Source organism: Lysinibacillus sp. UBA5990 (assembly GCF_002429815.1).
Taxonomy (GTDB): Bacteria; Bacillota; Bacilli; order Bacillales_A; family Planococcaceae; genus Lysinibacillus; species Lysinibacillus fusiformis.
Genome location: NZ_DJAY01000007.1, coordinates 1 through 115,343 on the forward strand (window position 1 = coordinate 1; position 115,343 = coordinate 115,343).

A 115,343-nucleotide genomic window follows, 5' to 3' on the forward strand; every position below is an offset into this window, starting at 1 on the left:
GTGTGCTGGCTGTTTTTTTATTTGCAACTATTAGTAAGGAACCACCCAAACATGAAAACTCTTTCTATATATAGGTCCCATCATTCAGATTCTTTTTAAACTAAAGTTGCAGGATAGTCCAATAATCAATCTTTATAACGAATTTAATAGTAATTAAGATGAATTGTACATAAAGGCGGTATTGTCAGCGAAAGTAGTAAATTTAATTCTTTGCTAGATGAAAAAAATTTCAAAAGATAAATTTATTCAGGAAGTAGTCAGGTTCGCACAATTAAGGAGGCGGAGACTAGTTATATGATGACCTCAACGCTAGTTTACGACTTGTGAATAGAACTTCCACCACCTAACTGTGGAACATGTCAGATGCACAATAGAAAGTACCACAATTATAAAAATTGCGGTAATCCAAAATGTTATGCTATCTAGCAGGGTTCTTTACAAGCATGTACCGAATCAGTAAAGTTTGATTTACCTATTGAATAACTGAAAGATATTGTACAAAGAAAAATCAGGTATTTCACTAGATTTATAATGCTAGACATATAGTTTTGACAAACATGAAGTAGGAGCCATCCCAAATTCCCCATTATCTATTTTACAGAAAGTCCAATCGTTTAAGCGCTTTATCCCCATTAATAGTTCACCTTAATTAATTGTTAGCTCATGGGCTGAATAATCTTCATGCAGTATCAGGGTTATTTCGGGTAGTTAAAATTTGCTTCTGAGTCCATCCTTCTTTATTTGTAACAATGAATTTATAAAAAGTTCAATTGAGTGATTGAGTGTATTCTTTTCCTTACAATACTTCTTGTCCTTTTTTAAAACGATAGGGTTAGGGTAATTAGAAATGTGTTCGTTAATTACAGTGTATCTTTGCAAATTTAAATCTCTCCTTTTGTATAATTTAAAAATGGTTTCTTGAACAGCAGTGAAAAATGGTTTGATGGTGTAAAGAGAAAAGCAAATTTAAAAAATGTCATGAAGACGAGTGGTATAACATAAGGTATGAATGTGTTTGTGCTCTTTGAATTCTGTTTAATGTTATTTTTATGCTCGTATTAAAAGAAAAAATCTATTTGATGCTAGACACCAAATTTTGAGAATGCTATATTTATATTGTCATAGTATTTTTATAATTAGGAAAAAATAGAATACTTTCATGAAAGTTGTTGTTTTTCCTGATTATAAGGAGTGATGGAGTAAAGAGCTAGATGAAGGATGATAGGGCCTATGGTAAAGAAAACATTAAAGCAAAGAATTGTAAACGCTTCAGTTGAGCTGTTTCAGCAGGATGGTTATCACAATGTAACTGTTGATCGTATCGTTGAATATATAGGGGCATCAAAGGGTGGATTTTATCATAATTTTAAATCAAAAGATGAATTGTTGTATGAAATTCATGATGTCTTTATTTCATATGTTATTCAACAATCACAGGATGCATATGACAAATACGACACGCCTATTACACGGTTATGTGCGATGCTACAAACGCTGACACAAGTATTTGATATGTATCAAGCACATATTACCATTTTTTACGAAGAAAGTCGTTCGCTCTCAGATGAGTATAGTGAGATCATTCATAAAAAAAGAGATCATTATCGGGACATCTTGCAAAAAGTGATAGCAGAGGGCCAAGAAACGAAGGTTTTTCGTACAGAATTGCCTTGTACCATTGTTACGATGGCGATTGTGGGAATGATTAACTGGACATATAAATGGTTTAAGCAATCTGGGCCATTAACAATGGAGCAAATTACAGATGTTTTTACCGACATGGTATTGCGTGCGATTGTGACAGAACAAGCAATGGAAGAAGCAAAGCAATTTATGATAAAGGGGTAACCAGTAGAAAACACTGGTTTTATTATTTGCTTTTACAAACCGACTAGTCGGTATTTACTTGAAGTAAATTATCTTTGAGCTAAATCTACTATGGCAAATTTGACATTAGGGGGATTAGGGATGAATTTTGAATTAACAAAAGAGCAAGTGATGATTCGAGACATGGTACGTGATTTTGCTGAGAAGGAGATTAAACCGTATGCTCGTGAGGTTGATGAGACATCAACGATGAGAATAGAAAGCTTTAAAAAGATGGCAGAACTAGGCTTGTTGGGTATCCCATTTCCTGAAGAATATGGTGGCTCAGGTGGTGATACGGTGTCCTATGCTTTAGCTGTAGAGGAAATTGGTCGTGCATGTGGGGGCACAGGCTTAAGTTATGCAGCTGCTGTTAGCTTAGGAGCTTCGCCAATTTACAACTTTGGTACGGAGGAGCAAAAGCAGGAATTTCTTGTTCCATTGGCAAAGGGTGAGACATTAGGATCATTCGGTTTAACAGAGCCTAATGCAGGTTCAGATGCAGGCGGTACACGCACTACGGCGGTTATTGATGGAGATGATTATGTTATTAATGGAGAAAAATGCTGGATTACCAATGCAGGATACGCTCGACAAATCATTGTAACTGCGGTGACTGGTAAACGCGAGGATGGCAAAAAGATTATTTCTTCTATTATTGTGCCAACGAATACTCCAGGGGTAACGATTAATTGTAACTATGACAAAATGGGTGTCCGAGGTTCTAATACATGTGAGATTGTTTTACAAAATGTTCGCGTTCCTCGATCCAATCTATTAGGCGATGAAAAGCGAGGCTTTAGCCAGTTTTTAAACACTTTAGATGGTGGCCGTATTTCAATAGCAGCTCTTTCTGTTGGAATTGCACAGGCCGCTTATGAGAAGGCACTGAAGTTTGCAAAAGAACGCGAGCAATTTGGTGCACCTATTTCGAAGCTACAGGCAATTCAATTTAAATTAGCAGATATGGCGATGGAAATAGAGCTTGCTCGTACGCTTGTACATAAAGCGGCATGGCTAAAAGATCAAAAGAAACCATTTGGTAAAGAAGCAGCAATGGCTAAATTATTTGCTTCTGAAATGGGCTTCCGGACGTGTAATCAAGCTATTCAAATTCATGGCGGTTCTGGATATATGAAAGAATACGATGTAGAACGTCATTTACGTGATATTAAATTAATGGAAATCGGTGAAGGAACATCTGAAATTCAACGTCTTGTTATTTCTCGTTTAATTGGCTGTTAATTATATTCAACTCATTGTGTCCGGGATCAGTTTTGTGCTGCATAGAGCACTTCTTTCTGATACCGAGACACCTGCTGAAAAGTAGCTTAATTCCGCATTCATCTCATTGCTGAAAGAAGTTTAATAGCATAAACAAGGGGGATCTTCATGGCAGAACTTGTGTATCAAACAATTGGTCAATTGCTAGATGAACAATCTAAAAAGTACCCGCAGAACGAGGCTTTGGTCTATGCTGATAGGAATTTACGAATGACTTATGAGCAGCTAAATCGACAAGCGCGATTGGTAGCAAGGGGTTTAATGGCTTTAGGAATTGAAAAAGGAGACCATATTGCTGTATGGACGACCAATGTTCCTGAGTGGGTACAGCTTCAATTTGGTACAGGAAAGATGGGAGCTCCAATCGTTACAGTAAACACTAATTATCGTGCTAGTGAATTGGAGTATCTATTAAAGCAGTCTGATGCCAAAACGATATTTTTAATTGAAAATTATCGAGACCATTCTTTTATCCATACACTTCAAGAGTTATGTCCGGAGCTTGAACATTGTGAACCAGGTAATTTGCAATCAAAGCGACTACCTTTATTAAAAAATGTTATTTTAATCGGCGAAACTAAGTATCCCGGTGTATTAAATTGGTCCGATGTAGTAGCAGCGGCTGATCATGTAACCGAGGAACAATTAGAACAAAGAGAGCAATCTCTTCATTATGATGATGTGATTAATATTCAATATACGTCTGGTACGACAGGTTTTCCTAAAGGTGTGATGCTTACACATTTTAACTTAGTGAACAATGCGGTCAACATTGCAGAGTGTATGCGGTTAACAGCAGAGGATCGCCTATGTATACCTGTTCCATTTTTCCATTGCTTTGGCTGTGTTATCGGAACATTAGCAATTACAACTAGTGGTGGAACGATGGTGCCGGTACAAGAATTTTTACCTGAAGAGGTGCTAAGGACGGTTCAACAAGAAAAGTGCACAGCATTACATGGCGTACCAACGATGTTTATTAGTGAGCTTAATTTACCGAATTTTGAGTCTTTCAACCTTTCAACTCTACGGACAGGAGTCATGGCGGGCTCTAATTGTCCGATAGAGGTAATGAAAGCGGTCATTGAGAAAATGGGCATGACAGATATTACGATTTGCTATGGTCAAACAGAATCATCCCCAGTTATTACGCAAACAAGAACAGATGACCCGTTAACGTTAAAAGTGGAGACGGTTGGCCGTGCCTTACCAAACTTAGAGGCGAAAATTGTAGTTCCTGGAACAAACGAGGAAGCACTTACAAATGAACAAGGCGAGCTATGTACAAGAGGCTACCATGTAATGAAAGGCTACTATAAAAACCAAGAAGAAACCGATCTTGCCATTGATCAAGATGGCTGGCTGCATACGGGTGATTTGGCAACGATGGATGAAGCGGGCTATGTCCGTGTAACCGGTCGTTTAAAAGATATGATTATTCGCGGTGGTGAAAATTTATATCCCCGTGAAATTGAGGAGTTTCTTTATACACATCCGAAAATATCCGATGTTCAGGTTGCTGGTGTTCCTGATCCTGTGTATGGGGAGGAAGCGGCAGCTTGGATTATTTTAAGAGAAGGTGAACAGGCATCAGAAGAGGAGATTCGAGAATATTGTCGGGAGAAAATCTCTAGACATAAAATCCCAAAACATATTTTCTTTATCGATCATTATCCGATGACTGCTTCAGGAAAGGTTCAAAAATATAAATTACGAGAAGATTTTGTCATGACCGTCAGATAAGGAGGGGCAGTGAATATGTTCAAAAAAGTATTAATTGCAAATCGTGGGGAGATTGCTAGACGTGTTATCAGAACATGCAAACGCCTAAATATTCAAACGGTTGCTATTTATTCTGAGGCAGATGCTGAAAGTTTACATGTGAAGGATGCGGATGAGGCGTACTGTGTAGGGAAACCACCTGTAGCACAAAGCTATTTAAATATAGAACGTATTCTAGAAATTGCACTAGAAAATAGCGTCGAGGCTGTTCATCCTGGCTATGGTCTACTGTCAGAAAATGCAGAGTTTGCAAAGCGCTGTGAAGAGGAAGGTTTAATTTTTATTGGACCAAGTGCTGATGTTATTGCTTCAATGGGAAGTAAATTAGAGGCACGTAAAACAATGAAAGCTGCAGGTGTTCCCATTGTAGAGGGTGTAGAGACACCTGTAAAGGATGCAGAAGAAGCTACTGAAATCGCTGAACGTTTAGGCTATCCAATTATGTTAAAGGCATCGGCAGGCGGTGGCGGTATCGGTATGCAACTTGTTGAAAATGCAGAGGAACTAGCAAAAGCATTTGAGGGAAATCAAAAACGTGCACAGTCATTTTTCGGTGATGGCACGATGTACATGGAGAGATTTATTGCTAACCCTCACCATGTTGAAGTACAAATTATTGCCGATCATCAAGGCAATGTGGTTCCGTTATTTGAACGTGAATGTTCGATCCAACGAAGAAATCAAAAAGTAGTAGAAGAAGCACCATCACCATTCATTTCACAGGAGACAAGAGATAAGATGCTAGAAGCGTCAGTGAAAGCGGCGAAGCATATTGGCTATATCAACGCTGGAACGATTGAGTATTTGGTAGATGAGGATCAAAACTTTTATTTCTTAGAAATGAATACAAGATTACAAGTAGAGCATCCTGTGACAGAGGAAATTACGAAACTTGATTTAGTAGAGGAGCAATTAAAAATCGCTGCACATCAACCCCTTTCCTTTACAAAAGAAAGTATTACGAAACAGGGTCATGCGATTGAAGTGCGTATATACGCTGAAAATCCTTCTACATTTTTCCCGTCTCCTGGTACGATAACAGCTCTAGAATTACCAACAAGCGAAGGAGTTCGACATGAGTGTGGTGTAGAGACAGGTTCAGCAGTTACACCATTTTATGATCCAATGATCAGTAAATTGGTAGTGTGGGGAGAAACAAGGGACATTGCCTGTGAAAGATTAATCCAAGCACTGAAAGCATATAAAGTGGAGGGTATTCAAACGAATATTCCGATGCTGCTAAAAACTGTTACACATGAACAGTTTTTAAAAGGCTATACGACTACAAAATTTGTCGAACAATTTTATTTACCACAATTAGCAGAGTCAAAGTAAGTATTGAAGAGCATTCGTGCTTCATAGAGAGGGCGAATGCATAATTAATTTAAAAGTAGGAGTGAATGATTATGGCAACAGTAAAAGCAAGCATGGCAGGTACAGTATGGAAAATCGTCGTAGCAGAAGGTGAGAAAGTAACGGCAGGGCAGGATGTAGCTATTTTAGAATCAATGAAAATGGAAATTCCGATTGCAGCAGAAGAAGATGGCGTGGTAACAAAAATTATCGCCAATGAAGGAGATTTCATTAACGTTGATGATGATATTTTAGAAATTGAATAAGAGGAGGCCTCTTAATGCAGCTACCTAAGCATGTCGTAATGAAAGAAGTCGGTCCCCGTGATGGTTTACAAAATGAAAAAACTCATATTACAACAGCAGATAAAATACAATTAGTGAATTTGTTAAGCCAAACTGGATTAAATTACATCGAGGTGACTTCATTTGTACATCCGAAATGGATTCCACAGTTGGCGGATGCGGTCGAGGTTCTTCAAGCCATTAAAAGGAACAAGGATATTACTTATGCAGCACTTGTACCTAATATGCGAGGCCTAGAAAGGGCGTTACAGGCTGATGTAGATGAAGTAAGTATATTTATGTCTGCTAGTGAAAGTCATAACCAAAGTAATATTAACAAAACCATAGACGAAACATTTCCTATTTTAGAGGAAGTAGTATTAGGAGCTAAAGCGTCAAAGAAAAAGGTTCGAGGCTATATCTCCACAGTTCTTGGCTGTCCCTATGAAGGATATATACATCCTGATAAAGTACTGCGTGTTACAGATAAATTATTGGGAATGGGTGTAACAGAGATCTCACTTGGTGACACGATTGGCGTGGGTGTACCAACTCAAGTTGAACTTCTTTTAGAGGAACTATTAAAAAGATATTCCGCTGATAATTTTGCTATGCATTTTCATGATACGCGTGGCACGGCGCTGGCCAACATTATGAAATCTTTAGAGATGGGTGTAACCAAATTTGATAGTGCGCTTGGTGGTCTAGGGGGCTGTCCATATGCTAAGGGGGCTTCAGGTAATGTAGCTACCGAAGATTTATTATATTTATTTGATGAAATGGGCATTCAAACTGGTGTAGATCGACAAAAAATAGTAGAGGCTGCCCTCTTTATTGAACAGAAATTAGGCAAAGCTGTAGCTTCAAAGCAAATGGCGATTGTCCGTAATGAAAGGAGTGCGAATCCATTATGACTCAACTTGTTCGCTTTGAATTACTAGAGGGAAGTATTGGACTTATTACCCTTTTAAGACCAGAGGCTGCGAACGCGATGTCTGTACAGTTACTGCGAGAGTTATCTGATACGCTTGATCAAATCAACGGAGATCCGACAGTGCGAGTAGTCTTACTAACAGGTGCTGGAGAAAAAGCATTCTGTGCTGGGGCTGATTTAAAAGAACGCAAAGGTATGTCCGATCGACAAGTGAAGCAAATCGTGCAGTTGATTGGTGCCACAGTGGCAAAAGTGGAGACACTCGCTCAACCTGTCATTGCGGTGCTAAATGGAGTAGCCTTTGGTGGTGGTCTAGAATTAGCTTTAGCTTGCGATTTACGTGTCGCAGCAGCACATGTTAAGTTAGGTCTCACTGAAACCTCTCTCGGTATTATTCCAGGGGCAGGAGGAACGCAACGACTTCCGCGACTAATTGGTCTTGGGAAGGCAAAGGAATTAATTTATACAGCGCGTCGCTTAAATGCTGAGGAAGCTAAAAATTATGGCATCGTTGAATATGTTCATGAGACACATGAGGTAATGGAAAGGGCACAGCAGCTTGCTCTAGAAATAGCAAAAAATGCACCATTATCGCTAGTACAGGCTAAAGTGGCTATGAATCAGGGTGTTGAGGTAGATTTAGCTACCGGTTTAAAAATTGAATCACTTGCATATAGTGCACTGATCCCTACAGAGGACCGATTAGAGGGGCTACTAGCCTTCCAAGAGAAGCGAGCACCACAATATTCAGGAAAATAAAGAAGAGAATCCAATCAGATTAATCACACTGACGGAAATCTAAGCGCATTCTCATTGATTTTTTGGCGCATTGACAAAGGGGAATAGGGGCGCTAAAAAAATAATTTGGCGTAATTGAATGGGCAAAGGGAGGAATTAAACATGAGCAATATTTCAACAGAAAACACGCCACCTACAATGAAAGATAAAATTCTTTCTGGTGGTTTACCAAAATATCATGACAAAAATGCACAGCAAGGGAAGCTATTTGTACGTGAACGTCTTGAATTATTATTAGATGATGGTCTTCAATCAGAGGATGGCCTTTATGCAAACTGTTTGGCAGGCGATTTACCTGCTGATGGTGTTGTCACAGGGATTGGTAAAATTCATGGTCGTACCGTTTGTGTTTTAGCAAATGACTCAACGATTAAAGCAGGATCATGGGGAAAACGTACGGTTGAAAAGATGATTCGTATTCAAGAAACTGCAGAAAAACTTAACTGTCCGTTACTATATTTAGTTGATTCAGCAGGTGCACGTATTACAGATCAGTTAGAAATGTTCCCAGGTAGAAGAGGTGCGGGTCGCATTTTCTACAACCAAGTCAAGTTATCAGGTAAAGTACCACAAATTTGTCTACTATTCGGACCGTCTGCGGCAGGCGGTGCCTACATCCCTGCATTTTGTGATATCGTTGTCATGGTTGAAGGGAACGCATCTATGTATTTAGGATCTCCTCGTATGGCTGAAATGGTTATTGGAGAGAAAGTAGATTTAGAAACAATGGGTGGCGCAAAAATGCACTGTTCAGTTTCCGGCTGTGGCGATGTGCTAGCCAAAACAGAACAAGAGGCCATTGCCTATGCTCGTAAATATTTAGGCTATTTCCCTAATAACTATGCAGAACGTAGCAAAGTAGAGGCACCTAAACCACCAGCTACATTCGATAAATCGATTGAGGAATTGATACCACAAAACCAAAACGTTCCTTTTGATATGTATAAGTTAATTGAACGTATTATTGATGAAGATTCGTTTTGTGAAGTGAAGAAATTATTTGCACCGGAATTAATTACTGGTCTTGCACGTATTAAGGGGCAATCAGTAGGGATAATCGCGAATCAACCTCGTGTTAAGGGAGGCGTATTATTCCACGATTCTGCAGATAAAGCGGCCAAGTTCATCTCTCTTTGTGATGCTTTCAATATACCGCTTCTATTCTTGGCGGACGTCCCAGGCTTTATGATCGGCACACAGGTCGAAAAAGCTGGTATTATCCGTCATGGCGCAAAAATGATCTTTGCGATGAGTGAAGCAACTGTTCCAAAGCTAACGGTTATTGTTCGTAAAGCATATGGTGCTGGCCTATATGCCATGGCTGGTCCTGCCTTTGAGCCAGACTGCTGTATCGCATTATCAAATGCTCAAATTGCAGTAATGGGTCCAGAAGCTGCAGTCAATGCAGTTTATGCAAATAAAATTGCCGAGCTTCCGAAAGAGGAGCAAGCAAGCTTTATAGCTGAAAAACGAAAAGAGTATCAAGAAGAGATTGATGTGTATCGATTAGCATCAGAATTAATTATTGATGATGTAATTGAGCCAAATGAATTACGGAAGGTGCTTGAAAGTCGTTTAGAGCTTTACATGTCAAAATACTTACTTTTCTCACAACGTAAGCATGGGGTAAATCCAGTATAAACACTTATGGGAAGGCTGTCTCTCTGTCAGGAGGCAGTCTTTTTAGTCGATAAATAGTTAACAGCTACTTGCATGGTCTTAAGGAGCATATTAAAATATGGGAAGGAATAAAGGGAAGCGGGTGTTTAGCATGTCAAAAAACAACATAACGGATGTTCAAGGTAATGCCAAGCTCCCATTACCATATCGAGATGTTATTGATACATATTATTTACCAATAAAAATAGTAGGTTGGATGTTATTTAGCATCTATTCTTGTTTAGCTTTTTATAAATTGGTCATCGATCGTTTAGTTAATGTAGTCGTTGTGTTATGGGAAGGTGATTATTCCGTCGGTGATTTAGGGCTGTTTGATTACAGTAGTTGGCGATTAACTACTAATTTTATGCCCTTTGAAACGATTTTCCGTTATATAAACTACTCTCAATATTTTAATTGGGATACGATAATTATTAACTTACTTGGTAATTTATTAATTTTCACCCCTATGGGCTTTTTACTGCCATTACTATCGAAGAAATTCCGCAAAGCAGGAGTTATACTTTGCTTAGGCTTTTTTGCCAGCCTTAGTGTGGAAACGATCCAATTTATTTTTACAGTAGGATCTGCGGATATTGATGATTTAATTTTAAATACTATTGGTGCATGGCTCGGTTATTTAGCTTATAAGTGCCTATTGATAACACCGAAAAAATAAGAAAGCAGCCGGTTTATATAGAGGCTGTTTTTTTATATATTAACACTATTTATTTTGTGCGAATGGTAGTAACTTTTATTGAAATCGAAATGAAAGTACTAAAGGACTGAGGCATATATTCTTCAGGATTAGGTATTTATATCTAAAAATGATTTTAATTTGTACCCCTTTAGGTGGTTAGTAGTCATTTATTCTTGAATTTAATAATGAAAATTCCGATAATAAGAGTACAGAAGCTGTTTCGAAGGAATAGATATAGTAATAAAAAATGTTCATATCTAGTAACAAAATAGCATATGAAGATAGAAGGATGAGGTGAAAACTATGAAAATATATAATTCAATGGAGCAAGAGAGAATATCGTCCCCATTTAATCGTAAAAAGTTTCTGCAGCGCAAAGAAGCGGGAGATGCATATCGAAAGAATGCCATGTATTTTCAGCCAAAGAAAAATCCATTATTGCTGGAACTTGAAAACCTACTATTGGGGCGTACAGATCAAGATTTATACGAGCAGCAACAAGAAGATACAGAAGTAGTAACACCCCAACAGCAGGCCATTATGGAAGATTTGCAGCAAACTTCAAAGAATGTCCATGCACATGAGCAAGTTTATAAATGGGCAAGTGGTAATCATGACGGAGCACCTGTTGTAAATAATCCGGATTTGAATGATACATTACAGGTTTTAGAGCAAATGCGAACTGCAGCATTATCATCGTCAAAGCCATCTACTCAAGATGTAAGGTTAGCAGAAAACGTGAATGCTCAAATTCAGCATATTCTACATGAAGTTAACTCAACAGTTGACGCAATAGATGAACAGGACCAACCCTTTGTCAATGAAGTGACTACAGTTAAGGTTCCTGAACGTTTCTCGAAGGAATTGAAATTGGACCCATTTGCAGATACAATTTTCGGTAAGAGCCATGATGCTACTTTAAAATTGAGAGCCTTCAAACAGGCATCTGAAAAGTATGCAGCACATGTTCAAATGACGAAGAATGGCTATCGTCCAGGAAATGATTCGATGTTCTCTTTGATAGCCTAATGTTGTAGATAGGAGATTACGGTTATGGCGAAGGCAAAGCATGCCAAAACAAATGCGATAAGATTATTAGAGCAGCAAAAAATCCAATTTGATGTGTTGGAATATGAAATTGGAGACGGTCAAGTAGACGGTGTGTCTGTTGCCGAAAAAATTGGTCAGCCAGTTACCCGTGTTTTTAAAACATTAGTAGCAAAAGCAAGTGCACAAAAGCTATTTGTATTTGTTATTCCAGTGGCTGAGGAACTGGATTTAAAGGCTGCCGCAAAGGTAGTTGGAGAAAAGAAAATTGATATGCTACCTGTAAAAGATTTACTTAACTATACAGGGTATGTCCGTGGTGGATGCTCGCCAGTAGGCATGAAAAAATTGTATCCTACGGTAATCGATAAAACTGCTCAACAACAAGGCAGTATTATTGTAAGTGCAGGGAAAATAGGTATGCAAATCCATGTTCAACTTAATGATTTGAAGAATATTACAAAGGCCCAGCTTGCGCCAATTACAACTATCCATTAGTGAAAAATGGATAGTTTTTTTAATAGAATAGGGTTATCCATCCTTCCATTTACAAGCACGATTTCACGATATTTGAAGAAAACATGATACAGTTAGAGCATTATCAAATATAAAGAGAGGGATAGGGAATGCGCAAAATAATGGGGTGGCGCTGGACATTTTTTTATTGGCGGCTTGATTGTGATGTCACTGGGGATTACGATGTCTATTAAAGGGAAGATAATTGGAACGAGCCCTTGGGATGTCTTGCATGTAGGGTTACTTCAAAACTTTGGATTAACGATTGGTACATGGTCTATATTAACAGGTCTTTTTATTGTTGCATCTACATCAATTGTATTGCGTGAGTGGCCTAAAATTGGTACATGGCTGAATATGCTACTAATCGGTTCATTCATCGATGTATTTAACTGGCTATTGCCTTCAACAGATCAATAGTTTACAAATTACATATTTTATCATTGGTTTATTTGTCTTAAGCTTTGGCTGTGGTATGTATATTGCTCCAAATATGGGTGCAGGCCCTCGAGATACATTAATGATGATACTTGTCGAAAAATTTGGCGGAACTATTAAAACTGCGAGAATGGGGATCGAAGTTCTAGTAACTATTGTAGGATGGCTACTAGGTGGCCCAGTTGGAGTGGGAACAGTATTAATTGCTTTAACTTCCGGATATATTGTGCAATATTCATTACCTTATTGTCGCAAAGTATTAATGAAATGTATTGGTCATATTGAAGACATGAAGCCTTTTTATTAAACTGTAAAGCTACTTTTATCTGTTAAGGATAGGAGTAGCTTTTCATCTTTTTTAGTGTTCCTTCATATAATGCAAGGCAGAAACAAAAGGAGGAACGACATTTGAACGGAAATGTGACGTATTATTTTGGACACGCATTGACTGGGCAAGGTGTGAAACATTTATATAAAGAAATGATGGAGGAAGCGGAGCTAGTTTATTTTTTACAAGGTGCCTCTACAACTAAAGGATCAGAGCTATTGAAAGAGCTAGGTTATTTTTATGTTAAACAAGGCTTTGCTGTCGAATGGTTTAAGCATGCGTTATTAGAGGAAGTAGTCGAGGCTGTTTATGTAAAGGGTTGTAATAGACTGTACGTCTGGGCATCAGAATGGGATATTGGGCCAACATTACTTGGTACGAAGCATCGTGTTATGTCTTTTTATGATTGCTTGGAAGATATCCAGCTTGAGAAAATAGGAAAGCAACTTGCTGAAGCAGTACAGGAACGTATGGCTTGGCGTGATAAATGTATTGCCAAGCTAAATCATGCTATCAAACTCCACGATGATTGGGAGGTTGTGACGCAAAGCTGCATGAATTGGCAGGCATTAAATGAACAGGTGGAAAATTTAAAATCGGAAGTTTTCCAATCTATTATTTTAAATAAAACGGGTGAGCGAACACACCGTTTACTTGGAACGCTAACTCCAAGAGGGGCAGAAAATACAGTTGAAAGCATTACGAAAAATATATCGACAAGATTAATGATTAAAGGCAAACCGGGTACAGGCAAATCCTCCTTGATGAAAGGCCTAGCAGATGAGGCGAATGCAAGAGGACTCGATGCTCAAATTGTATGGTGTGGCTTAGATGCAGGATCTGTCGATATGGTCATTATCCCAGAACTAAATTTCTGTATTTTTGATAGTACGGAACCTCATATTTTTGATCCACAGGATGGCCGATTAGGCGATAAGATATTTGATATAGGGCAACATTGTGAGCTTACGGAAGAGGCAGAATTAGCAATTGAGGACGTTCGAGCGCGCTATAAAGAAGCCATGCAAGATGCGATGGGCTACTCAAAGCGTTATGCAGAAACAGAATATACAGTGCGGCGTTTATTGGATAATTGCCTATCCGCCTCTTTATGGCGAGAAAAAACAGCGTCATTATTCGAAAGATTAACAAAATAATTTAGCTATAGGCTTGCTTATGCTAAACTAGGAGCTAGAACTGTTTTCCTAGGAAAGGATGATACGCTTGTCAAAAGTATTGAATGCATTTTTAGACGAAAACCTACAAGCCCTACATGAACAAGGCTTATACAATGAAATTGATCCAGTAGAGGGTGCAAATGGCCCGATAATACAGGTACGTGGCAAAAATCTTGTTAACTTATCTTCTAACAATTATCTAGGCTTAGCAACGAATGAAGAATTAAAGCGTATTGCCAAAGAAACGATTGAAAAATATGGTGTTGGAGCAGGTGCTGTTCGTACTATTAACGGGACACTGGACTTACACGTTAAATTAGAAGAAAAGCTTGCTGAATTTAAAGGAACTGAAGCAGCTATTTCTTATCAATCTGGCTTTAATTGTAACATGGCAGCTATTTCAGCTGTTATGGATAAAAACGATGCAATACTTTCTGATCAATTAAACCATGCCTCTATTATAGATGGTTGTCGTTTATCTAAGGCGAAAATCATTGCGTTTAATCACTCAGATATGGATGATTTACGTGCCAAGGCAAAAGCGGCAAAAGAATCTGGTTTATACAATAAAGTGATGGTTATTACGGATGGTGTATTCTCAATGGATGGCGACATTGCTAAATTGCCGGAGATTGTGGAAATTGCCAAAGAATTTGATTTAATTACTTATGTTGATGATGCACATGGTTCAGGTGTAACTGGTAAAGGCAAAGGAACTGTGAAGCACTTTGGACTTGAAAAAGAGATTGACTTCCAAATTGGTACATTATCAAAAGCAATTGGTGTCGTAGGTGGCTATGTAGCTGGTAAGAAGAATTTAATTGATTGGTTAAAAGTTCGCTCTCGTCCATTCTTGTTCTCAACAGCTTTACCACCAGGTGATGTGGCAGCCATTACAGCTGCTGTACAAATGCTAATTGATTCTACAGAGCTTCACGATAAGCTGTGGGATAATGGTAACTATTTAAAAGCGGGACTAGAGAAGCTTGGCTTTAATATTGGTGAATCTGAAACACCAATTACTCCTTGTATTATTGGGGATGAAAAGCTGACACAAGAGTTTTCAAAACGCTTATTTGAAGAAGGCGTTTATGCGAAATCAATCGTATTCCCAACCGTTCCTAAAGGTACAGGTCGTGTTCGTAATATGCCAACTGCAGCTCATACAAAAGAAATGCTTGATAATGCGTTAGCCATTTACGAAAAGGTTGGTCGTGAACTAGGTGTAATTCAATAATACGAAAAGGCTACCTCCGTTGTGGAGGTAGCCTTTTTGATTACAATGAAAACGGGCGCATCTTCCAATCAAAATTCTATGAAAAATGGATAGCCCGGGCAGAGTAACGGATAGTCGGCCAAAAGTCATCTATAGCACGCCTAAAGTGATCGATAGCTCGTCAAAATTACGGGCTTCTTATTTTGAGCTAATTACATTCGCTTTTGTTAGCTGCTGAACTTCAAAATCAGAGATGTTTAATGCCTGCAAAATTTCTTCATTATGCTGTCCTAAAGTTGGCGCTGCACTTGTTAATTGACCCGGCGTGCGTGAGAATTTTGCTGGGAAACCTAATGTTCTCATGGGACCAGCAGTTGGATGGTCATAGGACAAGACCATACCACGCTCTAAAATATGGGGATCATTTAAGGTTTGGTCATAGGAATAGATAGGGCTGGATGGTACGCCGTGTTCATCTAAAAGCTCCAGCCAGTAAGTTGCTGGATGTTTCGCTAATTCACTTTCAATTTCTGCCTCTAACGCCTTTACATGCTGAGCACGTGAATAGTTAGTAATAAAGAGGGGATTGTCTAACCAATCAGGTCGTTTGACAACCTTTGTCGCAAAAATTTCCCATAGCTTTTGATTGCCAGCACCTATTAAAATATAGTCATCCTGTGTTTTAAAGCCTTGATATGGTGCGGATACTCGATGGGCAGTCCCTGTTCGCTCGGGTAATTCTCCTTGACCAAAGTAGGCAGCAGCCTCCCAAACAGTCCAAGCAAGCCCTGACTCTACTAAAGATACATCGATATATTGCCCCTCACCACTGCGGAGCTTATAAATATAGGCCATTAAAATAGATTGTAAAGCAGTTTGGGCAGCGGCAATATCATTGACAGCAAAGCCAACTTTTACAGGTCGGCCCTGTGGTTCACCAGTCATATGCATTAAGCCACTTAGACCCTGTGCCATAATATCATAGCCGCCTTTCTGGCTATAAGGACCCGTTTGTCCATAGCCAGAAATAGAGCAGTAAATGAGTCCAGGATTAAGGGCTTTTAAAGTATCATAATCAATCCCTAGCTTTTTCGTAACACCTGGTCGATAGTTTTCCACAAGCACATCAACAGATTGGATAAGCTCTTTGAATAAAGCCAAGCCCTCTGGCGTTTTTAAATTGATACAAGCACCTTTTTTATTGCGATTAACCATCATATACATATGACTTTCTTCATGAACGAACGGGCCCATTGCTCGGGTGTCGTCTCCATTTGGATATTTCTCGATTTTAATGACTTCTGCGCCCATATCTGCTAAGACCATTGTGCAATAAGGACCAGCTAAAACTTGAGATAAATCAACAACTTTTAATCCCTCTAATGCTTGTTTCATTTAACCTCAGTCCCATCATTTTTGACTAATGTAATCGTACGTAACCCTTCGATGGAGCTTGTACCTGCTAATGCAATGGAAACCTTTAATTCATCATAGATATTTGTCATTACTTTTTCGGCGCCTTGTTGTCCTTCAAGGGCTAGGCCATAGACGAAGGGACGCCCAATTGCTACGGCATCAGCTCCTAAAGCAAGTGCTTTTAAGGCATCCATCCCGCGGTATACACCACTATCTAAAATAATAGGGATTTGTCCATTGACAACACTCACGATGGCGGGAAGGGCATCAAGTGAACCAATAACACCATCTAATTGTCGGCCGCCATGGTTCGATACGATAATACCATCAATCCCATTTTCAAGGGCTAGCTTTGCGTCTTCAGGATGTAAAATTCCCTTTAATAATATAGGGAGATTTGTTCGTCTTTTTAATTCATGAACATGTTCCCAATTGAGTGTAGGGTGGAAAACATTATGCAAGACGCCTTGTACATACGATTCAAATGAATCATTAGGCAAAGAAGCCATAAAGACAGGATCATTTATGTAATTTCCTTTTGCATAGCCTAGCTTTAATGGTGAAAATTGATTGCGTACATCTTCTTCTCGCCATCCAAGCATTACTGTATCGACTGTTAAAACAATAGCTTCAAAGCCAGCTGACTCTGCTCGTGCGGCCATACTAAATGCAATTTCTTCATTTGTAGACCAATACAATTGGAACCATTTTGTTGCTGAAGGGGCAGCTTCGGCAACATCTTCGAGTGCATAGGTGGAGACTGTGCTTTGAATATATGGCATATTTAATTGCTGGGCAGCGCGTACAGCGGCAAGTTCACCTTCCTCGTGAACCATTCCGTTCATACCGACAGGGGCAAAGAGCAATGGCGATGGGTATGTTTTCCCGAACAAATTAATGGATGTATGAACGTTTGAAACATCATTTAAGAAGCGGGGAACAATGGAGTATTTTTCAAAAGCTGAACGATTATTACGTAATGTTTGTTCACCGCCAGCACCTGAGCGAATGTAGCCGAATGGCCCAGCTGGAATTTTTTCCGCTACTGCTTTTTCTAAATCGGCAAAGCAAATGGGGAAGGGGGCTTGGGCAGTGATATTTTTTAAAAGTAGGTCACCATCAGTTGTATTTGTCATCGTTACTACCTCACTTATTTATTGAAAATAGGCTTTCTTTTATTTAAAAAAGCTTGAATACCTTCGTTATAATCATCAGAGCTAAATGAATCGAGAATCAATTGAGCCAGCTCATCACTCTCTTCATTTTCTCCATCCACGATAGCTTGAATTATTTTTTTACTACCTGCATTGGCAATAGATGATTTACTTAAAAGATGCTCAGCAAATTGCATAGTGGCATTTTCAATTTTCTGCGGCTCATGAAGGGCAGTAATCAAACCAATGCTTTTGGCTTCCTCTGCTGTAAAAATGTTTGCTGTGTATAAAATCTCTTTAGCCTTCGCGACACCAACAATATTAATAAGACGTTTAGTGCTTTCAAGATTATAGACAATCCCAATGTTCGCAGCGGTAATGCCAAGCTTACTCTTTGGTGTCGCCAATCTAAAGTCACAAGCATTGGCTAACTCTAAGCCGCCCCCAATCGCTAAGCCCTGAATCATGGCAATCGTAGGATGCGGGAATTTATAGAGGGCATCAATGGCCTTTAAAGCTAGATCATTATAGGCTTTAGCATTATCCGCAGCATAACGAATATCTAAAAACTCACTAATATCAGCACCCGAGGAAAAGGCGACTTCATTGACACCGCGCACAATTAATAGCTTGATAGATGTCTCTGTACGTAACTGTTCTAGCTCGTCTATGATCGCTTGGAACATTGCTCTCGATAAAGAATTTCGTTTGTCAGGACGGTTTAACACTAGCGTTGCGATATAGCCGTTTTTCTCTACATAAATCTCAGTTGACATGGATAGCCTCCTCCTAGTCTTTCTTCAATTTGGCTGAAATTCGGTTACCTATGGATTGTATGCTTTGTACAAGGACGATTAAAATAAACACAGTTGCATACATGACATCTACCTCATAGCGTAAATGACCATAACGGTAGGCTAGGTCGCCTAAACCGCCAGCACCAACCATTCCCGCCATTGCTGTTGCGCCAATCAATCCAATTGTAGCGATTGTTAAGCCTAAAATAATGGATGGGCGTGCTTCGCGTAATAATACATGCCAAATGATATGGCGACGTTTAATACCCATAGCTGTGTAGGCTTCGACAACGCCCGAATCAACTTCTAAAAGCGCTGACTCCATCAGTCGTGCAATATAAGGAGCCGTATAAACTACAAGCGGAACAATAACGCCTTTAACGCCAATCGTTGTACCGACGATAACCTTTGTAAAAGGTAAAATGAAGAATAGTAAAATGATGAATGGCACTGAACGGATAATATTAATGACTAAATTAAAAAATTGATAGAAAAATTTATTTTCGAAGGATTGACCAGGTCGTGTTAAAACAATTAAAAGTCCTAAAGGTATACCAATTAGAATCGAAAAGAATAATGAAATTCCGACCATTTGAAATGTTTCGATAATTGCTTTGCCAATAACCTCTGACCAATCATTAAAGAAATTATTCATGGATCTCTCCTCCTAACTCTTCCACAGTAACGCCATTCTCTGCAAAATAGGTTAGCGCCTTTTGAACAATGTTGGGCTCTCCGTTTAAATGCACCACAATATTACCAACAATGCCATTTTTTAATTCAATAATATTGGCTGTTAAAATGTTTGGTTGTACATCATATACTTTGCTGACTTCAGCCAATAATGGCTTACCAGTACTTTCTCCAAGAAATGTTAAACGAATGACGCTACCTGAAACATTTAACTGCTCAATAAGAGAAGGAGTTAAGTTACGTTGTGAAATGGTACTTAAGAACTTTCTTGTAGTAGGGTGTTGTGGTTTTGCAAAGAGCTCGATAGCCGTACCAAATTCAACTACTTTCCCTGCTTCTAGAACAGATACCTCATCACAAATTTTCTGAATGACATTCATTTCATGTGTAATCAGTAGGATTGTAATTCCTAATTCACGATTAATTTTTAACAATAGTTCAAGAATAGCCTCTGTAGTCTCAGGATCAAGCGCACTTGTTGCTTCATCACTAAGTAAAATTTCAGGCTCTTGTGCTAAAGCTCGTGCAATTGCGACACGTTGCTTTTGTCCACCTGAAAGCTGATTAGGGTAGCTATCTAGCTTTTCTGTTAAACCTACAATTTCGGCATATTTAGCCACACGATTTTTGACGTCTGTTTCGTTATATCCAAGTAGCTTTAAGGGAACTGCGATATTGTTATAAACGGTTGCTGTCTTTAAGAGATTAAAATGTTGAAAAATCATACCGATCTTTTGTCGTGTTTGACGTAAGTCATGAAGTGAAAGGGTAGTAATATCCACATTGTCAATCAAGACTTTGCCTGCTGAAGGACGCTCTAGTAAATTAACACAACGAATCAGCGTACTTTTACCAGCACCGCTATACCCAATTACCCCATGAATTTGTCCTTTTTTTACATGAAGATTGATGCCATCTACAGCCTTTATACTGCCTTTTTTCGTCTTATATTCTTTTGAAATATTTTGTAATTGAATCATCAGATTGGTTGCTCCTTTCTTAACTTCTAAAAAGCAAGAATCTGCGCGGTTTCCATAGTGGAAATTTGGCAGATTCTTTAGCTTATCGCACGTATTACCAGCTAGGGATTACAGAACCTTTGAATTCCTCTTCAATGAAGTGGCGAACTTCATCAGATTGATAAGCCTCAATGAACTTTTTAATCGTTGGGTCGTTTTCATTTTCTGCACGAACGACAATGTAGTTCACATATGGAGAGTCAGTAGATTCTAAAAGAATAGAGTCCTCTTGCGGATTAATGCCAGCTTCCAGCGCAAAGTTAGTATTAATAGCAGCTACATCTACTTCACTAAGCTGTTTTGGAATTTGTGCAGCTTCTAATTCTATGAATTTTAAATTCTTTTTGTTTTCTTCCACGTCACGAACGGATGCTGTTAAGTCCGCTCCATCTTTTAATTTAATATAGCCTGCCTCTTGTAAAACAAAGAGAGCACGCGCTCCATTTGTTGGGTCATTCGGTAAGCCAAATGTTGCGCCTTCAGGAACGTCATCCAATGATTTATATTTTTCAGAGTAAATACCCATTGGATTTAAAATTGTTTTGCCAACCGGTACTAAATCTGTATCGTGATCTTTATTAAATGTATCGAGGAAAGGCTTATGCTGATAGCTGTTTGCATCAAGATCACCTTCAGCTAAGGATGTATTTGGTAAAACATAATCAGAAAATGATTTTAGTTCTACTTCTAGACCTTTTTCCTTTGCGACTTTAGCAGCTACCTCTGCAATTTGCTCATGAGGTCCTGAAGTGACACCCACGACAATTTTATTTTCATCGATAGCTTCGCTTTTTCCTTTACTATCTTCTTTAGAGCCACAGCCCGCTAGTGCTGCTACTAATGTAAGACTTGCTAAACCTACTAAAAATTTATTTTTCTTCTTCATGAAAACGACCTCCAAAAATTGTTTTATCGGTTTTTGAAAATAAAAAAAACTCTCTTACAAATTAAGAGAGGCTCATGAAAAAAGTCCTCTCTTATCTATCAAACGAATTTCGTTTGCAGGATTTAGCACCTTCCTTCATAAAAGGAGGTTGCCGAGCTTCATAGGGCCAGTCCCTCAGCTACTCTTGATAAGAGATTCATATTATATTTTTGTATTTCCGATAGAACTAATATAATTTATAGGGTATAGTAAGTCAATAAATATTTTTAAAATTTTTTATATTGTTATAATATTTTGTCGCGAAGGAGGGTGAAGAATGTCCGTAAGAGTTAATTATGGCATAGGTTCATTTGGTAAGGTGATTAGTGCTCGTCTCCTCATGGGAACAGACATTATTGAAGGAATTGAGGCACTTTGTGAAGAGAATAAAATTGAATCGGCAACCATAATTAGTTGTATTGGTAGTTTTCAAAAAAGTAGCTTTGTTTATTTAGTACCAGATGAAACTTCCCACATTAAAGTTCGATTTAGTGATGTGGTCGAGAAAGAGGGGCCACTCGAGTTTATCCAAGGTTCAGGAGTTGTTTGTAAGCGTGATGCACAATATGAAACGCATTTCCATGGTTCCATGAGTGATCAATGGGGAGTGGTTTCAGGCGGTCATTTTATAAAGGGCGGAAATATCGTCATAACAGCAGATGTAGTGCTGGCAGAAGTTCAAGGCATTCAGCATATCCGTCAGTTGGACGATGAAACAGGTCACATGCAATTTTATCCATTAGAACATGGATTAGATCTTCCAAGGAAAATTGAAAAATAGTAAGTCCTGTAGCTAGAGAAAGCTACAGGACTCCATTTTGTTCCATGCTAAAATAAGTTCAATTGCTCAATTCTATGGATGGCTTCTCGTAAACGTTCCTCGCTTACAAGCAAGCCAATACGCACATAGCCTTCCCCATATTGACCAAAGCCATTACCTGCGGCTACCGCAATATCAGCTTTATCGAGCAATATATCAGCAAATTGTTCGCTAGTAAAACCTAATGGGACAGGGAGCCAGGCAAAGAAGGAGCCCTTTGGTGCCGTTACTTGCCAGCCAATTCTATGAGCTTCTTCGGTTAGAACATTTCGACGACGCTCATAGGTAGCTCTTAGCTCATCTGCACATTCCTGCGAAGAGGTCAGTGCAATAGCTGCTGCGTGTTGAATAGCAGGGAATTGACTACAAAACAAATGATCTTGAATAAGATTAATCGCGGCAATCAAATCAGAATTGCCTACAGCAAAGCCTATGCGCCAACCTGCCATATTATAAGTCTTTGATAATGTGTACATTTCGATTCCAACTTCTTTTGCACCATTTGCCTGTAAGAAACTAATAGGTTTATTGCCATCAAATCCAATCGCACCATAAGCAAAATCATGTGATACGATGATATTATGCTCCTTAGCAAAACGAATGGTTTCTTCAAAAAATTCAAGTGTTGCTGTACCACCAGTAGGATTATTTGGGTAATTTAAGTAAAGTAACTTGGCTTTTTCCTTAACTTCTTTAGGGAGGGCATCATAATCAGGTAAGAAATTATTCTCAGCAAAAAGAGGCATTACTTCAAAATTTACATCACCTAATACAACTCCAGATAAGTAGTCTGGATAGCCTGGGTCTGGTAATAGCATCGTATCACCAGGATTTAACACAGCCAAAGGTAGCTCAACAAGACCAATTTTTGTGCCACCAAGAATGGCTACTTCAGTGTCGGGATCAATCTCCACATCATATTCCCGTTTATAAAAGTCAGCAGCGGCTTGACGTAATTCGCCGATACCACGGAATGGCGAATATTTGTGGTTTTGAGGATTTTCAGCTGCTTCCTGTAATGCTTGGATGATATGAGTAGGCGTAGGTTGGTCGGGATTTCCTTGCCCAAGATTAATCACATCACGTCCTTCTTCCAGGGCATTGTTTACTTTTTGGACGAGCGCCGCAAAAAATTGAGTGGGTAATTGCTGTAGTTTTTTAGAGAATTCCATGCATGATCACCTTTTTCAGAATATAATAATTATTATTGAAGAATATGAAGCAAATAGTAGTACTTTTTTTGTTAATTGTCTAGACCCTTTATAGACAAAGGATTGAAATACTCTAAAAAACCACAGGCGACCAATAAGCGACTAGATTACAGTATTTTATTAAATAACTCTATCGCTGTTCGTTTATCTTCTTTAGTCAAGTGGCTATAGGTATTCATTGTCAATCCTACATCACTGTGTCCTAATTGTTCTTGAATTATTTAAGCTGCTGAACGTGAATTAGCACATATTATTGATATTGTGATAGTTTCGCAAATAATTTATTACTTCTGAAAAGGGCATCTGCTCTTAACTGTCTGGGAGCTTTAATAAATTAAATAAAAAAATTAATAAATATAAAGGGTTTTATCAAATAATGTAGAATATTACATTTGTAAGGAATAATTCAAATAATTAGGAGGTGTGTGATGTGAAAAAAGCAAAGAAATTATTATTTATCCCTTTTGCTACGATTGCGATTTTAGCTATTTCTACTTTCGGTACACCAACTGATGCATTAGCTAAGCCTGGTCATCCTTTGTGTGGTGGTGCAGGTCCTTGTATTGTCGCGTGATGTTGTTAGATTATCAATTTGAACAAGAGATTGCCAAATCAACATGTAAATACTTAAAGTCACATTCACTTGGGTGTGGCTTTTTATTATGGCTTGAGAGTAGTTTTCGTGTATATCGGAAACAAGCAATTGAGACTACTAAGTTGGTAGTTTTTTTATAAATTTAATAACTTTCCTAATACTTTAATTTATCCTTAAAAAAGGATTATTGAGTGGTCTATCTTTAATAAAATCAGGAGACTTCAAGTGACCAAAAAAGCGACCAAACGACTGAATAAATATAAATTAGTTTACTTTTAGATGTAGTATAATGAAAATCAAAAGAAGGAAAGTGTATTGAAATACACACTTTGGAAGTCGAATAAACTCTAATGTACACGTAATATGAAAGGTAGTACTTTTTTTTGTTAATTGTCTAGAGGAGGAATGAATATGAAAATCGGTTGTATTCAGTTAAACATTGGCTTCGGCAAAGTAGAAGAAAATTTTACACGGGCAGAGGACAAGATTCGTAAAGCCGCAAAACTAGGGGCAGAAATTATTGTGCTTCCGGAAATGTGGAATACGGGCTACGCACTGGAGAAGCTTCCAGAATTGGCGGACGTTAACGGTGAGCGTACAAAAGCATTTTTAGCACACTTAGCGAAGGAACTTAGTGTACATATTGTCGGTGGCTCTGTTTCCATAAAAAAGGGCGACAAGTTTTACAATACGATGTATACATTTGATAACAATGGAGTACTTGTTGGGGAATATAGCAAGGCCCATCTTTTCCGTTTAATGGACGAGCATCTTTACTTAGAAGCTGGAGATGATATGAATCGATTCGCGCTAGGACCTATTGAGGCGGCTGGTGTCATTTGCTATGATATTCGTTTCCCTGAATGGTTACGTGCGCATGCCCTTCAAGGAGCAAAGGTGCTGTTTGTACCAGCACAATGGCCGACGCCAAGAATTGATCATTGGAAAACATTACTGCAAGCCCGAGCGATTGAAAACCAATGCTTTGTTATAGCAGTTAACCGTATTTCGAGAAAAGTAGAAAACTTTAATGGGCAATCGATGATTATTCAGCCATGGGGTGAAGTGCTTTGGGTTGGTGCTGAAGACGAGGAAGTAGCAGTAATTGATGTAGATTTCTCCATCGTTGATGAAGTACGTGGAAGAATTCCTGTATACGATGATCGTCGACCAGGACTTTATCAAGATGTTGTGAAAGGATAATGAGATGGCACGTTTAAGGGGGAGAGCCTCTTGAACGTGCCTATTTTTTAACTCTTGTCATCAATTAAGGAGTTTGCAAGGAGCATAAATTCCAATGTGATGCGATTATGACCCTTCATGAAATTTTCCCCGAGTAAACTTTCAAGCTTTTTTAAGCGGTGATAGAGTGTTTGACGAACGATAAACAATTGGTTAGCAGTTTGCTGCTTGGAGCCATTTGATTGTAAATAGACTTGTAATGTTTCAAGAAGCTTGCTGTTATATTTTTCATCGTACTCAATAACTGGCTGTAAATAGTCGTTTATAACTTCCTTTAAATTCACCTGCATTTGTAATTTGTAGATTAAATGATATAAATGCAAATCATCATAAAAGAACGAGGAAGTTTGGACTTTGTGACAAATATATAATGTTTCTAATGCAGTTTGATAGCTTTTGGAGATTTCTTGTACATCAGCTACAACTTTACCAACCGCTATTTGAAACCCTTGAGTTTGCTGTTTTTTATAAAATTCAGTTTTGGGCAGTGAGGTAAAGATGCTATTTAGTATTTCACGAATCGCTCGACAATCTTTTGTATGAAGTAAAATAAAAATGACATAGCTTTTTCTTTCGAATAAAAATGGGATAAAGCCATGCTGTTCAAAGAGATTACGATAATAAAGTTTACTATAGACAATGTCCTCCTGCGCTTTCATTACTGTATTGGGAGTGGCCAAAACAAAGACAGCTCCACTAGAGTGTGAATAGTTGGTATAGTAAGAAACGATAAATTTATAGATTTCTTCCTTGGACAGCTTTTGGTCAATCCAATCAGCTAAAATCGAAGCGTCTTCAATATTCTTTTTCTCCTCAATATAGAACTCTCGCATTAATAATTGCGCTAATGCTGTGGCTGTACGGTCTAAAATTAATAATTCAAACTCTGAGAATAAACCATCTTCACGAAAAATCGTTAAATCTGCATAATGTTGATCAAAAATAAAGATGGGCTCATGTTTAAATTGTTGAGCATATTTATTGAATGCTAATAATTGCTGACGCTTACTTTTTGTCATATTGGGAAACAAGACGGGTTCTCGTCCCTTAATGGAAAACATAATTTGTGTTTTTAATTCATTATACATATTTTGTAAAATGTCGTCCGTATTTTGTCCTAAGACCGTATTTTTATTTAAAGTTTGTGAGTAGGATTCTAGTGTCGAAACCATTAAATATTGTTGATTAATAATTTGACTATGTAAATCCTGTGTAATGCGAACAAAAGGAACCTCTTCATGAAAAACAATAATCGGGAACTGCTGACGATTTGCAATGGCAAGTATTGCTTCTGGGACGGCTTGAATAGAAGAACCATACTCAATACAAAGAGCAGCACAATTTTTATCTATTAAAGATTCAATAAACGTAATAAAATCTTCGATGCCATGTTGAAGACTGATCCCCGTCGTTAACACCAGCTCTTCTCCAACTAAAAAATTATCTACGTGGACTATTTCAAGAACATGTGCCCATTTAACGATTCTTAACAGCCCCTCATGACCTGCAACTACCTCTGCATTCTGAAAGTATTTATTTTCTAAAACATGAAGTACCTTAAGTTGGAATTGGCTCAATATAGCTCCTCCTTTTGAAACATCTTCTACGTTTTATATATCTATTATTTCTCTTTTGTGTTATTAAATAGCTGTAAATTTAGGTAAATTAATATTTTAAGAATATTTAGTTTATTTTACATTATGTTTAAAACAATTGTATATAAATTTACAGTGTGTCTATTACTTCAATGATATGAAACATGTAAGATTTTTGTAAGCGATAATCCTAATCTAATAAAAGAGGTGACAGATATGGAGCAACAAACGCATTTACAACGAGGATTAAAGAAACGGCATATGACGATGATCGCGATAGCGGGTGTAATCGGGGCTGGCTTATTTATGGGCAGTGGCTCAGTCATTAACCTGGCGGGTCCAGGAGCAATATTATCGTATATATTTGCAGGAATTATTGTCATTTTAGTGATGCGTATGTTAGGTGAGATGGCGGCTGTCAATCCAACGAGTGGGTCGTTTGCACATTATGCCCATGAAGCAATTGGTCCATGGGCAGGCTTTATGATTGGCTGGCTGTATTGGTTTTTCTGGGTCATAGCTATTGCATTAGAGGCGACGGCAGCAGCGGCCATTATTCAATATTGGTATGACGGAATTCCTTTATGGCTCTTAAGTTTACTTTTAACCGTAGCACTTACTTTAACAAATGTCCTTTCTGTAAAAGCCTTTGGCGAATTTGAATATTGGTTCTCTCTTATTAAGGTTGCAAGTATAGTAGTTTTTTTAGGTTTAGGCGCATTCATTATTTTTGGTATAGCACCAAACTTTAACGCTGTCGGTCTGACAAATCTAGTTGATCAGGGTGGGTTTTTACCAAACGGCTTTGGCGCTGTACTAATGGGTGTTGTCATTGTTATTTTTTCCTTTATGGGGACAGAGATTGTGGCTATCGCTGCTGGTGAGTCAGACGAACCGTTAGCAGCTGTAACAAAAGCTACCAATTCAATTACTTGGCGCATTTTAATTTTCTATGTGGGCTCTATAACAGTTGTTGTGACGTTATTGCCTTGGCACTCCTCTGATATTTTAACAAGTCCTTATGTAGCAGTGCTAGATTATATTGGTATTCCTGCCGCCGCACAAATCATGAATTTTGTTGTTTTAACAGCTGTGTTATCGTGTTTAAATTCTGCACTTTATGCAACATCACGAATGGTGTTTTCTTTAGCAGAGAAGGGGGAGGCACCAAAAGCCTTTTTGAAACTAAATAAAAATGGTGCACCTGTGAATGCTATTTTAGCCGCAACATTTTTCTCGTATATTGCCGTTATTATGAACTATGTTTCACCAGATAAAGTATTTATGTTTTTACTAAGCTCTTGTAGTGCTATTACTTTAATTCTTTATTTAATTATCGCCTTTTCACAATTGAGAATGCGTAGAAAGATTGAACGCGAAAATCCTGAGCTATTAAAGGTGAAGATGTGGCTATTCCCGTATCTAACGTATTTCACAATAGTAGCTACAACTGCCTTATTAATAGCCATGTTCTTTATTGAGTCTATGCGCTCACAAATTCTATTTACATGTGTTGTCGTTGCCGTGGTAATGATTTTTTATTTACTTACGCAAAGGAACAAGGTGATAAAACAAGTCGATGAATCAAGCTCTATTTTTAACAATGAAAAGTTTGATTTTGAACAATAATCCCATGTAAGGAGAGGTTAAATGATGACAGTACAACAAAAAATGAAAACGCTAACGCATTTTATCAAAGGGAAAGAGGTAGCTGGTACAAGTGGAAGATTCTCAGAGGTGTATAATCCAACAACAGGTGAAACGATAGCGAGAGTCCCACTTGCATCAAAAGACGAAGTACAACAGGCCATTCAACATGCGAAAGAAGCCTTTCCTGCATGGAAAAAGGTGTCCGTTGGGAAGAGGGTTGAGGTTTTACATCGATTCCGTCAATTGTTAGTAACAAAACAGGAAGAGCTTATTGAAGTGATTTGTCAGGAAAGCGGGAAAACTAAAGAGGATGCGAAGGGCGAAATTATTCGAGGGATTGAATCGGTAGATATGGCGATTAGTGCTCCACAATTGCTAAAAGGGGAGTATTCAGTCAATGTAGGTGGCAATATTAATGCTTTTTCTGCCAAATCACCACTAGGTGTAGTGGCAACGATTGCGCCTTTTAATTTCCCTGTTATGGTCCCTTTAGCTATTACAAGTATGGCTGTGGCAGTAGGGAATACTGTTATTTTAAAGCCATCTGAACGTGTTCCTCATTCTGCATTATTTTTAAGTCAATTATGGAAAGAGGCGGGACTTCCTGATGGTATTTGGACAGTAGTGAATGGCGATAAAGAAGCGGTCAATGAGCTTCTAGAAAACAAAGAGATTCAAGCCATTACCTTTGTAGGCTCTACGCCAGTAGCTGAATATATTTATCAAACGGGAACAAAGCATAATAAACGTGTGGCTGCTTTTGGTGGTGGTAAGAACTTTATGATTGTTATGCCAGATGCCAACTTGGAACAAACTGCGAACGCCTTTTTAGGTGCGGCATACGGGGCAGCATCACAGCGCTGTATGGCGATTTCTGGAGCGCTTGTTGTTGGTCAAGATACGGAGCAACGTTTTACAGACATACTGAAGCAGAAGATTTCACAGCTAAAGGTAGGTCCTTATACAGAAGAAGACGTCGATTTCGGCCCAGTTATTACCCAACAATCAAAGGAAACGATTATCAGCTATATTGATGGGGCTGTTACTGAAGGGGCAAATCTTGTCATTGACGGACGAAATCCTAAAGTATGCGAAACATCTAATGGTTTTTATGTTGGGCCAACACTCCTCAATAATATTACGCCTGATATGACCATCTTCAAAGAGGAGGTCTTTGGTCCAGCACGCATAGTAGTGGGTGTAGAGACTTTACAAGAAGCAATTGATTTAATTAATGACCATGAACTTGGTAATGGTGTAACGATGTTTACAAGCAGTGGTGCGGCAGCTCGTAAATTCCAAGAAGAGATTGAAGTGGGCATGGTAGGGGTTAATGTACCAATACCAATTCCTGTCGGCTACCATAATTTCGGCGGATGGAAGCGCTCTAAGTTTGGTGAAGGGCATATGTTTGGTCCGGATCAAGCGAGATTCTTTACTAAGGCGAAAACAATCTCGGAGCGTTGGCCAGATGAAACGGAAGATGCAACTAGCTCCTTTGCCTTCCCAAGTAATAACGATGCAAAAAGCTAATCTACTGAAAAAATAACTGAGAGGGTGTTCGGCAATGACACAGACCAATCTTAAAAGTGATGTTTTAACAAAGGATGAGCAATACGTATGGCATTCAATGAAACCCTACAATCCACAAGCAACATATGTAGTGGAAAAATCAGATGGTGCAAGAATAATAGATACCGATGGCGTCGAATATATTGATGCCATGGCTGGGCTATGGTGTGTAAATGTCGGTTATGGACGTAAGGAACTGGCAGATGCAGCACATGAGCAAATGATGAAAAATGCTTATGCACCATTATCGCAGGGACATTTACCAGCCGTGCAGCTAGCTGAGAAACTAAATGACTTGCTTGGTGGGGAGTACGTTATTTTCTTCTCTAATAGCGGATCAGAAGCGAATGAAACAGCTTTTAAAATAGCGCGACAATATCACCAGCAAAAAGGGCAAAGCTCCCGCTATAAGATTGTCTCTCGCTACCGCGCCTACCATGGAAATTCCTTTGGGGCATTAGCAGCAACAGGGCAGGCGGAACGTAAATATAAATACGAGCCATTGTCTCCTGGCTTTATCCATGTCGCACCGCCCGATCAATACCGTGAACATGAAAATGATACTGTTGCACCATTAGATTTAGCGAGCGTAAGGGCTGTTGATAAAACGATGACATGGGAACTGAGTGATACAATTGCAGCTATGATTTTAGAGCCAATTATTACAGGTGGCGGTGTCATCATGCCTCCCGAAAACTATTTAAAAGGCATAGAGGAAGTGTGCAAAAAGCATGGAGCTTTAATGATAGTGGATGAAGTTATTTGTGGCTTTGGTAGAACAGGCAAGCCATTTGGATTTATGAATTATGGTGTGAAACCAGATATTATTACAATGGCTAAAGGGATTACGAGCGCATATTTACCATTATCAGCAACTGCCGTAAAACGTGAGATTTATGAGGCTTTCACTGGCACAGATGCCTATGGCTATTTCCGCCATGTCAATACTTTTGGGGGTTCTCCAGTAGCATGTGCAGTTGCATTAAAAAATATTGAGATTCTAGAGCAAGAAGCGTTGTTCGATCGCTCCAAGGAAATGGGGAAGGCCACATTACAAACATTGCAAGAAAATTTACAGGATCATCCGAATGTAGGAGATGTGCGGGGCAGAGGTTTATTAATTGGGATTGAATTAGTAGTAGATAAAGTCTTGAAAGAACCTTTACCGGTGGAGAAGGTAAATGCTGTTATTGCCGCATGCAAAGAACAAGGGGTGATCATTGGGAAAAATGGGGCAACAGTAGCGGGCTTTAATAATGTTCTGACACTATCACCACCACTTAATATTATTCAAGAGGATCTTCAGCGTATACTTGATGTGGTCGTAGAGAGTATAAGAAAGCTGTAATACATGATGTTGGTTCTAAAGGCCTTGAAATAAGGGCTTTTAGAACCTTTTTAAATAACTAGAAATGAATGTTCGGTAAAAATAATTATTAAATTTATAAAAATAATGCTGGAAAAAAAGTGAACTGTAGTTTATAGTTGTTAAAAAATAATAAATTTTCTGATAATTATGTATCGAAAGTGTCCTTGGTCTTGGAAGGGGATATTTTTTTAATTACTTATTTTCAGCAGTGGAATAAATAAAACTTGTCGGTTGAACTATAGTTTCTGATGAAAAGCAATTGTGATAGTTGAGAAAGCAATGTCTTCCTCTAATTGAATTGTCTTATCGTAATGAAAGTATAGTTTATTTTTTTGCCTATTTATTTTCATCAGTGGAGAAAATAAATAATTTTAGTAATTATATTTCTTAATGAAGCCATTAGGAGGTATTATTATATATTTTTACAAAGGGAGTAGATGAGATGAATTATGTTAAAAAATGGGTTTTTGTAATTCTATGTACGTTGCTTTTAGCAGCCTGCGCAGAGAAAGACAATTCTAACGCATCAAACACTGGGGAAAAATCTACTACAGATTCAGGTAAAGCTAGTTCAAAAAATGAATTAGTCATCGCTGTAAATGAAAACTTTATTTCTATGGATCCACATAACACAGGAGATACCAATTCGGGGTCAGTGCAGGAGACGATGTTAGAGGGGTTACTGGGCTTCGATGCGGATGGACAAATAATTAAGGTGCTAGCAGAAGATTATACAATCAGTGAAGACGCACTGGAGTATACATTTAAGCTGCAAGAGGGGGTCACTTTCCATGACGGGGAGCAGTTTAATGCAGAAGCTGTAAAAGCCAATATTGAACGAATTATGAATGATGAAAGCTTACGCCTTTATTCACGTGGTTTTAGCTTAATCAGTCATGTTGAAATACTAGGAGACTATGACATTAAAGTGACTTTAAAAGAACCATATGGACCGATGATTACACGATTCGGAGTGGCCAAAATGATTAGTCCCAAAATGATTAAAGAAAATGTAGCGGATATTCCTAAGAAGCCTGTCGGAACAGGTCCTTATCAATTTGTTGAATGGGTACAAGGAGATCATTTAACCATTGAAAAATTTGATGGCTATTGGGGTGGCGGTGACCGTGTATCTAAAATTACGTATAAACCAGTCCCAGAAAATGGATCACGGGTGGCGATGCTAAAAGCTGGGGATGCGCAGGTTATCTATCCAGTACCTGCTCAAAATATCGATGAGCTTTCTAACCATAAAGATGTAGAAGTTAATAAAGTTCCTTCAACAATCGCTCATTATGTTTCCTTAAATACGTATAAAAAACCGTTGAATGATAGTAAGGTTCGACAAGCATTTAATTATGCGGTGGACAAAGAAGCATATTTAAAGGTAGTTAATGCAGGTCTAGGCTTACCACTAGACTCCATTATTCCTTCCAAAACAGTTTATTATAAACAGCAAAAAATGTATGAGCACAATATAGAAAAAGCAAAGGCCTTGTTGGCTGAGGCTGGATATCCTGATGGCTTCGATATTGAAATCTGGGGAAATACGAACTCGGATACAATGAAGGGAATGCAGTTTATCCAACAGCAGTTAGGGCAAATTGGCGTCAAAGTTGCAATTAAATCTATGGAAGAGGGTACTTTGTCAGATGAGATCTACGGAGCTCAAACACCAGATGATGCAAAATTACAAATGTGGTATGTGAGCTGGTCAGCATATGCTTCTGATATAACAAATGCGACAAAACCACTTTTCCATAGTGTATCATTCCCACCAAATGGTGCAAACACAGCCTATTATCATAACACTGAGGCAGATCAAATAATGGATGAGGCTAACTCCATTTCAGATGTAGATCGCCAAGCTGAGCTCTATGAAAAATTACAGGAAATCGTTTACCAAGATACACCTTGGATTTTCTTAGGGGTAGATGAGGTTGTATATGGTGTGCGTTCAAATGTTAGCGGTGTATTAGTAAATCCAACAGGTGGGCTCGATGTGAAGAATGCAAAAGTTGAGTAATGCTACGCAATAAAAGGAATTGATGTAGGTCAATTCCTTTTCTACAAAATAGAAAGGAGGAGCTCGTCATGTGGAAATATACAGCAAGAAGAATTGTTGAAATGATACCGATTTTAATTGTTATTTCAATACTAACGTTTTTATTTATTCATTTCATACCAGGAGATCCTGCGCGATTAGTAGCAGGTAAGGATGCCACGATCGAGGATGTTGAAAACGTACGTCATGAATTGGGTCTAGATAAGCCTATTTTAAAACAGTATGTAGACTATATGAAAAATCTAATGACGGGTGAACTTGGCACGTCCTTAACAACAGGTCTACCCGTGATTGATATGTTTAAAACAAGGTTTATACCTTCTCTTCAGCTTACCTTTCTCTCGATGGTTTGGGCTACATTAATAGGTTTAATGATTGGCGTTTTTTCTGCCATCAATAAAAATAAATGGCCTGATTATTTTGGAATGGTAACAGCGGTTTCTGGCATTTCGATTCCTGGATTTTGGTTGGGACTATTATTAATTCAATTATTTTCAGTACAGCTAGGGCTATTCCCAACAGGAGGGTTAGATGGTTTTTCTAGTTATATTTTACCTTCCCTAACTTTAGGGGCAGGTATTATGTCAATGATCGCACGATTTACTCGATCTTCTATGCTCGAAACGCTACAGGCTGATTTTATAAGAACTGGGAGAGCAAAAGGTCTGAAGGAACACTCTGTCATAGTGACCCATGCTTTACGAAATTCCTTAATTTCTGTAGTGACGGTCGCCGGGCTACAATTTGGTTTTTTACTAGGGGGTTCAGTGGTAGTCGAGACAGTCTTTAGCTTTCCGGGGATGGGACGTCTTCTAATCGACTCGATTGCATTCCGAGACTATCCTGTTATTCAGTCAGCTCTATTATTATTTGCGTTTGAATTTATTTTAGTAAATTTAATCGTAGATGTGCTTTATACAGTGTTAAATCCTAAAATTCAATTAGATTCTTAAGGGAGGGAACAGGATGACTTCACCAACTACGGTGCAAAATAGCCAAGTGCAAAAAACACAAAGGAAATACTCTCCTCTTAAGGAATTTTGGAAGTCTTTTAAAAAGCAAAAGGCTGCATTGTTAGCAAGCATCTTTATAGGGTTGCTAATTGTAATTGCTATCATTGGTCCTTATATTGCACCCTATGATCCGTTTGAACCAAACTATGATGCCTTATTAGAAGGGCCGAGTGCCAGTCATTTAGGGGGAACAGACGAGTATGGTCGGGATATTTTTAGTCGTTTAATTGTAGGGGCAAAAATCTCCTTAATGGTAAGCTTTAGCGCGGTATTTTTAGGCTTAATACTAGGGACTATTTTAGGTTTAATTAGCGGTTACTTTGGTGGTTGGATAGACAAAGTTATTATGCGTAGCTGTGATGTATTGTTTTCATTTCCTGATTTATTGCTAGCTATTGCCATTGTCGCATTACTTGGTCCTGGGATTAATAATGTGATCATCGCTGTCATGATTTTTAGTGTGCCATCCTTTGCACGCTTAGTACGTGGCGCTACATTGAATGCGAAAGAAAATGTATATGTAGAAGCCGCACAATCAATGGGAGCCTCCCATGTAAGAGTGCTGTGGAAGCATATTTTCCCTGAAACGATTAGTGAACTAATTATTTTTGTCACAATGCGTATAGGAACAGCTATTTTAGCAGCTTCTGGCTTAAGTTTTTTAGGCTTAGGTGCGAGTCCTGAAATGCCCGAGTGGGGAGTAATGTTAAGTAGTGGACGCGACTACTTAGGAACATCTTCTCATGTAGTCATCATGCCAGGAATAGCTATATTTTTAACCGTACTAGCATTTAACTTAATAGGCGATGGATTACGAGATGTATTAGATCCGAAAATTAAAAATAATTAAGGAGAATGCCTATGACAGAACATGTATTACGAGTAACAGATTTAGAAACGTCCTTTATGCGTGATAAAACAGAGATCAAGATATTAAGAGGTGTCAATTTTTCAATTCGTAAAGGCGAGATATTGGGCTTAGTTGGAGAATCAGGCAGTGGGAAAAGCTTAACGTCTTTATCTATTATGCAACTATTTCATGGAACTACAGGCAAAATTGTCAATGGCTCTATTCATTTTAATGGGGAAGATTTGACCAAAATGTCTGAATCCGATATTCGGAAAATTCGTGGAAAACAAATTGCGATGATCTTTCAAGAGCCTATGACCTCTTTAAATCCCGTTTTAAAAATTGGTAAGCAGTTAATGGAAGCAATTGAGATGCATTTGAAGCTGCCAAAAGGTGAAAGTAAACATCATGCCATTCAAATGTTAAAGAGTGTAGGAATAGGAAGAGCCGAAGAAATCATTCATGAATATCCACATCAGCTATCAGGGGGAATGCGGCAGAGAGTGATGATTGCTATGGCGATGGCCTGCCACCCCAATCTACTTATAGCTGACGAACCAACTACTGCACTAGATGTTACGATACAAGCGCAAATTTTAGAGTTAATGAAAAAGTTAAAGGAAGAAAATGAAACAGCTATTTTATTAATCACACATGATTTAGGCGTTGTGGCCGAAATGTGCGATAAAGTGGTCGTGATGTACGCAGGGCAGGTTGTAGAGGAAGCAGATGTCTTTGAATTATTTGCAAGCCCTAAGCATCCTTATACGAAAGGCTTAATTGCATCTGTGCCAAAAATTGGTGAGAAAAAGGAAGTGTTAGATTCTATCAGTGGTCATGTACCATCTCCGCAACATATGCCGATAGGTTGTAAATTTGCTCCGCGCTGTCATCAAGTGATGTCTATATGTCATCAGGAATGTCCACCGACAGTGAAAATTTCAGCTACTCGCCAATGTAGCTGCTGGCTATATGCGAAAAAGGATGTGGAAATCAATGCCTAACAGTATTTTAAAAGTGGAGAAGTTAAAAAAGAGCTTTCAAATTGCGGGTGGGTTATTTCAAAAAAGACAACAAGTTAATGCTGTAATAGATGTTTCCTTTGAAATAGAAGAAGGGACAACATTTAGTTTAGTTGGAGAGAGTGGTTGTGGAAAATCAACAACTGGCAGGCTAATCACTAGATTAATAGAGCCGTCAAGCGGAAGTATCGTTGTCGATGGGAAAGAAGTGGCTACTGCCAAGCAATCTGAGTTAAAGCACCTAAGACAAACTGTCCAAATGATTTTTCAAGATCCATATGCCTCCTTAAATCCAAGAATGAAAGTAAAAGAATTAGTTGGTGAACCACTAGAAATTCATACAAAGCTATCAAAAGTCGAGCGTGAAAAGCTAGTACTCGAAATGCTTGAAGTAGTTGGCTTGAATGCTGATCATGCTGATCGTTATGCACATGAGTTTAGTGGTGGACAAAGACAGCGTTTAGGGATTGCACGTGCTTTAATTACAAAACCTAAAATCATCATTGCTGATGAGCCTGTGTCTGCATTGGATGTTTCTATACAATCACAAATTTTGAATCTATTAAAGCAATTGCAGCAAGAATATAAAATATCCTATCTTTTTATTTCACATGATTTAAGTGTTGTAGAGCATATTAGTCATTATATAGGTGTCATGTATTTAGGAACAATCGTGGAAATCGGAAAAAAAGAAGAGATCTTTAAAGATCCTAAGCATCCGTATACACAAGCGCTTATTGCCTCTGTACCGATTGCAGACCCTATGTTAAGAAAGAAAAAGAAAGTGTTGATAGGTGATATTCCAAATCCTAAAAATCCGCCAAGTGGTTGTACCTTCCATACAAGGTGTCCCTTTGCAGCAGATATATGTAAGCAAGCGATTCCGGAAATGAAAAAAATTAATGAAGAGCAAAGTGTTGCATGTCACTTTGTCAATTGAAAAGGAGAGATGTTTTAAATGAAAGTAGGCTTAAGCACATACAGTATGGTCAAAAAAATGAAGCAGGGGGAAATGAGTGTTCTAGATGTTTTACAATGGGTAGCGGACAATGGTGGTCAGCATGTAGAGTTAGTGCCCTATGAATTCACAGTGGTAGATAATGATGAGCTCGCCACTCAAATAAAAGATAAAGCTGCGGAGCTAGGATTGGAGTTATCTGCCTACTCATTACCAGCAAACTTTATTCATGAGACTGAGGAAGCCTTTTTTGAAGAGGTGGAGCGCTTAAAGAAACACGTAGATGTTGTACATCGTATGGGTATCAAAATTATGCGCCATGACGTTACACTTTTTACTTTACCAAAGGAGCAAACAACCATTCATTATTACAATGAACATTTTGATGAAATGGTAAGGGGATGTCAATTGATTGCAGATTATGCGAAGCAATTCAATATCACCACAACTATTGAAAACCATGGCTTTAATGTTCAAACAAGTGATCGTGTACAACAATTAATTCAAGCCGTTAACAGAGACAACTTTAAAACGACATTAGATATCGGGAATTTTTTATGTATAGATGAAGAGCCTCTTATCGGTGTTATGAAAAATATATCCTATGCTGCTACCGTGCATTTTAAAGATTTTTATATTCGTCCTTATTTTGAAAATCCTGGTGATGGCGAATGGTTCCGTACAGTTCATAACAATTACATCCGAGGAGCAATTGTCGGACATGGTGATATTAATATTCGAGAAATTATAAAGCTTGTCAAAGGCTATGGATACGATAGTTATATTACGGTGGAGTTTGAAGGTATGGAGGATTGTCAGGTTGGTTCAAAAATAGGGATGGATAATGTTCGTCGTTTATGGGATGAATGTAAGCTTTAAGGAGGGAAGAACATGGACAAATTAAAAGTTTGTGTAATTGGAACAGGCTCTATTTCGGATTATCATTTAGGCTCTTATATGAAAAATCCATTGGTTGAGTTATATGGCGTGTATGATACTTCAATTGAGCGGGGGAAAGCAAAAGCTGCACAATTTGGAGCCACTCATGTTTTCTCTTCTAAAGAAGCATTATTTGCAGATAAAAATGTAGAGGCTGTCAGTATTTGTACATGGAATAATACACATGCAGAGCTCGCCATTCTCGCTTTAGAAAATGATTTACATGTGCTTATTGAAAAACCCTTATCTATGACTTATGCGGAGGCTTTAAACATTCAAAAGGTTGCCGAAAAGCATCGTAAAGTATTTCAGGTTGGCTATGTAAGACGTTTTGCAACGAATACAAAGGTGCTGAAACAGTTCATAGATGATAATAAATTAGGCGATATTTATTATGCGAAAGCTTCTTGCTTAAGAAGATTAGGTAATCCAGGAGGTTGGTTTGCAGAAATCGAGAAATCTGGAGGTGGCCCATTAATAGATTTAGGTGTCCATGTTATTGATATATGCTGGTACTTAATGGGAAGACCGAAAGTGAAGCGTGTAACAGGTCACACCTATAATCAATTAGGAAATAGAAATCATATTGAACATTTATCTTTTTATAAAGCGGCAGACTATGATGCTACTAAAAATACAGTTGAGGACTTAGCGAACGCCCTTATAACATTTGAGAACGGGGCTTCATTAATGGTGGATGTTTCCTATACGCTACATGCTATAAAAGATGAAATGAGCATTAAATTATATGGCACAAATGGGGGAGCAGAGCTAGAGCCTGAGCTGAAAATTGTAAGCGAGGAGCATAACACCATTGTAAATATTCATCCTCAAATTAATGATCTATCCTTTGATTTTGTAACAGCCTTTCAGAATGAAATCAATACGTTTGTTGATTGCTGTCTTCATCAATATGATTCAGTGGCACCTGTGGAGGATGGGGTAGAAATTATGAAGATTTTAGAGGGGATTTATATTTCTGCAAGACAAGGAAAGGAAGTCGTATATTAAAATGGTGAAATTGAACAATAGAATTGGTGTGATTGTAGACAGCTTTAGATTGCCTATTCGTGAGGGATTGCTAAAGGCGAAGGAGGTCGGTGCACATGGTGTCCAAATGTATGCAGTTTCAGGTGAGCTAGATCCGAATCATTTAAATGCTGCACAAAGAGCGGAATTGAAGCAATATATTTTAGATTTAGGGCTCGAAATTTCAGCATTATGTGGAGATTTGGGAGGACATGGGTTTCAAGATAAACATGAAAATGAATGGAAAATAAAAAAATCGAAGGATATTATGCAATTAGCAAAAGATCTTGGTACATCGATCGTTACGACCCATATTGGGATCATTCCTGAAGATGAGAATGATCCCATCTATCAAACTATGCTAGAGGCATGTGAAGAATTAGGGCAATTTGCTACATCACTAGATGCTTATTTTGCAATTGAAACAGGTCCCGAGACTAGTCAAACATTAAAGAGATTTTTAGATAAACTATCAACAGATGGTGTATCAGTTAATTTTGATCCTGCCAATATGGTAATGGTAACCAAAGATGATCCTGTGGCGGGAGTGAAGCTTTTAAGAAATTATATTGTACATACACATGTGAAGGATGGCATTCAATTACAGCAAACGAATCCAAAAGACGTGTATGGGTACTTAGGATACGATTCTGGAACATCTCATGATAAGATAGAAGAAATGGTGGAAAATGGGGATTTCTTTAGAGAGCTTCCACTAGGTCAGGGAGATGTCAATTTCGAGCTTTATTTTTCAGCTTTACATGAAATCGGATACAATGGCTATTTAACTATTGAACGAGAAGTGAGATCAAATCCCGAAAAAGACATCAGAGAGGCTGTACAATTCATAGAAATGTTTAAATAGGGGATGAATCTAATTTGAAAAAGCAAGATCAAGTACAAATGAGAAGACAAAATAAGTATATTGTGCTTGACGCAATCAGGCAGATGGCACCAATTTCAAGAATTCAATTATCAAAATATACAAAAATGAGTCCTACGACTATTACTCGTATTGTGCAGGAGCTAGAAGCGGAAGGCTTTATACTTGAAGGGGTTTCAGAGGAAACTGCCATTGGTAGACGGCCTACATTAATTCATATGCGTGAAGATGCTTTATATACTATAGGGATCGAGATAGATTGTTTTACAATTCGACTTGGTATATTAGATTTTTTAGGAAAACTGATCGCCTTTCAGGAAATCAAATGCAGCATCAAGCATCGTTATGAGGAAGCTATCCATCTACTAAAACGATCCATAGTTACTATTATGTCAGAATATCAGATTGCTCAGGGAAAATTATTAGGCATTGGAATAGGGGTACCAGGTGTTATTAATAACGAAGAAGGTATTATAGTTTCTTCTGAGCAATTAAAATGGGAAAACTGTCGTATAAGAGAGGACTTAAATGGTGTTTTTGATTGTGAAGTTATCGTAGATAATGAATTGAAAATGCAAATCATTGCTGAAATTGGTGATATCTATACGCCTCTTTATTCAAATTGTATTTTAGTAGGGATGGGAACGGGCGTCGGAGCATCCATATTACTAAACGGAGAAGTGTATCGTGGCATTCAAAATAAAGCGGGAGAAATAAGTCATATAACGATTAATCCCTTTGGTGAAATGTGTCACTGTGGTAAACGAGGGTGCTTGTCGATGTATATTTCAGAAGTGAGCTTACTAAATAGAACGCCTAAAAATCTAAATATTCAATCAATAGAAGAGATTCTACAGTGTGTTGATCAAGGCGAACAATGGGCAGTGGACATTCAACAAGATGTAGCTACATACCTAGCCATTGCTATCAATAATTTGGTGTGTTTATATGAACCGGAAGCCGTTATTGTTAGCGGTGAAATTATTGAGCACAATGTAACATTTCAAAAACTCTTTAGTGAAAAATGCAAACAATATATATGGAAAGAACTACAACCTCATTTTGTTTTACAGTTTTCAAACCAATTAAAAGAGGGCGTGGTCAAAGGAGCAGCATTACAGGCACAAAAGCAGCTGCTGTCTGTTTAAAGAAAGGTTGGTTGATTCGTGGCTTACTCAGAATTTTTGAAAGAGTATCGTTCAGGATTAATGGAAAATGTGCATTATGGACAAATGAGTGCTGTGAATCTAGCGAAGGAAGAATTCGTTTCAGTTGGTCAAGATTATGAGCCTGTGTATTTTCGTTCTGCAGCAAAACCATTTCAAGCCATTCCAATTTTCATGACTGATTTTATAGAAAAGTATGAGATAACTTCAACAGAAAGTGCATTGTTTTTGGCATCGCAAAGAGGCGAAATATACCATCAAGAGGCATTGACCTCTTTGCTGGAGAAAATACCTGTTGGTGAAAATGATCTAATTTGTGCAGCGTCATATCCACTTAACGAAGAACCAAAAACGCTATATATTCAACAGGGATTTCAAAAAAGGAAGCTACTTCATAATTGCGCAGGTAAGCATTTAGGATTTTTAACTGCTTGTTTGGCGAATGGCTATAATTTTCAACAGTATTGTCATCCAGATCATCCATTACAACAAATGATAAAAAAATACATTGCTTATTTAAGTGAATATGACGAGGGGAAAATTCGCACAGGAATAGATGGTTGTGGTGCACCTGTATTTGCGATTCCACTAAAAAATATGGCTATAGCCTATTTAAAGCTAGCACGACCAGAATTGATTGATGATGATCAAGTTCGTGAGGCGGTAAAAAAGCTTACGACAGTTATGAATCAAGAAAATCAAATTATCGCAGCTCAAAATTTTATTTGTACAGCATTATTAAAAGACCCTAATATTGTAGCAAAGGGTGGAGCGCAGGGCGTATATTGTTTTGCTCTACGAAACGAAGGGGTAAGCTTTGCCCTGAAAATTATGAATGGCTCAGAAAGTCCATGGCCAAATGTAATTGCTTCTGTGTTAGAGCAAATTCAGTATTCAAATGTTGAAACAATTGAGCGAATAAAAGCATTATCTCCTTCCTTTGTGCGAAATGACGCAGGGCATGAGGTAGGCGAAATCGTTTCCACAATTAAAATCGTATAGAGGTGAAGGCACTTGTATGTTTTGGCAATTGACGGTGGTGGAACGAAGACAATTGCTACCATCTCTACATTCAGTGGGCAAGTAATAGCCCTCGCAAAAACGGGTAAAAGTAACCCTACATCCATGAACATCGAGCAATTTACGCAGACGATAACAGATCTTATCAATCAATTGAAGAATCAACTGCCTCATCATTTTCATCAACTAACAAAATGCCATGCGGGACTTTCTGGTGTGACAGAAAATAATAATGAGGACATTACACAGACATTATTAACATCGCTTTTACCAGAAGGCTGTCAATTAACTTTATCAAATGATGGATTGAACGCACTGTATGCAGGAACATTAGGTCAACCTGGCGTTGTTCAAATATCGGGTACAGGGGCGATTACATTAAGCATAGATTCAGCTGGAAGAATTGAGCGGACAGCTGGATGGGGTTATATATTTGATGATGAGGGCAGTGGCTATGATATAGGTATTCGCACATTAAAGGCGGTTTTTAAAGAATTTGATAAAAGAGGTCCTGAAACGATATTAACTGGCGCCGTATTAGACTATTTTCAAGTGCAATCTGTGCCACAAATTATTGAAATTGTTTATGGTGAAGGGCATCCACGAGATATAATTGCTCCTTTAAGTAAAGTAGCGATAGAGTGCACAAAACGTGGAGATATAGAAGCTAATACTATTATAGATGAAGTGTGCCATATTTTTTATCAAAGCATCGATGCTTGTTACAAAAAAAATCCATTCTTAGCTGAACGTGTCAAAGTCGTGTTAGCGGGTGGAGTTTTTAAGGAATTGCCATTATTTATTGAAAAACTAGCTGTGCTGGATAAAAAGTATAGCAATCAGTATGACTTTATGGGTGCCTCCAGCTTACCGGTAGGTGGCGCCGCGTTAGCCGCATTAAAATTACCAAGTAAGGAAGCTGAAATATTTATAGATCACTATAATGAAAGTATCCATGAGTTTTTAAATTAAGATGAATCCCCTCTTTATCTAGCAAGTAGAGAATATCCTTCTCTACTTGCATTTTGTTAATCTTCTTTTTTAAACATATACCCCTTATAGGATTTATGAATAATCATGACAATTCCCATTAGCATGAAATTTGACAATAGTGAACTACCCCCGTAGCTTAAGAAAGGTAAAGTAACTCCAGTGACCGGTAAAAGTCCAAGTGTCATGCCAATATTTTGAGTAATTTGGAAGGCTAATAAGCTTGATATCCCTGCGCCCATTAATGTCATAAAAGGGTCTTTTGCTTCAACAGTAATAAGAACAATCCTGTAGATGGCAAAAAACAGTAAAGCAATGACAAATGCCCCGCCAGCAAATCCTAATTCCTCGGCAATTGCAGAAAAAATAAAATCAGTATGCTTCTCTGGTACATAAACATTATTATTCAGATAGCCCTTCCCAAAAAATTCACCCGACCCAATGGCTAAAAAGCCTTGGCGAACCTGAAACGAAGAATCTATGTAATCATAAGGTTGTAGCCAGCCATAAATACGAGATACTTGATGTCCTGATAGGGCACCTAAAATTTTTTCTGTAAAAAAATCATTAAATCTGACATAAAGTACTACTACTGTACTGATTAGAACTAGAGGTATGGCCGTAAATACAATCAGTAATTTCCTATGTATGCCTGAGAAAAATAACATGGGTAGAATCATTGCCATGTATAACATAACCATGCCTGTGTCGGGTTGTTTATAAACAAGGAGCGAAGGAGGAAGGACAATGAGCCCAATTTTCACAAATAGCCATAAATCAGCTAGATAAGAAGGACGTACATTTTTCTCTTGATGAGAGATAATGATTTTGCTCACAACAATTAAAAAGGCGAATTTTAAAAACTCAGATGGCTGAAGAGAACCTAGAAAGGGTATTTGATACCAAGATTTAGCTTCGTTTATTGTCCGCGCAATACTCTCTGGTGCTACTATGAGTCCAGCAGTTAATGCTACGGCTAATCCATAAATCGGCCATCCAATCTTTTTTAATTGTTCAATATCAAGTAAGGAAATCCCAAACATGACCATAAATCCAATAAGATAAAAGATAAATTGCTTCACAATGAAGGAACTGGCATATTGTCCGAAATTGACACTGCTAGAATGGACAAAAAGACAGCTAAAACCTCCAAGTAAAAAGAGGCTCACAACTAAACTTCCATCCAATTTCTTAAGCTGCGACAAATGTAACACCTTCTTTCTGTAGTTAATACTATAAACGCTGGTAATGTGTGGAAGGTTGCAACTATTTACATGATGTAAATAAGGGATAATGGTATGAATCGATTTGTGCGGTAAATTACCTATTTGGGGATAGTGAATGGGCATAATTTCTTAATTCTTCGTCTAATCTTTACAAAAACATAACACTGGCTTTATATCTTCATACTATCATTATTGGTAAGAGTTGGAGGAGGAGCCAGAGATCATGCATTTTTTTCGTTTCATCAAGGTGAAGGACAAGTTGCTTGTACTTATGATTGTTTGTGTATTATCGAATGTATTGCTAGGTGTATTTAGTGTGGATTATTTAAGGAAAATGTCGTGGCATGCAAGTGAGAGTTACAAACAGGGGCTTGTTCCAATTGGGTGGCTAAATGAGCTGGAAGAATCGCAACGTCAATTAGATTTTATCGTCGATTCTGATGGCGATTATACAGGAATGTCAGCCATTTTAAAAGACGTGGATAAGCCGTTAGACCATTTAAAAAGCCAAGAAATTGATAAAAAAATGAGTCATCAAATTAATAAGTATAAGTCCTTGCTAGGGAAGCAGAGAGAATTGATTGAGGGCTACCAGCAATTGACCCAAAGTGAACAAGAGAAATTTTATTCGCAGACGTTTCTACCAATAAGTCAGGAAATTCATACATTATTAGAAGAAACACAAAACTATCTTGTTCAACGAGCAAAAGACCAACAACAGTCCTATCAAGAAGATGTACAATTTGGTTATTGGTTGCTTGGTGGTGTGTGTTTAACAGTTGTGATGCTAGTTATTATTATAGGATTTATAGCAACAAAGGCGGTCAATGTCCCCACACGGCAATTGAAATCATTATTAAAACAGGCTGAACAGGGTGATTTCACTGCCAATGCAAGTTATGTGGCCCATGATGAGCTTGGTGAGGTAGTGCTGTCTTACAATCAAATGGTCACAGAAGTGAAACGTTTGCTCCATACAGTTACGGACAGTGCCTACGAAGTGGAGGAAATGACCGGGAAATTACAGGAGTCCTCAGAGGAATCTTCAACAACGACATTGAAAATAGCAAAAGATGTACAGTCTATTTCAGATTCAACGGCAGCGTCTACTAATAAATTGGCTTCCAATACATCATCTTTAGAAGAAGTTTTAAATGATGTACAAGTCATATTAGAAAAAATTCAAATTGTGGAAAATTTCGCTCATAAAACTGCTCGAGATGCGGAAAGCGGAACTGAAATTGTACAAGCCAATTTAGCACAAATGCAGACAATTAAGCAAGCTGTCGAGAAATCCAATACAGCCATCTTTAATTTAGTCGAACGAGCATCATCTATCGATCAAATGATTGAGGTCATTGAAAAAATAACAGCACAAACAAATCTATTAGCGTTAAATGCATCGATTGAAGCGGCAAGAGCGGGCGAGCATGGCAAGGGATTTGCGGTAGTAGCGAACGAGGTACGTAAGCTTGCGGAGCAAACCGTTCATTCAACGCAAACCATTACGTCCATTGTACAAAACATTCATCTAGATTCAAGCTATGCAGTACAAATGATGGAGGGTGTGCTAGAGGCAACCGAAAAAGGCGTTGCTGTAACAGGACAAACGGCGTCTAGTTTTGATCAGATTTTAGAAAAAGTACATACAATCAAGCCTTATATTATGGAAGTATCTTCTACAGTTCAAGAAATTGCCAATCATACAAAAACTGTTAGTGATGATGCGGTTATGTTGACATCGTTATCTGATACGAATACTGTATCGACGAAGCATGTCGCTGCTTTAACAGCCGATCAATTAACAGCACAGCAACAATTCCACAATTATATTAAAGAATTACGAAAGGTATCGAAAGTGCTACAAATAGCGGTTAAACGTTTTTCAATATAATTTAGTCATTCATATCTTAAAGGGCTATGGAATCTTCTTTGCGAAGTTGCAAAGAGGATTCTTTTTATTTGTTCTAATAATTTGTTGGAGGAGAGTTTTAAAACTGTTCTTTCTGGGTGTACAAATGTATTTAATATATTTTTGTAGCACAATAATTTAAAATGTTCATATACTGAGAAGTAAGGGATAGTATGTTTCTTTTATGTATATTTTTAATATAATTGTTGTATTTTCAAAACGAACACATTATAATGAATTTCATTGAAAGTGTTATTAAATCAATGTTTATTAATATATTATTGTGCTTTCGAGAAGTACAATTGTTCACATGTGGAGGTTTTGAGAAATGAAAAAAATTATGGTTACCGGAGCACTTGGTCAAATTGGTTCTGAGCTTGTAGAAAAACTTCGTAGTATTTATGGGGAGGACAATATACTTGCTACTGACATTAGAAAGCTTGACCATACTAAGGGCCCGTTTGAGATATTGGACGTTACAGATGGACAAAGAATGCACGATTTAGCAAAGGACTTTGGTGCCGATACAATGATGCATTTAGCAGCACTATTATCAGCTACAGCTGAAAGAAATCCTTTGTTGGCTTGGAATTTAAATATGGGTGGATTAATGAATTCTTTGGAAGTTTCACGTGAGTTAAATATGCAATTCTTCACACCAAGTTCAATAGGGGCATTCGGGCCATCTACACCGAAGGAAGATACACCTCAGGATACATTGCAACGCCCGACAACTATGTATGGTGTTAATAAAGTGGCGGGCGAATTATTATGTGATTATTATTTCAGCCGTTTTGGAGTAGATACACGTGGTGTCCGTTTCCCAGGTTTAATTTCTTATGTAACTCCCCCAGGTGGTGGTACGACTGATTATGCAGTAGAGATTTTCTACGAAGCGATTGAACAAGGAAAGTATACATCATATATTCAAGAAGGTACGTATATGGATATGATGTACATGCCAGATGCTTTGCAGGCAATTGTCGATTTAATGGAAGCCGATGGTAGTAAGCTTGTTCACCGTAATGCTTTTAATATAACAGCAATGAGTTTTGAACCATCGCAAATTGCAGCTGAAATTAAGAAACATTTACCGAACTTTACAATGAACTATCAAGTTGACCCAGTTCGTCAGGCAATAGCGGATAGCTGGCCAAATTCAATAAATATTGAAGCAGCACAAAAAGAGTGGGGCTTTAACGTAGAGTACGATTTATCAAAAATGACGGTAGATATGTTAGAGAAATTAAAAATTAAACTGCATAAAAAGGCAATTTCCTAATAGCTACTGAACGGATGAAGAGTTAGACTTCATCCGTTTTTTTCTTCTATGAAATAAAAGGGGATATATATTTTATTACGACCTCTAGGCATATGAGAATGGGTTCGTTTATACTTGTATTCCAAGATCAGCAGACAATATATTATTAGTGTAAGTTTAAGAGCGATTTCCAGTTTAGGAAATCGCTCTTTCATGTTTGAATTATTTATTTAACATATGAAAAACTTGCTCAACGTCCTTATCGCCCCGACCTGAGATATTAATAATTATAATGTCATCAGCTGTAAGAGTGGGCGCTAGTTTTAGTGCATGGGCAACTGCATGAGAGCTTTCAAGTGCAGGAATAATACCTTCTACCTTCGAGAGCACCTGAAATGCCTCTAGGACTTCTTCGTTTGTCACAGTAACATACTCTGCACGACCAATTGTTTTTAAGTGACTGTGTTCAGGTCCTGCACCTGGGTAATCTAAACCTGCCGCAATTGAGTATGTTGGTAGAGGATTTCCCTCTGCATCCTGTAGCACTAAGCATTTGAAGCCGTGTAGCTCTCCAGGAGTTCCTTCGTTAAGTGTAGCAGCTTGATCTGGCTCTATTCCGATAAGACGAACATTTTCATCAGCAATATACTCTGCGAATGCCCCGATAGCATTACTTCCACCGCCGACACAAGCTAAGACAGCGGTTGGTAGTTTTCCTTCTTTCTCCAAAATTTGTTCACGACTTTCGCGGCTAATAACAGATTGGAAATGTTTTACCATTGAGGGGAATGGGTGTGGCCCAACAGCAGAGCCCAATAAATAAAATGTCGTTTCATAGTTTTCGACTAAATCCGCAAATGCTTCATCAACGGCATCCTTTAAACGTCCTTGCCCTTTATCAACAGCTACAACCTTTGCTCCAAGAAGCTCCATTCGAAATACATTTAATGCCTGACGTTTAGTATCCTCTAACCCCATATAAATAGTACAATCTATTCCGAACATGGCACAGGCAGTAGCGGTTGCCACACCGTGTTGTCCTGCACCGGTTTCAGCAATAACGCGATTTGCTCCCATACGTTTTGCCAATAAAATTTGACCCAATACATTATTGATTTTATGTGAGCCCGTATGGTTAAGATCCTCACGCTTTAAATAAATTTTTGCGCCAGCCAATTGCTTTGTTAAATTTTCTGCAAAATAAAGAGGGGATTTGCGACCGACATATTCATTGAAATAATAATTCAATTCTGTATTAAAGTCTGCATCCTCTTTGAATTTTTGGAAATTTTCATCCAAAATAGTTAATACATGCTGAAGCTCCTCTGGAACGAAGCTTCCACCAAATTCGCCGAAATATCCTTTGTTATCTACTACTGTACTCATCTTTCCTCGACTCCTCTACGCTCATTTTTTCATAAAAAAAAGCCACTCCAATCCTTCGTGAAAAGGACGAGTAACCGTGGTGCCACCTTTATTCGCAATAGATGCGCGCTTTCTAACTCCGATAACGGGGAGCAAATCGGCCTGACATTGGATTAAGGCTGCTCTGAAGTCCATTCACAAGTACGAACTACTGGTTTACACCGACCACCAGCTCTCTTTAAGTAACGATGCTTGCTACTACTCTTCTTCTTCGCATTTATTAGAAAGAATTGTAGAATGTTTTCAGAATATTGTCAAGAAAAAAAGACGAATCTTGTAAGACTCGTCTATTCAATCATTTCTTTAAAGTGAAGGCGTTTATTGAGTATATACATAATAGGTGCACCCACCGCTAAAACAACGAATTCACCTGCTGCCACCGTTAGCCAAGTCCAAAAGAATGGTAGCTCTAAGGCTAAATTCAATTCAAAGGCGATAATAAACATTGTGCATGTAAATAAGAATGTATTGATGATTAAACGTGCCCAAATATTTTTAACAAATTTACAAATCAAAATGAACAATCCCAATGTAATCATAGAATGGCCAACACCAAATACTAAGTCGTAGATACCAAGTGGTGAAAAAATATTAGAAATAAATACCCCTATTATGATACCAACGGCAAAGCGTGGATTAAAGGCCACTAAATGGTTGAAAATTTCAGATACACGGAACTGCACCTCCGTAAAACCAAATGGTGCAACAAGCATCGTTACAGCAATGTATAGAGCCGCAATAATACCACTTGCTGCTAAAAATTTTATCTTCATATTCATTTCTCCTTAGTTTTTTTTCGTGGGATGGTTACGAACCACGGTGCTTTCACACAAGTCAATATTTTATTATACATATCTAGCAGAAGTCAAATGTCAGACTTTTTGTCTATATGACTAAATTCGCAAAATTGTCATAAATATTTTTTACTATTTTTTAAAAAGGAATCGAATTACAAAAATAGCGTAGTTTAGCGGTTTAAAGCGCCAAATTAATCGAAATGCTTAAATTTTTTGTGAAATACAAAAGTCAGAACATTCATAATGTTGTTGACGGAGCTCAATAATAACGATAATATAGCGATACATTCACACTTTGTTTGGATAAAGTGTGATAGATATTCCAGAACTTAATCGGGGGGATTAATGGTGAAGAGCAATGTCAAAAAGCTTTCATTCCTACTCTTTGGATTAGTATTACTACTTGCTGCTTGTGGTAGTGGTGGGTCTAGTTCAACAGAATCAAAGGGGAATGAAACGAATAATGCAAGTGACAGCGGGAACGCAGATGATAAAACATATAAAATCGGAATTACGCAAATTGTAGAGCATCCATCGTTAAATGCAGCGACAGAAGGCTTTAAAAAGGCGATTGAAGATGCAGGTTTAAAAGTTGAGTATGATCCACAAATCGCACAAGGCGATAATAGTCTTAACACAACGATTGCTAACAATCTAGTAAGTGCAAACGTAGATTTAATATTTGCTAACTCTACACCTTCTGCGCAGGCAGCGGCAACAGCAACAAGTGATATTCCAATTATCTTCACATCTGTAACAGATGCTGTAGGTGCTCAGCTCATAGAGTCAATGGAGAAGCCAGGGAAAAATGTTACAGGTACTATCGATTTACATCCTGAAACGATTTCTAAAACAGTGGCATTTTTAAAAGAGCTAGGTGCTAAAAACGTTGGCATGGTCTACAACGCTGGTGAGCAAAACTCCGTAGCACAGGTGAAAGAAGTAAAACAAGTGATGGCTGAGCAAGGTCTTGAGGTTAAAGAGGCATCTGCAGCAACTTCTGCAGAGGTAAAGCAAGCCACTGAATCCTTAATTGGTAAGGTCGATGCATTCTATATTATTACGGACAATACAGTAGTCTCTGCTTTAGAGTCTGTCATTGATGTGGCGAATGCCAATAAATTGCCTTTAATAGTAGGGGAGCTTGACTCTGTGGCGCGAGGTGGTTTGGCTGCTTATGGTTTTGAATATTCCGATATCGGGTATGAGGCTGGGCAAATGGCAGTGAAAATTTTAAAAGGTGAAGCAACGCCTGCTGAAACACCAGCGCAATATCCACAAAATCTAAAGCTATTAATTAATAAAAAAGTTGCAGATGATTTAGGAATTGAAATTAAAGATTCTTGGGGTGCAGAACTTCTAGAAAAATAACTCGAAGCGGGGGAACCATCCCCGCTTTATCTTCATTTACCAGCAGTAGAATAATAAAGAGATTTAGGAGATGATTCAACGATGTTTTTAGCATTATTTGGCGCAGTGGAGCAAGGAATCATCTATGCAATTATGGCACTTGGTGTATATTTAACATTTCGGGTGTTAGATTTTCCGGATTTAACGGTTGATGGAAGCTTTGTAACAGGGGCGGCAACAGCAGCAACAATGGTTTTGCTTGGCTACCACCCAATCTTAGCGACTTTAGTGGCAATTGTTGCTGGATTTATTGCTGGATGTATGACAGGAATCCTTCACACAAAAGGGAAGATAAATCCACTATTATCAGGGATTTTAATGATGATTGCATTATATTCGATTAACCTACGGATCATGGGGTTAACTGCAGAAAATACGATAGGTCGTCCAAATATTCCATTACTGAACTCTGAAACGATATTTTCAAAGTTTCAAGCGTTTTGGAGTAATTTAGGGATAGATGATGCTCTCAACAGCCTATTAAAAGGTATGGGGATTCAGCAAGTACCAGGTACTTGGAGTGTACTAATTGTCATTGTAATTATTACAATTTTAATAAAATTAGTGGCAGATTGGTTCTTAAAAACAGAGGTTGGGCTTGCTATTCGGGCTACTGGTGATAATAAACGAATGATTCGCAGCTTCTCAGCCAATACAGATACACTCATTATTTTAGGGCTAGGACTTTCCAACGCACTTGTCGCATTTTCTGGAGCTTTAATCGCACAATATTCGAAGTTCGCTGATGTAAGTATGGGAATTGGTATGATTGTGATCGGGCTTGCATCTGTCATTATCGGGGAAGCTATTTTTGGTACAAAGACCATTATTCGTACCACTTTTGCAGTCATCGCTGGAGCTATTATTTATCGTATTATTTTAGCGTTAGCATTACGTGTAGACTTCCTGGATTCAGGAGATATGAAATTAATTACAGCTATCATCGTCATTTTGGCTTTGATCTTGCCTCAATTTATTAACAAGCGTAAGGAACGTAAGCGTAAGGCTAAACGGGCTGCCGAACTTACGCAAGTCAAACCAGTAGAGCAAGGAGGAAAAGGCCTTGCTTAAATTACACGGTATAAATAAGGTATTCAATGAAGGGACACCGGATGAAAAGATCGCTCTAGCAGAAATTAACTTACATTTAAAGCCTGGTGATTTTGTTACTATTATTGGGAGTAATGGGGCAGGTAAATCAACGATGATGAATATGATTTCTGGCGCCTTAACACCAGATTTCGGCACGGTTTCGATTGATGGTAACAATGTTACTCATTTGCCTGAGTATAAGCGCTCGCAATTTATAGGTCGTGTTTTCCAAGATCCAATGGCGGGAACAGCACCTGCTATGACGATTGAAGAGAATTTGGCACTAGCATATTCCCGCAATAAAAGTAGAGGATTGCGAAGAGGCGTTGACAAAAAACGTCGAGAATTCTTTATTGAATCATTAGAGATGCTGGGATTAAATTTAGAAAATCGCCTTTCTGCAAAGGTTGGCTTACTTTCAGGAGGGGAACGTCAAGCGTTGTCTCTGTTAATGGCCACTTTTACAAAACCATCCATATTGTTGTTAGATGAGCATACGGCTGCGCTTGATCCATCACGTGCTGAATTGATCACCCGTATTACAAAGTATTTAGTAGAGAAAGATCATTTAACGACATTGATGGTTACGCATAATATGCAACAAGCTTTAGATTTAGGGAATCGCCTAATAATGATGGATAAAGGTCAAATTATTTTAGAAGTTGGAGAAGATCGTAAACATGAATTAACGATACCTGATTTAATGGCTGAATTTGAACGCATTCGTGGAGAGAAAATGAATTCGGACCGTGCTTTATTAGGATAAAGGTATATCGTTCATACATTCGTATGAGTACCAGACTGTAGGCAAACTCAATGACATTTGAGTTTGCCTACAGTTTTTTCTTTTACAATGATTTTGAGGGTCGAGCTGATTTCCTTATTCTATTGCTGCAGGCACCTACATAAATGGTTGAAAAAGATATTGTTGAGGTGACAAATGATGATGACGGAGTCTCTCAAATATTTAAACATAGAAAAAGCCTCACTTACTAGAAGTGAGACTCTTTCATTTACACGAGTAGGCCAAATAGCTGAATATCATTGTTAACTTCTTTATAGTTGAAGCCAAATTCGTTCATTCTCGCTAGTAACCCCTCGTAATCTGATCGATCGCCAAGCTCGATGCCGACTAGAGCAGGACCGCTTTCCTTATTGTTTTTCTTAGTATATTCAAAGGTTGTAATATCATCATTAGGTCCTAGCACACTAGTAAGGAATTGACGAAGAGCGCCTGCCCGTTGAGGGAAGCTGACGATGAAGTAGTAAAGTAAGCCTTCATGAATAAGAGACTTTTCTTTAATTTCCTGCATACGTCCTATATCGTTATTCCCACCACTAATGATAACGACAACAGACTTTCCTTTGATTTCTTCTTTATAAAAATCAAGAGCTGCGACTGACAATGCACCAGCAGGCTCAGCAATAATCGCATGTTTATTGTACAAATCTAAAATGGTTGTACATACTTTTCCCTCAGGTACAAGAATAATGTCGTCTAAATAACGGCGACAAACATCATAAGTATGATGACCGACACACTTTACGGCTGCTCCATCGACGAATTTGTCAATCCAATCAAGAGCAACTGTGCCACCTTCAGCAAAAGCAGCCTTCATACTGCCAGCACCAGCAGGCTCTACACCAATAATTTTGCTAGATGGGGAAAGGTTTTTAATATAGGCAGAAACACCAGACATTAAGCCACCACCACCGATACTGCCAAATACGTAGTCGATTGGCTCTTCCATATCATTCATGATTTCTACCGCCACAGTTCCTTGCCCAGCAATCACATCGAAATCATCAAATGGATGAATGAAGATTTTACCTTGTTCTTCACAGAAACTTAGTGCACTTTCAGCAGAGTCATCGAACGTATCACCCGCTAAAATAATCTCCACATACTCACGACCAAACATACGCACTTGGTCTATTTTTTGCTTGGGTGTAGTTTGAGGCATAAAAATGCTAGCTTGAATTTTTAATTGGGCACAGGCATAAGCTACACCTTGTGCGTGGTTGCCTGCGCTGGCACAAACAACGCCAACATTACGCGCCTCTTCCTCGATTTTTTTAATTTTATAATAGGCGCCACGAAGCTTGAATGAGCGTACATGTTGTAAATCCTCACGTTTAAAATAAATATTTGCGCCATATTTTTCTGATAAATAGTCGTTTCTTTGTAGAGGTGTATGCACAACTACGTCTTTTAAAAAATGGTGTGCAATGAGGACATTCTCCACTTGCACGGTTCTAGTATCAGCAACTTCCATAGTATTCATCCTCCGTTTTACGTTTAAAACATTTATCTATGATAGCACACTTTTTTTGCTTTTTGGACTTAATTTTTAGTAAATTCTAAATTTTCCGTGTCCATTTCATTATGTAAGCGTTTTATCTTCATTCACCTTACTTTTTGTATGGAAAATGAGGCGTCAAACATAGTAAAGTCTCACTTTTATGGTCCTGTTCCTCCATCAAATAAGGCTTAAAGGAAAACATTTTTTAGAAGTCTATACACAATTATACGGAGGCATCTTTGATCAAAAAAATACAACTTTCATATCAAAATTGGTCAAGCATATACTAGATTAGCTTAGGACAAGTGGGAGGGTAAGCAGTGGAAATCATTCAAGGAATTCTATCTACATATAGCCAGTTTTTCGATTGGGCAATGTGGCAGGAAGTATTAGTGGATCCTGTATCCTGGGGACTAATATTTTCATTAATTATTATAGAAGGATTGTTGTCAGCAGATAATGCACTTGTATTAGCAGTACTTGTCAAACATTTGCCAGATAAGCAACGAAAACGGGCTTTAATGTATGGAATGTTAGGAGCCTATTTTTTCAGATTTTTATTTATTGGAATAGGGGTTTATCTTGTAGAGTTTTGGTTTATTAAAGTGTTAGGTGCGTTGTATTTAGGATGGCTCTGTATCGCTCATTTCCTTCAAATCGGAAATGAGGATAGTGTGAAGGTGGTAAAAAAATCAGGCTTAATGGTTCGTTTCTTTGGGACCTTTTGGGCAACAGTTATTTCCGTAGAGCTGATGGATATTGCTTTTTCCATTGATTCAATATTTGCTGCCTTTGCTATTTCAGATCAAGTATGGGTGCTTCTAATTGGAGGTATGTTAGGAATCCTAATGATGAGAACTATTGCGGGTGTTTTTTTAATTATGATCGAAAAAATTCCTGAGCTAGAAGCGACTGCTTTCATTATTATTGGGGTTATAGGGTTAAAAATGTTAGTAAGTGTTGTTAATATTCATATACCTCATTATTTTTTCTTCCTGTTTTTATTGATTGCCTTTTCGATCACGTTTATCGTGCATAAACTAAATAAAGTAAAATCTACCTAATTAAAAGAGGCTCTGTTCTCCAATCACGAGAGGACAGAACCTTTTATTTATTTTACATATTTATCAGGATCAACAATGTAGAATCTTTCAACATTTAGCCAGCTTTCGCTCATCGGTTCTCCATCATCAATGCGCTTTTCTGTTTCTTGCATCATCCAACCAGTTTGTGATGCATGTGCCTGTAATGCTTGTAATTTATCCATTCGCATTTCGCGAATATCATAGACCACATGAGGCTCGCCATTTTTTTCAATAGTATCGTTTGCGAAGGCACAGCCAAATACTTGCGGACGTGCAGCCTTAGGCATACGACGTACAGCCTCAACGACAGCACGTGCGGTTGCTTCATGGTCTGGATGTACCGCAAAACCAGGTAGGAACGTAATAATTAATGAAGGCATTAGCTCTTCAATTAAACCTTCTACCAGCTTTACCATTTTCTCATCGTCTTCAAATTCGATTGTTTTATCACGAAGCCCCATCATACGTAAATCTTGAATACCCATGGCTTCTGCGGCTGCAATCAATTCTTTACGACGTATTTCTGGTAATGATTCGCGTGTAGCAAAGGGGGGATTACCTAAATTACGGCCCATTTCACCTAATGTTAAGCAGGCATATGTAACAGGTGTATTCATTTTTTTTGTATAGTAGGCAGTCGTGCCAGCAACTGAAAAAGCCTCATCATCTGGGTGAGGGTACACAATTAAAATATGACGTTGTGGTTGTAAATTCAAAGAGTCGTCCCCCTTAGTAAGTAAATGGCGTTTCACTTATTTCAAGCGCAATCGCCAATTTTCCAGAGTAATCTAAACCAGCCATTAATAAACGGCCCAAATCATCTAATTCATAATGAGTAATGCCTTGTGCATAAACCCAGCCATGAGGTAATTTTAACCCAACACGATGAGGTGTCTTGTCTACAACTTTAGCAAGTTCATAATTAATTTTTGCGTTGCGTATAAAGGCACCTGCATTAAAGAACTTTTCATCATAGTGTGCTGCATAAGATCCGTTTGTCGTCTCAAGATGGATATAAACGTCTTTGTTGGCGAAAGAATTTAGTAATTCTTGCAACGTCTCTACTTGTACTTCTTGCATCTTAACACTCCTCTCGATCATTTCTCCTTTAAGTATAGTAAAAAAAATTAGCAAAGGGAAATTGATTGCTTCATACGTACAAATTAATGAATTGTAAAACTTATACCTTCACATAATGCCACCAAGGTTTTTAGCGTAATCGCCATGCGACTACTCAAAATCTGTGTCTTCCGACAGAGGCTTATCAGACTCATCCACTACCTTCTAGAGTAGGAAATATTCTACTAAATCAGGGCAAGATGAATCATTAACTATCAATCTATGTCGACTTTCCGAGCAGTATTCTTGAAAAAATTATTGTAATGTATCAATATAAGGGGTGTGAAAATATATGTACAAAATGTGTCGTTTTGTATACGGTTTCACACTTGAAAAGATATTGTAACCATAGCTTCTTCCAAGATCGTGTGTAGACAGCACCATATGCTGAAGGATGGTAAAACTAGGTGAAAACGAATTCTATCTTGGTACAATAGATGACGTTCCTCCAGCATCTTACATCGTGCTGTGTGTAAAAGGAAGAAGAATGAAGCTCATTATCATAGTATAATAAAAAACCGCGTTTCTCTTTATGACGGAGAAGCGCGGTTTTTTATTGAGATTATGGATAGGCTATGTATTTGTTAGTATCGATTAAGCTTTCTTTCGATTGTTTCTAAACGATTATTGACACTTTGCAATTGTTTAAACATTTGTCTCATATAAAGATTTTGATCTTCATTTTCGGTCTTTTTTTCTTGTGCTAGTTCCTCTTCCTCCTGAAGTGCCATTATTGTGGCGAGGGTGGACAATGAGTAGCCCAGTGTTAAGACGATGGAAGCTAGTACTTCTACTTTTGAAGAGGTAATTTCTCCAGCTAATAAACCTGATTCCTCAGTTAAGTCCTCTGCCTTTTGTTTTTTCATCTTTTCCCCTCCCATCTAAAGCTAATATATGGGTGATGAAGTCCTAACGTATCTTGTCCATTTTTTATCTTTATGTTAGTGGAATTTCTAGAAATTAACGCATTATTAGAGGAGCAATGATGTGAACATGATTGAGGTGATTACGAAATTAACCTTTGCAGCATTAAATGAAAACAAGAAACCTCCGTTGGTTCCCCTTGTGAGAAATAGGGAAGTAGTTTTAGGTAAACTTATATCAATGTATGATCAAAAAAGGGATGTCTCCATAATCTTTGAGACATCCCTTTTCTGTGTTAAATTTCTGTAACTGTTATTTGTGGAGCACCAAAGCGAGATTTTGCTCCATGCATGACAGGACCAACATAGTCGTTAAGAGCCCAACCATGTGAAATGGCTGCGGATACAAATTCTTTTGCTTCCATAACAGAATCCATAACAGACAGTCCATTTGCAAGATTTGCAGTGACAGAAGCTGCAAAAGTACAGCCTGCACCGTGGTTATTAGTAGAAGCAACTTTTTCAGATTCTAATAAGTAAAAGGCTTCTCCATCGAAGAATAGGTCCGTTGCTTTTTCTGTAGCTATTGCTTTTCCACCTTTAATGACTACAGCTTTAGCTCCAAGTTCGTGGATTTTTCGTGCGGCTGTTTTCATCTCATCAATCGTTTTTGGCGTACCTGTACCTGCCAATTGACCAGCTTCAAATAGATTAGGTGTTGTGACTGCTGCTAATGGTAAAAGATGTTGTACCATAGCATCTGTATTGCCAGGGTTTAGTACTTCATCGTCCCCTTTACAAACCATAACAGGATCAATGACAACATTTGTAGTCCCTGATTTTGCAATAGCCTCTCCAGCAAGGCGAATAATTTCTTCCGTAGATAGCATGCCTGTTTTAATAGCATCAATTCCTGTTGAAAGGGCTGTATCAATTTGTTTTTGTAGAAGTTCAGTTGGTAATGGTGTGACATTATGTGTCCACCCATTCGGGTCCATTGTTACGACAACTGTTAAAGCCACCATACCGTATGTACCGTGCTCTTGAAAAGTTTTAAGATCGGCTTGCATACCTGCGCCGCCGGATGTATCAGAACCAGCAATTGTTAATGTTTTTTTTAGAGTCATGAAAAGATCTCCTTTATTATTAAGAGTGTTAAAATTACCATTTAGTATAGACTTATTCTGATTCTATAAAAATAGTCAGAATTTGATATTTTTACAGGGTCAGTTTAAGCTGAGGCTTGAATTCATGGATTATTTTTTGTACCGTTGTAAGAAAAGAAAGGGGCTTAAAGGACGATGAAACAAGTATTCCCGAATGATTGGCAAGAAATACTTGCAGCAGAGTTAGAAAAACCATACTATCACACGTTACGTCAATTTATTGCTAATGAATATTCAATGCAAACTATTTATCCTCCTATGCAAGATGTGATGAATGCATTTTATACAACAGCTTATCAAAATGTGAAGGTCATTATTTTAGGACAGGATCCATATCATGGACCTAACCAAGCACACGGCTTAAGCTTTTCTGTCAAGCCAGGTATTCCACATCCACCAAGCTTACGAAATATGCTACAAGAGCTAAAAGATGATCTCGGCTGTCCTATTCCCAAAGATGGGACTTTGACGAAGTGGGCAGAACAAGGTGTTATGCTTTTGAATACAGTTCTTACAGTGCGAGCTGGACAGGCGAATTCCCATAAAGATCAAGGTTGGGAGCAGTTCACTGATGCGGTTATCGATAAGCTAGCTAAAAGAGAGGAACCACTTATTTTTGTACTGTGGGGTAAGCCTGCGCAACGAAAAAAACAGTTGATACGTAAACATGACACGCCACATGTCATATTAGAAGCACCACATCCTAGCCCATTAAGTGCTTATCGAGGATTCTTTGGGAGTAAACCTTATTCAAAGATTAATCAACAATTAGTAGAATGGGGTAAACAACCAATAGATTGGTGTTTAGCATAGATTGGCACAAATCGTTTACTTTATACACTACATAAATCGTGATACAGTTAGGATATACGAAAGTGAGGGACAACGATGAAGGCGAATTGTTTTCAATGTCAATTTTTTAAAGTAACCTGGGACCCTCAAAATCCACGTGCCTGTGTCGCATATGGCTTTAAAACAAAGCAGATTCCATCCGTTGTCGTGAAACAATCCTCAGGTACGGAATGTTTAAAATTTGTATCAAAAGTAGAAAGTAGGAGAATGCAATGATTCCTTATCAAGCCGTTATACAACAACTTGAAAAACAATTATCTAGTGCAAAAAATGCAGGGAATGATCAGCAGATCCGCGAAGCTCTTTCAGCAATTCGAGCATTATGTGATGTGGTGTTAGATTCTCCTAGTAATACGCCATCTATCACACCACCTTCTAAGCATTTACCACAAATGCTTGTATCAGAGATGAAGCCATCTAGTTTATCTACATCCAAAATTGAAGAAGATGGAGCAAATGGTGATTCAATTTTTGATTTTTAAACAATATTAAAGGTAGGGTAACGAGCAATGAAAAAATTTATCGTGACAGGGGCTCTTCACGGCCTATTAGCAGTAGCCTTTGGTGCATTTGGTGCACATGCTTTAAAGGAAATTTTAGATGATTATAGTCTAGGTATTTGGGAGACGGCTGTTCAGTATCAAATGTTCCATGCTACTGGTTTGTTGGTAATCGGACTATTAATGAGTTCCAAATTATTTGGTGAAGTTAAGCAATTAAATTTGGCAGGAATTTTCTTTAATCTTGGGATTATCTTCTTTTCTGGTAGCTTATACGTATTAGCAATTAGTGGTATTAAAGTATTGGGCGCGATTACACCAATTGGTGGTGTACTATTTTTAATTGGATGGATACTTATTATTTTATCGGCTTTAAAACATGCTCGTTAATTTTATATTAGGACTCTCTTACATGATTTGTAGGAGAGTTTTTTCTTTATTTTGTAAGATTACGATTTAAATCCTATTCTTTTTGTAAGAATTTATAGTACACTACTACTATTACTTGCAATATTTCGAAAATACAAAAAGAGAGGTTGTGTAGGATGGAAAAGCTATTTACATTAATAGATGAGAATTATGAAGAGATGGTAGGGATTCGTCGTCACTTGCACGAATATCCTGAATTATCCTTTGAAGAAGTGGAGACACCAGCCTATATAGCTGCCTATCATAAAGAATTGGGTCATGAGGTTCGTGAAGGGGTAGGTGGAAGAGGTGTAGTTGCCGTTCTACGCGGTGCAAAGCCAGGAAAAACAGTGGCGTTAAGGGCTGATTTTGATGCATTAGCGATTCAGGAGGAAAATGATATACCTTATAAATCCAAGGTAGCTGGTAAAATGCATGCTTGTGGCCATGATGGTCATACAGCAACATTACTAGGATTAGCTAAGGCACTCAATAAAATGAAATCTGAAATTACAGGAAATATTATGTTTATTCATCAGCACGCTGAAGAGGTGGCACCAGGTGGGGCCAAGCCGATGATAGAAGATGGGTGTTTAGATGGTGTAGATGTTATTTTTGGTACGCATCTCTGGGCTCCTACTCCGATAGGGGAAATTTTAGTGAGAGATGGCGCTATTATGGCAGCTGCCGACAAAGTAGAAATTGCCATTCAAGGGAAGGGTGGACATGGTGCCGAACCACATCACTCCATTGATGCAGTTACCCTTGCATCGCAGTTTGTAATCAACGCACAACAACTTATCTCGCGACGTATTGATCCATTAAAGTCAGCTGTTTTAACAATTGGTCACTTCGAGGCGATTAATCCGTTTAATGTTATTGCTGATCGTGTTAAATTGGCAGGAACCATTCGCACCTTTGAGGAAGGTGTGCGCACACAGATGGAGCAGGAGCTAGAAGCCGTTCTAAACGCCACTTGTCTAGCCTTTGGAGCAAGCTATGAATACCGTTATACAAGAGGTTATCCACCTGTTTATAACCATCAAAAGGAAACGGAATTTGTGGCACAGTTAGCGTCAACTGTCCCAGGTGTAGAGCAAGTGAAAAATTGTCCACCATTTATGGTTGGTGAGGATTTTGCGTATTATTTAGAAAAAGTACCTGGTACATTCTTCTTCACAGGTGCGAAAAGTCCAGAATGGGAAACGGCTTATCCACATCATCACGCTCGCTTTAATTTTGATGAACGTGCAATGCTAATAGCTGCTAAAACTTTAGGAAAAGCTACATTGGAATATTTAAAAGAATATTAATCTAGCGCAAGTTAAAAATCCGCATACTCTCATCGACTGTTGTCAGTGAGAGTATTGCGGATTTTTAAGATACAATATAGCGATTATGGATTTTGATTAAAATAAGCCATTTCTTCATCATATTCAGCAAAGTCGAAGTAAATCATTGGGAATAAGAAGCGGTGATTGGATTTGAGTTCACGAATGATAACATGATCTCGCCCAGCAGCCTCTACCACACCACGCACAGTTTTTGTGTTTTTTCCTTGTTCCACTGCATGCTCAAAAGAAAAATGGAAGGTAGCTGGTTTTCCGCGATTCAATCGTAAAATATTTTCTATATAGGACTCTTCACGACCTGGTGGTCGTCCGGTCGGGATTGTGACTGGAGGAGGAGTCATTTGTTGTTGCGTTGTTGGTGTCCAATAATAAGGCATCATCAATAATCAACCTACTTTCTTTTTAAATTTGAGGACAATCTTCTTCAGTTGGCGAGAAGAAGCAATGAGATTTGTATCTGCCTGTATTCCATTGGCCATACCATTGCGCAGGACAATCGCCCGCGGGCATGAAAAACCACAAGGATCGGTTAGCTGGATGAAATCTTTCGCCTTGAATCACCCTTCTGGCTAGCCGGATATCTTGATCACGTGCTCGTTGATAAAAATAACTTTTTTGAGTTGCTTCAAAGCCACCTGGACGCTGATAAACCATCTGTTCAATTGTTCGAATATCACCAAAATCTAAACAATCACCCCTTACACGATTAACGCCAACATTCCCAACCATCAGCATGCCTAACTCACCTTCGCCTTCTGCCTCGGCACGCATAAGCCTTGCTAGCAGGGCTGTCTGGGCATCATTCGTCTTAATAACAGCGATTTTCATACCTCCTCGCTGTCAGTATATGCATGATGGTATTGTAGACATGTTCAATTTTGTGAAGAAAGAAATTCACACAACAAAGGTACTACGCATATAGTAGTAATAACGACAAGTCCGTAAAAAATAATCTAAAAGCCATTCATATTAGATAATTTTTATGAAAAATTGGGTAAATAGAAAAAAGATATAGGGAAATAGAAGATCAGTAAATTGCATGTGTAGGCCATACATGTGAGGTGATTACTTATGGAAATAGGGGTATGGTTTGGGATATTACTAAGTGCGGTACTGGCCTTTTTACTAGGGGAGTATTATGGACAGCCGCTCCATTGGTATCTATTTATTTTAATTATAGTGATTGGTTTTTTTATTCAAACGATCATTTTAATTTTACAAGTAAAGGATGAAAGCTCTTAAGGAAATATGAAAAAAATAAATTCAATGATTAAGGAAGTGTCATCGCAGAGGGATGGCACTTTCTTATTTTTATAGATAATTTTGCTTAGTCAGTATAGTAACGATATTCCGAGACATACTAAGTTTGAATTTATTTTTGCTTTCATGAAGGAGCGTTACAATGCGTATTTTTAGTATGTTTGTAGCAATAATTATTAGTGCCTTTATGGCAGTCGGGATAGCAGAATACTATCATCAGCCGTATAATTGGTATTTGGTCTTTCTGATGATTCTTACCGGGTTCTTTATTCATACAATCATCTTAATATTTGAATCCGAGCATGCGGAAGAAAACGAAATTTAAAATGCGAGTCCTCACTAGGGACTCGCATTTTTAAATGTAAGTATTAAACTGTTAAAAATGTCACTAATTTATCGTTATCAAGTAGGTTTCCGACGAAGAATGCACCAAACTCACCATAGCGAGCAGATACTTCATCAAAGCGCATTTCATATACTAACTTTTTGAATTGTAAAACGTCATCAGCAAATAATGTTACGCCCCATTCATGATCATCAAAGCCAACAGAGCCTGTAATAATTTGCTTTACTTTACCAGCATAACCGCGACCAATCATACCATGAGAACGCATTAATGATTTGCGTTCATCCATTGATAGCATGTACCAGTTATCATTCCCTTGACGGCGTTTATCCATAGGGTAGAAGCACACATATTTAGAACGAGGAAGCTCAGGGTATAGACGTGCACGTACATGTGGGTTTTGGTATGGATCTTCATTTGATTCACCAGCTAAATAGTTTGAAAGCTCAACAACAGATACATAAGAATATGTAGGAATTGTAAAATCAGCAATGGCTAATTTATTAAATTCTGCTTCAAGCTCTTGTAGCTCATCCATCGTTTCACGCAATGTCATAATCATAAAGTCAGCCTTTTGACCAACGATTGCATAGAAGGCATGAGCACCTGTTTTAGCGATATCTGCTTCATTTAATTTCCCTAAATAAGCAAGAAATTCTTCTACTGCTGCTTGACGTTCTTCAGCAGAAACGAGCTTCCATGAAGCCCAATCAATCGAGCGAAAATCATGTAAAGCGTACCATCCATCTAACGTAATTGCTGCTTCATTCATTATTGAAAACACTCCCTTTATAAGTGAATACTATTCAAAATTAGTTTATCATAGTTTGTGCAAAATCCCTAAGTTCATGAATGGTTTTCACGAATTTGACACCAACTATAGATGATGTATGCTAAAGAGAAGAGATGGAATTAGAGGAGTACCAATATGAAAAGTATTTTACAGCAGCCAATTTGGCGTTATTATGATCAATCAATTAGCGCAAAGCAGCGATCTCCGTTAGAATCCTTTGCAACTGATGATACGTTGTGCCAATTAGTTGGACAATTAGTATCACCACCAACTGTCCGTACATGGGTTCACGGGGCATCGGTTGTGCTTGGCATCCAAGATCATCGTTTACCTTATGTACAGCATGGAATGGATTTACTAGAGTCAAGAGGTTATCAACCTATCGTTCGAAATTCAGGTGGGTTAGCTGTTGTCCTTGATGAAGGGGTTCTAAACATTTCCATTATATTATCTGAACAAATGGATTCATTAAGCATAAATGATGGCTATGAAGTGATGGTCGACCTCGTTAAAGGTTTGTTTCCAGAGGTGGCTGAGAAGATTGAAGCCTATGAAATAGTAGGCTCATATTGCCCAGGTTCGTATGATCTAAGTATTGAAGGAAAAAAATTTGCAGGAATTTCACAAAGACGTTTACGCCAAGGTGTAGCTGTACAAATCTATTTATGTATTGAAGGTAGCGGCTCGCAGCGTGCTGCACTCATTCGTGATTTTTACGAAGAAAGCTTACAGCAGGAGGAGACAAAATTTACTTATCCGCAAATCATTCCTGAAGTCATGGCATCATTATCGGAGCTTGTCGATCCACATTTAACTGTAGAGGCAGTTGTTATTCGTCTACAGCAATACCTTCATCACCTAGGTGGGGAAGTACATCCTGAATCTTTTCATGACGAAGAATTAACATTATACGGTTTCTATTTAAAGCGTGTTTTTGACCGAAATGCCAAAATGCTAGAACGACATGAATAGAGACTACTATTAACACACATAAAAAAAGGCGATGCTGCTAATTAAGCGCATCGCCATTTTCAGGCTGGAAATTAGAACTACTTACTACGAGATTTCCGTTTTTCTCCATTTTAAAAACAGGTGCAACACGTTCTTCCTCTTCATCTAATGTCACAAGTCGTCTAGCACGATTCATAATTTGAACGAATTGTTCATAATCTTTGCGGATTGCTCGGTTTTCTTCTTCTAGCTTTGTAATTGTTTTCTCTAGTTTTTTATTTTTCTCTGACGTTACATGAACAAGCTGTCTCCATTTTGAAGATTCATTGCCTACTTCACCAGAATGCTGTAAACGTAGTAAATAAGCTATAACAATATCAAGAGAAAGAGCAGATAGCGGAATTGATTTTCCTTCTGCAGCACTACTATTTACTGTAAACATACTAGAAGTGCGACGTCTTGCAGGAGCTCCTAACACTCGCATTCTTTCTTTTCTTTCTTTTTTAGCTTCTGCTAATTGTTCTTCATATTCTTTACGAACAACAGCATTCCAACGGAAACCACAGGCTGCAGCTGTACGATTTAACGCATCACCAGCTTCTTCAAATGCGTTTAGCTGTGTGCTACCCTCCGTTACGTGACGAATTACTGCCTCTGCTAACAATTCATCATTTTCTTCTAACCAAGCATCTTGTCTTATTTTACTCATATTAAAAACCTCCACCTTTTTTGGAACTTGTTATTTAAGATTAGCATGACCAATCTTTTAACCTTTTATTCATCCATGTGAAAGGAATTATGCTTGAATAGAAGGGGAAAAGTACGATACAATACCCGTTGTAGGTTTGTACGTATGCTGCATACTTAAATATGTGAAGGTCATACGTTCCATAGAGCGAGCGATTTTTGTTTGAAAAATACTATATAGAAAGGGTTGTTGACAAAATGGCAAACGAATTTAAAGTTTGCGATGAATGTCAGGCCGTTAACTTAAAAACGTTAATTCCAAAATTAAAGGAAATCGATCCTGATGCAACCATCGAAATTGGCTGTCATTCTTATTGTGGTCCAGGACGCAAAAAAACATTTACCTTCGTAAATAGCCGCCCTGTTGCTGCATTAACAGAAGAAGAACTAATGGAAAAGGTTTTAACAAAATTAAAGAATAAGTAAAACAAAAAGCTGTCTCTACTTGTTGGGGAAAGCTTTTTGTTCATTTATTTATATTAGACCAATAGAAATTTAGAATAATTGTGAATATGATTGAAAAAGGTTGTTAGTATCTATAGAAAAAAGTGAATAAGTATGCTAGTCCTAGATTTATCGCATATAATAGAACTATAACAAAATGGGGGTGCTATACAAATGACATATGCAAACGCTAAATTACAAGAAGAAAAGGTATTTAAAGACCCTGTTCACCGTTATGTGCATGTTCGAGACCAAGTGATATGGGATTTAGTAGGTACAAGAGAATTTCAGCGTTTACGTAGAATTCGTCAGCTTGGTACCACATTTTTAGTCTTTCATGGAGCGGAACATAGCCGCTTTAGTCATTCACTTGGTGTATATGAAATTGTACGCCGTATAGTGGATGATATCTTTGTTGGCCGTCCAGATTGGGATGAGGGTGAACGACTATTAGTGCTATGTGCGGCGCTCCTACACGATTTAGGACATGGGCCATTCTCACATGCCTTTGAAAATGTCTTTGAACTGGATCATGAATTCTATACGAGAGAAATTTTATTGGGTGATACGGAAGTGAATGCTGTGTTGAAAAAAGTGGCAGCTGATTTTCCTGAAAAGGTATCTCAAGTAATCGAAAAGACATATCCAAACAAACAAGTCATTAGCTTAATTTCAAGCCAAATTGATGCGGATCGTATGGATTACCTACAACGTGATGCTTATTTTACTGGCGTTAGTTATGGTCACTTTGATATGGAACGGATTTTAAGAGTAATGCGTCCTCGAAAAAACCAAGTGGTCATAAAAGCAACTGGTATGCATGCAGTAGAAGATTATATTATGAGTCGCTATCAAATGTACTTACAAATTTACTTCCATCCTGTGTCACGTAGTGCAGAGGTTATTTTAAATAAAATTTTAAAAAGAGTAAAACAGTTGAGCTTGGAAGGCTATACATTTAAGCATGAACCTACACACTTCCTAGCATTTTTCCGTAACGCAATTACACTCGAGGATTACCTTGCCTTAGATGAGAGTATTCTTTTTACATATTTTCAACTTTGGATGCAAGAGGAAGATACTATTCTAAGTGATTTAAGTCGTCGCTTTGTTAATCGTAAGCTATTCCAATACATTGATTTAGATCCTGGAGTAGAGCTTGATAAATATCAAAAACTACAGGAACTTTTCAAAGAGGCAGACTTGAACCCCGATTACTATCTTGTTCATGATACAACGGCAGATCTGCCCTATGATTTTTACAGACCTGGTGAAGAAGAAGTACGCGTGCCGATTTTCCTAGAAATGAAAAATGGTGAGCTACGCGAGCTTTCGCGTGAATCAATTATTGTTGATTCCATTTCAGGACGGATGAAGCGTGACCATAAAATATATTTCCCTTTAGATTTTTTAGAAGATGATTCTACGCATTCAACCATTAAACAGAGAATATTAACTTTGTTGAGAAGAGACGGAAAATAAAATATGAAATTGAAAGCAGTAAACACGTTCAAAGGAGCGATGTTTACTGCTTTTTTTGTATGTTTAGATAATTGTTTAGAATCTGTTCAGTATATATAGTTATAATGTATCAAAAACACAGAAAGGTGGTGATTTCATTCAATTTAGATATCCTAAAAGTAATGCTTTTAAAATGGAAAAAGGGAAAGGTTATAATTTGTTAATTCCTATGTCCTATGTTAGGATACAATTTGGCTTTTATTCACAAGAATGACAAGTTAATTTTAGGAAAGAGAGAGCACCTATTGTATGTAGCATGCTTTTTCTAAAAATGGAAAGGGCGCTTCATAGCAAACAGAAAAGGTATCTCTCTATACTTAGAAAAGGAGAGAAGTATGAAGAAATTTAACCTAGCGATTATTATATTGCTACTTGTATTTCAAACAGTACTTTCACCAATTTCGGTGTTTGCAACAGAGAGCGAACCAATAGCATCAAGTGAGGGAAATGATGTTGATACAAGTTCTACAGATGAGACGACAGTAACTTCACCAGTTACATTAGAAAATGAGGAGACTGATAACAGTGAGCCACCCCATATACCACCAACTACAACAGAAGAGGAAGCTACTAGAGATAACAGTGGTGAGGAACTTCCAAAAGATGGTGTAGAAGAGGGAGTGGATATTCCAGCTGAGGATGCAACAAATGCAGACGATCAAACTCCTCCGATGGTAAAACCATTAAATGAAACTCCAACGGATTTAACAGAATTAGCAAGATTAGATGTATTTGAATTAAAGATTAATGGTGACGCTGTCGTACCCCCAGAATTTACTACTGAACTAGCACAAAACCAACAGGCTCAAGGGAAATTTATATTTAAAGTTGATTTCCCGGATGATGTAAAGGCCGGCGATTTTTTTACTTATGCATTACCTGCTTCGTTAATTGATTTTAATAGTGCATTCAATGGTGAAAGAGGTGCAACTACCGATTCTCCAGCCTTTGAGTGGAATACCGTAGGGAATTTAGTAACAGTTACAATTACTGAGGATCCATCAGCGGACATTGCTGGCTCTATTGATGTTGGTTTTGAAATGAACTTCACATCAGGCTTTAATCTTGCTGGTAATAATTTAGAGCAGGAGTTAGTCATTCCAACAACAGGTAAGGGAACAGATAGTGTTAAGCTTACATTCCTTCCATCTACAAGTGGTGACAAGATGGTATCGAAACAATCTAAAGGTGTAACAATCAATAGTGGTAAGCGAACGATTGATTGGGAAGTATGGATGAATCGAGCGGGTAAAAATCTAACTAATGCAACAGTACATGATACACCAGGTGCAGGGCATGAAATTGTACCAAATTCAGTTACAGTTGAAACTTACGAGGTCGGGTTACATGGTGTAGCATCGACAGCTACTCAAGCTCCGCAAACGAATATTAATTTTGAGGATATTGCCCTTAATGGGAGATATGCTTATAAAATTACGTATCAAACAGTAGTGAACTTACCAATTAATGAGCAGGAAGGTCAAAAAACTTTTACAAACTCTATTACATTAATTGACCCCAATTTTGGAGATTCGGATAGTAAAACAGCATCTACTACGTACGGAAAGGCGTTAGAAAAAAGTAAGGATAGCTCAAAAAACAGTAATAACTATATATCTTCATGGGAAGTTCGCTATAACTATAATCAAGTAGCTATTGAACAATCTGATGCTTGGATAGAAGATACATTGTCCGATGGTCATATCATTGATCTCGATACTATTAAAGTATATGAAATGACAGTGGATGATACGGGCAATGCAACAGGAGCTGGTACCTTAATCAATGCTACTAACTATACAGTCGATCCTGTAACAAAAGGCTTTAAATTAACATTTAATAATGATATTGCAAATGCATATCGTATCACCTATGATGCAAAGTTGACAGATGATTTTTATAGTGATTCTACTATAACAACGATGACAAACAAAGTTACTAGTGGTACTGTATCGCAAGCAAAAACAGACACACATACTTTAAAAGAGGACATTTTAACAAAGTCACGAACAGTAGATACAGATAAAAAAGAAATTACTTGGACGATTACTATAAAAGCAGATAATAAGTCTAATGATGGAACAGACATACAGGGATTAACAATTTCAGATACATTTACAGAAGGGTCTTATAATGCTCTACATAAATTAGTGGATGCAAATAACGACGGTCAAATAGATGTAGCTGATATTACTGTATCGAATATGGCAGATCAGACAATTGTTTTGGATGACAATGGCTTTACATTAACAGGTGGTACAGTGGCAAAGGGACAAACAGCGGTTATTACCTATAAAACAGCTTACGAAATTTTGCCAGATGGTTCGATCTATGAACAGGGCTATGGGAATACGGCTATAGCAAATTGGACAACTGATAAACTATATTCTATTACAAAGTCGGCTCACTACCGACCGGACAGTAACTCAGTTCATAATGGACGTAAACAAGGTGCATATGATTATATCGAACAAGTTTTCAATTGGGATATTAAGATTAACATTAATAAACAAACTATTAATAATGCTGTATTAGAGGATACAATTGGCGAAGGTCATGAAATCATACCAGGGACATTCTCGATAAAAGAATTTACATTAACAACGCCAAATAATGATGAAATTGGTACTGAAGGCGCCAATTTAGATCCTAGCTTATATACATTGGTTGTAGCTCCAAATAATAAAAGCTTTACAGTTACTTTTGCAAATGATTTGGGAGCAGCGAACAATAAAGTTTATATCATAAAATATCAAACAAAGGACTCTGACAATATCATTGGTATAGAGTCTGATACTAAAGATGATAAAACAAAAGCGTATACCAATACAGCCACCTTTACGACCAATGTAGGTGGAAGTTCTAAAACTTACAATTTACCTGCAACTTCTGTTACACCAGGGTACGTGAACCAGCTTATTACAAAAGGGGCGCCAAGTAGTAATTCATCTACAGAACAGTTAACTTGGACATTGAATATCAATCGTTCACTTTCTTCTTTAGGTGCTACTAAAGTAAGTGATGTACCATCAGAAAATCAACTATTGTTAAAAGATACAATTAAAGTAAAGAAATATAATGTGAGTGCAAGTACAGGAACGTCAGTCCCTAGTGGTATTTGGTTAGATCCAACTGCTTTAGGATTTACTGTAACATTCCCAACAACAGGTGGCTTTGAAATTGACTTTGGCCAATTAAATAAAGAAGGCTATCAAGTTCAATATCGAACGTTAGTGCTTGGACAGGGAGGAGATCCTTATAGTAACAATGCTAAAATTGACTTTAGTTTTGAAACTGCCAACAATCAAGAAAAGGAAGATTCATATAACGGTAAATTCAGCTTCAGTGCATCTGATGCAGATTTCTCGTTAACTAAAGGGAATTTAAAATTTAATAAGGTTGGCTTAAATTCTTTAACAGGGGTTAAACAACCATTATCAGGCGTAGAGTTTGAATTAGTCAAAATGGTCAAAACAACACCTTATATAGTTAAGACAGCAACATCTGATAAAGATGGTAATGTACTATTCGAAAATATTAACTATGCGAACTATATAGTTAAAGAAAAAAACGCACCACAAGGCTATATCCTCATGGATGACTATGCAATTAAATTAGATGCCAAGTCTGATACGAAGATAACTGAAAATGCTACGAAAATTATTGAGCTAGTCAATAACGAGCAGATCGATACAGCAAATGTCTGCCCTGCATTTACATTAACAGTAAAAGATATTGATGGGCATGCATTAGAGAATGAAAGTATTAAATTAGTGAATAGCAATGGTGTAACCATCGATGTAGGAAGTACCGATAACTTAGGGCAAATTACAACGATTAAGCGTCCAGGGGCAAATGGCCCAGGAACTACAGTTCAAGCTGGTACTTACACAGTGAAGGATGCACAGGATAACGAATTAGGTACGGTTATTGTGAAGTATGGTCAAAATGAATGTCATGGTGAAATCCAGCCGATCAATTCATGTCCGTTATTTACAATTACTGTGAAGGATAAAAATAATAATCCACGTCCTCACGTAACTGTTACGCTAAAGGATACAACTAATATTGTTATTACTACAACAACAACTGACAGTAATGGGCAGTTTACGATTGGTAAAACAACACCAGCCGGTAAATATAAATTGTATGAAGGTACACAATATTTAGGTGAGGTTAATGTTACGTATCAAAATGGCAACTGTCAGGATGAAGTCATTCAAGCTCCAAAATGTGAAAAATTTGAGCTAATAATCAAAAATGCAGATGGAGAAGCAGTAGTTGATCATACGGACGTTATTATTAAAGATGTGAATAGTAAAACAATAGCTTCCTTACAAACAAAAGACGGTAAAGTAGAATTAAAAGATTTAGAGCCAGGTGTTTATAGTGTATTTGATAAAGATGGCAATAAAATTGGGGAATTCTCCAGCAATATTAATTGTCAAGCAGAAGTTCAACAAACACCAGCCTGCGAGCGCTTTACAGTAGAGTTAAAGGATGAAAATAATGTCCTAGTTAAGGCGGGGAAAGACGCTGTTATTAAAGATAAACAAGGTAACGTTATTTCAACAGTAATAGAAGCTGATGGAAGTATGACATTTGTTTCTAAAGATGTAGCCGCAGGTAAGTATGATGTTTATGACAATAAAGTTTATTTAGGAGAAATTGTAGTTTCTTATAAACAAATATGTAAAGTAGACTTATCAATTGTCCCTGCGTGTCCAAACTTCACATTAACTATTAACAATATGTATGGTCAGCCTCGTGAAGGTGTCAAAGTAACATTTACAGATGAAGCTGGTGTTGTAATAGAAGAGAATGGTTCAACAGAATTTACAACAAATAATATAGGTCAAATTACTATAAGTAATTCATTAATTAGGCCGGGTAAATATATTGTTAAAGAAAATGGTGCAACACTCCTTGGGACAGTCATGGTAGGTAATACTTGTGAGGCTAAAATTCAACAAACACCACCTGTAACAAATCCTACAACTGATCCGGATAATCCAACATCAGAGCCAGGGCAGCCGGTTGATCCAAACAAACCAAATCCAGATCCCGAGAAGCCGGTTGATCCAAATAAGCCAAATCCAGATCCAGAAAAGCCGGTTGATCCAAATAAGCCAAAGCCAGATCCAGAGAAACCAGTTGATCCAAATAAGCCGAATCCAGATCCCGAGAAGCCGGTTGATCCAAACAAACCAAATACGGATCCGGGGAAACCAGTTGGTACAAATAAAACAAATCCAGATCCAGAGAAACCAGTTGATCCACACAAACCTACAACTCCTGGCAATGGTGGCACATCAGCACAAAATGTTATTGATCAAGGGAAACAATTACCACCGTATAATCCATCCAACGTAACTAAAGATACGTTAGATGCTTATAAAGATTTCCTGAATAAATATAGTAAGCTATCAAAAGATGAGCAGACTGAGGTGGCTCAAGCTATTGATATTAATAAAATCAAGGCGGATGCAGAGCGCTTAGAAGCACAGCTGAGATCACAAGGTAAATTACCACAAACAGATGGAGCCAATCAAACAGCTCTTGTATTTGTTGGCTTACTTCTTGTAGCTGGGTCAATATGGTTCATACGTCGCCGTACAACAGAGATATAATCAAAAAAGCGCCATCTTTTAGTGATGGCGCTTTTTGCGTGATTTAAAAGGTTCCTTTGGCATTTTCTAAAGAATAGCTTTGCACAAAATCTGCTTGTAAGGCCAGTCGTTTGGAGCCCTTTTCTGCGCAAGTAATTAAGGTTAACGTCGTCTGATTCGGGATATCATCCACAATGTAAACATCTGTTGCTGCAATAATTTTTTTAGTTGCTAATTTATACTCGTACACATTACTCATGTCTGTGACATAAATAATATCGCCAATTTGTGCTTGATAGAGGGGACTGAATAAAATATCTTTCTCTTCAAAATAATGACCTGCCAAAGCATAGTTTCCTTGACCGAGCTGCTGATTAGGCTTCATCGTACCCGCTCCAATAGCAAGAACAGCATTGCCTACTCCCTTTAAAATAGGAAGCTGCATATGGACACTAGGCACGGCAATACTGCCGATAACTGGCATTTTGCTAGCCTTTATTTGCGCTTGGAGTACTTCGGCGATGGACAGTGATTGCACAGCTTCGAACTCAAAATCCGCATCTAGTTGGTTGTTCTTTTTTATATCGTCAGTGCTGTACTCTATTGCGCTGAATTGGTCACTCATACGTGCAATCAACGCGTTTTGAATAGGTGTGATAAATATTAGTAATAAGCCGATGATAAGCACACATAGAAGTAAGGCAAGTTTAAGTTTATTCTTTTTCATTAATCTTTAATCACATCCTAGCAATAATAACGAAATACTGAAATGTTTAAAAATGGGTAGAGCGTTAGGCGGCTCTACCCAAGTTCAATTTATTTATCACTTAAACGAACGCCTGCAACGCCGTAATGGTTTTTAGACATTTCTTCAATAAAAACTGTTACATTTTCTGCAGGTGCATTCACAGTGCGAGAAACGGCTTCTGTTACTTCCTTTACAAGTGCACGTTTTTGTTCCTCTGTACGACCTTCAAGCATTTTAACTGTTACGTATGGCATAATATTGCCTCCTTTATAGAATAATGTTGTATAGTTAGTTTATAAGAAAGTAGTATAAACTTCTTACTTGCGTTGAGGCATACGTGCCATGATGATTGTGGCTATATGCTTCCTTTTATAATAGCAGAATGGAGGATATTTAAGTATGACAAATGAAGAAAAACCAAAACAAAAAATGGGCTTTACTATTATAAAAAATGATCCAACTGATGGACATAAGGGGTTTGGGATTGGTTCGCTTTCGTTAGAAAATGTATCGCCAGTCATTATAGATGTGGAAGAGGGAACAGCATCTGTTGAGATTGGTGCTATGCATGCACGTAGCGATGTGGAACGCGGAATTAAATTTACAACGGACCGTGCTGATTCTGAGGGTGGAAAGCCATATTGGCTAGTATGGGTGACAATCGATCATAAAGAAGATGGACCTTACTATGCGGGTATAACAGCTTGTGAAATGATAGTGAACCGTGAAAAACGCCGTGGCTATAAAATTTTGGCTGATCATGTGAATAAAATGGATAAATCCATGAAGCGTCATATTATCGTAGAGCATATGGATACACCGTCTAAAAAAGTGTTAGCTACTTTCCTAGAACAACTTAATCCAGACCTGTGGGAGCGAAGTAGTGAGCAATTGCGTCAAGACTTATTTGTCGAATAGCCCTTTAATGATTGAACAAACTGTGACATTTTGCAATCGTTTTCGATATTAGGTTGAAAGTGGGTTTGAAACAAAGTAAACTTGAGGCAGAGCTTACATTTTAGTAAGCTAGGACACTTGGTTTCGCGAAAGTGATGAGCGCTATGCGGCATTTGAACAACCCAAACCCAAGCCAAATGCCCCATGATGCTCATACTTCGCAAACCATAAAAAGAAAAGCTTTCTGTTCCCACGGACACGTCTCCGGGGAAGAGAAAGCTTTTCTTATTTTTCGTATATTTGTTACTTTGTCGAGAGCCTTCATAACTTAAAACGTATTAGGTTTAAAAAGGTTTCCGGATGATTGTTTGTTTATTTTTTAGTCTTTAAATATGGAGAATGGTAGCATATTCCAAAATTCTCCCCATGTATTACTGTCAAGAATGTCGAAGTTTGTACATTTCTCTGTTGGTACATCCTTAGATTCCATATATACAAGACGTTGTTTTGGGCATGCGTCAGTCGCTAATTTACCTGTTTCGATATCGATAACAACACCTTCAATAGCTTTTGGCTTTTTGAAATCTTCATTTTTTGTCCCTTTATGAACAGTCTCCATAAAGTCTATCCATATTTGCTTTGTCGCGGCAGTATCTTCTTTTGTCGTTAGGTTTTTCCCTTGGTCATAGCCGTTCCAGACACCAGCAGTTAGACTTGGTGTAAAACCGATAAGCCACTGGTCACTATTGGTAGACCCTGATTTTGCTGCATAAGTATGGGTCATGCGTGAGCGAATGCTTATTCCTGTTGCAGGTGAGTAATCGCTGAATACTGGGTCAAAAATACCTGTCATCATTTCTGTTAAGATAAATGCATTCTCTTTGGAAATAGCTGTCTCCGTTTTTTTCGTAACACCTTTGTTTTCATAAATGACGTCTCCATTAGCATTTTTTATGGATACAATTGCGGTAGGAGTCGTTTGCTGCCCTTGTGATGCTAAAACGTTGTAGGCATTTGTCATTTCATATAGCGTAGTTTCAATCGTGCCAAGTGCAATTGATAAATTATCCTTTGCGCCAATGCCCACATTAAAACGGTTTGCCATATCGTGAAATTCCTTGAAGCCAATGTCTTCTAAAGTCTTTACAGCATAAATATTATCTGAGATAGCAATAGCTTGCGCCATAGTCATATCGTGATCAGCAAACTGGCCATTCACATTTTTAGGTGCATACGTTCCTCGTCCATTATCATAGGTAAAAGTTGTTTCACCTACATCTAAAAAAGTAAGTGGAGTGTACCCATTTTCTAAAGCCGCCGCATATAAAATAGGCTTGATGGTAGACCCTGGCTGACGTTTTGCCTGTGTCACACGGTTAAATGAACTTACTGCATAGTCACGACCACCTACTAATGCTGTTACAGCACCTGTTTTAGATTCCATACTAACAAAGGCTGTTTGAAGATCATCAGCAGGCATGTTTTTGGCCACTGCTTCTTCGGCTGCTTTTTGATGTTCAAGATTCAAGGTCGTTTGAATCGTCCAGCCACCCTCACTAATATCCAGATTTTTTGATTTTAAAATTTCACTCGCTTCTTGCCAAGCAACATCTAGGAAATAAGGGGCAACAGATTTGGTTGCTACCCAACTGTCATTTTTCAAAACAAGTTGTTCATTTTCTGCACGTGTTTTTTCTTCTTGTGAAATAGCTCCTTGATCTGCCATAAGCTTTAAAATAACATGTTGGCGATTTGTAGCCTTGTCCAAATTAGCAATTGGCGAATATATACTTGGACCCTTTGGTACACCGGTTAACATGGCTGCCTCTGCGAGCGTTAAATCACGAGCAGACTTGCCAAAGTAAAATCGACTGGCCGCTTCCACCCCGTACATGCCATGACCGTAATAAACCGTATTTAAATAACCTTCTAATATTTCGTCCTTATCATAAAAAACTTCTAATCTATAAGCATACAGAGCTTCATTTAATTTACGTGTCCAAGATTTCTCATGAGAAAGATAAAGGTTACGCGCATACTGCTGGGTAATTGTACTAGCTCCTTGTACCTTTCCTCCGGCTTTAATATCCACTAAAATCGCACCAGCAATACGTGAATAGTCAAAGCCACCGTGTTTATAAAAATCTTTATCTTCAACAGCTACTACTGCTTCTTTTAAAAAAGGTGACATCTCATCGAGACCAACCCAATAACGTCTTTGATTTGTAAAGTGGTCTCCAATTTGGTTCTCATTTTCATCTAAGAAAATAGAGGCTTTCGGTACGGTTAAAGGCGGTGCACCAGCCACTTGAACATAGATGCGTAGTGCTACAAATGCTACGACAATTGCAGTTGCAAAGGCGACAAAATAAGTAAGTGATTTCCGTGTGCGCTTTACACGCTTTTGCTTTCGATGATAGCTTTTTCGTTTCATCCGACTTTCACCTCGTTTTCTCACAACTTCGAACTTAACGTTAGTATGTGTTCGAACATTCATCTTTAATCGAAATTCTACCTAAAAACTATTGCACTTTATTCAAAAACATCTATACTTTTTTTGTACTACTTGAAACGCTGGCATTCGACAAGAAAATCATACTTTGTAGATTTTAATCGAAATTTGCTAGACGTTCCAATAATGTATACGAGGATAAAAGGATACAGGTTTCATTACAATCCTGTAAGCCATAATAGACGGACTTTAAGATAAGTTGTTTTTCAAAATAATATTTTATTTATAACGGAGGTCTAGCAATGAGATTTGATGAGGCGTATTCAGGAAATGTATTTATAAAAAGTCATCCTACATATGAGGATGCTCAGGCAGTTATTTATGGTATGCCGATGGATTGGACAGTTAGTTACCGTCCAGGTTCACGATTCGGCCCACAACGTATCCGTGAGGTATCAATCGGTCTTGAAGAGTACAGCCCATATTTAGATCGTGAGCTTGAGGAAGTAAAGTATTTTGATGCAGGTGATATTCCACTACCATTTGGGAATGCACAACGTTCATTAGATGAAATTGAAAAATTTATTGAAAAATTACTAGCTGATGGCAAAATCCCTGTTGGTATGGGAGGAGAACATTTAGTGTCTTGGCCTGTCATGAAAGCAGTATCTGCTAAATATGATGACCTTGCTATCATTCACTTTGATGCTCACACAGATTTACGAGTAGAATATGAGGGAGAGCCACTTTCACACTCGACACCAATTCGTAAAATTGCCGAACATATCGGACCTAAAAATGTTTATTCATTTGGTATTCGTTCAGGAATGAAAGAGGAATTTGAATGGGCGAAGGAAAACGGTATGCATATTTCTAAATTTGAAGTACTAGAGCCGTTAAAGGAAGTTCTTCCAACGCTGGAGGGGCGTAATGTTTACGTAACGATCGATATCGACGTGTTAGATCCAGCTCATGCACCGGGAACTGGTACAGTTGATTGCGGTGGTATTACTGCGAAAGAATTATTAGCTTCCATTCATGCCATTGCAGCAAGCGGCGTAAATGTTGTAGGCTTTGATCTAGTGGAAGTAGCACCCATTTATGACACATCTGAAATGACAGCTAACACAGCTTCTAAGTTATTGCGTGAAATGATTTTAGGCTGGGTAAAATAATTTAAACATGATTAGATGGGGGTAGCTATAGCTACCCCCATTTTTAATTAGTTGTTTTAAAAAAGTAAAGGTATTATTTGACTCAATATTCACAATACAAATATAATTTTTTGGAAAATTTCCTTTGGATGAATTTGGGCACAGTGGATATCGGGGTTTCAATAATCGCTTGTGTAATCTACTTCATGCAAAGTTGGCTCTCGTTAGATAAAAATCAACCAATAAATATGAAGATTATGATGTTCATTAATCCTATCATGATCCTTATTTTTAGTTTGTTTAATCCAGCGATTATTCCAATATATTGGACCATAAGTGCTTTATTATTAACAGTTCAGCAATTAATAATTAAAAAATGGTATAGATAACTTGCAAAAATCCTCTCTTCATTAGAAGGGAGGATTTTTTATTGCTTTATTATCCGTAGTAGTTGAGGTCTAGTTGACTTCTATCTTGAAAAAACAATGGTATTCATCCTATAATAAAAAGGTTATAGTAAAAGACTAAAAAGGGAGCGTCCGTTATGGCGAACGAAGTAAGATCGCAAGTAAACATAAAGCTCATTTCTACGATTCGCCCAAGTGAGGGTGAATCCGAAAGTTATGAAATGCGGCTCAAAGGGCAGCTACTTGAAAAAGCAGGAAGCTTGTATTTGAAATATGATGAGGTGCAGGAGGATAAAACCATCCGCACGACTATGAAGTTAGGCCATGAGAAGGCGCTTATTATGCGTGCTGGAGCTGTCAGTATGCGGTTACCACTGAACATAATTGAACAGCAAAAAGGGCATTATGAAGGTGAGTTTGGCTCCATGCCACTCGTTATCGACACGAAGAAAATGTCGTTTACGAACAGGGTAGTAAGCGGAGATTTCCATGTACAGTACGATTTACTAATGGGTGGGCAATCTGTTGGCAATTATACATTAGATATTACATTTACGGAGGTACAATGATGAACGCAGTAGAACAAGTACAACAGGCTATAAAAGCAGCGTTGGCTCAAGCCGTGAAAAAAGCAGGCTTAGTGGAAGCTGATACAGAATTAACAATTCACCTGGAAACACCAAAAGATAAAGCAAATGGTGACTATGCAACAAACATTGCTATGCAATTAACAAAGTTAGCGAAGAAGCCACCTCGTGCAATTGCGGAAGCTATTTTAGAAAATCTGGATACTGCTGAAACAGATATTGAAAAAATTGATATTGCAGGTCCTGGTTTCATGAATATCACAGTGCGTAAAGATTTCCTAACAGGGGTAGTTACACAGGTTCTTGAGCAAGGCGCAGACTATGGTCGTTCAAATGCAGGCGCAGGGGAGAAGATTCAAATAGAGTTTGTTTCGGCTAACCCTACAGGAGATCTCCATTTAGGACATGCGCGTGGTGCATCTGTTGGAGATTCATTGTGTAATGTATTAGATATGGCAGGCTACAGTGTCTCTCGTGAGTACTATATTAATGATGCAGGGAACCAAATTAATAACCTTGCTTACTCATTAGAAGCACGTTATAAGCAGGCATTAGGATTGGATGCTGAAATGCCAGAAGATGGCTACCACGGCCCAGATATTATTGAAATTGCTGGCAAGCTAGCAAAAGAGCATGGTGATGCAATCCTAAATAAATCAGATGAAGAACGTTTTGCATTTTTCCGTCAGCATGGTTTAGCGTTAGAATTAGATAAATTAAAAACAGACCTAGCAAACTTCCGTGTAAACTTTGATGTTTGGTATTCTGAAACGTCTCTATATGAAAACGGAAAAATTGAAGTGGCATTAGATAAATTAAAAGCAAATGGTCATGTGTTTGAAGAGGATGGCGCTACTTGGTTCCGCTCAACAACTTTTGGTGATGATAAAGACCGTGTATTAATTAAAAACGATGGTTCGTTCACATATTTAACACCAGATATCGCCTATCATGAGGATAAAATTGTCCGTGGCTTTGATAAATTAATCAATATTTGGGGAGCGGACCATCACGGCTATATTCCACGTATGAAAGCTGCCATTCAAGCATTAGGCTATGATCGTGATACATTAGAAGTAGAAGTAATTCAAATGGTTCAGCTTTATAAAAACGGTGAAAAATTCAAAATGTCTAAACGTACAGGCAATGCAGTAACAATGCGCGAGCTTGTGGAAGAGGTTGGTTTAGATGCAGTTCGCTACTTCTTCGTAAAAACAGCAGGCGACTCTCATATGGACTTTGACCTTGACCTTGCCGTATCGCAATCTAATGAAAACCCAGTGTATTATGCACAATATGCACATGCACGTATTTCATCAATTTTACGTTCTGCCAATGAACAAGGTTTTGCGGCTACAAGTGAAAACCTAAACCTGTTAACAGCTGAAAAAGAAATTGATTTATTGAAAAAAATAGGCGATTTCCCACAAGTGGTAGCTGATGCGGCAAAACATCGTACACCACACCGTATCGCAAATTATATTCAAGAAATAGCGGCTGCTTTCCATAGTTTCTATAATGCAGAAAAAGTATTAGATGCTTCAAACAAAGAGCTAACAGAAGCTCGCTTAGCATTAATTACTGCTGTTCGTACAACAATTGCTAATGCGCTTCGTTTAATCGGCGTGTCAGCACCAGAAAAAATGTAATAGTCCATCTTAGCCCCTAACAGGAAAAGTGTTAGGGGCTTTTTTTATTGATAGAAAGCAGGTTAACACATTAAATAAATGGTAATTAATGATCCGAGAGTAATGGCTAATCATTAAAATTTCTGCTTCGAACTATATTTTTCTGTTTATTTCGAAAATTTTGTTGAAGTTTACGTTAACGTCAATGGTATACTGTTGCCAATCAGGAAGGGGGAGACGATCATGAAGACGATTCAAGAGGTGGCTAAGGAGTTCGATGTGTCCGCACGCACAATTCGCTATTATGAGGAGCTTGGGCTTCTTTGTCCTCAACGTTCATCTACGAATCAACGAACCTTTTCGAAAAAAGAGTTAGCGAAGCTCAAGCTTATTTTCAGAGGAAAGCGTTACGGCTTTTCACTGGAGGAGATCAAGGAAATGGTATTACTTTTCGACTTTGATCGCTCAGGAATTCAGCAATTGGAGCGAACCGTTGAATACGGAGAGCAAAAGATTCAGGAGATTGATAGAAAAATAGCTGAGCTTACGCAAATGAGAAATGAATTACAACAAATGCATGGCATGTTTAATGAGAAATTAACGACTTTAAGGGGAGAGATGCACGATGAATAGTTCCAATTTATTAGCACGTAATGCCCGTAAGTATCCAACAAAGGAAGCCGTAATTTGTCATGGTAGGAGGGTGACCTATCATGATTTAGATGAGCAAGTGACCCGTTTTAGTCATGCCTTATTAGAACAGGGTGTAAGGCAGGGAGATAAAGTTCTGATTTTTATGCCTAACGTTGTAGAGTTTGTCGTGAGCTATTTTGCTATTCAGCGAATGGGTGCTATTGTTGTCCCAGTCAATGCTAAGTTTACATTACAAGAAGTAGAGTATGTGGCACAGCATGCTGAGGCAAAAGCGATTATTGCTCATGAAGCCATTTTTACGGCAGTCCAGCATATTGCCGTAATACCGTTAAAAATTAAAACAGGACAACAAGTAGCAGGCTGGCTTCATTATGAAACATTGATTCAAAGTGCTAGTTTCCAACCGATTGAATGTCAGTTAAACGAGGATGATGCTTCGACTATTCTGTACACATCAGGTACGACTGGGAAACCAAAGGGCGTATTGTTTAGCTATCGTAATATTTTAACAGTTGCGCAAATGATTGCAGTTGAAATGGAGGTCAAGCCTGAAAGCCGTATATTGCTAATGATGCCATTAACTCATTCGGCTCCATTGCATTTATTTTTAATGGCAGGTGTATTTGTAGGCTCTACAAATGTGTTAACGCCAACTTTTACACCAGACTTATTAATTGATTCCGTTGAACAGGAAAAAACGACGCATTTCTTTGGCGCACCTGTTGCTTATTTATTAACAGCTCAGATGCAAAGATTGCAATCTGCTGATTTGTCCTCCATGAAATGGTGGGTATATGGAGGTGCACCTTTATCCGAAAACGAAGTTCGTTTTATTCAAGAGGCATTCCGCACAACTAATTTAACATGTGTATATGGATTAACAGAGGCAGGGCCAAGTGGATCATTGTTATTTGGCAAGGAGCATGAAGGAAAGGCTGGGAGTATTGGTCAGCGTGCACCTTTAGGTACAGAGATACGTATTGTTAACGGCAGTGGCGAAGATGTACCAGCAGGAGAAGTAGGGGAAATCGTTTTATTTGGTGAGGGTAATATGCTTGGCTACTACAGAGATGAAGCGGCAACCAATGCGGCCTTTATAGATGGCTGGTTAAAAACAGGTGATCTAGCTCGTAAAGATGAAGACGGCTTTATTTGGATTGTTGATCGAAAAAAAGATGTGATTATTTCGGGTGGAGTCAATATTTATCCGAAAGAAATAGAAGATTGCCTTTTAAGCTTTGAAGGGATATTTGAAGCGGCAGTGGTTGGTGTTCCACATCCACAATGGGGAGAGACAGTGAAGGCTGTTTATTCCGCTAAACAGGATATTGATAAAGAGGCTCTAAAAGATCATTTAGAGGAGCAGCTTGCTAAGTATAAAATACCGCGTATTTTCGAAAGAGTGGAAGCGCTACCAAGGAATGCTTCGGGCAAAATTTTAAAACAATCTTTGAAAGGACAAGAGGTGAGATAGCATGAAAGTTTTACAACAGGAAATAGCAGGCACAAGTAATTTCTTTACAGATGATGATACGCTTCAAAAAGTGTTGGAAATGATGCTGGATAAAGAATTTTCATCTTATGCCCATCGAGAATTGACGGACTTTGGTGAGCTTTGTGCGGGTGCTATAGATGTGAGGGCGAAACATACTGATCGACAAGGGGAGCCTCGCCTTCAAAGGTATAATGCCTATGGCGAAGAGGTTTCAGAGGTATGGGTCAATGACGGCTACAAAAAAACAATCGAGGAGACATATAATACGGGGATTGTTGGCTATGTGCATAAAGATATTCCCCAACTAGGTCACAAAGGGAATTATGTCTATAGTTTTGCACAAGGTTATTTACTGTCACATGCGGAGCCCGGTTTTTATTGCCCTGTGACGTTAACGATGGCCACTGCCTATTTATTAGACCATTATGCAGAGGAAGAAGTTAAGCAGCGCTTCTTACCGCATGTTTGTGCAACAGGCGATATGGAGCTATATGAGGGAGCGACTTTTTTAACAGAGCGACAAGGAGGCTCGGATGTTGGTGCGAATGTAGTAGAAGCAAAACTTGTGGGGAATGAATACCACCTCTATGGTGAAAAGTATTTTGCCTCCAATGCAGGGATGTGTGGGGTTGCAATGGTATTGGCACGAATAGAGGGTGCACAAGCAGGCTCTAAAGGATTAACTCTATTTGCAGTTCCGTGGCGTAATGAAGATGGATCGGCTAACCATCTTCGTATTCGACGACTAAAAGATAAATTAGGTGTGAAAGCCGTTCCATCTGGTGAGGTTGAGTTTGATGGAGCACTCGCGTATGTAGTTGGTGATCAAAACAAAGGGATTTATTATATGCTGGAGGCGCTTAATTTATCAAGAATTTGTAATGCTGTGGCATCCATTGGTATTATGCGCCGTGGCTTCTTAGAGGCAAAGCACTATGTGTCAAATCGATATGCCTTTGGTAAACCTTTAACACAGTATCCTATGATCCAGGATACATTGGGTAAATATGCCGCTAAGCTGCACGTAGAAGTAGCCACGATTTTTGATCTTATTCAGTTATACGATAAAGTGACAAGTGGTCAGGGAACAGAACAAGATATCATAATGAACCGTTTATATATTGCCATTATGAAAAAGGAAACGGCAGAGCAGGCGGTCCATTATGCAAGTGAAGCAATTGAGCTACATGGCGGGAATGGCTATATTGAGGACTTTGTAACACCACGCTTACTGAGAGATGCGCAAGTGTTGACGGTATGGGAGGGTACGGCTAATATACTAGCTTTGGAGCTTATTCGCTTAGTGGATAAATACAGGGCACATGAATTGTTTGTTCAAGAGATGAGCGAGCGATTAGAAGTATTAACAGACCATTCATTAGTGAAAATCGTTCAAGAGCAATTAACTAAACTATCGGCAACCTTACAAGTTTTTAGTGCGCTCGATGAAGCAACAAAAACGTTTGAAGCAAAGGATGTTGCCAAAAAAATGGCTCAATTATATGAAAGTATCATAGCAGTTGAGTGGGCACAAAAATTTGGTGGGAAATATGAAAAACTAGCAGATGTTTATTTAGAGCAGACTTGGTCATTACGAACAATTGGTGCTCCGATGAAAACCGTACAGTATTTTGCTGAAATTGTCTAACAACCTTTGGAGTCGCCTTGATATAGAGGCGACTTTTTTTAATTTCATGTATAATAAAATCAACTGAATAGTATAAAGGTTCTTTACTTATGTAAAGTGAAAAGGGAAATCGGTGTAACTCCGATGCGGTCCCGCCACTGTAAGTGTGAGTTTTTTCAAATGATGCCACTGAAGCTTTCGGGAAGGCTTGGAAAAATGTAATGAGCACAAGCCAGGAGACCTGCCTTTATAGCATAGACATGACAGCCTACGAGGATAGGATGGTGGATTTTGTATCAGTTTTTTGGTGCGATTTTGACCCCTCATCATTCGAAGATGAGGGGTCTTATTTTGATGGAAGAATATTTCTAACACCTGAACGCACAAATCAACGAAGGAGGATTCACATGAAGAAATTTTGGAAAATAGGGGTATCAGCATTTTTAACGATAGGGTTGCTAGCAGCTTGTGGACAAGAGGCAAAAAAAGACAATTCCACACCTACAAAAGAACAAACACAACAAGAAACATCTAAGGCGGAAGAAGCAACATTCCCTATGACTATAACGGATGCTATTGGGAAGGATATTACACTAGAGGCTCCTCCTGAGAAAATAGTGTCACTTATTCCAAGTAATACAGAAATATTGTTTGGCCTAGGTTTAAAGGATGAAATAGTAGGGGTTACAGACAACGACGATTATCCACCAGAGGTAGCTGAAAAGGATAAGGTTGGTGGCATGGAGTACAATATTGAACAAATTATTGCCTTAAAGCCAGATATTGTTTTTGCACATGAATCTAGCATGTCTCTTTCGGAATCAGCCATAGCACAGCTTGAATCGGCGGGCGTGAAAGTATTTGTTGTAAAAAATGCCCAAGATTTTAATGAAACCTATACAACGATTGAACAGCTTGGGCGTGCCACAGGGAAATTACCAGAAGCTGAAAAAATCATTGCTGACATGAAAGCGAAAGTGGAAGAGGTGCAGGCGAAAGTGAAAGACGTTGAACCTAAGAACGTTTTTGTAGAAGCCTCTGATGAACCTAATATTTATACAGCTGGACAAGGCACATTTATGAACGCAATGCTGGAGATGATCCATGCAAAAAATGTAGCAGCAGACGGTGATAATTGGTATGAAATTGGTGCAGAACAAATTATCACAAAAAATCCAGATGTCATCGTGGTGACATATAGTTATGTACCTGATATTTTAACAAAAATACCGAAGCGTGCTGGTTTCGATACAATAAATGCAGTGAAAAATAATGCTATTGTGCAAGTAGATGAAAGCACAACAAGCCGTCAGGGACCACGTTTAGCGGATGGCCTTGAGGAATTAGCAAAAGCTATCTACCCTGAGGTATTTAAGTGAAAAAAGTAGCAACAGCCTATGTATTAACATGTACGCTTCTTATCATTAGCATCTGGTGTGGCGTCGCTATAGGCTCTGTTCATATTCCGATAGAAGTGCTGTGGAATCAGTCAGTTGATGAAACAGCTGCCAATATCTTTTGGAAAATTCGCCTGCCCCGTGTTCTTTTAGCGGGGCTAGTAGGAGCTTCTCTCGCCATTGCGGGAGCGGCTTTCCAAGGCTTGCTTAAAAATCCATTAGCAGATCCATATACATTAGGTATTTCATCTGGTGCTTCTGTCGGCGCAGTTATGACAATCTTTTTTAGTATTTCTATACCTGTTGTAGGCTTGTATGCCTTACCTACCTTTAGCATGATAGGCGCGATCATTACAATGGTGATAGTGATGAGCTTTGCTAGAGTAGTGGACCGTTCTTTAAAGATGGAAACACTGATTTTAACAGGTGTTATCTTTAGTTCATTTTTAGGATCGTTAATCTCGTTAATGATTGCTTTATCGGGAGAGGAACTGCGCCAAGTAATCGGCTGGCTACTCGGTTCTGTTTCTATGCGTGGCTGGCCGTATGTTCAAATGATTATCCCATTTGTCATTGTTGGTTCCCTTATGCTGTGGACACAGAGACGTGAGCTTAATGTTTTGTTATATGGGGAAGAAAGAGCGAAGCATTTAGGTGTCAATGTAAAGCGAAGTAAGTATTTGATTTTAGTAGGTGGCTCCATGCTAACTGGAGCAGCAGTTGCTGTTTCAGGCACAATTGGCTTTGTAGGGTTAGTTGTACCACATATGACAAGAATGATTTGGGGTTCTGATCACCGTCATTTACTTCCATTATCATTTTTTAATGGGGCAACATTACTTATTATTTGTGATTTAGTTGCAAGAACCATCATCTTGCCAAGGGAACTGCCCATTGGTGTCATTACTGCATTTATTGGAGCGCCTGTTTTTTCCTATATTTTTTATAAGCAACGAAGAGGCAAGGGGGTACGGGCGTGATTGTTGTTGAACATCTATCAGGTGGTTATGAAGACGTACCGATCGTCAAGGATATAAGCTTTACAGTTGAAAAAGGAAAGATTCTTGGCATTTTAGGGCCAAATGGTAGTGGGAAATCCACATTATTAAAGGTAATGAGTGGTATTCTACCAGCAGTTGAGGGCACGATTTCTATTGATGGACAAAGCATTCTTTCCTACAATGCCCGTGCTTTAGCAAAAAAAATGGCTGTTTTACCACAGCTCCATGCGAACGCTTTCTCAAACAGTGTAAGAGAGGCTATTTCGCTTGGACGTTATCCACATCAAACAGGCTTTTTTTCAAGTTGGTCTGAGCAAGATGAACAAGCAGTTCAACATGCAATGCTGCAAACAGGCATAAAACGTTATGAGCATACACCGATGGAATTCTTATCGGGTGGTGAACAGCAAAGAGTTTTTGTTGCACAGGCTCTTGCTCAAACTGCGGAAATTTTACTGCTAGATGAGCCGACAAATCATTTAGACATTGCCCATCAGCGGCAAATTTTAGATATGGTGCGGCAGGAAGCTGTGGAGTGTGGTTTAACGGTAGTGATGGTATTACATGATATGAATTTAGCCTCTCTCTATTGTGATGAATTATTGCTCATGGAAAGTGGACAAATGAGAGCTCTCGGGGCACCACATGAAGTATTAATTGCTTCTCAGATCGAAGAAATTTATCAAGCACGAGTAGCTACTTATGCTCATCCAGAAATTCCTAAACCACAAATTACGATGATGCCTGCAGCAAGCGACTATCAACAGCGAGCTGTAATAAGAAAAGAACATTTTATAATAACGGAACACTTTATTCAGCTCCAGTCAGATATTCCTTTAAAAACGGTATCCTCTGCTGTCCATAACCCTGGAATTGGATGGCATAATTGCTTGTTAAACCGCTCTGTTCCTAGTGATTATGTGATTAGTGATGTAAAGAGCGAAGTTAATGAATTTTTGCAAAGAGGCCATTTTTCTCCTACGAATACAGTTGTCATGCTGACAGCAGTGCCAACAGCTCTTGTGGCGATCAATGAATTGGCTGCACCATTTGGCAGTGTGATAGTAGCTGTTACTGCTGGTGTAGGGAATGCAGTAGATGTATCCCGTGTGCACGAAAGGCAGGATAAACCATATATTGGTACTATTAATACATGGGTAATTATTAACGGCTGTTTATCGGAGGAAGCATTTTTTCAGGCCATGATGACAGCAACAGAAGCGAAAACGAAGGCTCTGCAATCAGAAAATATTCGTGATGAACGTAGTGGAACGATTGCTACTGGTACTGCTACAGATAGTCTTTTAATTGCAGCAACTCAAAAAGGGGAAGAAATGTTATATGGTGGTCCCATTACGGAAGTTGGTAAAATGATTGCAAAGGGTGTTTTTGAAACTACGGTTCAGGCTATCAGAAATTACAAAAAACAATTTTAGGAGATGAGCGAAATGAAGCTGTACACAAAAACAGGAGATACGGGTAAAACAAGTCTTATAGGAGGACGCGTTGATAAAGATAGTTTACGTGTTGAAACGTATGGGGCTATTGACGAATTGAATTCTTTTATTGGTAAAGCTGTAAGTGAATTAGATCAAGCGCTATTCAAGGATATTTTAACGGATTTAGAAACTATTCAACATGAACTGTTCGATGCCGGTGGTGATCTAGCAAACGTGATGAAAGAACGACATTATAAGCTTACTGAACAACCAATTGAGGTGCTAGAGGCTCGTATTGATGCATTATCAGATGAAGCACCACCATTACAACGTTTTATTTTGCCAGGAGGGGCACCAGCAGCTGCAACTTTACACATTGCGCGTACAGTTGCTCGGCGAGCAGAGCGTGAAATGGTGACGCTTATGAAAGAAGTTGAAGATGTGCCAAAAGTTGTACAAAAATATTTAAATCGATTATCAGATTATTTATTTGCAGCTGCACGTGTAGTAAATGCTCGATTACATGTTGCAGATGTTGAATATATTCGCAGTGGTAATGTTTTTAAAAAATAAAATTTAGTTTTCTACAAAAAGTAAAAAATGCTACTTTGAAAAAATTCAGGGTGGCTTTTTTTCTTGTAAAATGTAAGAATATAAAATTATCAGAAATATTTCCGTTTTATGTTGACTGAATGCTCACTCATTTATTAGAATAGGAATATAATATCGAAGTGATGAACATTTCCGTATGAGCTAGCAAATTTATCACAAAGAGAGAAAAATTACGACAAACAAGGGGGGACCAACCATGAGTCCATTATTAATTGCTAACATTGTCTTAACAGTCGTGGTTGTACTTTATGCAGTAGGATTGTTCTTCTATCTGTTGAAAACACGCTATAAGTATGTGCAATTGGGGAAAAAGGTTGAGTTTGATGAAAGTGTAAAAGAACGTCTTCGCTATATTATGGTCAATGTATTTGGCCAAAATAAGCTACTAAAAGATCCAAAGAGTGGTTTAATCCATGTAATGTTTTTCTATGGATTTTTAATGGTACAGCTAGGGGCAATTGATTTAATTTGGAAAGGATTAGCACCAGGCTCACATTTACCGCTTGGTATTTTCTATGGTGTCTTTACATTCTTCCAAGAACTTGTGGTCTTAATGATTTTAGTAGCGGTTGTCTGGGCATTTTACCGCCGCTATGTTGAAAAGCTAGTACGTTTAAAACGTGGATGGAAAAACGGTCTTGTATTAATTTTCATTGGTGGCTTAATGGTATCGACGTTACTTGCTAATGGTATGGGATTAATTTGGCACGGAGAGGGATTAACCTATACGGAACCTGTAGCTTCTAGTATTGCTGCTATTTTTGGTTTCCTACCTGCGTCAGTAGCTGCTGGTGTGTTTTATGTCATGTGGTGGGCACATTTATTAATTCTTTTAACATTCCTTGTGTATGTACCACAATCTAAACATTTTCATTTAATTGTAAGTCCACTTAATGTTTACATGAATCGTTTAGACCGAACAGGAACTTTAACACCTATTGATTTTGAGGCATTAGAAAATGCTGAAAGTGAAGAAGATATGCCTTCTATTGGGGTGGGGCGCATACAGGACTTCACACAAAAACAAATGCTTGATCTCTATTCTTGTGTAGAATGTGGACGTTGTACAAACATGTGTCCAGCTACAGGGACAGGAAAAATGCTGTCTCCTATGGATTTAATCGTGAAATTACGAGATCATTTAACATTTACAGGAGCTGTTGTCACAAAGCAAAAGCCTTGGGTACCTTATCAATTCTTTGCCAGTACAAAGGGTAATCAGCTTGCGCTGGCAGCTGGTGCTGAAGGTGCAGTGATTGAAGATATCTACAGCCCTTCTTTAATTGGTGATGTGATTACAGAGGAAGAGATTTGGGCTTGTACGACTTGTCGTAACTGTGAAGATCAATGTCCAGTAATGAACGAGCATGTTGATAAAATTATTGATTTACGACGTTATTTAACAATGACAGAGGGGAAAGTAAATCCTGATGCGCAACGTGCGATGACGAATATCGAGAGACAAGGAAATCCTTGGGGATTAAACCGTAAAGAAAAAGAGAATTGGCGTGATTTAGACCCAACAATCCATATCCCAACAGTAAAAGAATTGAAAAAGTCTGGCGAGGAAATGGAATACCTTTTATGGGTTGGGTCAATGGGAGCATTTGATAACCGATCTCAAAAAATTGCATTAGCATTCTGTCGTCTATTAAACGAAGCTGGTGTGAAGTTTGCAATTTTAGGAAATAAAGAGAAGAACTCTGGGGATACGCCACGTCGTTTAGGAAATGAATTTTTATTCCAAGAGCTTGCTACAGCAAATATTGATGAGTTCGTTAAAAATGACGTGAAAAAAATTGTTACAATTGATCCTCATGCATACAATATCTTTAAAAATGAGTACCAAGATTTTGGTTGGAAAGGCGAAGTATATCATCATACTGAATTATTAAATCAGTTAATTGAAGAAAATCGTCTAGCATTAAATTACGAGGTACATGAAACAATTGTTTTCCATGATTCATGTTATTTAGGTCGTTACAATGATGTCTATGATGCACCACGAGAAATTTTGCGTGGCATTCCAGGAGTGAAGTTAGTCGAAATGGAACGTAATCGAGAATCAGCCATGTGCTGTGGTGCCGGTGGCGGTCTCATGTGGATGGAAGAGCATGTCGGCAATCGCATTAACGTAGCTCGTACAGAACAGGCTTTAGCAACCAATGCATCAGTTATTTCATCTGGCTGTCCTTACTGCTTAACAATGCTGGAGGATGGTACAAAGGCTAAAGAAGTGGAAGACTCGATTGGCACATTCGATGTAGCAGAGTTATTGGAGCGTTCAGTATTTGGGGAAAAAGTAAAGGTTGTCGACAACTCTCCTGAGGAAGTAGAAGAAACTATGGAAGAAGTTGTGATGACAGCAGAAAATACAAATCAAAACGAGAATACTGAAATAAGCGCAGAAAAATGATTGCTATTGTAGAAATATTTTAGTTATCTGAAAAATATAAATTGCACAATAAAAAATTGTTTTGTAGAATAAGATTAAATGGAAATGGGAGTTGAAATAAAAACTCCCATTTTTCATCGATAGAAGTCGAGCGAGCGTTCAGTCAATAAAATGCTTCACTACTTCATCGAGAACGTAAAACAAAAGGGGTGTTTTACTTGAATAGAGCTGTAATTTTAGCAGGAGCAAGAACAGCATTTGGTAAATTTGGTGGTTCTTTATCGGCAGTACATGCAAGTGATTTAGGTGCCATTGCAATTAAGGGCGCATTAGAGAAAGCCAATATGGGACTTGATGAAGTCGATGAGGTAATTTTAGGCTCGGTTTTACAAGGGGGACAGGGACAAATTCCTTCTCGACAAGCAGCTATAAAGGCTAATTTGCCAATAGGGGTAAAAACAGAAACGATTAATAAAGTCTGTGCGTCGGGGATGCGTGCTGTGACATTAGCAGATCAACTGATTCGTTTAGGGGACGAAGAGGTGATCGTGGCTGGTGGAATGGAGTCCATGTCTAATGCACCATATTATTTGTTAAATGGTCGAACGGGCTTACGAATGGGTGATTCAACGATGGTTGATGGCATGCTTTATGACGGTCTAACATGTGCTTTCGATCCAGTGAGACCACATATGGGCAGCTATGGTAACTCGACAGCTAAAGAATTCTCGCTAAGTCGTGAGGAACAGGATGCTTGGTCAGTTCGTAGCCATGAACGTGCACTAACGGCTATGGACAAAGGATATTTTGCGGAAGAAATCGTTCCTGTTGAGATTCCTCAACGAAAAGGTGAACCACTTGTTGTGAATACGGATGAGGCGCCAAGAGCAGGCACTTCTTTAGAAATACTGGCAAAGCTTAAACCAGCCTTTGATAAGGACGGTACCATTACTGCAGGTAATGCACCTGGTGTAAATGACGGAGCATGTGCGCTCGTAATCATGAATGAGGAACGTGCAGCACGCGAAGGTAGAGAACCATTGGCAATAATTATAGGTCATGAAGAGCTAGCGATTGAGCCAGAAAATTTCCCTCAAACACCGGGACTAGTCATTAATAAACTGCTGAAAAAGACGAATAAATCATTAGCGGATATTGATTTGTTTGAAATCAATGAAGCCTTTGCAGCGGTAGCTTTAGTGAGTAAGCAGTTAGCTGATCTAGATGCAGAAAAGGTTAATGTTAATGGTGGCGCAGTTGCTTTAGGACATCCAATAGGAGCTTCTGGCGCACGAATTATTTTAACGCTTGCTCAGGAATTAAAGCGTCGAGGCGGTGGCGTCGGCATCGCAGCCATTTGTTCAGGTGGTGGGCAAGGCGATGCAATCATGATTGAAGTACCGAAAACAGGGGGACTGAACTGATGGGAATTCAAAAGGTAATGGTCATTGGTGCAGGGCAAATGGGCTCTGGCATTGCACAAGTTTGCGCACAAGCAGGCTTTGACGTGAAATTAAACGATATAAAACAAGAGTTTTACGAGCGTGGACTAGGTGTTATAACTAAAAATTTAGCACGCGATGTAGAAAAGGGTCGTAAAACAGATGAAGAAAAGGCTGCAATTCTAGGTCGCATTACGATGTCGCTAGATTTACAGGATGCTAGTGATGTAGATATTATCATTGAGGCAGCTGTAGAAAATATGGAAGTGAAGCAATCCATTTTTAAACAGCTTGATCATATTGCACAGGCACATACTATTTTAGCTACGAATACATCTTCACTACCTATTACAGAAATTGCCGCTGTAACAAATCGACCAGAGCAAGTTATTGGCATGCACTTTATGAATCCTGTACCTGTCATGAAGCTTGTAGAAATTATCCGTGGTTTAGCCACAACTGATGAAGTGTACAAAGCGGTGGAAGAGATGACCATCAAGTTAGCGAAAACGCCAGTTGAAGTGAATGACTTCCCAGGATTTATTTCAAACCGAATTTTACTTCCGATGATCAATGAAGCAATTTATGCTTTATATGAAGGGGTAGCGTCGAAAGAAGCGATTGACGATGTCATGAAGCTTGGTATGAACCATCCAATGGGACCGTTAACATTGGCGGATTTCATTGGTTTAGATACATGTCTCTCCATTATGGAGATTTTACATGAAGGTCTAGGAGATAGTAAATATCGACCTTGTCCACTACTTCGCAAATATGTTGCAGCGGGTTGGCTAGGGAAGAAATCTGGAAGAGGCTTTTACATTTACGAATAATCCTATGGGGATGGGGTTATCGAAGTGCTACAGGACAACTTAGAGGGGTGACATAATAGATGCATTTGCAATTTACAGATGAGCAAATTATGATGCGCGATATGGTTCGTAATTTTGCTCAAGAAAAAATCCAACCATGGGTAGAACGAATGGAAGCGGGGGAGTTTCCACGTGAGCTGCTTCAGCAGATGGGTGAACTTGGTTTAATGGGTATCACAACACCTGAAGAGCTTGGAGGCTCTGGCATGGATTTTACATCGTATATTATTGCGATTCATGAATTATCAAAAGTAAGCGCTGTAATGGGAGTTATTTTATCGGTACATACCTCGGTTGGAACGAATCCAATCATTTACTTTGGGAATGAAGAACAAAAGAAACGTTATGTACCTAAACTTGCAGCCGGTGAATATTTAGGTGCCTTTTGTTTAACAGAACCAGGTGCCGGTTCAGATGCAGGCTCTCTTCAATCGAAGGCAGTCCGTGCTGGTGATGAATATGTCATTAATGGCTCCAAAGTATTTATTACTAATGGTGGGGAAGCGGATGTATATATTGTATTCGCATCAACGAATCCTGCTGAAAAAACAAGAGGCATTTCTGCCTTTATCGTGGAAAAAGGAACACCTGGTTTAATTATTGGAAAAGACGAGCATAAAATGGGCTTGCACGGCTCTCGTACTGTTCAGTTAACATTCGATAATTGCCGCATCCCAGCCGACAACCTTTTAGGGAAAGAGGGAGAAGGCTTTAAAATAGCGATGGCTAATTTAGATGTGGGACGCATTGGTATTGCTGCACAGTCTTTAGGGATAGCTGAAGCGGCACTTGAGGCAGCTACTGCTTATGCTAAAGAACGGGTTCAATTTGGCAAACCGATTGTTGCCCAACAAGGCGTTAGCTTTAAACTTGCCGACATGGCAACGGCTGTTGAATCATCGAAACTACTAGTCTACCGTGCTGCAGATTTACGTGCGAAAGGTTTACCGTGTGGCGCTGAGGCTTCAATGGCGAAAATTTTTGCATCACGAACAGCTGTCCAAACAGCAATAGAGGCTGTTCAAGTATTTGGTGGTTATGGTTATACAGAGGATTACCCAGTGGAGCGATATTTCCGCGATGCCAAGGTAACTGAAATATATGAAGGAACAAGTGAAATACAAAGACTAGTCATTAGTAAACATTTACTGAAATAAAACCTGGTGTAAGCTGATGGTTGTAGCTTATAGAAATGAATCAAACTGCTCCAAAGAGGATGGGAATCGTTCAATATAGTAAGAAAATCACTAAATAAAACCATAAATCCAGCTTAACATTACACAGAACAGAGTCTAATAAAAAGGGGAAATGGACAATGAACTTTCAGTTAACAGAAGAGCATGAGCAATTACGTGAAATGATTCGAGATTTCGCTATCAATGAAGTTGCTCCAACAGCGGCAGAACGTGATGAAAATGAAGAATTTGACCGTGCCATTTTCGATAAAATGGCGGAGCTTGGCTTAACAGGTATTCCATGGCCAGAGGAATATGGTGGAGCAGGATTTGATTATCTTGCATATGTCATTGCTGTTGAGGAATTATCACGCGTGTGTGCATCAACAGGAGTAACATTATCTGCACATACATCACTGGCAGGCTGGCCGCTGTATAAGTTCGGTACAGAAGAACAGAAACAAAAGTATCTACGTCCAATGGCTGAAGGAAAGCATATAGGTGCTTACGGTTTAACAGAACCAGGATCAGGTTCTGATGCGGGTGGCATGAAAACTTACGCAAAACTTGATGGCGATGATTATATTTTAAATGGCTCAAAAATCTTCATTACAAATGGTGGAGTAGCAGATACATATATTGTATTTGCAGTAACAGATCCTGAAGCCAAAAACGGTACATCAGCATTTATCGTTGAAGCTGGATATGAAGGTTTTTCTGTAGGTAAAAAGGAGAAGAAATTAGGGATTCGTTCATCTCCTACGACAGAAATTATTTTCGACAACTGTCGTGTTCCAAAAGAAAACTTGCTTGGAGCTGAAGGGGAAGGCTTTAAGATTGCGATGACGACACTAGATGGTGGACGAAATGGTATTGCGGCTCAAGCTGTAGGAATTGCACAAGGAGCACTTGATGCAGCAGTTGACTATGCGAAAGAACGTGTACAATTTGGTAAACCAATTACTGCAAATCAAGGTGTATCCTTTAAGCTAGCGGATATGGCCACTCAAATTGAGGCATCTCGACTTCTTACATATCAAGCGGCTTGGTTAGAATCTAATAACCTACCATATGGTAAGGCATCGGCAATGGCGAAATTAATGGCTGGCGATACGGCGATGAGTGTAACAACGGAGGCGGTTCAAGTATTTGGTGGTTACGGTTATACAAAAGATTATCCGGTAGAACGCTTTATGCGTGATGCGAAAATTACTCAAATTTATGAAGGTACGCAAGAGATTCAACGTCTAGTTATCTCGCGTATGTTAACTAAATAATTGATGGCAGAAAAAGATAAAAGGCCCCAAGTACAGTCAACTGTAAAAGATGAAAATTTAATCGCCATTCGTCGTGAGCAAATGATTCAGGGAGCTATTAAGTTATTCAAAGAAAAAGGCTACCATCGGGCCACAACGAGAGAAATCGCAAAAGCTGCAGGCTTTAGTATCGGTACTTTATATGAGTACATTCGAACAAAAGAAGATGTTCTTTACCTTGTATGTGATAGTATCTATCATCATGCAATGGAGCGACTTTCAAGTTACGAGATTAAAGCAGGGACAATCGAAGAGCTAAAGGAAATGATCCGAGAATATTTCCTGCAAATCGATAGCATGGTTGATGAGCTTACAATCATGTATCAAGAAACAAAATCATTGTCAAAAGAAGCGCAACGTTATGTCTTTAGTAAAGAGTTTGAAATGGTTGCTACGTTTGAAAGATTGCTAAAGCGCTGTGTACAATCTGGTGACATAACAATGACAGACAAGCAAATTCATTTAGCAGCTAATAATTTAGTGGTGTCTGGACAAAGTTGGGCATTCCGCAAATGGGCGTTGCATCGCCAACATTCAATTGATGAGTTTATTGACATGCAAATCACATTGTTCATTTCAGGCATAAAGGGGTTTTAATATTTCGTTAGGGGTTTGTCGGTAATTGCATAGAGCGACATTGCAATTGCCGGCTTTTTTTATTCATTAAGGGGAGAGAGTGGGGATTTCATATGACAAAGGTAGAAGTATATCGTCCAAAAAATCACGTACGTTTTGTGACAGCATCAAGTCTTTTTGATGGACATGATGCTTCGGTCAATATTATGCGACGCATTTTGCAATCGAGCGGTGTGGAAGTAATCCATTTAGGTCATAACCGTTCCGTTGAAGAAGTCGTAAATGCTGCGATACAAGAGGATGCGCAAGGTATTGCTGTTTCTTCTTATCAAGGCGGGCATATGGAATACTTTAAATATATGTATGATTTACTGCGTGAAAAAGGGGCACCACATATAAAAATATATGGCGGTGGTGGTGGTGTAATTCTACCACGTGAAATAAAAGAGCTTCATTCTTACGGCATTGCGGGAATATTTTCACCGGAAGATGGTCGCGTTTTAGGGCTTCAGGGAATGATTAATGAGCAAATTAAAGGAACAGATTTTCCTACTGCAACTGGTAGCTATTTAGAAAAATTAGAGTCTTTAACAACAGAGACTCCTGAAATTTTAGCTAATTTAATTACAGCAGCCGAGTCAAATCAGGATGAAGACACGAAAAAAATGCTGGAGGAAGCACGGAAGCGTTCTAAAGGAACACCTGTTATGGGAATTACCGGAACAGGTGGAGCGGGTAAATCTTCGTTAACGGATGAACTAATCCGCCGTTTCTTGAAAGAATTCCCAGAAAAGCGTGTAGCCATTCTGTCTGTTGATCCAACAAAGCAAAAAACGGGTGGGGCATTACTTGGAGATCGAATTCGTATGAATGCCATCTTTAATAACCGTGTTTATATGCGCAGCTTAGCTACACGAGGCTCTCGTACAGAATTAACCGCATCCATTGGGGACGTAATAGATGTAGTACGTGTAGCTGGCTATGATTTAATTATCGTTGAAACAAGTGGTATTGGGCAGGGTGATGCCGAGATTACTAAATATACCGATTTATCAATGTATGTTATGACAAGTGAGTTTGGTGCACCAACACAGCTTGAAAAGATTGATATGATTGATTTTGCGGATGTTATTGCTATTAATAAGTTTGAGCGTAAAGGTTCTGAGGATGCACTACGTCAAGTCCAAAAACAATATCAGCGCTCGCGAGAACTTTGGGATGAATCACTTGATAATATGCCGGTTTACGGTACAATCGCTAGCCAATTTAATGATAAAGGAACAAATGCTTTATTTGCGGCGTTAGTGCAAATCATTAACCAAAAAACTGGTAGCGATTGGGAAACGAGCTATGAGCAATTTGCTAAAACGCAAAAGCAAGATGTAATTATTCCAAATGATCGTCGTTATTATTTACGAGAGCTGACTGATACAGTTCGTGGCTATCATAAAAAAACAGAACAGCAGGTGGCATTTGCTCGTCGTCTATTCCAATTAGAAGGGGCTCTCGCTGCTGTTAAGGAAAAAGCACCGGATGATGCTCTTATCACATCGCTTAATTCTTTAGCAGAAGGTGTCCGAGACGAATTAACGGCAGAATCCAAGCGTATATTAGAGAATTGGCAAACTTTAAAGGAAGCGTATGCTGGGGATGAATTTGTGACGAAAGTTCGCGATAAAGAGATTCGCACAATTTTAAAGACAATAAGTCTTTCAGGTACAAAAATTCCAAAGGTTGTATTACCAAAATTTGAGGACTACGGTGAAATTTTGCGCTGGGTTTATAAAGAAAATGTGCCAGGCGAATTCCCATATACAGCGGGTGTTTTCCAATTCAAACGAGAGGGAGAAGATCCAAAGCGCCAATTTGCTGGTGAGGGGACGCCAGAGCGTACAAATAAACGCTTCCACTATTTATCGAAGGATGATGACGCGAAACGTTTATCTACAGCATTTGATTCCGTAACATTGTACGGAGAGGACCCAGATTACCGTCCAGATATATATGGTAAAGTTGGGGAATCGGGTGTATCTATCTGTACATTAGAAGATATGAAAAAACTGTATGCAGGCTTTGATTTATGTGCACCATCCACATCTGTATCTATGACTATAAATGGTCCAGCACCTATCATTTTGGCTATGTTCATGAATACAGCGATTGATCAGCAAATAAAATTACGTGAGCAAGAGTTAGGACGTACTTTGACAGTTGAAGAATTTACAGAGACACGTGAGAAAACACTACAGGTCGTACGTGGAACAGTGCAAGCGGACATCCTGAAAGAAGACCAAGGTCAAAATACATGTATTTTCTCTACAGAATTTGCCCTACGTATGATGGGCGATATTCAGCAATATTTCATTGACCATAAGGTGCGTAACTACTACTCTGTTTCAATATCTGGCTATCATATTGCGGAGGCGGGAGCAAATCCTATTTCTCAATTAGCCTTCACATTAGCAAATGGCTTTACGTATGTAGAATATTATTTAAGCCGAGGCATGAATATTAATGACTTCGCTCCTAACTTATCATTCTTCTTCTCTAATGGACTTGATCCAGAATATACAGTAATCGGACGTGTAGCTCGTCGTATTTGGGCGATTGTGATGCGCGATAAATATGGTGCAAATGAGCGTGCCCAAAAACTAAAATATCATATTCAAACTTCAGGTCGTAGTCTACATGCGCAGGAGATTGATTTTAATGATATTCGTACAACATTACAGGCTTTAATGGCCTTACAGGATAACTGTAACTCCCTGCATACTAATGCCTATGATGAGGCGATTACAACACCTACTGAGGAATCTGTACGTCGTGCAATGGCTATTCAAATGATTATTACAAAAGAGCATGGCTTAGCGAAAAATGAAAATCCACTTCAAGGTGCATTTATTGTGGAGGAGCTGACAGATCTTGTGGAAGAAGCTGTCCTCGAAGAATTTGATCGTATCAATGATCGTGGTGGCGTGTTAGGAGCGATGGAGACACAATACCAACGAGGGAAAATTCAAGAGGAATCCATGCATTATGAAATGTTAAAACATTCAGGGGAGTTACCGATTATTGGTGTTAATACTTACCTGAACCCAAACCCAGCTTCTGATGCTGATATTGATAATATGGAGATTGCTCGTGCATCGACGGAAGAGAAGGAAACTCAAATTCACAATTTACAAGATTTCTGGAAGGCCAATGAAGCTAAAAGCGAGGCAGCTATTAACCGATTACAAGAGGTAGCTGTCCATAACGGAAATATCTTTGAGGAATTAATGGAAACTGTTAAAGTAGCTAGTTTGGGACAAATTACGAAGGCTTTATATGAAGTTGGTGGACAATATCGTCGTAATATGTAAACAGAGATAGACAATCTCACTAGTTGACCGGCATTTTTTTATGTAATAAGCTTCTCTAGTTTTTAGTGTCTAGTCTTAGGATTAGGCACTTCTTTTTTTTTCGCTATAATAGAAATGTAAAAAAAAGGGGAGGCGCGGTAGAGGATGAAATCAGCTATTCACTACATAATTGTATTAGCTTTAGTATTGGGAGCCATTTTCCTGTATAATAAGCAAATTGGCGCTATTCCTTTACTACTATTATCTGTCTATTTGTTTTATCTTGGCATAAAAAAAATGCGTAATATAAAAAACAGTAATTGAAGCTAGCAAAGGGGCTAAAACTTTGTATATAATGGGTATTATGCTTATTGTATGGAAAGTACCTTTTGCGTAGCCATTTTTGCTGCGCTTGGAAAATAAAGCACCATGTAATTTTAAAACGTCCATTGTGATGAGGGAAAGGAAGTGCACGAATTGAATTTTCGTGAAATGACAAAGGAACAATTAACTGAAGAGTCGTTAATTAACTTAGCGTATGCAATTTTAAATGAAAAACGTGCCTCAGTAACTTTTAATGATTTGTTAAAAATAATTCAAGAGCTTGTAGGCTACAGTGATGAAGAAATTAAATCGCGCCTACTACAATTTTACACAGATCTTAATGTAGATGGCCGCTTCTTATATAACCAAGAAACAGGCTGGGGCTTACGTGAATGGTTTAAAGTAGAGCAGATTGAGGAAGAAACAGCACCATCTGTTAAAACTCAAAAGAAAAAATCTAAAGCTTCTGTGGATGAAGATGATGATCTAGAAGAAGATATCGATTTGGATGAAGAAGATATAGACTTCGACGAGGACTATGAAGAATTCGTGGAAGAAGAAGAAATAGACGAAGAAGATGAAGATAAAGAAGATATTGATTTTGATGAAGACGAAGATTTAGAAGACATTGAAGAAATCGATGAAGAGTTTATTGATGAAGACGAAGATGAAGAAGAGTTCGAAGAAGAAGAGGAAGAAATCTAAAACCTTGCTCTTAGAATTTTCTTACTTTTACGCTTGATGTAAAAATCCTTGACTTCTATCACGGTTACGTTTAATCTTTTACTTGGGCTCCTTAAAAAAAGGAGAAAGACCGTGTATATAATACGCTCCCCCTGCAGACCTATGCAGGAGGAGCGTTTTTTTGTTTTTAACTTTATTCAGACCAGCTCTCCCATACTTTTTGTTCGGATATGAATATAAATGTTTTAAAGTATTCATGATGTATAGTAAACGGTGACTGAATAAATGTTAAAGTTTTAAGGTTTAAAGGAAAGTGGAAAAGAGATAGAAACGATGACAGCTTCGAATCGACTACAATTTTGTAGACATTCTCGGCTTTTCTTTTTTTAGGGTGTTTGACTGTCAGATGTTCTAATCCCTAACAAAACAACTTATCTAGCAATTCTAAAGGAGGAATTTTTTCATGACGAAGTATATTTTTGTAACAGGTGGGGTTGTATCATCACTTGGAAAAGGGATTGTTGCAGCATCTCTAGGCCGTTTATTAAAAAACCGCGGTTTAGAAGTTACGATTCAAAAATTTGACCCATATATTAATATCGACCCAGGTACAATGAGTCCTTATCAACATGGTGAGGTTTTTGTAACAGATGATGGTGCTGAGGCTGACTTAGATTTAGGGCATTATGAACGTTTTATTGATATTAACCTAGGAAAGCATTCTACAGTAACTTCAGGTCGTGTGTATCAATCTGTATTACAGAAGGAACGTCGTGGCGATTACAACGGTGGTACAGTACAAGTTATTCCTCATATTACAAATGAAATTAAAGATCGTATCCAACGTGCTGGTCGTGAGACAAATGCAGACGTTGTTATTACAGAAGTAGGTGGAACAGTAGGGGATATTGAATCATTACCTTTCCTTGAAGCTATCCGTCAAATGAAAACTAATTTAGGTCATAACAATGTCATGTATATTCACTGTACATTAATTCCTTATATTAAAGCAGCTGGTGAACTTAAAACAAAACCAACACAGCATTCTGTAAAAGAGTTACGTTCTTTAGGTATTCAACCAAATATTATCGTTGTGCGTACTGAACAAGAGGTACCACAAGATATGAAAGAGAAATTAGCTTTATTCTGTGATGTTCAACCACATGAAATTATCGAATCTCGTGATGCGGAGCATTTATATGAAGTACCGTTAAACCTACATGCACAAGATATTGATGATATCGTTCTTGACCACTTTGGTATTGAAGCTCCAGAAGCGGATATGGAAGAATGGCGCGAGCTTGTAGATAAAGTGAAAAACTTACCAAACAAAAGAAAAATAGCGTTAGTAGGGAAATATGTAGAACTACAAGATGCTTATATTTCTGTGGTAGAAGCTTTAAAGCATGCAGGCTATGTTTATAATTCTGATATTGAAATTAACTGGATTAATGCAGAACATGTCAATGCTGATAATGTAACTGCACTATTAAAAGATGCTGATGCGATTTTAGTACCAGGTGGCTTTGGTGATCGTGGTGTGGAAGGTAAAATTTTAGCTACGCAATTTGCGCGTGAAAATAATGTACCATTCTTAGGAATCTGTTTAGGTATGCAGCTTGCGACAATTGAATATGCACGTAATGTGTTAGGGTTAAAAGGTGCTCATTCTACAGAACTTGATGCAAACACAGAGTACCCAATTATCGACTTCTTACCAGATCAAAATGATAGCGTAGATATTGGTGGAACATTACGTTTAGGGTTATACCCATGTAAATTAAAAGACGGTTCTAAGGCAAGTGAAGCATATGGCAAAGAGCTTGTTTATGAGCGTCATCGTCATCGTTATGAATTTAACAATGAATATCGTGAAGCAATGGAAGCAGCTGGACTTGTTTTCTCAGGCACAAGTCCTGATGGTAAGCTGGTTGAAATTATTGAGCTACCAGAGAATAATTTCTTTGTAGCATGTCAATTCCACCCAGAGTTAGTGTCACGACCAAATCGTCCACAACCACTGTTCCGTGACTTTATCGGCGCAACATTTAAATAAACAAAAAGAGTTGTCTCGAAAAATGAGACAACTCTTTTTTATTGGATTATTACAATTCTTCCTCATCAAAACCAAGCATATCATCATAGACCATTTTGACAGCTTCATAAACAAAAAGCCCTGCAAGTGCATGTGGTACAACAACCCGTTGACCTAAATCATTTGGCAATAAACCACCTTTAATACGAGTAGAAATATACGTATAGGCTAAGTCCGCAAGAGGATTTTCTGCACTAGCCGGTTCACTTGCAACAGCAGCGAAGGGAATAAATTGAGTATTTAATTTCTGAGCTAAAGCTAGTGATTCTTCATCGTGCGCACTACGAGTAAAAATGCAAACTCGATCGGCTTCTGTTAAGCTTGTATCCGGAGTCCAAGGTGCTAACTTGCTAAATGGTTCTACTGCTTGAAGTGCATTTAATTCCACTGTCTGCATTTCTCCAAAGCAAGCGAAATAGACATTACCTTCGCCAATTGCAGCTTGTGCCAATAGCCTTGCAGTCTCCTCGATAGCATCCTCTTCATTTTGTGTAATTCTTTGTAATAATCCACTTAATTGTGTTGTTAGAATTTTTGACATGATCCCACCTCTACCCATATTATAGGGGTGAAAAAGGTAGAAAGCAAAAGCAGATAATTTATAATACTAGAAGGTATTAAGCTGAAAAAGTAGAATTATACATAGTAAAGAATGTTTTTGTGTAAGAATAAAAAATAAAAAGGGCGGAATGGAATGTGAAACGATTACTAATTGTCGATGATCAGCAGGGAATTCGTTTGCTTTTAAATGAAGTGCTGAAAAAGGAAGGATATGTTACATATTTAGCAGCCAATGGTTTAGAGGCATTAAAGTATGCAGATGAACAAGACATGGATTGCGTATTACTAGATATGAAGATACCCGGAATGGATGGTATCGAAATTTTAAGACGTTTAAAAGAAAAGTTCCCAAAACTTCCTGTATTTATGATGACAGCGTATGGAGAGCTAGATGTTGTACAAGAAGCTTTAAATTTGGGAGCGATCCGTTACTTTACGAAGCCTTTTGATATTTTTGAAGTACGTGACGAAGTTAATAAAGTGTTACAAGTTTAAAGAACAGGCAGTAAATACACGGCCTGTTTTCTTTATGCTTAAAAAAGGAGTAAATATTTTCTTAGCGCCGCCGTTACGTTGCCCTACACTTTGGGGGACACTGCCGCTTCGTCCCATTACGCTTTCGTGTAGAAAATAATAGCCCCTGCTTTTCAGGGGCTATTATTTTTGCTATGATTGAGGAGCATATTTATGTAGAAAGAATAGTCCTAAGAGGAGGATTTTTAGTATGGCATTAGTATCTATGAAAGAGATGTTAATTAAAGCAAAAGCAGAGGGTTATGCTGTTGGTCAATTCAACATTAACAACCTAGAGTGGACACAAGCAATTTTACAAGCAGCTGAAGAAGAAAAATCTCCAGTGATTCTTGGTGTTTCTGAAGGTGCAGGTAAATATATGGGCGGATTTATTTCTGTTGTTCACATGGTAAAAGGTTTAATGGAATCTTACGGTACTACAGTTCCAGTAGCCATTCATCTTGACCATGGATCTAGCTTTGCAAAATGTAAAGAGGCAATTGACGCAGGCTTTACTTCTGTGATGATTGATGCTTCACACCATCCATTTGAGGAAAATGTGAAAATTACTTCAGAAGTAGTAGAATACGCACATGCTAAAGGCGTTTCTGTAGAAGCGGAATTAGGAACAGTTGGCGGAGATGAAGACGGTGTAATCGGTGGTATTATTTACGCTGATCCAGAAGAATGCCGTAAAATGGTTGAGCTAACAGATATCGACTGCTTAGCGCCAGCACTTGGCTCTGTACACGGTCCTTACAAAGGAGAACCAAACCTAGGCTTCAAAGAAATGGAGGAAATCTCTAAATTGGCAGATCTTCCACTAGTATTACATGGTGGTACAGGTATCCCAACAAAAGATATCCAACGTTCTATTTCATTAGGTACTGCAAAAATTAACGTTAATACTGAAAATCAAATTGAAGCAACAAAAGCAATCCGTGAGATTCTTGACAACGACAAAGTTGTTTACGATCCTCGTAAATTCCTTGGTCCTGCACGTGAAGCGATTAAAGCAACTGTTGTTGGTAAAATTCGCGAATTTGGTAGTGCACAAAAAGCATAATTTTTGCATTTAATATGTTACAAAAGCATAGATAAATACACATAATAAGAGAAGTGTTGATGCTTTCAATCGACCTTCTCTTGTTTTTGAAATAAAGAAATTTTGGAAAATATTTAATAATATAAGAAAAATGATCAGGAGGAAATAATATGAAATTTTTTATTGATACAGCAAATTTTGAAGAGATTAAAGAGGCACATGCATGGGGGATATTATCAGGAGTTACAACAAACCCATCACTAGTGGCTAAAGAAGAAAATGTTTCTTTCCATGATCGTCTTCGTGAAATAGCAGAGCTTGTCGATGGCTCCGTAAGTGGAGAAGTTATTGCACTGGATGCAGAAGGAATGATTAAAGAAGGTTTGGAATTAGCTGCTATTGCTCCTAACATTACAGTGAAACTACCAATGACGCCAGCGGGATTAGAAGCTTGTCGTTTCTTTGCAAACAAAGGAATTAAAACAAACGTAACATTAATTTTTAGTGCAAACCAAGCATTAATGGCTGCGCGTGCAGGTGCTACATATGTATCACCATTTATCGGCCGTTTAGATGACATTGGTCAAAATGGTGTAGAGCTAATTGAAACTATTGCAGACATTTTCACAATTCATAATATTGACACACAAATCATTGCTGCCTCTGTTCGTCACCCTCAGCACGTTACGGCTGCAGCTTTAGCTGGCGCACATATTTCAACAACTCCATTTAAAGTTTTAAAACAACTTTTCCACCATCCCTTAACGGAAAAAGGAATTGAAGGATTTTTAGCGGATTGGAATAAGAGAAAAGGCGAATAATAAGAACATACAGTGAGCCAATTGCAAAAAAATACTACTTTCCAATCATGAGGGAGAACGCAAAATGGATGTTTATAAAATTACTGGCGAAAATCGTCTACAAGGTACAATTAAAGTTAGTGGTGCAAAAAATAGTGCAGTCGCCTTAATTCCTGCATCAATTTTGGCGAACTCTCCAGTGACAATTGGAGGGATACCAGAAATTTCAGATGCATGGACGTTAAAGGCTTTATTAGAGGAAATTGGTGGGGAAGTATCGTTTGACGATGGTAAGATGACAATTGATCCAACAGACATGATTGCATTACCATTACCGAACGGCAACGTTAAAAAGTTACGCGCTTCATATTATTTAATGGGGGCAATGCTAGGACGTTTCAAGAAAGCAGTCATTGGTTTACCAGGTGGCTGTTTCTTGGGTCCCCGACCAATTGATCAACATATAAAGGGCTTTGAAGCATTAGGCGCTAAAATTACGAATGAACATGGCGCTATTTATTTACGTGCAGATGAGCTAATTGGGGCTAAAATTTATTTAGATGTTGCAAGTGTCGGTGCGACGATTAACATTATGTTAGCTGCTGTCCTCGCGAAGGGTCGTACAGTGATAGAAAATGCAGCGAAGGAACCTGAAATTATTGATGTAGCCACACTTCTAACAAATATGGGTGCCAATATTAAAGGGGCAGGTACAAGTGTCATCCGTATTGAAGGGGTAGAAGAACTACATGGTACAGAACATACGATTATACCGGATCGTATTGAAGCTGCGACATTTATGATAATGGCTGCAGCAGTAGGTGATGGTATTACAATTGATAATGTAATTCCACTCCATTTAGAAGCAATTATAGCGAAGCTTCGTGAAATGGGTGTGAAAATTGAAATTGGTGAAGAAAGTATTTATGTACCAAAAACAGACCTCTCAACTTTGCAAGCTGTTGATGTAAAAACATTGGTGTATCCTGGTTTCCCAACAGATATTCAGCAACCACTTGCTGTGTTAATGTCACAGGCATTCGGTTCCTCAAAAGTAACAGATACAATTTATACAGCTCGATTTAAACATATTGATGAGCTTCGTCGTATGAATGCTGATGCTCGTGTAGAAGGCAACACGGCTATTATTAAAGGGCCTAGCAGATTACATGGTTCAACAGTAACAGCTACAGATCTACGCGCAGGTGCAGCTTTAGTTTTAGCTGGTCTACTAGCTGAGGGCGAAACGGAAGTCCAAGATATTTATCATATCGAACGTGGCTATAGCTCACTTATTGAGAAATTACGTGATTTAGGCGCTGATATTCGACGTGAAACAATCCTGGCACGCGTAGCTGAGACAAAGGAATAATGAGAGCTAAAAGTTTTCTCTCAATTATGTTACAATAGAGGTAATTTGAATGTTTCGGTATGAAAAATGGCCGATAACGGGAGGCAAAGCAACAATGGAACGTAGTTTATCGATGGAAGTAGTACGAGTAACAGAAGCAGCAGCAATCGCATCCGGGAAATGGATGGGACGCGGTTTAAAAATTGAGGCAGATGATGCAGCAACAACAGCGATGCGCAAAATGTTCGATACAATTCCAATGCATGCTACAGTAGTAATTGGTGAAGGTGAAATGGATGAAGCACCAATGCTTTATATTGGTGAAGAACTTGGCTTACGAAGTGGTGGTCCAAAAGTAGATATCGCTGTGGATCCATTAGAAGGTACAAATATTGTAGCAAAAGGTACGAATGGTGCAATGACAGTCCTTGCGATTGCAGACAAAGGTAATCTGTTAAATGCACCAGATATGTACATGGAGAAAATTGCTGTAGGGCCAGAAGCAGCTGGTAAAGTAGATATCAATGCATCTGTAACTTATAACTTATTACAAGTAGCAAAAGCAAAAAATAAAGATATTTCAGATGTAGTTGCTACTCTATTAGATAGACCGCGTCACCAAGCAATTGTTGATGAAATTCGTGAGGCTGGTGCACGCATTAAGTTTATCCAAGATGGCGATGTTGGTGCAGCGATTAATACTGCCTTTGATGAAACAGGTATTGATATTATGTTTGGAACAGGTGGAGCACCAGAGGGTGTTATTTCGGCTGTAGCTTTAAAATGCCTAGGTGGGGACTTCCAAGCAAAATTAGTACCAGAAGATGAAGAGCAATTAGAACGCTGTCATAAAATGGGCGTAGATGTTGACAAAGTTCTTTATTTAGATGATCTAGTAAAAGGTGACGATGCTATTTTTGCAGCAACAGCTGTGACAGATTGTGAGCTTTTAAAGGGTGTTCAATATAAAGGTGCTTACGCTTTAACACACTCGGTAGTTATGCGTGCTAAGTCTGGTACGGTTCGCTTTGTAGAAGGCCGTCACGCACTTGAGAAAAAACCTAGATATTAATGATATTTTCTTCTAAAATATACCTAGTACATCTATTGTGCTAGGTACCTTCTTCTTTAAATAAACCATCCCGTAATTTGTAAGGTAATGTTTCATCATATGGTGGACTATGTATTTGTAATTGACCTAATGAGGTAACCGTATAATGTGAACAGAGCCGTTCGTTCGTAAAAAATCTTCGATGATAACCCCAATAATTGTATTATATTTTGAAAAAGACTGGAGTTGTGCATATGTCTGCATTGACAATCGCTCAATTAGAAAACATGACGTTGAAAGAGCTTTACGCTCTTGCACGCCAATATAAAATTTCATATTATAGCAAGTTAACGAAAAAAGAATTAATATTTGCTATTTTGAAAACGCGTTCAGAGCAAGAAGGCTATTTCTTTATGGAAGGCGTACTTGAAATTGTTTCGCAAGAAGGCTTTGGCTTCCTTCGACCAATAAACTACTCTCCAAGTAAAGAAGATATTTATATTTCTGCATCTCAAATTCGTCGCTTTGATCTTCGTAATGGGGACAAGGTATCTGGGAAGGTGCGACCACCTAAGGAAAATGAACGTTATTACGGCTTATTACAAGTTGATGCCGTCAATGGCGAGGATCCTGAAGTTGCAAAGGAACGTGTGCATTTCCCTGCATTAACTCCACTATATCCAAACAGACAAATTAAACTGGAAACAACTCAGCGTAATTTATCAACACGTATTATGGATTTAGTGGCACCTGTAGGTTTTGGTCAGCGTGGATTAATCGTTGCACCGCCGAAAGCCGGGAAAACATCTTTATTAAAAGAAATTGCAAACGCTATTACGACAAATCATCCAGAAGCAGAGCTAATTGTCTTACTGATAGATGAACGTCCTGAGGAAGTTACAGATATTGAGCGATCTGTAAATGCAGATGTTGTTAGCTCAACGTTTGATGAAGTTCCAGAGAATCATGTCAAGGTGGCAGAAATAGTTTTAGAGCGTGCACGACGTTTAGTGGAACATAAACGTGATGTCATTATTTTAATGGATTCTATCACACGTTTGGCGCGTGCTTTTAACCTTGTCATTCCTCCAAGTGGACGCACGCTTTCAGGGGGGATCGATCCAGCTGCCTTCCATAGACCTAAGCGCTTCTTTGGATCAGCTCGAAATATTGAAGAAGGCGGTAGCTTAACGATATTAGCGACTGCTTTAGTAGATACTGGTTCACGTATGGATGAGGTTATTTACGAAGAATTTAAGGGGACAGGTAATTTAGAGCTTCATCTAGATCGCCAGTTGGCAGAGCGTCGAATTTTCCCTGCTCTTGATATTCGCCGTTCAGGTACACGTAAGGAAGAGTTATTACTTGAGCCTGAACAACTTGAAAAACTATGGGCGATTCGTAAAACATTTTCAGACGCGCCTGATTTTGCGGAACGTTTCTTGAAAAAACTTCGTACAACAAAATCTAACGAAGAATTTTTTGAAAAACTGAACGAAGATATGAAAAAAGCAACAAAAGGTAAAGGTTTATTATAGAACAGGCATCACCATTGACAAATAATTGTCAATGGTGATTTTTTTGTATATTTTTGAACGAATAAATGTTTATTGAAATTGATAATCATTATCAATATAATGTAGTTAATAAATATCTTTTTGAAGGAGATCCGGATGAATTATGATGCCTATATGCTGCTTTGGCAAAATGCCTATGTTCAAATGAAGCATCTCGATTACATAAATAAATCAAAAGTTCAAGTTTCAAAGGTATTAACCAATAGTTCGTTTCTTATCATAACAGCAGGCGAGGCGCAAATTATCATTGATGAACAGCCTTATTATGTACAGCGTTTCAGTATTTTTCACATTGGTAAATCTCAATGTTTACAAATTACTGCACAACATAGTGTTAGCTACTTCCTCATACGTTATGAAGGAGATGTCATCTATAAAGATGCATTTATGCAGCATTTACAGATGCAATATCAACCTTTTCAAATAAATTTCTCTTGTGTGCCTGCTAATCCAATAGCCATTCACAACATTCTTCAAGATATGTATAGCAAATGGATATCTGGTTCTATTCAAGAACATTTTTCAGTCAAAGCTTCTTTGTATGAATTTGTGTATCGTGTGTTTCAAGAATTAGTGGATGGGCAGGGGAACCCACATGAAATGGATAAGGCAGAAGTAGCACGTCTGTATATTCATCAGCATCTTCACCAACCATTATCTATACAATCATTGGCAGATACGCTTCATATTAGTACACGTCATTTATTACGAATTTTTAAAGCGCGCTATGGGGTTGGGCCACAAATTTATTTACAGCAATTAAAAATTGAGCAGGCACAACAATATTTGGTGGAAAATCAATTTGGTATAAAGGAAATTGCTATTTCACTTGGCTATGAAGATGAATACTATTTTAGTCGTGCCTTTAAAAAGGCTACAAATATGGCACCAAGTAATTTTAGGCTGAAATATACATCTTATATGTCCGAAATGGCCATTACAAATGAGAATCATTTTCAATACAATGAGAATCAGCTCGTGCAAGCAAACCGATTTGAGAATGGAGAAAATGAAATCATGATGCAAAAGATGATTCAACATATAAAACTGCCTTTTTTCCTGAGCCTGTTTGTTTTATTAGCTGCATGTAATGAAAATTCGGTCTCATCAAAGGTGGACGAACAAACTACTCCAGATACGATAGAGACGAGAATAGTGACAGATGACATTGGCCGTGAAGTAGAAATTCCAGTGAGAGCCAAAAGAGTCATCACAGACTGGTATCTAGGACAAATTTTAGCGTTAGATGTTGTACCAGTAGGAGGCGTAACAGCTAACCTTGATTATGCTGCGTTTTTAAAACAACACTACAAGGATGGAGAAATTACGAATATTGGTACTGATGGGAAGGTATCATTGGAGAAAATTCTAGAGCTAAAGCCAGATTTAATCATTACATGGAATCCAGAAGATGTAGGGAAATATGAGAAAATTGCACCTACAATTGTCTTTGCTGAAGATGCTCACTCATCAGCTATAGAGGAAATTAAGTCGATGGGAAGTTATTTAGGAAGACAAAAAGAAGCTGAAACCTTTGTTAATGAGTTTGAAGATCGGATAGCTACAGCTAAGGAAAAAATAAATGATGTGGTTCCAGACGGAGCAACGTTTACTATTTATGAAATGTTTGAAAAAAATGCAACAATTGTTGGAAATTCAAGCGTATCGGGTGGTAGAGCACTCTATCAAATTTTGGGCCTGAAGCCTCAAGAAAAAGTGCAGGAGTTATATGATGCAAAAGAGGCGAGTGGCGGACGTTATGAGATTTCCTACGAGGTAGTAGGTGATTTTGTAGCTGATTATAACTTCATGATTAACTTCTTTAACAAAGACGGGAAGTTGCCAGGGACTTGGACTAACTTAGATGTCGTAAAAAATAATCAAATTATAGAGCTTCCGTCTGAATATTATTTTGCCTCTGATCCACTTTCGGGTCTCCATCAGGCTGAAGAGCTGGCTGACAAAATAGTAGAGTTTACGAAGACTCAACAAAAATACATTAGTAGATATGAAGATTGATATTGCAATAGGAGGCTACAACCATGTTATTACAGCGATTTTTCTCATATTACAAACCATATAAACGCTTATTTATTTTAGATTTTAGCTGCGCCATTTTAGTAGCATTAATCGAATTAGCGTTTCCACTTGTTTTAAATAAAGTAATTGATGATATTTTGCCGGATGGCGAATTAAAGTGGATTATTATGGCGAGTTTGTTGTTATTTATCTTATATATTTTTAACTCCATTCTCCATTTCATCGTGTCGTATTGGGGACATATGCTAGGGATTAATATTGAAACGGATATGAGAAAGGAATCCTTTAGCCATGTACAAAAACTTTCCTTTAGATATTTTGATAATAATAAAACGGGACATCTTGTTTCTCGATTAACGAACGATTTAATGGATATCGGTGAGCTTGCCCACCACGGTCCTGAAGATATTTTTATTGCAGCAATGACCATTATAGGGACATTTGGTGTGATGTTCTACATAGATCCAACCTTTACAATTCTTATTTTCCTACTTGTGCCGATCATTCTAGTTCTGACGATTATTTTCGGAAAATTAATGTCAAAAGCATTTCGTCAAATGTTTGGAGATATTGCTGATTTTAATGCTCGCGTTGAAAACAATGTCAGCGGTATTCGTGTTGTACAGGCTTTTACAAATGAGGATCATGAAATTAAACGCTTTAAGGTAAACAATGAAAGATTCCGAATGACTAAATTGTTCTCTTATAAGGTCATGGCTTGGAATGAAGCCATTTCAGGTATTCTAACAAAGGTATTGTCATTATTTACATTATTTGTTGGAGCTTATTTTGTGTTAAATGGTGATCTATCTAATGGAGACTTTATCGCATTTATTTTACTTTCAGGGATTCTGCTAGGCCCTATTAATAAAATCAACATGTTTATAGAAAGCTATCCAAAAGGTATGGCAGGATTTAGACGCTATATTGAATTTCTTGAAACAGAGCCTGAGATAGCGGATCGACCAGAAGCGAAAGACATCGATGAAATTGATGGCGAAATCACATTCACGGATGTATCGTTTGGCTACTCAGATGCGAATCGTGCTTTACATCACATTAATTTACAGGTTCGCCCTGGTGAAACAGTGGCACTAGTGGGTCCATCAGGAGCAGGAAAATCTACAATTTGCAGTTTGCTGCCACGTTTTTATGATGTCAATGAAGGCTCCATTAAAATTGATGGTGTGGATATACGCGATTTCAAATTGCAATCATTGCGTGGTCATATTGGGATTGTTCAACAAGATGTCTTTTTATTTGATGGCACTATTCGCGATAATATCGCTTACGGCAATCTGAATGCTAGTGAAGAAGATATTTGGTACGCAGCTCAGCGCGCACAGCTGACCGATGTCATTAAAGCACTCCCAGAGGGAATGGATACATTAATTGGTGAGCGAGGTGTGAAGTTATCAGGAGGTCAAAAACAAAGACTATCCATCGCACGAATTTTCCTGAAAAACCCAAAAATTTTAATACTTGATGAAGCAACATCGGCATTAGACACTGAAACGGAACAAGCTATTCAACAAGCATTAAATGAGCTTTCTATTGGTCGTACGACGTTGGTAATTGCCCATCGATTAGCAACAATTAAGGATGCAGATAGAATTGTTGTTGTATCGAAAAAAGGCATTATTGAAGAAGGAACACATGAGCAATTAATGGAACGAAAACATGCTTACTATGGGTTGTATACAGCTCAATTTGGTCTACAAATATAAGGTTGGTTCAAAGCACTCTCAAAAATGAAAGGAAGTTAATTATGTCAGTACTAGAAATAGATCGTGTGGCGATTGGTTATTCCTCGACGCTCATAGTCAATGATTTAAGCGTGGAAATTCCAAAAGGGCAGATTTCCACAATTATCGGTCCAAATGGTTGTGGGAAATCTACTTTATTAAAGGCAGTAGCCCGTGTACTTCAGACTCAAAATGGGGCGGTTTATTTAGATGGTAAAGCAATTCACCAATTGAAAACCAAGGAAGTAGCCAAAAGAATGGCTATTTTGCCTCAAACGGCAACAGCTCCAGGAGGCTTAACTGTTTTTGAGCTAGTATCATATGGTCGCTTTCCTCACCAAGTCGGGTTTGGTACATTGCGCAAGGAAGACTATGAGTATATCCATTGGGCTATTGATGTGACGGGATTAAGGGAATTTAGTGATCGACCAATTGAAGCATTGTCAGGTGGCCAACGTCAAAGGGTTTGGATTGCCATGGCATTAGCACAAGGCACTGATATTCTAGTACTGGATGAACCAACC

101 protein-coding genes, 1 pseudogene, 3 riboswitches and 1 other annotated feature (1 of these 106 running past the window's edge) are annotated in these 115,343 nt (G+C 38.3%); of the genes and pseudogenes, 78 read left to right on the forward strand and 24 right to left on the reverse strand.

Going from position 1 to position 115,343, the window contains the following annotated elements:
• The first annotated feature begins 1,230 nt into the window (after window positions 1-1,230).
• The 14 genes and pseudogenes from B3D94_RS04285 to B3D94_RS04350 all read left to right on the forward strand — a co-directional run bounded on the left by B3D94_RS04285 (window position 1,231) and on the right by B3D94_RS04350 (window position 15,404).
• Complete coding sequence (locus tag B3D94_RS04285) at window positions 1,231-1,848, forward strand: TetR/AcrR family transcriptional regulator (RefSeq protein WP_291755090.1); 618 nt, start codon at window positions 1,231-1,233, stop codon at window positions 1,846-1,848.
• Between the two features lie 120 nt (window positions 1,849-1,968).
• Window positions 1,969-3,111, forward strand: a complete 1,143-nt coding sequence (locus B3D94_RS04290) for an acyl-CoA dehydrogenase (RefSeq protein WP_036122805.1) — start codon at window positions 1,969-1,971, stop codon at window positions 3,109-3,111.
• 147 nt (window positions 3,112-3,258) lie between these two features.
• Window positions 3,259-4,893: an AMP-binding protein gene (locus B3D94_RS04295; protein ID WP_069479905.1), complete on the forward strand. Its 1,635-nt coding sequence runs from the start codon at window positions 3,259-3,261 to the stop codon at window positions 4,891-4,893.
• Between the two features lie 15 nt (window positions 4,894-4,908).
• On the forward strand, window positions 4,909-6,267 hold the full coding sequence (locus tag B3D94_RS04300; protein ID WP_291755097.1) for an acetyl-CoA carboxylase biotin carboxylase subunit: 1,359 nt from the start codon (window positions 4,909-4,911) through the stop codon (window positions 6,265-6,267).
• A 71-nt stretch (window positions 6,268-6,338) separates the two neighbouring features.
• Window positions 6,339-6,551: an acetyl-CoA carboxylase biotin carboxyl carrier protein subunit gene (locus B3D94_RS04305; RefSeq protein WP_031418413.1), complete on the forward strand. Its 213-nt coding sequence runs from the start codon at window positions 6,339-6,341 to the stop codon at window positions 6,549-6,551.
• Between the two features lie 14 nt (window positions 6,552-6,565).
• A complete protein-coding gene (locus tag B3D94_RS04310) occupies window positions 6,566-7,483 on the forward strand; it encodes a hydroxymethylglutaryl-CoA lyase (protein WP_291755120.1) in 918 nt (305 codons plus the stop codon).
• A complete protein-coding gene (locus B3D94_RS04315; protein ID WP_069479908.1) occupies window positions 7,480-8,262 on the forward strand; it encodes an enoyl-CoA hydratase in 783 nt (260 codons plus the stop codon). Before B3D94_RS04310 ends, B3D94_RS04315 begins: the two co-directional genes overlap by 4 nt.
• Before the next feature lie 141 nt (window positions 8,263-8,403).
• Window positions 8,404-9,942, forward strand: coding sequence for an acyl-CoA carboxylase subunit beta (locus tag B3D94_RS04320; RefSeq protein WP_069479909.1), 1,539 nt, complete (start codon window positions 8,404-8,406; stop codon window positions 9,940-9,942).
• 130 nt (window positions 9,943-10,072) lie between these two features.
• Window positions 10,073-10,639, forward strand: coding sequence for a VanZ family protein (locus tag B3D94_RS04325; RefSeq protein WP_069483231.1), 567 nt, complete (start codon window positions 10,073-10,075; stop codon window positions 10,637-10,639).
• 324 nt (window positions 10,640-10,963) lie between these two features.
• Window positions 10,964-11,689 carry a hypothetical protein gene (locus tag B3D94_RS04330; protein WP_069479910.1) on the forward strand — a complete coding sequence of 242 codons (726 nt, stop codon included), beginning with the start codon at window positions 10,964-10,966 and terminating at the stop codon, window positions 11,687-11,689.
• A gap of 24 nt (window positions 11,690-11,713) precedes the next feature.
• A complete protein-coding gene (ybaK, locus tag B3D94_RS04335; protein WP_069479911.1) occupies window positions 11,714-12,205 on the forward strand; it encodes a Cys-tRNA(Pro) deacylase in 492 nt (163 codons plus the stop codon).
• A 128-nt stretch (window positions 12,206-12,333) separates the two neighbouring features.
• Window positions 12,334-12,968: pseudogene (locus tag B3D94_RS04340) on the forward strand (YczE/YyaS/YitT family protein).
• 101 nt (window positions 12,969-13,069) lie between these two features.
• Window positions 13,070-14,146: a nucleotide kinase gene (locus B3D94_RS04345; protein ID WP_291755126.1), complete on the forward strand. Its 1,077-nt coding sequence runs from the start codon at window positions 13,070-13,072 to the stop codon at window positions 14,144-14,146.
• A gap of 58 nt (window positions 14,147-14,204) precedes the next feature.
• Complete coding sequence (locus B3D94_RS04350; protein WP_012292670.1) at window positions 14,205-15,404, forward strand: glycine C-acetyltransferase; 1,200 nt, start codon at window positions 14,205-14,207, stop codon at window positions 15,402-15,404.
• Between the two features lie 177 nt (window positions 15,405-15,581).
• Here B3D94_RS04350 and B3D94_RS04355 read toward each other — a convergent pair whose 3' ends face one another.
• The 6 genes from B3D94_RS04355 to B3D94_RS04380 form a co-directional block, all read right to left on the reverse strand.
• Window positions 15,582-16,778, reverse strand: coding sequence for a CaiB/BaiF CoA transferase family protein (locus tag B3D94_RS04355; RefSeq protein ID WP_069479914.1), 1,197 nt, complete (start codon window positions 16,776-16,778; stop codon window positions 15,582-15,584).
• Window positions 16,775-17,935, reverse strand: coding sequence for an alpha-hydroxy acid oxidase (locus tag B3D94_RS04360; RefSeq protein ID WP_291755133.1), 1,161 nt, complete (start codon window positions 17,933-17,935; stop codon window positions 16,775-16,777). The genes B3D94_RS04355 and B3D94_RS04360 overlap by 4 nt, the downstream gene beginning before the upstream one ends.
• Before the next feature lie 14 nt (window positions 17,936-17,949).
• Complete coding sequence (locus B3D94_RS04365; protein WP_291755135.1) at window positions 17,950-18,729, reverse strand: enoyl-CoA hydratase/isomerase family protein; 780 nt, start codon at window positions 18,727-18,729, stop codon at window positions 17,950-17,952.
• Between the two features lie 13 nt (window positions 18,730-18,742).
• On the reverse strand, window positions 18,743-19,405 hold the full coding sequence (locus tag B3D94_RS04370) for a methionine ABC transporter permease (protein WP_069479917.1): 663 nt from the start codon (window positions 19,403-19,405) through the stop codon (window positions 18,743-18,745).
• Window positions 19,398-20,423: a methionine ABC transporter ATP-binding protein gene (locus B3D94_RS04375; RefSeq protein ID WP_069479918.1), complete on the reverse strand. Its 1,026-nt coding sequence runs from the start codon at window positions 20,421-20,423 to the stop codon at window positions 19,398-19,400. The genes B3D94_RS04370 and B3D94_RS04375 overlap by 8 nt, the downstream gene beginning before the upstream one ends.
• 94 nt (window positions 20,424-20,517) lie before the next feature.
• Window positions 20,518-21,348 carry a MetQ/NlpA family ABC transporter substrate-binding protein gene (locus B3D94_RS04380; RefSeq protein WP_291755140.1) on the reverse strand — a complete coding sequence of 277 codons (831 nt, stop codon included), beginning with the start codon at window positions 21,346-21,348 and terminating at the stop codon, window positions 20,518-20,520.
• 88 nt (window positions 21,349-21,436) lie between these two features.
• Window positions 21,437-21,542, reverse strand: a riboswitch (SAM riboswitch).
• A gap of 122 nt (window positions 21,543-21,664) precedes the next feature.
• Between B3D94_RS04380 and B3D94_RS04385 the strand changes: the two genes are divergently transcribed.
• Window positions 21,665-22,168: a PPC domain-containing DNA-binding protein gene (locus B3D94_RS04385; RefSeq protein WP_069479920.1), complete on the forward strand. Its 504-nt coding sequence runs from the start codon at window positions 21,665-21,667 to the stop codon at window positions 22,166-22,168.
• Window positions 22,169-22,215: 47 nt separating this feature from the next.
• Here B3D94_RS04385 and B3D94_RS04390 read toward each other — a convergent pair whose 3' ends face one another.
• Complete coding sequence (locus B3D94_RS04390; RefSeq protein WP_069479921.1) at window positions 22,216-23,379, reverse strand: pyridoxal phosphate-dependent aminotransferase; 1,164 nt, start codon at window positions 23,377-23,379, stop codon at window positions 22,216-22,218.
• Window positions 23,380-23,848: 469 nt separating this feature from the next.
• Between B3D94_RS04390 and B3D94_RS04395 the strand changes: the two genes are divergently transcribed.
• Both B3D94_RS04395 and B3D94_RS04400 read left to right on the forward strand, forming a co-directional pair.
• The gene (locus B3D94_RS04395) at window positions 23,849-23,992 is read left to right on the forward strand and encodes a hypothetical protein (RefSeq protein ID WP_291755147.1); all 144 of its coding nucleotides are present in this window, start codon (window positions 23,849-23,851) and stop codon (window positions 23,990-23,992) included.
• 432 nt (window positions 23,993-24,424) lie between these two features.
• Window positions 24,425-25,216: a carbon-nitrogen family hydrolase gene (locus B3D94_RS04400; protein WP_291755150.1), complete on the forward strand. Its 792-nt coding sequence runs from the start codon at window positions 24,425-24,427 to the stop codon at window positions 25,214-25,216.
• A gap of 47 nt (window positions 25,217-25,263) precedes the next feature.
• On the opposite strand, the gene B3D94_RS04405 is transcribed toward B3D94_RS04400, so the two are convergent.
• Window positions 25,264-26,832 carry a PucR family transcriptional regulator gene (locus tag B3D94_RS04405; RefSeq protein ID WP_291755152.1) on the reverse strand — a complete coding sequence of 523 codons (1,569 nt, stop codon included), beginning with the start codon at window positions 26,830-26,832 and terminating at the stop codon, window positions 25,264-25,266.
• 234 nt (window positions 26,833-27,066) lie between these two features.
• Between B3D94_RS04405 and B3D94_RS04410 the strand changes: the two genes are divergently transcribed.
• The 14 genes from B3D94_RS04410 (at window position 27,067) to B3D94_RS04475 (ending at window position 43,358) form a co-directional block, all read left to right on the forward strand.
• The gene (locus B3D94_RS04410) at window positions 27,067-28,479 is read left to right on the forward strand and encodes an amino acid permease (protein WP_193830841.1); all 1,413 of its coding nucleotides are present in this window, start codon (window positions 27,067-27,069) and stop codon (window positions 28,477-28,479) included.
• Between the two features lie 24 nt (window positions 28,480-28,503).
• Complete coding sequence (locus B3D94_RS04415) at window positions 28,504-30,033, forward strand: CoA-acylating methylmalonate-semialdehyde dehydrogenase (RefSeq protein ID WP_291755393.1); 1,530 nt, start codon at window positions 28,504-28,506, stop codon at window positions 30,031-30,033.
• A 34-nt stretch (window positions 30,034-30,067) separates the two neighbouring features.
• Window positions 30,068-31,420 carry an aspartate aminotransferase family protein gene (locus B3D94_RS04420; protein WP_291755159.1) on the forward strand — a complete coding sequence of 451 codons (1,353 nt, stop codon included), beginning with the start codon at window positions 30,068-30,070 and terminating at the stop codon, window positions 31,418-31,420.
• Window positions 31,421-31,883: 463 nt separating this feature from the next.
• A complete protein-coding gene (locus B3D94_RS04425) occupies window positions 31,884-33,467 on the forward strand; it encodes a glutathione ABC transporter substrate-binding protein (protein WP_069479926.1) in 1,584 nt (527 codons plus the stop codon).
• 68 nt (window positions 33,468-33,535) lie between these two features.
• Window positions 33,536-34,459, forward strand: coding sequence for a nickel ABC transporter permease (gene nikB, locus B3D94_RS04430; protein ID WP_069479927.1), 924 nt, complete (start codon window positions 33,536-33,538; stop codon window positions 34,457-34,459).
• 13 nt (window positions 34,460-34,472) lie between these two features.
• A complete protein-coding gene (locus tag B3D94_RS04435) occupies window positions 34,473-35,369 on the forward strand; it encodes an ABC transporter permease (protein WP_069479928.1) in 897 nt (298 codons plus the stop codon).
• 11 nt (window positions 35,370-35,380) lie between these two features.
• Window positions 35,381-36,373: an ABC transporter ATP-binding protein gene (locus B3D94_RS04440; RefSeq protein WP_291755163.1), complete on the forward strand. Its 993-nt coding sequence runs from the start codon at window positions 35,381-35,383 to the stop codon at window positions 36,371-36,373.
• On the forward strand, window positions 36,366-37,331 hold the full coding sequence (locus B3D94_RS04445) for an ABC transporter ATP-binding protein (RefSeq protein WP_291755165.1): 966 nt from the start codon (window positions 36,366-36,368) through the stop codon (window positions 37,329-37,331). Before B3D94_RS04440 ends, B3D94_RS04445 begins: the two co-directional genes overlap by 8 nt.
• An 18-nt stretch (window positions 37,332-37,349) precedes the next feature.
• Window positions 37,350-38,228, forward strand: a complete 879-nt coding sequence (locus B3D94_RS04450; RefSeq protein WP_069479931.1) for a sugar phosphate isomerase/epimerase family protein — start codon at window positions 37,350-37,352, stop codon at window positions 38,226-38,228.
• Between the two features lie 12 nt (window positions 38,229-38,240).
• The gene (locus B3D94_RS04455) at window positions 38,241-39,299 is read left to right on the forward strand and encodes a Gfo/Idh/MocA family protein (RefSeq protein WP_069479932.1); all 1,059 of its coding nucleotides are present in this window, start codon (window positions 38,241-38,243) and stop codon (window positions 39,297-39,299) included.
• A 1-nt stretch (window position 39,300) separates the two neighbouring features.
• Entirely contained in the window at window positions 39,301-40,182 is an 882-nt protein-coding gene (locus tag B3D94_RS04460) for a sugar phosphate isomerase/epimerase family protein (RefSeq protein WP_069479933.1), read from the forward strand.
• Between the two features lie 14 nt (window positions 40,183-40,196).
• Complete coding sequence (locus B3D94_RS04465; RefSeq protein WP_069479934.1) at window positions 40,197-41,348, forward strand: ROK family transcriptional regulator; 1,152 nt, start codon at window positions 40,197-40,199, stop codon at window positions 41,346-41,348.
• 18 nt (window positions 41,349-41,366) lie between these two features.
• The gene (locus tag B3D94_RS04470; RefSeq protein WP_069479935.1) at window positions 41,367-42,368 is read left to right on the forward strand and encodes an asparaginase; all 1,002 of its coding nucleotides are present in this window, start codon (window positions 41,367-41,369) and stop codon (window positions 42,366-42,368) included.
• Between the two features lie 12 nt (window positions 42,369-42,380).
• Window positions 42,381-43,358, forward strand: a complete 978-nt coding sequence (locus tag B3D94_RS04475) for an N-acetylglucosamine kinase (protein WP_291755172.1) — start codon at window positions 42,381-42,383, stop codon at window positions 43,356-43,358.
• A gap of 56 nt (window positions 43,359-43,414) precedes the next feature.
• Here B3D94_RS04475 and B3D94_RS04480 read toward each other — a convergent pair whose 3' ends face one another.
• Complete coding sequence (locus tag B3D94_RS04480; RefSeq protein ID WP_291755174.1) at window positions 43,415-44,581, reverse strand: FtsW/RodA/SpoVE family cell cycle protein; 1,167 nt, start codon at window positions 44,579-44,581, stop codon at window positions 43,415-43,417.
• 244 nt (window positions 44,582-44,825) lie between these two features.
• Here B3D94_RS04480 and B3D94_RS04485 point away from each other — a divergent pair, with 244 nt between their 5' ends.
• The gene (locus B3D94_RS04485; RefSeq protein WP_291755177.1) at window positions 44,826-46,496 is read left to right on the forward strand and encodes a HAMP domain-containing methyl-accepting chemotaxis protein; all 1,671 of its coding nucleotides are present in this window, start codon (window positions 44,826-44,828) and stop codon (window positions 46,494-46,496) included.
• 346 nt (window positions 46,497-46,842) lie between these two features.
• Window positions 46,843-47,796: an L-threonine 3-dehydrogenase gene (locus B3D94_RS04490; RefSeq protein WP_291755179.1), complete on the forward strand. Its 954-nt coding sequence runs from the start codon at window positions 46,843-46,845 to the stop codon at window positions 47,794-47,796.
• A gap of 201 nt (window positions 47,797-47,997) precedes the next feature.
• On the opposite strand, the gene trpB is transcribed toward B3D94_RS04490, so the two are convergent.
• A complete protein-coding gene (trpB, locus tag B3D94_RS04495) occupies window positions 47,998-49,161 on the reverse strand; it encodes a tryptophan synthase subunit beta (RefSeq protein WP_291755181.1) in 1,164 nt (387 codons plus the stop codon).
• A gap of 59 nt (window positions 49,162-49,220) precedes the next feature.
• Window positions 49,221-49,421: a binding site (T-box leader), on the reverse strand.
• Window positions 49,422-49,487: 66 nt separating this feature from the next.
• Window positions 49,488-49,973: a QueT transporter family protein gene (locus tag B3D94_RS04500; protein WP_025115449.1), complete on the reverse strand. Its 486-nt coding sequence runs from the start codon at window positions 49,971-49,973 to the stop codon at window positions 49,488-49,490.
• A gap of 6 nt (window positions 49,974-49,979) precedes the next feature.
• Window positions 49,980-50,024, reverse strand: a riboswitch (PreQ1 riboswitch).
• A 321-nt stretch (window positions 50,025-50,345) separates the two neighbouring features.
• Between B3D94_RS04500 and B3D94_RS04505 the strand changes: the two genes are divergently transcribed.
• The 3 genes from B3D94_RS04505 (at window position 50,346) to B3D94_RS04515 (ending at window position 53,265) form a co-directional block, all read left to right on the forward strand.
• Window positions 50,346-51,368, forward strand: coding sequence for an ABC transporter substrate-binding protein (locus tag B3D94_RS04505; RefSeq protein WP_069483233.1), 1,023 nt, complete (start codon window positions 50,346-50,348; stop codon window positions 51,366-51,368).
• 81 nt (window positions 51,369-51,449) lie between these two features.
• Window positions 51,450-52,478 (forward strand): ABC transporter permease, encoded by a 1,029-nt coding sequence (locus B3D94_RS04510; RefSeq protein ID WP_069479941.1) that lies wholly within the window; start codon window positions 51,450-51,452, stop codon window positions 52,476-52,478.
• Window positions 52,471-53,265, forward strand: coding sequence for an ABC transporter ATP-binding protein (locus B3D94_RS04515; RefSeq protein WP_069479942.1), 795 nt, complete (start codon window positions 52,471-52,473; stop codon window positions 53,263-53,265). The genes B3D94_RS04510 and B3D94_RS04515 overlap by 8 nt, the downstream gene beginning before the upstream one ends.
• Window positions 53,266-53,512: 247 nt before the next feature.
• Here the strand turns inward: B3D94_RS04515 and ilvA are convergent, their stop codons facing one another.
• Window positions 53,513-54,775: a threonine ammonia-lyase IlvA gene (gene ilvA, locus B3D94_RS04520; protein ID WP_069479943.1), complete on the reverse strand. Its 1,263-nt coding sequence runs from the start codon at window positions 54,773-54,775 to the stop codon at window positions 53,513-53,515.
• 347 nt (window positions 54,776-55,122) lie between these two features.
• On the opposite strand from ilvA, the gene B3D94_RS04525 reads away from it, so the two are divergent.
• Entirely contained in the window at window positions 55,123-55,866 is a 744-nt protein-coding gene (locus B3D94_RS04525) for a TerC family protein (protein ID WP_025115444.1), read from the forward strand.
• Window positions 55,867-55,913: 47 nt separating this feature from the next.
• On the opposite strand, the gene bshB2 is transcribed toward B3D94_RS04525, so the two are convergent.
• The 4 genes from bshB2 to thiD all read right to left on the reverse strand — a co-directional run bounded on the left by bshB2 (window position 55,914) and on the right by thiD (window position 58,996).
• Window positions 55,914-56,603: a bacillithiol biosynthesis deacetylase BshB2 gene (bshB2, locus tag B3D94_RS04530; RefSeq protein ID WP_008176035.1), complete on the reverse strand. Its 690-nt coding sequence runs from the start codon at window positions 56,601-56,603 to the stop codon at window positions 55,914-55,916.
• A gap of 13 nt (window positions 56,604-56,616) precedes the next feature.
• The gene (locus B3D94_RS04535; RefSeq protein WP_008176033.1) at window positions 56,617-56,967 is read right to left on the reverse strand and encodes a YojF family protein; all 351 of its coding nucleotides are present in this window, start codon (window positions 56,965-56,967) and stop codon (window positions 56,617-56,619) included.
• 623 nt (window positions 56,968-57,590) lie between these two features.
• Window positions 57,591-57,872: a hypothetical protein gene (locus B3D94_RS04540; protein WP_069479944.1), complete on the reverse strand. Its 282-nt coding sequence runs from the start codon at window positions 57,870-57,872 to the stop codon at window positions 57,591-57,593.
• Window positions 57,873-58,165: 293 nt separating this feature from the next.
• Entirely contained in the window at window positions 58,166-58,996 is an 831-nt protein-coding gene (thiD, locus tag B3D94_RS04545) for a bifunctional hydroxymethylpyrimidine kinase/phosphomethylpyrimidine kinase (protein ID WP_069479946.1), read from the reverse strand.
• 174 nt (window positions 58,997-59,170) lie between these two features.
• Between thiD and B3D94_RS04550 the strand changes: the two genes are divergently transcribed.
• From B3D94_RS04550 to B3D94_RS04570, 5 genes are all read left to right on the forward strand, one after another.
• Window positions 59,171-59,848, forward strand: a complete 678-nt coding sequence (locus B3D94_RS04550) for a uracil-DNA glycosylase (protein ID WP_069479947.1) — start codon at window positions 59,171-59,173, stop codon at window positions 59,846-59,848.
• A 75-nt stretch (window positions 59,849-59,923) separates the two neighbouring features.
• Complete coding sequence (locus tag B3D94_RS04555) at window positions 59,924-60,103, forward strand: uracil-DNA glycosylase (protein WP_069479948.1); 180 nt, start codon at window positions 59,924-59,926, stop codon at window positions 60,101-60,103.
• Complete coding sequence (locus B3D94_RS04560; RefSeq protein ID WP_069479949.1) at window positions 60,100-60,369, forward strand: YwdI family protein; 270 nt, start codon at window positions 60,100-60,102, stop codon at window positions 60,367-60,369. The genes B3D94_RS04555 and B3D94_RS04560 overlap by 4 nt, the downstream gene beginning before the upstream one ends.
• A gap of 27 nt (window positions 60,370-60,396) precedes the next feature.
• Window positions 60,397-60,777, forward strand: a complete 381-nt coding sequence (locus tag B3D94_RS04565) for a DUF423 domain-containing protein (protein WP_069479950.1) — start codon at window positions 60,397-60,399, stop codon at window positions 60,775-60,777.
• 155 nt (window positions 60,778-60,932) lie between these two features.
• Window positions 60,933-62,108 (forward strand): amidohydrolase, encoded by a 1,176-nt coding sequence (locus B3D94_RS04570; protein ID WP_069479951.1) that lies wholly within the window; start codon window positions 60,933-60,935, stop codon window positions 62,106-62,108.
• 83 nt (window positions 62,109-62,191) lie between these two features.
• Here the strand turns inward: B3D94_RS04570 and gerQ are convergent, their stop codons facing one another.
• Both gerQ and B3D94_RS04580 read right to left on the reverse strand, forming a co-directional pair.
• The gene (gerQ, locus tag B3D94_RS04575; RefSeq protein WP_008176019.1) at window positions 62,192-62,527 is read right to left on the reverse strand and encodes a spore coat protein GerQ; all 336 of its coding nucleotides are present in this window, start codon (window positions 62,525-62,527) and stop codon (window positions 62,192-62,194) included.
• Between the two features lie 22 nt (window positions 62,528-62,549).
• Complete coding sequence (locus tag B3D94_RS04580) at window positions 62,550-62,975, reverse strand: cell wall hydrolase (RefSeq protein ID WP_036122931.1); 426 nt, start codon at window positions 62,973-62,975, stop codon at window positions 62,550-62,552.
• Between the two features lie 243 nt (window positions 62,976-63,218).
• Here B3D94_RS04580 and B3D94_RS04585 point away from each other — a divergent pair, with 243 nt between their 5' ends.
• Both B3D94_RS04585 and B3D94_RS04590 read left to right on the forward strand, forming a co-directional pair.
• The gene (locus tag B3D94_RS04585; protein WP_175422975.1) at window positions 63,219-63,389 is read left to right on the forward strand and encodes a hypothetical protein; all 171 of its coding nucleotides are present in this window, start codon (window positions 63,219-63,221) and stop codon (window positions 63,387-63,389) included.
• Window positions 63,390-63,549: 160 nt separating this feature from the next.
• The gene (locus B3D94_RS04590) at window positions 63,550-63,732 is read left to right on the forward strand and encodes a hypothetical protein (RefSeq protein WP_069479952.1); all 183 of its coding nucleotides are present in this window, start codon (window positions 63,550-63,552) and stop codon (window positions 63,730-63,732) included.
• Between the two features lie 43 nt (window positions 63,733-63,775).
• Here B3D94_RS04590 and hemQ read toward each other — a convergent pair whose 3' ends face one another.
• On the reverse strand, window positions 63,776-64,525 hold the full coding sequence (hemQ, locus tag B3D94_RS04595) for a hydrogen peroxide-dependent heme synthase (RefSeq protein ID WP_193830861.1): 750 nt from the start codon (window positions 64,523-64,525) through the stop codon (window positions 63,776-63,778).
• Window positions 64,526-64,681: 156 nt separating this feature from the next.
• On the opposite strand from hemQ, the gene B3D94_RS04600 reads away from it, so the two are divergent.
• Entirely contained in the window at window positions 64,682-65,518 is an 837-nt protein-coding gene (locus tag B3D94_RS04600; RefSeq protein WP_291755210.1) for a lipoate--protein ligase family protein, read from the forward strand.
• Between the two features lie 37 nt (window positions 65,519-65,555).
• Here the strand turns inward: B3D94_RS04600 and B3D94_RS04605 are convergent, their stop codons facing one another.
• Window positions 65,556-66,206: an RsfA family transcriptional regulator gene (locus B3D94_RS04605; RefSeq protein ID WP_025115432.1), complete on the reverse strand. Its 651-nt coding sequence runs from the start codon at window positions 66,204-66,206 to the stop codon at window positions 65,556-65,558.
• Between the two features lie 236 nt (window positions 66,207-66,442).
• On the opposite strand from B3D94_RS04605, the gene B3D94_RS04610 reads away from it, so the two are divergent.
• From B3D94_RS04610 to B3D94_RS04620, 3 genes are all read left to right on the forward strand, one after another.
• Window positions 66,443-66,670, forward strand: coding sequence for a DUF1450 domain-containing protein (locus B3D94_RS04610; RefSeq protein WP_008179127.1), 228 nt, complete (start codon window positions 66,443-66,445; stop codon window positions 66,668-66,670).
• 192 nt (window positions 66,671-66,862) lie between these two features.
• Window positions 66,863-68,170 carry an HD domain-containing protein gene (locus tag B3D94_RS04615; RefSeq protein ID WP_069479955.1) on the forward strand — a complete coding sequence of 436 codons (1,308 nt, stop codon included), beginning with the start codon at window positions 66,863-66,865 and terminating at the stop codon, window positions 68,168-68,170.
• Window positions 68,171-68,544: 374 nt separating this feature from the next.
• Complete coding sequence (locus tag B3D94_RS04620) at window positions 68,545-73,839, forward strand: collagen binding domain-containing protein (protein WP_291755217.1); 5,295 nt, start codon at window positions 68,545-68,547, stop codon at window positions 73,837-73,839.
• Window positions 73,840-73,882: 43 nt separating this feature from the next.
• Here the strand turns inward: B3D94_RS04620 and B3D94_RS04625 are convergent, their stop codons facing one another.
• Window positions 73,883-74,545, reverse strand: coding sequence for a class A sortase (locus tag B3D94_RS04625; RefSeq protein WP_291755218.1), 663 nt, complete (start codon window positions 74,543-74,545; stop codon window positions 73,883-73,885).
• Window positions 74,546-74,634: 89 nt separating this feature from the next.
• The gene (locus B3D94_RS04630; protein WP_012292709.1) at window positions 74,635-74,820 is read right to left on the reverse strand and encodes a 2-hydroxymuconate tautomerase; all 186 of its coding nucleotides are present in this window, start codon (window positions 74,818-74,820) and stop codon (window positions 74,635-74,637) included.
• A 145-nt stretch (window positions 74,821-74,965) separates the two neighbouring features.
• Here B3D94_RS04630 and B3D94_RS04635 point away from each other — a divergent pair, with 145 nt between their 5' ends.
• Window positions 74,966-75,484, forward strand: a complete 519-nt coding sequence (locus B3D94_RS04635; protein ID WP_258269908.1) for a YwhD family protein — start codon at window positions 74,966-74,968, stop codon at window positions 75,482-75,484.
• A 358-nt stretch (window positions 75,485-75,842) separates the two neighbouring features.
• Here B3D94_RS04635 and B3D94_RS04640 read toward each other — a convergent pair whose 3' ends face one another.
• Entirely contained in the window at window positions 75,843-77,897 is a 2,055-nt protein-coding gene (locus B3D94_RS04640; protein ID WP_291755223.1) for a transglycosylase domain-containing protein, read from the reverse strand.
• A 320-nt stretch (window positions 77,898-78,217) separates the two neighbouring features.
• Between B3D94_RS04640 and speB the strand changes: the two genes are divergently transcribed.
• From speB to B3D94_RS04740, 20 genes are all read left to right on the forward strand, one after another.
• Complete coding sequence (gene speB / locus B3D94_RS04645) at window positions 78,218-79,090, forward strand: agmatinase (RefSeq protein WP_036122947.1); 873 nt, start codon at window positions 78,218-78,220, stop codon at window positions 79,088-79,090.
• Window positions 79,091-79,200: 110 nt separating this feature from the next.
• Complete coding sequence (locus B3D94_RS04650; RefSeq protein WP_291755228.1) at window positions 79,201-79,458, forward strand: YidC/Oxa1 family membrane protein insertase; 258 nt, start codon at window positions 79,201-79,203, stop codon at window positions 79,456-79,458.
• Window positions 79,459-79,613: 155 nt separating this feature from the next.
• Window positions 79,614-80,045 (forward strand): DUF1934 domain-containing protein, encoded by a 432-nt coding sequence (locus tag B3D94_RS04655; protein WP_069479960.1) that lies wholly within the window; start codon window positions 79,614-79,616, stop codon window positions 80,043-80,045.
• Window positions 80,045-81,712, forward strand: coding sequence for an arginine--tRNA ligase (gene argS / locus B3D94_RS04660; RefSeq protein ID WP_069479961.1), 1,668 nt, complete (start codon window positions 80,045-80,047; stop codon window positions 81,710-81,712). Before B3D94_RS04655 ends, argS begins: the two co-directional genes overlap by 1 nt.
• A 222-nt stretch (window positions 81,713-81,934) precedes the next feature.
• Window positions 81,935-82,324 (forward strand): MerR family transcriptional regulator, encoded by a 390-nt coding sequence (locus B3D94_RS04665; protein WP_069479962.1) that lies wholly within the window; start codon window positions 81,935-81,937, stop codon window positions 82,322-82,324.
• Window positions 82,317-83,819, forward strand: a complete 1,503-nt coding sequence (locus B3D94_RS04670; RefSeq protein WP_069479963.1) for a class I adenylate-forming enzyme family protein — start codon at window positions 82,317-82,319, stop codon at window positions 83,817-83,819. Before B3D94_RS04665 ends, B3D94_RS04670 begins: the two co-directional genes overlap by 8 nt.
• A 1-nt stretch (window position 83,820) precedes the next feature.
• Window positions 83,821-85,488, forward strand: a complete 1,668-nt coding sequence (locus B3D94_RS04675) for an acyl-CoA dehydrogenase family protein (protein WP_069479964.1) — start codon at window positions 83,821-83,823, stop codon at window positions 85,486-85,488.
• A gap of 59 nt (window positions 85,489-85,547) precedes the next feature.
• A riboswitch (cobalamin riboswitch) is annotated at window positions 85,548-85,730 on the forward strand.
• A 144-nt stretch (window positions 85,731-85,874) separates the two neighbouring features.
• A complete protein-coding gene (locus B3D94_RS04680; protein WP_069479965.1) occupies window positions 85,875-86,846 on the forward strand; it encodes an ABC transporter substrate-binding protein in 972 nt (323 codons plus the stop codon).
• Window positions 86,843-87,844 (forward strand): FecCD family ABC transporter permease, encoded by a 1,002-nt coding sequence (locus B3D94_RS04685; protein WP_069479966.1) that lies wholly within the window; start codon window positions 86,843-86,845, stop codon window positions 87,842-87,844. Before B3D94_RS04680 ends, B3D94_RS04685 begins: the two co-directional genes overlap by 4 nt.
• Window positions 87,841-89,301, forward strand: a complete 1,461-nt coding sequence (locus B3D94_RS04690) for an adenosylcobinamide amidohydrolase (protein WP_069479967.1) — start codon at window positions 87,841-87,843, stop codon at window positions 89,299-89,301. The genes B3D94_RS04685 and B3D94_RS04690 overlap by 4 nt, the downstream gene beginning before the upstream one ends.
• Before the next feature lie 12 nt (window positions 89,302-89,313).
• On the forward strand, window positions 89,314-89,877 hold the full coding sequence (locus B3D94_RS04695) for a cob(I)yrinic acid a,c-diamide adenosyltransferase (protein WP_069479968.1): 564 nt from the start codon (window positions 89,314-89,316) through the stop codon (window positions 89,875-89,877).
• A gap of 235 nt (window positions 89,878-90,112) precedes the next feature.
• A complete protein-coding gene (locus B3D94_RS04700; protein ID WP_069479969.1) occupies window positions 90,113-92,332 on the forward strand; it encodes a heterodisulfide reductase-related iron-sulfur binding cluster in 2,220 nt (739 codons plus the stop codon).
• 197 nt (window positions 92,333-92,529) lie between these two features.
• Entirely contained in the window at window positions 92,530-93,735 is a 1,206-nt protein-coding gene (locus B3D94_RS04705) for an acetyl-CoA C-acetyltransferase (protein WP_069479970.1), read from the forward strand.
• A complete protein-coding gene (locus B3D94_RS04710; RefSeq protein ID WP_069479971.1) occupies window positions 93,735-94,586 on the forward strand; it encodes a 3-hydroxybutyryl-CoA dehydrogenase in 852 nt (283 codons plus the stop codon). The genes B3D94_RS04705 and B3D94_RS04710 overlap by 1 nt, the downstream gene beginning before the upstream one ends.
• 59 nt (window positions 94,587-94,645) lie before the next feature.
• Window positions 94,646-95,782, forward strand: a complete 1,137-nt coding sequence (locus tag B3D94_RS04715; protein ID WP_069479972.1) for an acyl-CoA dehydrogenase — start codon at window positions 94,646-94,648, stop codon at window positions 95,780-95,782.
• A 158-nt stretch (window positions 95,783-95,940) separates the two neighbouring features.
• On the forward strand, window positions 95,941-97,077 hold the full coding sequence (locus B3D94_RS04720; protein ID WP_193830876.1) for an acyl-CoA dehydrogenase: 1,137 nt from the start codon (window positions 95,941-95,943) through the stop codon (window positions 97,075-97,077).
• Between the two features lie 3 nt (window positions 97,078-97,080).
• Window positions 97,081-97,713 carry a TetR/AcrR family transcriptional regulator gene (locus B3D94_RS04725; RefSeq protein ID WP_069483234.1) on the forward strand — a complete coding sequence of 211 codons (633 nt, stop codon included), beginning with the start codon at window positions 97,081-97,083 and terminating at the stop codon, window positions 97,711-97,713.
• Window positions 97,714-97,805: 92 nt separating this feature from the next.
• The gene (gene icmF, locus B3D94_RS04730) at window positions 97,806-101,054 is read left to right on the forward strand and encodes a fused isobutyryl-CoA mutase/GTPase IcmF (protein WP_291755247.1); all 3,249 of its coding nucleotides are present in this window, start codon (window positions 97,806-97,808) and stop codon (window positions 101,052-101,054) included.
• A 456-nt stretch (window positions 101,055-101,510) separates the two neighbouring features.
• Complete coding sequence (gene rpoE, locus B3D94_RS04735; RefSeq protein ID WP_175422977.1) at window positions 101,511-102,062, forward strand: DNA-directed RNA polymerase subunit delta; 552 nt, start codon at window positions 101,511-101,513, stop codon at window positions 102,060-102,062.
• A 442-nt stretch (window positions 102,063-102,504) separates the two neighbouring features.
• On the forward strand, window positions 102,505-104,097 hold the full coding sequence (locus tag B3D94_RS04740; protein WP_069479976.1) for a CTP synthase: 1,593 nt from the start codon (window positions 102,505-102,507) through the stop codon (window positions 104,095-104,097).
• Between the two features lie 49 nt (window positions 104,098-104,146).
• Here B3D94_RS04740 and B3D94_RS04745 read toward each other — a convergent pair whose 3' ends face one another.
• A complete protein-coding gene (locus B3D94_RS04745; RefSeq protein WP_291755252.1) occupies window positions 104,147-104,677 on the reverse strand; it encodes a DUF2529 family protein in 531 nt (176 codons plus the stop codon).
• A gap of 155 nt (window positions 104,678-104,832) precedes the next feature.
• Between B3D94_RS04745 and B3D94_RS04750 the strand changes: the two genes are divergently transcribed.
• The 9 genes from B3D94_RS04750 to B3D94_RS04790 form a co-directional block, all read left to right on the forward strand.
• Window positions 104,833-105,192 carry a response regulator gene (locus tag B3D94_RS04750; protein WP_069479978.1) on the forward strand — a complete coding sequence of 120 codons (360 nt, stop codon included), beginning with the start codon at window positions 104,833-104,835 and terminating at the stop codon, window positions 105,190-105,192.
• Between the two features lie 229 nt (window positions 105,193-105,421).
• Window positions 105,422-106,276, forward strand: a complete 855-nt coding sequence (locus B3D94_RS04755; protein WP_036123008.1) for a class II fructose-bisphosphate aldolase — start codon at window positions 105,422-105,424, stop codon at window positions 106,274-106,276.
• Window positions 106,277-106,425: 149 nt separating this feature from the next.
• Entirely contained in the window at window positions 106,426-107,076 is a 651-nt protein-coding gene (gene fsa / locus B3D94_RS04760; RefSeq protein WP_004269447.1) for a fructose-6-phosphate aldolase, read from the forward strand.
• Window positions 107,077-107,140: 64 nt separating this feature from the next.
• Window positions 107,141-108,427: a UDP-N-acetylglucosamine 1-carboxyvinyltransferase gene (locus B3D94_RS04765; protein WP_193830881.1), complete on the forward strand. Its 1,287-nt coding sequence runs from the start codon at window positions 107,141-107,143 to the stop codon at window positions 108,425-108,427.
• 94 nt (window positions 108,428-108,521) lie between these two features.
• Window positions 108,522-109,478 (forward strand): class II fructose-bisphosphatase, encoded by a 957-nt coding sequence (gene glpX, locus B3D94_RS04770; protein WP_008179010.1) that lies wholly within the window; start codon window positions 108,522-108,524, stop codon window positions 109,476-109,478.
• Window positions 109,479-109,711: 233 nt separating this feature from the next.
• The gene (gene rho / locus B3D94_RS04775) at window positions 109,712-110,995 is read left to right on the forward strand and encodes a transcription termination factor Rho (RefSeq protein ID WP_012292741.1); all 1,284 of its coding nucleotides are present in this window, start codon (window positions 109,712-109,714) and stop codon (window positions 110,993-110,995) included.
• Between the two features lie 135 nt (window positions 110,996-111,130).
• Window positions 111,131-113,053, forward strand: coding sequence for an AraC family transcriptional regulator (locus B3D94_RS04780; RefSeq protein WP_291755270.1), 1,923 nt, complete (start codon window positions 111,131-111,133; stop codon window positions 113,051-113,053).
• A 23-nt stretch (window positions 113,054-113,076) separates the two neighbouring features.
• Entirely contained in the window at window positions 113,077-114,801 is a 1,725-nt protein-coding gene (locus B3D94_RS04785) for an ABC transporter ATP-binding protein (protein ID WP_069479981.1), read from the forward strand.
• A gap of 41 nt (window positions 114,802-114,842) precedes the next feature.
• A protein-coding gene (locus B3D94_RS04790; protein WP_069479982.1) for an ABC transporter ATP-binding protein crosses the window boundary here: on the forward strand, window positions 114,843-115,343 show its 5' portion. It continues 294 nt past the right edge of the window; 501 of the gene's 795 nt are visible here — the first part of the coding sequence; its start codon is at window positions 114,843-114,845; its stop codon lies beyond the right edge, outside the window.

What these genes read in the sequence shown, in the direction of transcription:
- B3D94_RS04700 (WP_069479969.1), top strand. Translation starts at nt 90,113, where the DNA reads ATGAGTCCATTATTAATTGCTAACATTGTCTTAACAGTCGTGGTTGTA.
- B3D94_RS04355 (WP_069479914.1), bottom strand. Translation starts at nt 16,778, where the DNA reads ATGAAACAAGCATTAGAGGGATTAAAAGTTGTTGATTTATCTCAAGTT.
- B3D94_RS04725 (WP_069483234.1), top strand. Translation starts at nt 97,081, where the DNA reads ATGGCAGAAAAAGATAAAAGGCCCCAAGTACAGTCAACTGTAAAAGAT.
- B3D94_RS04450 (WP_069479931.1), top strand. Translation starts at nt 37,350, where the DNA reads ATGAAAGTAGGCTTAAGCACATACAGTATGGTCAAAAAAATGAAGCAG.
- ilvA (WP_069479943.1), bottom strand. Translation starts at nt 54,775, where the DNA reads ATGGAAGTTGCTGATACTAGAACCGTGCAAGTGGAGAATGTCCTCATT.
- B3D94_RS04540 (WP_069479944.1), bottom strand. Translation starts at nt 57,872, where the DNA reads ATGAAAAAACAAAAGGCAGAGGACTTAACTGAGGAATCAGGTTTATTA.
- B3D94_RS04720 (WP_193830876.1), top strand. Translation starts at nt 95,941, where the DNA reads ATGAACTTTCAGTTAACAGAAGAGCATGAGCAATTACGTGAAATGATT.
- B3D94_RS04300 (WP_291755097.1), top strand. Translation starts at nt 4,909, where the DNA reads ATGTTCAAAAAAGTATTAATTGCAAATCGTGGGGAGATTGCTAGACGT.
- B3D94_RS04565 (WP_069479950.1), top strand. Translation starts at nt 60,397, where the DNA reads ATGAAAAAATTTATCGTGACAGGGGCTCTTCACGGCCTATTAGCAGTA.
- B3D94_RS04290 (WP_036122805.1), top strand. Translation starts at nt 1,969, where the DNA reads ATGAATTTTGAATTAACAAAAGAGCAAGTGATGATTCGAGACATGGTA.
- B3D94_RS04285 (WP_291755090.1), top strand. Translation starts at nt 1,231, where the DNA reads ATGGTAAAGAAAACATTAAAGCAAAGAATTGTAAACGCTTCAGTTGAG.
- trpB (WP_291755181.1), bottom strand. Translation starts at nt 49,161, where the DNA reads ATGAGTACAGTAGTAGATAACAAAGGATATTTCGGCGAATTTGGTGGA.
- B3D94_RS04580 (WP_036122931.1), bottom strand. Translation starts at nt 62,975, where the DNA reads ATGAAAATCGCTGTTATTAAGACGAATGATGCCCAGACAGCCCTGCTA.
- B3D94_RS04675 (WP_069479964.1), top strand. Translation starts at nt 83,821, where the DNA reads ATGAAAGTTTTACAACAGGAAATAGCAGGCACAAGTAATTTCTTTACA.
- B3D94_RS04655 (WP_069479960.1), top strand. Translation starts at nt 79,614, where the DNA reads ATGGCGAACGAAGTAAGATCGCAAGTAAACATAAAGCTCATTTCTACG.
- B3D94_RS04490 (WP_291755179.1), top strand. Translation starts at nt 46,843, where the DNA reads ATGAAAAAAATTATGGTTACCGGAGCACTTGGTCAAATTGGTTCTGAG.
- B3D94_RS04510 (WP_069479941.1), top strand. Translation starts at nt 51,450, where the DNA reads ATGTTTTTAGCATTATTTGGCGCAGTGGAGCAAGGAATCATCTATGCA.
- B3D94_RS04315 (WP_069479908.1), top strand. Translation starts at nt 7,480, where the DNA reads ATGACTCAACTTGTTCGCTTTGAATTACTAGAGGGAAGTATTGGACTT.
- B3D94_RS04550 (WP_069479947.1), top strand. Translation starts at nt 59,171, where the DNA reads ATGAAACAAGTATTCCCGAATGATTGGCAAGAAATACTTGCAGCAGAG.
- rho (WP_012292741.1), top strand. Translation starts at nt 109,712, where the DNA reads ATGTCTGCATTGACAATCGCTCAATTAGAAAACATGACGTTGAAAGAG.
- B3D94_RS04560 (WP_069479949.1), top strand. Translation starts at nt 60,100, where the DNA reads ATGATTCCTTATCAAGCCGTTATACAACAACTTGAAAAACAATTATCT.
- B3D94_RS04715 (WP_069479972.1), top strand. Translation starts at nt 94,646, where the DNA reads ATGCATTTGCAATTTACAGATGAGCAAATTATGATGCGCGATATGGTT.
- B3D94_RS04330 (WP_069479910.1), top strand. Translation starts at nt 10,964, where the DNA reads ATGAAAATATATAATTCAATGGAGCAAGAGAGAATATCGTCCCCATTT.
- B3D94_RS04755 (WP_036123008.1), top strand. Translation starts at nt 105,422, where the DNA reads ATGGCATTAGTATCTATGAAAGAGATGTTAATTAAAGCAAAAGCAGAG.
- B3D94_RS04740 (WP_069479976.1), top strand. Translation starts at nt 102,505, where the DNA reads ATGACGAAGTATATTTTTGTAACAGGTGGGGTTGTATCATCACTTGGA.
- B3D94_RS04615 (WP_069479955.1), top strand. Translation starts at nt 66,863, where the DNA reads ATGACATATGCAAACGCTAAATTACAAGAAGAAAAGGTATTTAAAGAC.
- B3D94_RS04375 (WP_069479918.1), bottom strand. Translation starts at nt 20,423, where the DNA reads ATGATTCAATTACAAAATATTTCAAAAGAATATAAGACGAAAAAAGGC.
- B3D94_RS04390 (WP_069479921.1), bottom strand. Translation starts at nt 23,379, where the DNA reads ATGGAATTCTCTAAAAAACTACAGCAATTACCCACTCAATTTTTTGCG.
- argS (WP_069479961.1), top strand. Translation starts at nt 80,045, where the DNA reads ATGAACGCAGTAGAACAAGTACAACAGGCTATAAAAGCAGCGTTGGCT.
- B3D94_RS04590 (WP_069479952.1), top strand. Translation starts at nt 63,550, where the DNA reads ATGCGTATTTTTAGTATGTTTGTAGCAATAATTATTAGTGCCTTTATG.
- nikB (WP_069479927.1), top strand. Translation starts at nt 33,536, where the DNA reads ATGTGGAAATATACAGCAAGAAGAATTGTTGAAATGATACCGATTTTA.
- B3D94_RS04325 (WP_069483231.1), top strand. Translation starts at nt 10,073, where the DNA reads ATGTCAAAAAACAACATAACGGATGTTCAAGGTAATGCCAAGCTCCCA.
- B3D94_RS04350 (WP_012292670.1), top strand. Translation starts at nt 14,205, where the DNA reads ATGATACGCTTGTCAAAAGTATTGAATGCATTTTTAGACGAAAACCTA.
- B3D94_RS04605 (WP_025115432.1), bottom strand. Translation starts at nt 66,206, where the DNA reads ATGAGTAAAATAAGACAAGATGCTTGGTTAGAAGAAAATGATGAATTG.
- B3D94_RS04310 (WP_291755120.1), top strand. Translation starts at nt 6,566, where the DNA reads ATGCAGCTACCTAAGCATGTCGTAATGAAAGAAGTCGGTCCCCGTGAT.
- thiD (WP_069479946.1), bottom strand. Translation starts at nt 58,996, where the DNA reads ATGACTCTAAAAAAAACATTAACAATTGCTGGTTCTGATACATCCGGC.
- B3D94_RS04380 (WP_291755140.1), bottom strand. Translation starts at nt 21,348, where the DNA reads ATGAAGAAGAAAAATAAATTTTTAGTAGGTTTAGCAAGTCTTACATTA.
- B3D94_RS04635 (WP_258269908.1), top strand. Translation starts at nt 74,966, where the DNA reads ATGACAAATGAAGAAAAACCAAAACAAAAAATGGGCTTTACTATTATA.
- B3D94_RS04385 (WP_069479920.1), top strand. Translation starts at nt 21,665, where the DNA reads ATGTCCGTAAGAGTTAATTATGGCATAGGTTCATTTGGTAAGGTGATT.
- B3D94_RS04440 (WP_291755163.1), top strand. Translation starts at nt 35,381, where the DNA reads ATGACAGAACATGTATTACGAGTAACAGATTTAGAAACGTCCTTTATG.
- B3D94_RS04370 (WP_069479917.1), bottom strand. Translation starts at nt 19,405, where the DNA reads ATGAATAATTTCTTTAATGATTGGTCAGAGGTTATTGGCAAAGCAATT.
- B3D94_RS04710 (WP_069479971.1), top strand. Translation starts at nt 93,735, where the DNA reads ATGGGAATTCAAAAGGTAATGGTCATTGGTGCAGGGCAAATGGGCTCT.
- B3D94_RS04400 (WP_291755150.1), top strand. Translation starts at nt 24,425, where the DNA reads ATGAAAATCGGTTGTATTCAGTTAAACATTGGCTTCGGCAAAGTAGAA.
- B3D94_RS04485 (WP_291755177.1), top strand. Translation starts at nt 44,826, where the DNA reads ATGCATTTTTTTCGTTTCATCAAGGTGAAGGACAAGTTGCTTGTACTT.
- B3D94_RS04745 (WP_291755252.1), bottom strand. Translation starts at nt 104,677, where the DNA reads ATGTCAAAAATTCTAACAACACAATTAAGTGGATTATTACAAAGAATT.
- B3D94_RS04415 (WP_291755393.1), top strand. Translation starts at nt 28,504, where the DNA reads ATGACAGTACAACAAAAAATGAAAACGCTAACGCATTTTATCAAAGGG.
- B3D94_RS04570 (WP_069479951.1), top strand. Translation starts at nt 60,933, where the DNA reads ATGGAAAAGCTATTTACATTAATAGATGAGAATTATGAAGAGATGGTA.
- B3D94_RS04435 (WP_069479928.1), top strand. Translation starts at nt 34,473, where the DNA reads ATGACTTCACCAACTACGGTGCAAAATAGCCAAGTGCAAAAAACACAA.
- B3D94_RS04765 (WP_193830881.1), top strand. Translation starts at nt 107,141, where the DNA reads ATGGATGTTTATAAAATTACTGGCGAAAATCGTCTACAAGGTACAATT.
- B3D94_RS04500 (WP_025115449.1), bottom strand. Translation starts at nt 49,973, where the DNA reads ATGAAGATAAAATTTTTAGCAGCAAGTGGTATTATTGCGGCTCTATAC.
- B3D94_RS04640 (WP_291755223.1), bottom strand. Translation starts at nt 77,897, where the DNA reads ATGAAACGAAAAAGCTATCATCGAAAGCAAAAGCGTGTAAAGCGCACA.
- B3D94_RS04625 (WP_291755218.1), bottom strand. Translation starts at nt 74,545, where the DNA reads ATGAAAAAGAATAAACTTAAACTTGCCTTACTTCTATGTGTGCTTATC.
- B3D94_RS04630 (WP_012292709.1), bottom strand. Translation starts at nt 74,820, where the DNA reads ATGCCATACGTAACAGTTAAAATGCTTGAAGGTCGTACAGAGGAACAA.
- B3D94_RS04445 (WP_291755165.1), top strand. Translation starts at nt 36,366, where the DNA reads ATGCCTAACAGTATTTTAAAAGTGGAGAAGTTAAAAAAGAGCTTTCAA.
- B3D94_RS04295 (WP_069479905.1), top strand. Translation starts at nt 3,259, where the DNA reads ATGGCAGAACTTGTGTATCAAACAATTGGTCAATTGCTAGATGAACAA.
- B3D94_RS04680 (WP_069479965.1), top strand. Translation starts at nt 85,875, where the DNA reads ATGAAGAAATTTTGGAAAATAGGGGTATCAGCATTTTTAACGATAGGG.
- glpX (WP_008179010.1), top strand. Translation starts at nt 108,522, where the DNA reads ATGGAACGTAGTTTATCGATGGAAGTAGTACGAGTAACAGAAGCAGCA.
- icmF (WP_291755247.1), top strand. Translation starts at nt 97,806, where the DNA reads ATGACAAAGGTAGAAGTATATCGTCCAAAAAATCACGTACGTTTTGTG.
- B3D94_RS04670 (WP_069479963.1), top strand. Translation starts at nt 82,317, where the DNA reads ATGAATAGTTCCAATTTATTAGCACGTAATGCCCGTAAGTATCCAACA.
- ybaK (WP_069479911.1), top strand. Translation starts at nt 11,714, where the DNA reads ATGGCGAAGGCAAAGCATGCCAAAACAAATGCGATAAGATTATTAGAG.
- B3D94_RS04420 (WP_291755159.1), top strand. Translation starts at nt 30,068, where the DNA reads ATGACACAGACCAATCTTAAAAGTGATGTTTTAACAAAGGATGAGCAA.
- gerQ (WP_008176019.1), bottom strand. Translation starts at nt 62,527, where the DNA reads ATGATGCCTTATTATTGGACACCAACAACGCAACAACAAATGACTCCT.
- B3D94_RS04535 (WP_008176033.1), bottom strand. Translation starts at nt 56,967, where the DNA reads ATGCAAGAAGTACAAGTAGAGACGTTGCAAGAATTACTAAATTCTTTC.
- fsa (WP_004269447.1), top strand. Translation starts at nt 106,426, where the DNA reads ATGAAATTTTTTATTGATACAGCAAATTTTGAAGAGATTAAAGAGGCA.
- B3D94_RS04785 (WP_069479981.1), top strand. Translation starts at nt 113,077, where the DNA reads ATGTTATTACAGCGATTTTTCTCATATTACAAACCATATAAACGCTTA.
- B3D94_RS04665 (WP_069479962.1), top strand. Translation starts at nt 81,935, where the DNA reads ATGAAGACGATTCAAGAGGTGGCTAAGGAGTTCGATGTGTCCGCACGC.
- B3D94_RS04425 (WP_069479926.1), top strand. Translation starts at nt 31,884, where the DNA reads ATGAATTATGTTAAAAAATGGGTTTTTGTAATTCTATGTACGTTGCTT.
- B3D94_RS04460 (WP_069479933.1), top strand. Translation starts at nt 39,301, where the DNA reads ATGGTGAAATTGAACAATAGAATTGGTGTGATTGTAGACAGCTTTAGA.
- B3D94_RS04695 (WP_069479968.1), top strand. Translation starts at nt 89,314, where the DNA reads ATGAAGCTGTACACAAAAACAGGAGATACGGGTAAAACAAGTCTTATA.
- speB (WP_036122947.1), top strand. Translation starts at nt 78,218, where the DNA reads ATGAGATTTGATGAGGCGTATTCAGGAAATGTATTTATAAAAAGTCAT.
- B3D94_RS04780 (WP_291755270.1), top strand. Translation starts at nt 111,131, where the DNA reads ATGAATTATGATGCCTATATGCTGCTTTGGCAAAATGCCTATGTTCAA.
- B3D94_RS04455 (WP_069479932.1), top strand. Translation starts at nt 38,241, where the DNA reads ATGGACAAATTAAAAGTTTGTGTAATTGGAACAGGCTCTATTTCGGAT.
- B3D94_RS04320 (WP_069479909.1), top strand. Translation starts at nt 8,404, where the DNA reads ATGAGCAATATTTCAACAGAAAACACGCCACCTACAATGAAAGATAAA.
- B3D94_RS04365 (WP_291755135.1), bottom strand. Translation starts at nt 18,729, where the DNA reads ATGTCAACTGAGATTTATGTAGAGAAAAACGGCTATATCGCAACGCTA.
- B3D94_RS04410 (WP_193830841.1), top strand. Translation starts at nt 27,067, where the DNA reads ATGGAGCAACAAACGCATTTACAACGAGGATTAAAGAAACGGCATATG.
- hemQ (WP_193830861.1), bottom strand. Translation starts at nt 64,525, where the DNA reads ATGAATGAAGCAGCAATTACGTTAGATGGATGGTACGCTTTACATGAT.
- B3D94_RS04555 (WP_069479948.1), top strand. Translation starts at nt 59,924, where the DNA reads ATGAAGGCGAATTGTTTTCAATGTCAATTTTTTAAAGTAACCTGGGAC.
- B3D94_RS04620 (WP_291755217.1), top strand. Translation starts at nt 68,545, where the DNA reads ATGAAGAAATTTAACCTAGCGATTATTATATTGCTACTTGTATTTCAA.
- B3D94_RS04610 (WP_008179127.1), top strand. Translation starts at nt 66,443, where the DNA reads ATGGCAAACGAATTTAAAGTTTGCGATGAATGTCAGGCCGTTAACTTA.
- B3D94_RS04600 (WP_291755210.1), top strand. Translation starts at nt 64,682, where the DNA reads ATGAAAAGTATTTTACAGCAGCCAATTTGGCGTTATTATGATCAATCA.
- B3D94_RS04585 (WP_175422975.1), top strand. Translation starts at nt 63,219, where the DNA reads ATGGAAATAGGGGTATGGTTTGGGATATTACTAAGTGCGGTACTGGCC.
- B3D94_RS04305 (WP_031418413.1), top strand. Translation starts at nt 6,339, where the DNA reads ATGGCAACAGTAAAAGCAAGCATGGCAGGTACAGTATGGAAAATCGTC.
- B3D94_RS04360 (WP_291755133.1), bottom strand. Translation starts at nt 17,935, where the DNA reads ATGACAAATACAACTGATGGTGACCTACTTTTAAAAAATATCACTGCC.